Origin of the sequence: Agrobacterium sp. NPDC089420 (assembly GCF_044900305.1) — a bacterium.
Classification (GTDB): Bacteria; Pseudomonadota; Alphaproteobacteria; order Rhizobiales; family Rhizobiaceae; genus Agrobacterium.
The window spans coordinates 1-115,343 of the sequence record NZ_JBJDMY010000004.1 but is presented as its reverse complement, the minus strand read 5'-3'; the positions used below and the strand labels follow the sequence as shown (position 1 = coordinate 115,343).

At 60.9% G+C, this 115,343-nt stretch carries 105 protein-coding genes and 1 tRNA gene (1 of these 106 running past the window's edge); 38 read left to right on the top strand and 68 right to left on the bottom strand.

Features of this window, described 5'->3' with window-relative positions:
- Nucleotides 1–1,095 carry the 5' portion of an ATP phosphoribosyltransferase regulatory subunit gene (locus ACI2KA_RS07300; RefSeq protein WP_404500631.1) on the bottom strand. Its footprint begins 33 nt before the window's first position, so 1,095 of the gene's 1,128 nt are visible here — the first part of the coding sequence; it begins with the start codon at nt 1,093–1,095; its stop codon lies off the left edge, out of view.
- A gap of 201 nt (nt 1,096–1,296) precedes the next feature.
- Nucleotides 1,297–2,817 carry a histidine--tRNA ligase gene (gene hisS, locus ACI2KA_RS07295; RefSeq protein WP_404500629.1) on the bottom strand — a complete coding sequence of 507 codons (1,521 nt, stop codon included), beginning with the start codon at nt 2,815–2,817 and terminating at the stop codon, nt 1,297–1,299.
- Between the two features lie 156 nt (nt 2,818–2,973).
- Between hisS and ACI2KA_RS07290 the strand changes: the two genes are divergently transcribed.
- The 5 genes from ACI2KA_RS07290 to ACI2KA_RS07270 are packed head-to-tail and all read left to right on the top strand — an operon-like array spanning nt 2,974 to nt 5,089.
- Entirely contained in the window at nt 2,974–3,207 is a 234-nt protein-coding gene (locus ACI2KA_RS07290; protein ID WP_149743651.1) for a DUF6290 family protein, read from the top strand.
- Entirely contained in the window at nt 3,191–3,460 is a 270-nt protein-coding gene (locus ACI2KA_RS07285) for a type II toxin-antitoxin system RelE/ParE family toxin (protein WP_404500627.1), read from the top strand. Before ACI2KA_RS07290 ends, ACI2KA_RS07285 begins: the two co-directional genes overlap by 17 nt.
- A gap of 6 nt (nt 3,461–3,466) precedes the next feature.
- A complete protein-coding gene (locus ACI2KA_RS07280; RefSeq protein ID WP_404500625.1) occupies nt 3,467–4,231 on the top strand; it encodes a hypothetical protein in 765 nt (254 codons plus the stop codon).
- Nucleotides 4,232–4,272: 41 nt separating this feature from the next.
- Nucleotides 4,273–4,656, top strand: coding sequence for a hypothetical protein (locus ACI2KA_RS07275; RefSeq protein ID WP_404500623.1), 384 nt, complete (start codon nt 4,273–4,275; stop codon nt 4,654–4,656).
- 58 nt (nt 4,657–4,714) lie between these two features.
- Nucleotides 4,715–5,089 (top strand): DUF305 domain-containing protein, encoded by a 375-nt coding sequence (locus ACI2KA_RS07270; protein WP_404500621.1) that lies wholly within the window; start codon nt 4,715–4,717, stop codon nt 5,087–5,089.
- Between the two features lie 149 nt (nt 5,090–5,238).
- On the opposite strand, the gene ACI2KA_RS07265 is transcribed toward ACI2KA_RS07270, so the two are convergent.
- Nucleotides 5,239–6,156: a LysR substrate-binding domain-containing protein gene (locus tag ACI2KA_RS07265; RefSeq protein WP_404500619.1), complete on the bottom strand. Its 918-nt coding sequence runs from the start codon at nt 6,154–6,156 to the stop codon at nt 5,239–5,241.
- 81 nt (nt 6,157–6,237) lie between these two features.
- Between ACI2KA_RS07265 and ACI2KA_RS07260 the strand changes: the two genes are divergently transcribed.
- Nucleotides 6,238–7,281, top strand: a complete 1,044-nt coding sequence (locus tag ACI2KA_RS07260; RefSeq protein WP_404500617.1) for a YeiH family protein — start codon at nt 6,238–6,240, stop codon at nt 7,279–7,281.
- A 10-nt stretch (nt 7,282–7,291) separates the two neighbouring features.
- Here ACI2KA_RS07260 and ACI2KA_RS07255 read toward each other — a convergent pair whose 3' ends face one another.
- Both ACI2KA_RS07255 and ACI2KA_RS07250 read right to left on the bottom strand, forming a co-directional pair.
- Nucleotides 7,292–7,735 carry a hypothetical protein gene (locus ACI2KA_RS07255; RefSeq protein WP_404500615.1) on the bottom strand — a complete coding sequence of 148 codons (444 nt, stop codon included), beginning with the start codon at nt 7,733–7,735 and terminating at the stop codon, nt 7,292–7,294.
- The gene (locus tag ACI2KA_RS07250; protein ID WP_404500613.1) at nt 7,732–8,361 is read right to left on the bottom strand and encodes a DNA-3-methyladenine glycosylase I; all 630 of its coding nucleotides are present in this window, start codon (nt 8,359–8,361) and stop codon (nt 7,732–7,734) included. Before ACI2KA_RS07250 ends, ACI2KA_RS07255 begins: the two co-directional genes overlap by 4 nt.
- 240 nt (nt 8,362–8,601) lie before the next feature.
- Here ACI2KA_RS07250 and ACI2KA_RS07245 point away from each other — a divergent pair, with 240 nt between their 5' ends.
- Nucleotides 8,602–9,378 (top strand): L,D-transpeptidase, encoded by a 777-nt coding sequence (locus ACI2KA_RS07245; RefSeq protein ID WP_404500611.1) that lies wholly within the window; start codon nt 8,602–8,604, stop codon nt 9,376–9,378.
- Nucleotides 9,379–9,641: 263 nt separating this feature from the next.
- Entirely contained in the window at nt 9,642–10,301 is a 660-nt protein-coding gene (locus tag ACI2KA_RS07240) for an outer membrane protein (protein WP_404500609.1), read from the top strand.
- A gap of 238 nt (nt 10,302–10,539) precedes the next feature.
- Here ACI2KA_RS07240 and glcF read toward each other — a convergent pair whose 3' ends face one another.
- From glcF to ACI2KA_RS07225, 3 genes are all read right to left on the bottom strand, one after another.
- Complete coding sequence (gene glcF, locus ACI2KA_RS07235; RefSeq protein ID WP_404500607.1) at nt 10,540–11,841, bottom strand: glycolate oxidase subunit GlcF; 1,302 nt, start codon at nt 11,839–11,841, stop codon at nt 10,540–10,542.
- 2 nt (nt 11,842–11,843) lie between these two features.
- Entirely contained in the window at nt 11,844–13,058 is a 1,215-nt protein-coding gene (gene glcE / locus ACI2KA_RS07230; RefSeq protein ID WP_404500605.1) for a glycolate oxidase subunit GlcE, read from the bottom strand.
- Between the two features lie 259 nt (nt 13,059–13,317).
- A complete protein-coding gene (locus tag ACI2KA_RS07225; protein ID WP_404500603.1) occupies nt 13,318–14,769 on the bottom strand; it encodes an FAD-linked oxidase C-terminal domain-containing protein in 1,452 nt (483 codons plus the stop codon).
- 93 nt (nt 14,770–14,862) lie between these two features.
- Between ACI2KA_RS07225 and ACI2KA_RS07220 the strand changes: the two genes are divergently transcribed.
- Nucleotides 14,863–15,762 carry a LysR family transcriptional regulator gene (locus ACI2KA_RS07220; RefSeq protein ID WP_404500601.1) on the top strand — a complete coding sequence of 300 codons (900 nt, stop codon included), beginning with the start codon at nt 14,863–14,865 and terminating at the stop codon, nt 15,760–15,762.
- A gap of 164 nt (nt 15,763–15,926) precedes the next feature.
- Here the strand turns inward: ACI2KA_RS07220 and ACI2KA_RS07215 are convergent, their stop codons facing one another.
- A complete protein-coding gene (locus ACI2KA_RS07215; RefSeq protein ID WP_404500599.1) occupies nt 15,927–17,201 on the bottom strand; it encodes a DUF3422 family protein in 1,275 nt (424 codons plus the stop codon).
- 292 nt (nt 17,202–17,493) lie between these two features.
- Here ACI2KA_RS07215 and ACI2KA_RS07210 point away from each other — a divergent pair, with 292 nt between their 5' ends.
- The 7 genes from ACI2KA_RS07210 to ACI2KA_RS07180 all read left to right on the top strand — a co-directional run bounded on the left by ACI2KA_RS07210 (nt 17,494) and on the right by ACI2KA_RS07180 (nt 25,116).
- Nucleotides 17,494–18,267 (top strand): FadR/GntR family transcriptional regulator, encoded by a 774-nt coding sequence (locus tag ACI2KA_RS07210; protein WP_404500597.1) that lies wholly within the window; start codon nt 17,494–17,496, stop codon nt 18,265–18,267.
- A gap of 104 nt (nt 18,268–18,371) precedes the next feature.
- Complete coding sequence (locus tag ACI2KA_RS07205; protein ID WP_404500595.1) at nt 18,372–19,718, top strand: glycosyltransferase family 4 protein; 1,347 nt, start codon at nt 18,372–18,374, stop codon at nt 19,716–19,718.
- Nucleotides 19,715–20,485, top strand: coding sequence for an HAD family hydrolase (locus ACI2KA_RS07200; RefSeq protein ID WP_404500593.1), 771 nt, complete (start codon nt 19,715–19,717; stop codon nt 20,483–20,485). Before ACI2KA_RS07205 ends, ACI2KA_RS07200 begins: the two co-directional genes overlap by 4 nt.
- A gap of 275 nt (nt 20,486–20,760) precedes the next feature.
- Nucleotides 20,761–21,201, top strand: a complete 441-nt coding sequence (locus ACI2KA_RS07195) for an NUDIX hydrolase (RefSeq protein ID WP_404500591.1) — start codon at nt 20,761–20,763, stop codon at nt 21,199–21,201.
- Nucleotides 21,202–21,362: 161 nt separating this feature from the next.
- Complete coding sequence (locus tag ACI2KA_RS07190) at nt 21,363–22,868, top strand: inorganic phosphate transporter (protein ID WP_404500589.1); 1,506 nt, start codon at nt 21,363–21,365, stop codon at nt 22,866–22,868.
- 18 nt (nt 22,869–22,886) lie between these two features.
- Entirely contained in the window at nt 22,887–23,624 is a 738-nt protein-coding gene (locus ACI2KA_RS07185; RefSeq protein WP_404500587.1) for a 16S rRNA (uracil(1498)-N(3))-methyltransferase, read from the top strand.
- Nucleotides 23,625–23,742: 118 nt separating this feature from the next.
- Nucleotides 23,743–25,116, top strand: coding sequence for a glutamate--cysteine ligase (locus ACI2KA_RS07180; RefSeq protein WP_404500585.1), 1,374 nt, complete (start codon nt 23,743–23,745; stop codon nt 25,114–25,116).
- 186 nt (nt 25,117–25,302) lie between these two features.
- Here ACI2KA_RS07180 and ACI2KA_RS07175 read toward each other — a convergent pair whose 3' ends face one another.
- Nucleotides 25,303–25,596 (bottom strand): DUF1127 domain-containing protein, encoded by a 294-nt coding sequence (locus ACI2KA_RS07175; RefSeq protein ID WP_404500583.1) that lies wholly within the window; start codon nt 25,594–25,596, stop codon nt 25,303–25,305.
- A gap of 203 nt (nt 25,597–25,799) precedes the next feature.
- Here ACI2KA_RS07175 and ACI2KA_RS07170 point away from each other — a divergent pair, with 203 nt between their 5' ends.
- The gene (locus ACI2KA_RS07170; protein ID WP_404500581.1) at nt 25,800–26,750 is read left to right on the top strand and encodes a LysR substrate-binding domain-containing protein; all 951 of its coding nucleotides are present in this window, start codon (nt 25,800–25,802) and stop codon (nt 26,748–26,750) included.
- A gap of 143 nt (nt 26,751–26,893) precedes the next feature.
- On the opposite strand, the gene ACI2KA_RS07165 is transcribed toward ACI2KA_RS07170, so the two are convergent.
- Complete coding sequence (locus ACI2KA_RS07165) at nt 26,894–29,332, bottom strand: DUF1217 domain-containing protein (protein WP_404500579.1); 2,439 nt, start codon at nt 29,330–29,332, stop codon at nt 26,894–26,896.
- 364 nt (nt 29,333–29,696) lie between these two features.
- Here ACI2KA_RS07165 and ACI2KA_RS07160 point away from each other — a divergent pair, with 364 nt between their 5' ends.
- Nucleotides 29,697–30,263, top strand: coding sequence for a DUF6101 family protein (locus tag ACI2KA_RS07160; RefSeq protein WP_035218780.1), 567 nt, complete (start codon nt 29,697–29,699; stop codon nt 30,261–30,263).
- Between the two features lie 74 nt (nt 30,264–30,337).
- Here the strand turns inward: ACI2KA_RS07160 and ubiA are convergent, their stop codons facing one another.
- From ubiA to ACI2KA_RS07140, 4 genes are all read right to left on the bottom strand, one after another.
- Nucleotides 30,338–31,291, bottom strand: coding sequence for a 4-hydroxybenzoate octaprenyltransferase (ubiA, locus tag ACI2KA_RS07155; RefSeq protein ID WP_404500577.1), 954 nt, complete (start codon nt 31,289–31,291; stop codon nt 30,338–30,340).
- A gap of 242 nt (nt 31,292–31,533) precedes the next feature.
- Nucleotides 31,534–32,334, bottom strand: coding sequence for a MipA/OmpV family protein (locus tag ACI2KA_RS07150; RefSeq protein ID WP_404500575.1), 801 nt, complete (start codon nt 32,332–32,334; stop codon nt 31,534–31,536).
- A 284-nt stretch (nt 32,335–32,618) separates the two neighbouring features.
- Entirely contained in the window at nt 32,619–33,875 is a 1,257-nt protein-coding gene (locus ACI2KA_RS07145; protein WP_404500573.1) for a class I SAM-dependent methyltransferase, read from the bottom strand.
- A 168-nt stretch (nt 33,876–34,043) separates the two neighbouring features.
- Complete coding sequence (locus ACI2KA_RS07140) at nt 34,044–36,362, bottom strand: Tex family protein (protein WP_404500571.1); 2,319 nt, start codon at nt 36,360–36,362, stop codon at nt 34,044–34,046.
- Between the two features lie 201 nt (nt 36,363–36,563).
- Here ACI2KA_RS07140 and purD point away from each other — a divergent pair, with 201 nt between their 5' ends.
- The 3 genes from purD to ACI2KA_RS07125 all read left to right on the top strand — a co-directional run bounded on the left by purD (nt 36,564) and on the right by ACI2KA_RS07125 (nt 40,650).
- A complete protein-coding gene (gene purD / locus ACI2KA_RS07135; protein WP_404500569.1) occupies nt 36,564–37,835 on the top strand; it encodes a phosphoribosylamine--glycine ligase in 1,272 nt (423 codons plus the stop codon).
- Nucleotides 37,836–37,991: 156 nt separating this feature from the next.
- Nucleotides 37,992–38,507: a plant virulence effector HPE1-like domain-containing protein gene (locus ACI2KA_RS07130; protein WP_404500568.1), complete on the top strand. Its 516-nt coding sequence runs from the start codon at nt 37,992–37,994 to the stop codon at nt 38,505–38,507.
- A gap of 319 nt (nt 38,508–38,826) precedes the next feature.
- A complete protein-coding gene (locus tag ACI2KA_RS07125; protein ID WP_404500566.1) occupies nt 38,827–40,650 on the top strand; it encodes a methyl-accepting chemotaxis protein in 1,824 nt (607 codons plus the stop codon).
- 231 nt (nt 40,651–40,881) lie between these two features.
- Here the strand turns inward: ACI2KA_RS07125 and ACI2KA_RS07120 are convergent, their stop codons facing one another.
- The 12 genes from ACI2KA_RS07120 to ACI2KA_RS07065 all read right to left on the bottom strand — a co-directional run bounded on the left by ACI2KA_RS07120 (nt 40,882) and on the right by ACI2KA_RS07065 (nt 51,760).
- Nucleotides 40,882–41,376, bottom strand: coding sequence for a DUF523 domain-containing protein (locus ACI2KA_RS07120; protein ID WP_404500564.1), 495 nt, complete (start codon nt 41,374–41,376; stop codon nt 40,882–40,884).
- Between the two features lie 231 nt (nt 41,377–41,607).
- Complete coding sequence (gene glyS / locus ACI2KA_RS07115) at nt 41,608–43,761, bottom strand: glycine--tRNA ligase subunit beta (protein ID WP_404500562.1); 2,154 nt, start codon at nt 43,759–43,761, stop codon at nt 41,608–41,610.
- A 98-nt stretch (nt 43,762–43,859) separates the two neighbouring features.
- Nucleotides 43,860–45,797 carry a DUF2207 domain-containing protein gene (locus ACI2KA_RS07110; protein ID WP_404500560.1) on the bottom strand — a complete coding sequence of 646 codons (1,938 nt, stop codon included), beginning with the start codon at nt 45,795–45,797 and terminating at the stop codon, nt 43,860–43,862.
- Between the two features lie 21 nt (nt 45,798–45,818).
- A complete protein-coding gene (locus ACI2KA_RS07105) occupies nt 45,819–47,096 on the bottom strand; it encodes a 3-phosphoshikimate 1-carboxyvinyltransferase (RefSeq protein ID WP_404500558.1) in 1,278 nt (425 codons plus the stop codon).
- A gap of 87 nt (nt 47,097–47,183) precedes the next feature.
- A complete protein-coding gene (locus tag ACI2KA_RS07100; protein ID WP_404500556.1) occupies nt 47,184–47,735 on the bottom strand; it encodes a LemA family protein in 552 nt (183 codons plus the stop codon).
- A 77-nt stretch (nt 47,736–47,812) separates the two neighbouring features.
- Nucleotides 47,813–48,775, bottom strand: a complete 963-nt coding sequence (locus ACI2KA_RS07095; RefSeq protein WP_020813609.1) for a glycine--tRNA ligase subunit alpha — start codon at nt 48,773–48,775, stop codon at nt 47,813–47,815.
- Nucleotides 48,776–48,855: 80 nt separating this feature from the next.
- On the bottom strand, nt 48,856–49,263 hold the full coding sequence (locus ACI2KA_RS07090) for a PIN domain-containing protein (protein WP_404501184.1): 408 nt from the start codon (nt 49,261–49,263) through the stop codon (nt 48,856–48,858).
- Between the two features lie 5 nt (nt 49,264–49,268).
- Entirely contained in the window at nt 49,269–49,499 is a 231-nt protein-coding gene (locus tag ACI2KA_RS07085) for an AbrB/MazE/SpoVT family DNA-binding domain-containing protein (protein ID WP_404500554.1), read from the bottom strand.
- Nucleotides 49,500–49,551: 52 nt separating this feature from the next.
- On the bottom strand, nt 49,552–49,746 hold the full coding sequence (locus ACI2KA_RS07080; RefSeq protein WP_404500552.1) for an NfeD family protein: 195 nt from the start codon (nt 49,744–49,746) through the stop codon (nt 49,552–49,554).
- 20 nt (nt 49,747–49,766) lie between these two features.
- Nucleotides 49,767–50,633: a S49 family peptidase gene (locus ACI2KA_RS07075; protein ID WP_404500550.1), complete on the bottom strand. Its 867-nt coding sequence runs from the start codon at nt 50,631–50,633 to the stop codon at nt 49,767–49,769.
- 89 nt (nt 50,634–50,722) lie between these two features.
- The gene (locus tag ACI2KA_RS07070; protein ID WP_404500548.1) at nt 50,723–51,523 is read right to left on the bottom strand and encodes a tRNA1(Val) (adenine(37)-N6)-methyltransferase; all 801 of its coding nucleotides are present in this window, start codon (nt 51,521–51,523) and stop codon (nt 50,723–50,725) included.
- A 6-nt stretch (nt 51,524–51,529) separates the two neighbouring features.
- Complete coding sequence (locus ACI2KA_RS07065; RefSeq protein ID WP_004432735.1) at nt 51,530–51,760, bottom strand: DUF2007 domain-containing protein; 231 nt, start codon at nt 51,758–51,760, stop codon at nt 51,530–51,532.
- A 111-nt stretch (nt 51,761–51,871) separates the two neighbouring features.
- Between ACI2KA_RS07065 and ACI2KA_RS07060 the strand changes: the two genes are divergently transcribed.
- From ACI2KA_RS07060 to moaB, 4 genes are all read left to right on the top strand, one after another.
- On the top strand, nt 51,872–52,888 hold the full coding sequence (locus ACI2KA_RS07060; protein ID WP_404500546.1) for a polyprenyl synthetase family protein: 1,017 nt from the start codon (nt 51,872–51,874) through the stop codon (nt 52,886–52,888).
- 191 nt (nt 52,889–53,079) lie between these two features.
- Nucleotides 53,080–54,924, top strand: a complete 1,845-nt coding sequence (locus tag ACI2KA_RS07055) for a tetratricopeptide repeat protein (RefSeq protein WP_404500544.1) — start codon at nt 53,080–53,082, stop codon at nt 54,922–54,924.
- A 6-nt stretch (nt 54,925–54,930) separates the two neighbouring features.
- Nucleotides 54,931–55,815, top strand: a complete 885-nt coding sequence (locus ACI2KA_RS07050; protein ID WP_404500542.1) for a 4-(cytidine 5'-diphospho)-2-C-methyl-D-erythritol kinase — start codon at nt 54,931–54,933, stop codon at nt 55,813–55,815.
- 9 nt (nt 55,816–55,824) lie between these two features.
- A complete protein-coding gene (gene moaB / locus ACI2KA_RS07045) occupies nt 55,825–56,370 on the top strand; it encodes a molybdenum cofactor biosynthesis protein B (protein ID WP_404500540.1) in 546 nt (181 codons plus the stop codon).
- A 250-nt stretch (nt 56,371–56,620) separates the two neighbouring features.
- Here moaB and ACI2KA_RS07040 read toward each other — a convergent pair whose 3' ends face one another.
- From ACI2KA_RS07040 to ACI2KA_RS07020, 5 genes are all read right to left on the bottom strand, one after another.
- A complete protein-coding gene (locus tag ACI2KA_RS07040) occupies nt 56,621–57,496 on the bottom strand; it encodes a dienelactone hydrolase family protein (protein ID WP_404500538.1) in 876 nt (291 codons plus the stop codon).
- A 124-nt stretch (nt 57,497–57,620) separates the two neighbouring features.
- Nucleotides 57,621–58,649, bottom strand: a complete 1,029-nt coding sequence (adhP, locus tag ACI2KA_RS07035) for an alcohol dehydrogenase AdhP (protein WP_404500536.1) — start codon at nt 58,647–58,649, stop codon at nt 57,621–57,623.
- Between the two features lie 148 nt (nt 58,650–58,797).
- A complete protein-coding gene (locus tag ACI2KA_RS07030) occupies nt 58,798–59,199 on the bottom strand; it encodes an MAPEG family protein (protein WP_404501182.1) in 402 nt (133 codons plus the stop codon).
- A gap of 115 nt (nt 59,200–59,314) precedes the next feature.
- The gene (guaB, locus tag ACI2KA_RS07025) at nt 59,315–60,820 is read right to left on the bottom strand and encodes an IMP dehydrogenase (protein WP_404500534.1); all 1,506 of its coding nucleotides are present in this window, start codon (nt 60,818–60,820) and stop codon (nt 59,315–59,317) included.
- A 179-nt stretch (nt 60,821–60,999) separates the two neighbouring features.
- Nucleotides 61,000–62,001, bottom strand: a complete 1,002-nt coding sequence (locus tag ACI2KA_RS07020) for an MBL fold metallo-hydrolase (RefSeq protein WP_404500532.1) — start codon at nt 61,999–62,001, stop codon at nt 61,000–61,002.
- A 210-nt stretch (nt 62,002–62,211) separates the two neighbouring features.
- On the opposite strand from ACI2KA_RS07020, the gene ACI2KA_RS07015 reads away from it, so the two are divergent.
- Complete coding sequence (locus ACI2KA_RS07015; protein ID WP_404500530.1) at nt 62,212–63,609, top strand: MDR family MFS transporter; 1,398 nt, start codon at nt 62,212–62,214, stop codon at nt 63,607–63,609.
- Here ACI2KA_RS07015 and ACI2KA_RS07010 read toward each other — a convergent pair whose 3' ends face one another.
- The 6 genes from ACI2KA_RS07010 to ACI2KA_RS06985 all read right to left on the bottom strand — a co-directional run bounded on the left by ACI2KA_RS07010 (nt 63,610) and on the right by ACI2KA_RS06985 (nt 68,648).
- Nucleotides 63,610–64,350 (bottom strand): RlmE family RNA methyltransferase, encoded by a 741-nt coding sequence (locus ACI2KA_RS07010; protein WP_404500528.1) that lies wholly within the window; start codon nt 64,348–64,350, stop codon nt 63,610–63,612.
- Entirely contained in the window at nt 64,347–65,975 is a 1,629-nt protein-coding gene (locus ACI2KA_RS07005) for a Ppx/GppA phosphatase family protein (protein ID WP_404500526.1), read from the bottom strand. The genes ACI2KA_RS07010 and ACI2KA_RS07005 overlap by 4 nt, the downstream gene beginning before the upstream one ends.
- Nucleotides 65,976–66,277: 302 nt before the next feature.
- Complete coding sequence (locus ACI2KA_RS07000; protein ID WP_404500524.1) at nt 66,278–66,574, bottom strand: hypothetical protein; 297 nt, start codon at nt 66,572–66,574, stop codon at nt 66,278–66,280.
- A complete protein-coding gene (locus tag ACI2KA_RS06995) occupies nt 66,519–67,346 on the bottom strand; it encodes a hypothetical protein (protein ID WP_404500522.1) in 828 nt (275 codons plus the stop codon). Before ACI2KA_RS06995 ends, ACI2KA_RS07000 begins: the two co-directional genes overlap by 56 nt.
- Nucleotides 67,346–68,398 (bottom strand): DNA cytosine methyltransferase, encoded by a 1,053-nt coding sequence (locus tag ACI2KA_RS06990; protein ID WP_404500520.1) that lies wholly within the window; start codon nt 68,396–68,398, stop codon nt 67,346–67,348. Before ACI2KA_RS06990 ends, ACI2KA_RS06995 begins: the two co-directional genes overlap by 1 nt.
- A gap of 173 nt (nt 68,399–68,571) precedes the next feature.
- A tRNA-His gene (locus ACI2KA_RS06985) sits at nt 68,572–68,648 on the bottom strand.
- 316 nt (nt 68,649–68,964) lie between these two features.
- Between ACI2KA_RS06985 and ACI2KA_RS06980 the strand changes: the two genes are divergently transcribed.
- The gene (locus tag ACI2KA_RS06980; protein WP_404500518.1) at nt 68,965–72,684 is read left to right on the top strand and encodes an ATP-binding protein; all 3,720 of its coding nucleotides are present in this window, start codon (nt 68,965–68,967) and stop codon (nt 72,682–72,684) included.
- Nucleotides 72,685–72,952: 268 nt separating this feature from the next.
- The gene (locus tag ACI2KA_RS06975; RefSeq protein ID WP_404500516.1) at nt 72,953–74,617 is read left to right on the top strand and encodes an ABC transporter permease; all 1,665 of its coding nucleotides are present in this window, start codon (nt 72,953–72,955) and stop codon (nt 74,615–74,617) included.
- A 311-nt stretch (nt 74,618–74,928) separates the two neighbouring features.
- Here ACI2KA_RS06975 and ACI2KA_RS06970 read toward each other — a convergent pair whose 3' ends face one another.
- The 5 genes from ACI2KA_RS06970 to ACI2KA_RS06950 all read right to left on the bottom strand — a co-directional run bounded on the left by ACI2KA_RS06970 (nt 74,929) and on the right by ACI2KA_RS06950 (nt 80,705).
- Entirely contained in the window at nt 74,929–75,741 is an 813-nt protein-coding gene (locus ACI2KA_RS06970; protein WP_004432617.1) for an ABC transporter permease, read from the bottom strand.
- Nucleotides 75,742–75,745: 4 nt separating this feature from the next.
- On the bottom strand, nt 75,746–76,654 hold the full coding sequence (locus ACI2KA_RS06965) for an ABC transporter permease subunit (RefSeq protein WP_404500514.1): 909 nt from the start codon (nt 76,652–76,654) through the stop codon (nt 75,746–75,748).
- Nucleotides 76,655–76,665: 11 nt separating this feature from the next.
- Nucleotides 76,666–77,823 carry an ABC transporter ATP-binding protein gene (locus ACI2KA_RS06960; protein ID WP_404500512.1) on the bottom strand — a complete coding sequence of 386 codons (1,158 nt, stop codon included), beginning with the start codon at nt 77,821–77,823 and terminating at the stop codon, nt 76,666–76,668.
- Nucleotides 77,824–78,042: 219 nt separating this feature from the next.
- Entirely contained in the window at nt 78,043–79,140 is a 1,098-nt protein-coding gene (locus ACI2KA_RS06955; RefSeq protein ID WP_404500510.1) for a polyamine ABC transporter substrate-binding protein, read from the bottom strand.
- Nucleotides 79,141–79,292: 152 nt separating this feature from the next.
- The gene (locus ACI2KA_RS06950) at nt 79,293–80,705 is read right to left on the bottom strand and encodes a short-chain fatty acyl-CoA regulator family protein (protein WP_404500508.1); all 1,413 of its coding nucleotides are present in this window, start codon (nt 80,703–80,705) and stop codon (nt 79,293–79,295) included.
- A gap of 254 nt (nt 80,706–80,959) precedes the next feature.
- Between ACI2KA_RS06950 and aceA the strand changes: the two genes are divergently transcribed.
- Nucleotides 80,960–82,249 (top strand): isocitrate lyase, encoded by a 1,290-nt coding sequence (aceA, locus tag ACI2KA_RS06945; protein ID WP_404500506.1) that lies wholly within the window; start codon nt 80,960–80,962, stop codon nt 82,247–82,249.
- An 84-nt stretch (nt 82,250–82,333) separates the two neighbouring features.
- The gene (locus ACI2KA_RS06940; RefSeq protein ID WP_004432604.1) at nt 82,334–82,591 is read left to right on the top strand and encodes a hypothetical protein; all 258 of its coding nucleotides are present in this window, start codon (nt 82,334–82,336) and stop codon (nt 82,589–82,591) included.
- A 15-nt stretch (nt 82,592–82,606) separates the two neighbouring features.
- On the opposite strand, the gene ACI2KA_RS06935 is transcribed toward ACI2KA_RS06940, so the two are convergent.
- Nucleotides 82,607–83,479 carry a LysR family transcriptional regulator gene (locus tag ACI2KA_RS06935; protein ID WP_404500504.1) on the bottom strand — a complete coding sequence of 291 codons (873 nt, stop codon included), beginning with the start codon at nt 83,477–83,479 and terminating at the stop codon, nt 82,607–82,609.
- An 85-nt stretch (nt 83,480–83,564) separates the two neighbouring features.
- Here ACI2KA_RS06935 and ACI2KA_RS06930 point away from each other — a divergent pair, with 85 nt between their 5' ends.
- Nucleotides 83,565–83,912, top strand: coding sequence for a hypothetical protein (locus ACI2KA_RS06930; RefSeq protein WP_404500502.1), 348 nt, complete (start codon nt 83,565–83,567; stop codon nt 83,910–83,912).
- 315 nt (nt 83,913–84,227) lie between these two features.
- Here ACI2KA_RS06930 and ACI2KA_RS06925 read toward each other — a convergent pair whose 3' ends face one another.
- Nucleotides 84,228–85,412, bottom strand: a complete 1,185-nt coding sequence (locus tag ACI2KA_RS06925) for an NAD(P)/FAD-dependent oxidoreductase (protein ID WP_404500500.1) — start codon at nt 85,410–85,412, stop codon at nt 84,228–84,230.
- A gap of 123 nt (nt 85,413–85,535) precedes the next feature.
- Here ACI2KA_RS06925 and ACI2KA_RS06920 point away from each other — a divergent pair, with 123 nt between their 5' ends.
- The 6 genes from ACI2KA_RS06920 (at nt 85,536) to ACI2KA_RS06895 (ending at nt 94,128) form a co-directional block, all read left to right on the top strand.
- On the top strand, nt 85,536–86,975 hold the full coding sequence (locus ACI2KA_RS06920) for a glutamine synthetase family protein (protein WP_404500498.1): 1,440 nt from the start codon (nt 85,536–85,538) through the stop codon (nt 86,973–86,975).
- Nucleotides 86,976–86,987: 12 nt separating this feature from the next.
- Nucleotides 86,988–88,274 carry an NAD(P)/FAD-dependent oxidoreductase gene (locus ACI2KA_RS06915; RefSeq protein WP_404500496.1) on the top strand — a complete coding sequence of 429 codons (1,287 nt, stop codon included), beginning with the start codon at nt 86,988–86,990 and terminating at the stop codon, nt 88,272–88,274.
- 136 nt (nt 88,275–88,410) lie between these two features.
- Nucleotides 88,411–89,886, top strand: coding sequence for a glucose-6-phosphate dehydrogenase (zwf, locus tag ACI2KA_RS06910; RefSeq protein WP_404500494.1), 1,476 nt, complete (start codon nt 88,411–88,413; stop codon nt 89,884–89,886).
- A 10-nt stretch (nt 89,887–89,896) separates the two neighbouring features.
- Nucleotides 89,897–90,595, top strand: coding sequence for a 6-phosphogluconolactonase (pgl, locus tag ACI2KA_RS06905; protein ID WP_404500492.1), 699 nt, complete (start codon nt 89,897–89,899; stop codon nt 90,593–90,595).
- A gap of 126 nt (nt 90,596–90,721) precedes the next feature.
- Nucleotides 90,722–92,542 carry a phosphogluconate dehydratase gene (gene edd, locus ACI2KA_RS06900; protein WP_404500491.1) on the top strand — a complete coding sequence of 607 codons (1,821 nt, stop codon included), beginning with the start codon at nt 90,722–90,724 and terminating at the stop codon, nt 92,540–92,542.
- A 221-nt stretch (nt 92,543–92,763) separates the two neighbouring features.
- Nucleotides 92,764–94,128 (top strand): metallophosphoesterase, encoded by a 1,365-nt coding sequence (locus tag ACI2KA_RS06895; protein WP_404500489.1) that lies wholly within the window; start codon nt 92,764–92,766, stop codon nt 94,126–94,128.
- An 89-nt stretch (nt 94,129–94,217) separates the two neighbouring features.
- On the opposite strand, the gene ACI2KA_RS06890 is transcribed toward ACI2KA_RS06895, so the two are convergent.
- The 8 genes from ACI2KA_RS06890 to ACI2KA_RS06855 all read right to left on the bottom strand — a co-directional run bounded on the left by ACI2KA_RS06890 (nt 94,218) and on the right by ACI2KA_RS06855 (nt 101,938).
- Complete coding sequence (locus ACI2KA_RS06890) at nt 94,218–94,511, bottom strand: type II toxin-antitoxin system RelE/ParE family toxin (protein ID WP_404500487.1); 294 nt, start codon at nt 94,509–94,511, stop codon at nt 94,218–94,220.
- Nucleotides 94,508–94,771: a type II toxin-antitoxin system ParD family antitoxin gene (locus ACI2KA_RS06885; RefSeq protein ID WP_404500485.1), complete on the bottom strand. Its 264-nt coding sequence runs from the start codon at nt 94,769–94,771 to the stop codon at nt 94,508–94,510. Before ACI2KA_RS06885 ends, ACI2KA_RS06890 begins: the two co-directional genes overlap by 4 nt.
- A gap of 124 nt (nt 94,772–94,895) precedes the next feature.
- Nucleotides 94,896–95,252 carry a hypothetical protein gene (locus tag ACI2KA_RS06880; RefSeq protein WP_404501180.1) on the bottom strand — a complete coding sequence of 119 codons (357 nt, stop codon included), beginning with the start codon at nt 95,250–95,252 and terminating at the stop codon, nt 94,896–94,898.
- Between the two features lie 241 nt (nt 95,253–95,493).
- Complete coding sequence (locus ACI2KA_RS06875) at nt 95,494–96,582, bottom strand: ABC transporter ATP-binding protein (protein ID WP_404500483.1); 1,089 nt, start codon at nt 96,580–96,582, stop codon at nt 95,494–95,496.
- Between the two features lie 21 nt (nt 96,583–96,603).
- Entirely contained in the window at nt 96,604–98,259 is a 1,656-nt protein-coding gene (locus ACI2KA_RS06870) for an alpha-glucosidase family protein (RefSeq protein ID WP_404500481.1), read from the bottom strand.
- A 37-nt stretch (nt 98,260–98,296) separates the two neighbouring features.
- The gene (locus ACI2KA_RS06865) at nt 98,297–99,457 is read right to left on the bottom strand and encodes a carbohydrate ABC transporter permease (protein WP_127756355.1); all 1,161 of its coding nucleotides are present in this window, start codon (nt 99,455–99,457) and stop codon (nt 98,297–98,299) included.
- Between the two features lies 1 nt (nt 99,458).
- Nucleotides 99,459–100,472: a carbohydrate ABC transporter permease gene (locus tag ACI2KA_RS06860; protein ID WP_404500478.1), complete on the bottom strand. Its 1,014-nt coding sequence runs from the start codon at nt 100,470–100,472 to the stop codon at nt 99,459–99,461.
- Nucleotides 100,473–100,576: 104 nt separating this feature from the next.
- The gene (locus ACI2KA_RS06855; RefSeq protein WP_404500476.1) at nt 100,577–101,938 is read right to left on the bottom strand and encodes an ABC transporter substrate-binding protein; all 1,362 of its coding nucleotides are present in this window, start codon (nt 101,936–101,938) and stop codon (nt 100,577–100,579) included.
- Nucleotides 101,939–102,213: 275 nt separating this feature from the next.
- Here ACI2KA_RS06855 and ACI2KA_RS06850 point away from each other — a divergent pair, with 275 nt between their 5' ends.
- Entirely contained in the window at nt 102,214–103,239 is a 1,026-nt protein-coding gene (locus ACI2KA_RS06850; RefSeq protein ID WP_404501178.1) for a LacI family DNA-binding transcriptional regulator, read from the top strand.
- A gap of 12 nt (nt 103,240–103,251) precedes the next feature.
- Here ACI2KA_RS06850 and ACI2KA_RS06845 read toward each other — a convergent pair whose 3' ends face one another.
- The 15 genes from ACI2KA_RS06845 to ACI2KA_RS06775 all read right to left on the bottom strand — a co-directional run.
- Nucleotides 103,252–104,151, bottom strand: coding sequence for a bifunctional methylenetetrahydrofolate dehydrogenase/methenyltetrahydrofolate cyclohydrolase (locus ACI2KA_RS06845; RefSeq protein ID WP_404500474.1), 900 nt, complete (start codon nt 104,149–104,151; stop codon nt 103,252–103,254).
- Between the two features lie 77 nt (nt 104,152–104,228).
- Complete coding sequence (locus ACI2KA_RS06840; RefSeq protein WP_404500472.1) at nt 104,229–106,004, bottom strand: hypothetical protein; 1,776 nt, start codon at nt 106,002–106,004, stop codon at nt 104,229–104,231.
- 113 nt (nt 106,005–106,117) lie between these two features.
- Nucleotides 106,118–106,792 (bottom strand): WecB/TagA/CpsF family glycosyltransferase, encoded by a 675-nt coding sequence (locus tag ACI2KA_RS06835; protein WP_404500470.1) that lies wholly within the window; start codon nt 106,790–106,792, stop codon nt 106,118–106,120.
- A 199-nt stretch (nt 106,793–106,991) separates the two neighbouring features.
- Nucleotides 106,992–107,528 (bottom strand): hypothetical protein, encoded by a 537-nt coding sequence (locus tag ACI2KA_RS06830; protein WP_404500468.1) that lies wholly within the window; start codon nt 107,526–107,528, stop codon nt 106,992–106,994.
- Nucleotides 107,528–107,896 carry a hypothetical protein gene (locus ACI2KA_RS06825; RefSeq protein WP_404500466.1) on the bottom strand — a complete coding sequence of 123 codons (369 nt, stop codon included), beginning with the start codon at nt 107,894–107,896 and terminating at the stop codon, nt 107,528–107,530. The genes ACI2KA_RS06830 and ACI2KA_RS06825 overlap by 1 nt, the downstream gene beginning before the upstream one ends.
- Nucleotides 107,897–107,925: 29 nt before the next feature.
- Entirely contained in the window at nt 107,926–108,483 is a 558-nt protein-coding gene (locus ACI2KA_RS06820; RefSeq protein WP_003503348.1) for a rod-binding protein, read from the bottom strand.
- Nucleotides 108,484–108,598: 115 nt separating this feature from the next.
- Entirely contained in the window at nt 108,599–109,018 is a 420-nt protein-coding gene (locus tag ACI2KA_RS06815; RefSeq protein WP_404500464.1) for a hypothetical protein, read from the bottom strand.
- A gap of 15 nt (nt 109,019–109,033) precedes the next feature.
- Nucleotides 109,034–109,789: a flagellar biosynthetic protein FliR gene (gene fliR, locus ACI2KA_RS06810; RefSeq protein ID WP_404500462.1), complete on the bottom strand. Its 756-nt coding sequence runs from the start codon at nt 109,787–109,789 to the stop codon at nt 109,034–109,036.
- Nucleotides 109,786–111,873: a flagellar biosynthesis protein FlhA gene (gene flhA / locus ACI2KA_RS06805; protein ID WP_400818202.1), complete on the bottom strand. Its 2,088-nt coding sequence runs from the start codon at nt 111,871–111,873 to the stop codon at nt 109,786–109,788. The genes fliR and flhA overlap by 4 nt, the downstream gene beginning before the upstream one ends.
- Nucleotides 111,874–112,032: 159 nt before the next feature.
- Nucleotides 112,033–112,299 (bottom strand): flagellar biosynthetic protein FliQ, encoded by a 267-nt coding sequence (locus ACI2KA_RS06800; protein ID WP_404500460.1) that lies wholly within the window; start codon nt 112,297–112,299, stop codon nt 112,033–112,035.
- Nucleotides 112,300–112,347: 48 nt separating this feature from the next.
- Nucleotides 112,348–112,806, bottom strand: coding sequence for a flagellar hook assembly protein FlgD (flgD, locus tag ACI2KA_RS06795; protein WP_404500458.1), 459 nt, complete (start codon nt 112,804–112,806; stop codon nt 112,348–112,350).
- Nucleotides 112,797–113,246 carry a flagellar biosynthesis repressor FlbT gene (gene flbT / locus ACI2KA_RS06790; protein WP_404500456.1) on the bottom strand — a complete coding sequence of 150 codons (450 nt, stop codon included), beginning with the start codon at nt 113,244–113,246 and terminating at the stop codon, nt 112,797–112,799. The genes flgD and flbT overlap by 10 nt, the downstream gene beginning before the upstream one ends.
- Nucleotides 113,243–113,587 (bottom strand): flagellar biosynthesis regulator FlaF, encoded by a 345-nt coding sequence (flaF, locus tag ACI2KA_RS06785; protein WP_404500454.1) that lies wholly within the window; start codon nt 113,585–113,587, stop codon nt 113,243–113,245. The genes flbT and flaF overlap by 4 nt, the downstream gene beginning before the upstream one ends.
- A 34-nt stretch (nt 113,588–113,621) precedes the next feature.
- Entirely contained in the window at nt 113,622–114,719 is a 1,098-nt protein-coding gene (locus ACI2KA_RS06780) for a flagellar hook-associated family protein (protein ID WP_404500452.1), read from the bottom strand.
- Nucleotides 114,720–114,722: 3 nt separating this feature from the next.
- The coding region (locus ACI2KA_RS06775) for a flagellar basal body rod C-terminal domain-containing protein (protein WP_404500450.1) at nt 114,723–115,343 on the bottom strand (621 nt) is incomplete at its 5' end.

Genomic DNA, 115,343 nt, shown 5'->3' with positions numbered 1-115,343 from the left:
GCGATCCAGCCAGAGCGAGAAGCCCACGGCCGGGATTTTTTCTTGTGCGCCGAGCAGGGTCAGCAACCGGTCGAAACGGCCGCCACCGGCCAGCACGCTGTCTGCGCCCGCTTCCACCACCTCGAAGACAAGGCCGGTATAATAATCGAGCGGACGCCCGAAGGCGGCGCCATAGGTGACGGTTTCGAGATCGACGCCGGCATTGGCAAGCGCTGCGACACGCTTGTCAAAAGCGGAAAGCGCACCGTCCAGCTTCAGCTTCGCCTTTGCGGCAAAATCGGCCAGAACCTGCGAAGCCTGCGGCAAGGGGGCCTTCAGGGCCAGGAACTGCTTGAGCAGCGCGAAACTCTCATCCGGCAGGCGCGTGGCCGCAAGCGCCAGCTTCTCCCGCAGACGACGGGCGATTTCCTGCGGCGAGCGGCTGGCATTGGTGGAATAGCCCGTCTCCTGCATCACCGTGTCGAGATAATCGACCAGCACCGTCTCGTCTCCCGTTGCCAGAAGGCCGGCGACACGGGCATCGAGGCCGGTCATCGGTTTGGGATGCACGAGGCTTTCCAGCAACGCGTCGAGCTGCGCCATATCACCAAAAGCCTGCACCAGCCGCTTCTGCCAGCCGAGCGGCAGGCCAAGGGCGGCAACCACCGCTTCGAACACCTGCTGGTCGCCCAGCGTGACCGCAAGCGAGCGGCCGGGCAAAAGCCGCTTCAGGATCGCTGTGGCGTCGATGACGGCACGGGCGTCGGCGGCGGCGATATCGGTATCGCCGAGATCCTCGATGCCTGCCTGATAAAACTCATTCGCGCCCTCACGGCGCTGGCGGAAGACTTCACCGAGATAGGAATAACGTTTCGGCGTGCCGGTCGCCGTCTCGATATGGCGAAGGCAGACCGGAATGGTGAATTCGGGGCGCAGGCAGAGGCTCTCCCCCGTCTCGCTCTCCGTCATGAAGATACGGCGGCGCAGATCCTCGCCGGCCATATCCAGAAAGGGTTCGGCAGGCTGGATGACGGGCGTGTTCACACGGCTCGTGCGGCGCGCGGCGAATTCTTCCAGTAGCTCTCCGGAAAATTCCGGCATGTCGATCAGGGGCATGGGACATTTCCTGTCGAAGCCGTGGGGTACCCCCCTCTGCCCTGCCGGGCATCTCCCCCACAAGGGGGGAGATCGGCAAGAGGCGCTACCACCACTTCAATTGCAGACATCGAGTTAGGCGAGACCGCGCCACGCATCGATCTCCCCCCTTGAGGGGGAGATGCCCGGCAGGGCAGAGGGGGGTAAGCGACGCGCATCACTTTACTTGCCCTGCGCCCGCAGCACATCCTCAGCCTGCGCAGCCAGGATCTCGCGGACCTTCGCCACCAGATCGGCCTCCAGCACGGTGACCTGCGCCACACGCGCCTCCCGCCAGCTGGCATTGTCCTCGATCTCGCCGGAGAGACGCTTGCCCTCAATCAGGTCCTTGATCTGCACAACGCCTTCGGCGCGCTCGTCACCGCCCTGGATGATGGCGATGGGGGAGCCGAGGCGGTCAGCATATTTCAGCTGATTGCCGAATTTCTTCCAGTTGCCCTGGTACATTTCGGCGCGAATGCCCTCGGCGCGCAAGGCCTGCGTGAAAAGCTGGTAACGGCCCATGCTTTGCACATCGCCATCCATGACGGTGATGAGAACGGGGGCAAGTGGCTTGAGCTGGCCGAGCTTGCCGAGGTTCTTCAGCGCCGTCATCAGGCGCGAAACGCCGATGGAGAAGCCCGTGGCCGGAACCGGCTGGCCCATGAAGCGCGACACGAGGCCATCGTAACGCCCGCCGCCGCCGACCGAGCCGAACACGACCTTCTCGCCCTTTTCATTGGTGACGTCGAAGGTCAACTCGGCTTCATAGACCGGGCCGGTGTAATATTCGAGACCGCGCACGACCGAGGGATCGATCTTGATGCGCGTCGCATCGTAACCGGCGCTGGAAACCAGAGCGCCGATGGTGTTCAGCTCATCGACGCCTTCCTCGCCTTTCGTAGTGCCCGCGACCAGCTTCGCCAGATCATCGGCGCTTGCCGCATAATCCTTGATGCCGACGAAGAACAGGACCTTTTCGATCTGCTCCTCGCCAAGACCCGCACCCTTGGTGAAATCGCCGGACTCATCCCTGCGGCCGGGGCCGAGCAGCAGCTTCACGCCTTCGGGACCGAACTTGTCGAGCTTGTCGATGGCGCGCAACACGTTCAGCCGACGGCCGGCGTTCTCCTCGCCACCGAGACCGATGGCCTCCATCACGCCATCCAGCACCTTGCGATTGTTGACCCGGATGACATAGTCGCCGCGCTTTATGCCGAGCGCTTCGAGCGTATCGGCCATCATCATGCACATTTCGGCATCGGCCTGCACGCCGGAGGCACCCACCGTATCGGCATCGAACTGCATGAACTGCCGGAAGCGGCCGGGGCCGGGCTTTTCGTTGCGGAAGACATAACCGGCGCGATAGGTGCGGTACGGCAGCTGGATTTCGTTGAAATTTTCCGCGACATGGCGGGCGAGCGGCGCGGTGAGGTCGTAGCGCAGGCTCATCCACTGGTCGTCATCGTCCTGTAGCGAAAACACGCCTTCGTTCGGCCGGTCGCTATCCGGCAGGAACTTGCCGAGCGCATCGGTATATTCGAACAGCGGGGTCTCCACCGGATCGAAGCCGTAAAGCTCGTAGACCCTGCGGATCTTCTCGATCATCTCGTTGGTGGCATGAATATCGGCAACCGAGCGATCCACGAAGCCGCGCGGCAGGCGGGCTTTCAGTTTCTGAGGCTTTTTTGCTTTTTCGCTCATGGGGCCGATCCGATATTTTCCTGAAATCAAGCCGGTGTATTAGAGGATGAAGCCCGGTGCGGCAAGCCGCAAAGCCTCCGGTTTTGCTGGCTCGCTGGGCCGGACGGTGCTATGTGGGATACGTGTATCCCATTTATACCCGGAAGGACGCGACCCATGAGCAAACAGACGGCCATTCGCCTGCCGGACGAGACCTATCAACGGCTGAAGGCGCTTTCCGAGCGCACCGGCCGCACATCGGCTTTTTATATCCGCGAGGCGATCGAGAAACATATCGAGGATATGGAGGATCTCTATCTTGCCGAGGAGGCGACGCGGCAGCGTATCGCCAATAAAGAACGCACCTATGCTCTGGAAGAAGTGATGCGTGATCTTGACCTGGAAAATTGAATTCCAACGGGCTGCCGTCAAACAACTGGGCAAGCTGGCGAAGAGCGATGCCAATCGCATCATTTTCTTTCTGGCGGACCGGATCGCCAAGGATGACAATCCCCGCAAAACCGGCGCCGCCCTGCAGGGCTCCGAGCTTGGAAATTTCTGGCGCTACCGGGTGGGCGATTACCGCATCATCTGCGATATACAGGACCACAAGCTGGTCGTGCTGGTGGTCGAAATCGGCCATCGCCGTGATATCTACCGATAGGCATTCATGATCCTCGAAGCCCTGCAATATGCCGCCACGCGCGCGGTTACGCCGAAAGAATTCCGGCCGCATATCCGCTATTCCGTCAATCTGTGGGCGCGCGCCAACCGCTGCGCCAGGGCCTGGGCGGCGCATGAGGACAATAGCCGGCAATTCGTACTGCAATCGGCCCGAAAGCTGAAACAGCGGCGAACGGCGGTGGTGCTGGGGTCCGGCCTTTTGCGTGACGTGCCCCATGATGCGCTGGTGGCGATGTTCGATACCGTTGTGCTGGTCGATCTGGTGCATCTTGCCAGCGTGCAGGCGAAACTTCGACTGAACGCCAAAAAGAATGTTCGCATCGCCAATCGCGATCTTTCCGGCTTTGACGATGTTCTCGCCGGACGACAGGCGGAACCGCTCGATTTCCTGCGGCGGGTGCCCTATCTCGACCTCGTCGTCTCGGCCAATCTCCTGTCGCAGATCGGCACCGGCGCACGCCACCGGCTGGAGCGCGAGAAAATCGCCAATGCGCCGGATGATCTGCTGCCCAAACTCATTCGGACGCATCTCGATGCGCTGGCCGGGCTTCCCTGCAAGGCCTGCCTGGTGTCGGACATATCCTTCGATGTCATCGGCAAGGATGGCAGCCTGCAGCAGCAGGAGGATTTGCTGCACGGCATCGAGATTTCCTCGCCCACCGCCGCATGGGAATGGCCGCTTGCCCCCTTCGGCGAGGAAAGCAGGGATTATCGCATCGTGCATCACGTCATCGCGCGCGAACTCACGTGAGCGTCATGCTTATTCCACAATTTCCGCGGTAAATTCGCGCCATGTCCCTGATGGTCCGCACCTTGATGTTCCTTGCCTGCCTGCTTTACGGTGCAATGCCGGCGCAGATGGCAATGAGCATGCCGGTGGGTGCGGGCATGGCCGTTTCGTCGCAACCGGCGATGAGCCATGGAAACGCCCATTCAAACCATGGCGCAGCCCATGGGCAGGGCGCGGCCAAGGCCCCTGAATCGGGCACAGGCGATTGCTGCCCGCATGGTGACGGCGTCGCGCATCCCGGCTCCTGCGCCGCCTGTCTTATCGTGGTTCCGCAAACGATCTTCGCCGATGGCGGCCGGATGATCTTCGCCTACCCCAAGCCGCAGCGCGGCAATCTCTTCAACGGCAAGGCTTTCGCGCCGCCGCTGCCGCCTCCCCGCGCCTGACCGCAGATTTTTCCAGTCAATCCATCGAAAAATCCGTCAGACACAGGAAGGATCATCCATGTCTATCAAGACCATAACACTCGCCGCCGCTTTTGCGGCCGTCCTCGCCATGCCCGTTTTCGCACAGGAAGCCGGCGGCCATGCCGGGCACACCATGTCCAAGGGTGCCGCAAGCGAAACCGGCTCCACCAAGGCCTTCATGGAAGCCAGCAAGAAGATGCATGGCGACATGGCCATCGATTATAGCGGCGATGCCGATGTCGATTTCGTGCGCGGCATGATCCCGCACCATCAGGGCGCGATCGATATGGCCAAGGTTGAGCTCGAATATGGCAAGGACCCGGAAATCCGCAAGCTGGCCGAAGAGGTGATCAAGGCGCAGGAAGGCGAAATCGCCATGATGAAGGCCTGGCTGAAGTCCAAGGGCAAGTGATTGATGCTGACGAAGGCGGAGCGCCGGTTGCGGCGCTCCTTCGGCGTTACGGCCTGTTTCTTCTCCCCGGCGGGGAGAAGAAACAGGCGACAGCCTTCCCATGCCAACGGCACCGGCGCGAACGCCGCCCGTACCGCTCCGTCACTCTATTACAGCCCCGCAAGACCGGCCTTATAGTCCTCCGATGCCGCCCGGCTGAGGCGCTCCAGTTCCATGGCGGCCCGGCTGGTGTGGCGTTCCTTGTGGCGCAAAAGAGCGAAGTTGCGGGCGGGCAGATCGATGCCGGAACGGACCAGCAGCCCCTGCCGCAGAAACAGCGAGGCGACGGAGGCGGAAACTGCCGTCGCGGCCCCGCCGGAACGCGCCGCCATCACCACCGCCTCGTTGGACGGCAGTTCCAGCATGACGGAAAGCTCACCCGGATCCACACCCATCTGTCGCACCGCCGCCTCGAAGGCGGAGCGGGTGCCGGAGCCCTGCTCACGCAATACCCATGAGGTGCCATAGAGAATATCAAGTGCTGTGAGATAACGGCCATCGGCAAAGGGATGGGCGGAACCGGTGACGACCAGCAGCTTGTCCGACACGACGGGCTGCACCATCAAGGCCGGCTCGTCGATCCTGCCCTCAATGAAACCGACCTCCGCCAGACCGTCCAGCACCGCCTGCGTCACCGTCTTGGTATTGCCGATATCGAGCCGGACGGTGACGCCGGGATAAAGCTTCTTGAACTGCATCAGGATCGGCGGCAGCCAGTAGCTTGCAATGGTCTGGCTGGCGCAGACGGTGATTTCGCCGCGCGTCAACCCGCCCATTTCGGAGAGGATCAATTCGGCATTGCGCACACGCGCCAGCGTCGCCTTGGCTTCGCCCAGAAACACCCGGCCGCTTTCGGTCAGTTCAATGTTGCGGCCCACACGGTGAAACAGTTCGACATTATAAAAAGCCTCGAGATTCTTGATGGCGGAGCTGACGGCGGAGGCGGTCAGACCGATGGCTTCGGCGGCCCTTGTCAGGTGCTCGCGTTCGGCGACGGCGATGAAAATGCGGAGTTGTTCGAAGGTCATGGCTTTTCATTCGATTTTATCGAATAATATATGCCATATTATTTGATAGAATAAAACAGGCGTCTACGGCATTGTCTGGCCATGGCACACCATCGCACGCTTACCCATCCGTTTCAGTTTTCGCTTCGCTGGCTGACCCCGCTTCTGCCGGGAATCCTGCTCTGCGCGGCGGTCAGCTGCGCCGCCATTCTGGCGGAGCGTTTTCAGGTGCGGCTTGCCGGCCATGCATGGCTTGGTGACCTCGTGCTTGCCATTCTGATCGGCACGCTTTTGCGGTCGCTGGTGTCGCTGCCGGCGGTCGCTTCGGCCGGCATCAGGTTCAGCGCCAAGACCCTGCTCGAAATCGCGGTGGCGCTTCTCGGTGCATCGCTCAGCCTCTCCATTCTCAAGGGCGCGGGCGGCTTGTTGATCGGCGGTATCGCGCTGATCGTCGCGCTGTCGCTGATCGTCAGCTATGCCGCCGGGCGAATGCTGGGCCTGCCACCCAAGCTCGCGACGCTGATCGCCTGCGGCAATTCCATCTGCGGTAATTCCGCCATCGCCGCCGCAGCACCCGCCATCGGCGCCAAGCCGGAAGATGTCGCCGCCTCGATTGCCTTCACCGCGGTTCTCGGCGTCGCCGCCGTGCTTTTGATGCCGTTCCTGCCGCAGCTTCTGGGTCTCGACGCCACCCAATATGGCATTTTCGCCGGCCTGACGGTCTATGCCGTGCCACAGGTTCTGGCCGCCACAGCCCCGCTCGGCGCGATCGCCGTGCAGACCGGCACCATCGTCAAGCTCATCCGCGTGCTGATGCTGGGACCTGTCATCGCCACGCTCTCCGTCATCCATGGCCGGTCCGACACGGGACGCCTGAGATTGCAGCAGATGGTTCCGTGGTTCATCATCGGCTTCGTGCTGATGATCATGGCCCGGTCCTTCGGCCTCATTCCCGAGGTTCTGCTTTCCCCCGTCGCTTCGATTTCCAATATCCTGACCATCATGTCGATGGCGGCGCTGGGGCTGTCGGTCGATATTCGCAGCCTTCGCCATGCCGGCGGCAAGGTCATCGTCGCCGCCAGCCTGTCGCTGGTGCTGCTGGGTGTTCTGAGTTTTGGCCTGATCGTGTTGACACAGGCGGCCTGAGAGCCGGACGTTATTTCCCGGTGCTGACCGTCAGCGTATAATGTGCGCCAAGGCCGCGGCGCGGCGATCCCAGAATGAGGGTCGGGCGGATCAGCCATTCGGTATCCACCTTCGGCGTCAGTGTCGCGACCTTGCCCTGGGAGTCGCTGAAGAAGATCGCGTCCTCATCCGGCGTTGAAAAATCGAAGATCGCCATCAGGACAAATTCGCTGGAGGCGGCAAGCTCCACCTTCACCGTCTCACCCGCCTTTACCTTCAGGCGATAGACGTCGCCGCGCCCGCGCCGGGTCCAGCCATCCAGCTTCAGCGGTCCAACTGGCGGCAGGGCCACTTCCTTCAGCCTTTCACCGTCATCGAGCCAGATGCCATCGACATTGCGGCTTTCCGCAAAAGACGGATGCGGCACGGCGGCGACGGCCATGGTGAAAGCCAGGAGAAGGGAAGTTGCCTTCATGGACGTATGAACTCCCGCCGCAGGGCCTCTATCGGCTGGCGGCAATGGCAGCCTTCGATATGGTCGTTGACCATACCCATGGCCTGCATGAATGCATAGACGGTCGTCGGGCCGACGAAACTCCAGCCCCGCTTCTTCAGATCCTTGGAAAGACGGATGGAGGCGGCGCTGGTGGGGTTGGCCCTTAACGTCGCATAGTCCAGCCTTTGCGGCCTTTCTGCGGCGGTGGGTTCGAAACTCCAGAAATAACGGGCGAGAGAACCGAATTCATCGCGCAGCGCCACGGCGCGGCGGGCGTTGTTGATGGTCGAAACGATCTTGCCGCGATGACGGATGATGCCCTTGTCACCAAGGCAGCGCTCGATATCGGCATCGCCAAACTCAGCCACTTTTTCGAATTCGAAATTGGCGAAGGCAAGCCGGAACGCTTCGCGCTTGCGCAGAACCGTCAACCAGGAAAGTCCGGACTGGAAGCCTTCCAGACAGATCTTCTCGAAAAGCCTGCGGTCGTCGGTGACGGGATAACCCCATTCATCGTCGTGATATCGGCTGTAATCCTCCAGTCCCTGCTGCCAGAAACACCGCACCCGGCCATCCGGGCCGGTTTCAAGTCCCGCTTCGCTCATTCCTCTGACAACCCCTTTTCGCTACCGCCCGTGAGCGGTGTGAGCCTGCGCACTTACCACTCATTCACCACGTTTCAACACCGGGCGCTAACCTTAAATACAGCTTTCCCTAATCAAGGGCTTTTTAATGAACAGCCATTTACGATTCGCTGGCGTCGAGGTGCGAACGTGTCGGGCAATGCGGGACAATATTCCCCGCCATTTCCATTGTTGCGGCATACCGCAGAGAGAGTCCACCCGATGCCGATGAAGTCCGTTTTTCTGGCGCTGAGCCTCGTTTCCACCCTCGCCGTCCCGGCCGCCATGGCCAATGAGCGTTATCGCGAACGTCCGCCCATCGTCGTCAGCCCGGATCTTTCCGCACCCTGGGTCACGCAGCTCGGCGGCCGCGGCAATGTGCGTCCGGTGGTTTATCCGCGCGCACCTGCCGCCCGCCAGCCGTTCTTGCAGCAGCGTCAGGCCGCCATGCCGCAGCGCCCGAGCTCCGGCGTCACATCGCAGCGTCCGGCACGGGTGCAGAATGCCGCCGTGCGCCCCAACGCGCCGGTGCGCACGCAGATCGCGCCGCAATTCCTGCCGCAGATCGTTACCTACCGGACCAATGAAAAACCCGGCACCATCGTCATCGATACGCCGAACCGCTTCCTCTATCTCGTGCTCGCCGACGGCAAGGCGCGGCGTTACGGCGTCGGCGTCGGCAAGCCCGGCTTCGAATGGGCCGGAACCCACACGGTGACCCGCAAGGCGGAATGGCCGAGCTGGACCCCGCCGAAGGAAATGATCACCCGAGAGGCGGCAAAGGGGCATTACCTGCCGGCCTTCATGGAAGGCGGCCCGGCCAACCCGATGGGCGCGCGCGCCATGTATCTCGGCTCCACGCTTTACCGCATCCATGGCACGAACCAGCCCTGGACGATCGGCAGCAACAACTCCTCCGGCTGCATCCGCATGCGCAACGAGGATGTCACCGATCTTTACGAGCGCGTAAACGTCGGAACCAGGGTCATTGTGATATGACGGCAACGGTTCAGCCTTTCCGGCTGCTGCAGGGCCGGAAAGGCGGCGTATCCGCTTGAATTGCCGCCCTGTGGCGCTACAATCCGGCTCACTTCAATGGAATGAAACTTGGCGGGGGACGCCAGGCGCCGAACCTCTCTCAGGGAGATGACGGAACGGCCTTAAAACGGGTGGTCAGCTGACCGCCCGTTTTTCGTTTCTGTCATTCAAATGTTATCAAAAAACGGTTTGGTGCATTTCTGATATCAATCTGGATTCTCTCCATGCCGCGCCATGTTTCCTTTGTCTGCGCCCTGCTCCTCAGCGGCGTTTCCTTCTCTGCCGCAATCGCAGGCGAATTTGAAATTTCCGGTTATGGCGGTTGGCAAAGCGCGCCGCACAGCGATGTGAACGTATCCGACGGACCGGATTTCCGTGCCGGCTGGGAAGGCAAATCCTTTTCCAGCCCACCCTATTGGGGCGTGCGCGGCACCTACTGGTTCGATGAGGGCCAGCTCCGGAATTTCGGTATCTCGCTCGATTTCACCCATGACAAGGTCTATGCCGACGACCAGACGCTTGCCCGCTCCGGCTGGTCGCATTTCGAATTCACCGACGGCCTGAACCTTCTGACCCTGAATGCGCTCTACCGCTTTCCGCTCGAATCCCTGCCGATCACCCCCTATGTCGGCGCCGGCGTCGGCATCAACGTGCCGCATGTGGAAGTGAACCGTCCCTCGGGCAGAACCTTCAAATACCAGTTCGGCGGCGCGACCCTGCAGGCGCAGGCCGGTGTCAGCTACCGCATCACCGACAACTGGTCGACCTTCGTGGAATATAAGGGCACCTATTCCTTTATCGATGTCGATATCGACAATGGCGCTTCGTTGAAGACCGATATCATCACCAATGCGGTGAATTTCGGCGTGGCTTATAAGTTCTAGTATTGACGTGGCAAATGGGGGCTTTCCGGCAGGCGCTGGGTGTCCCCTCAACCTCATTCCTGTGCTCGTCACAGGAATCCAGCCGACGCGCGTCTGCGCGCCGGAGGGAGTCTTTTCAGCCCAAGGACTTGGGCTGGCTGGATCCCTGTGACAGGCACAGGGATGAGGGAAAGGGAGCGGACGAGGCACCGGTCCGAACCTTTTGTGTCGTGTGCATGGCCCGAAAGTGCAGCACGTTCTAAACCGAAAACCGCGCCGGCTTCGGCCCGCCATAGGCCCAGTCCAGCAGTTCCACGGTGTGCAGGATGGGCATATCCGTGCCGGTTCCGATCTGCGTGATGCAGCCGATATTGCCGCTGGCGATGACATCCGCCCGCGTGGCCTCGATATTCTTCACCTTGCGCGCCTTGAGCTTGGCGGAAATTTCCGGCTGGAGAATATTGTAGGTTCCGGCCGAGCCACAGCAGAGATGCCCTTCGGCCGGATCGCGCACGGTAAAACCCGCCGCCTTCAGCAACTGTTTTGGCGCAAGCGTGATCTTCTGGCCGTGCTGCATGGAGCAGGCGGAATGATAGGCGACCGTCAGGCCCTGGCTTTGCCGTTGCGGCAGATCGAGGGTGGCGAGATATTCGGTGACGTCCTTTGCCAGCGCCGAGACCCGCGCGGCCTTTTCGGCATAAGCCGGATCGAGCCGCAGCATATGGCCATAGTCCTTGATGGTGGTGCCGCAGCCGGAAGCAGTGATGATGATGGCGTCGAGACCACCACTCTCCATCTCGCGCATCCAGACATCGACATTGCGCCGGGCCGAGGCGAGCGCCTCTTCCTCCCGGCCCATGTGATGCACCAGCGAACCGCAACAGCCCTCCCCCTTCGGCACGACGACCTCGATGCCGAGCCGTGCAAGCAGGCGCAGCGTCGCCTCGTTGATGCCGGGGTCAAGCACCGGCTGGGCGCAGCCGGTGAGGATGGCGACGCGGCCGCGCTTTTCGCCCTCGGCCGGTCTTTGTCCGGGATGGGTGGAAGCGGAGGCGGAAGGCACGGCGGCGGGGGCAAGAGCGAGCATGGATTGCAACGGCTTCAGCGCCGGAACCCTGGCAAGCAGGCCTGAGAAGGGCCGCGCCAGCCGTGCCAGATGCAAGGCCAGCCGGAAACGCGTGGGATGGGGCAGGACGGCGACCAGAAGATTGCGGATCAGCCGATCCATGAAAGGGCGCTTGTACGTCTGTTCGATGTGGGCGCGGGCATGATCGACCAGATGCATGTAGTCCACGCCGGAAGGACAGGTGGTGGTGCAGGCAAGGCAGGAGAGACAGCGATCGATATGGGTGACGACCTCGCGGTCGGCCGGACGGCTGTTTTCCAGCATGTCCTTGATGAGGTAGATGCGCCCGCGCGGGCTGTCCAGCTCGTTGCCAAGCGTGACATAGGTGGGACAGGTCGCGGTGCAGAAACCGCAATGTACACATTTGCGCAGGATTTTTTCGGATTCCGCCACATGCGGATCGGCCAGCTGCTGCGGCGTGAAGGATGTTTGCATGGTCAGACGGCCCTTTCCATCGTTGCGGCCATCTTGCCGGGATTGAAAATGCCCGTCGGATCGAGCTTTTCCCTGATCCGCGCCGAAAGCAGCGCCTCCGCAGCCGGGCGCGGTTCGAAAGCCGCCACGGTGGCGCGCACCGCATCGCCCGCTCTCACCAGCGTTGCGTGACCGCCGCCCAGCGCCCGGATCGCGCCGCGCAGCAAATCCGCCTCGGGATCGGCTTCCATCTGCATCCAGACAAGGCCGCCCTGCCAGTCGTAAAAGGCGTCGATGCCCGCCTCCATGCGCAGCGCTGCGACAAGCTGATGACCCACCGAAGGCGCGACCGATACTTTCCACACGGGCTTCGTTCCCTGTCCGGCATAGGGTGCGACATCCCGCACCTGCTGCCATAAATGCTTGCTGTCCTCGCCCTCCAGCAATGCCCACGGCCCCACGCGATCCATGACCGAAAGGAGTTTGGCCGTGCGCGCCTCCACCGAGGCGGAAAGCCCTTCCAGCCGCAGGATAGTCGCCGGGCCGTCCGGCAATCCGCCATCGATGAAGCGGTAACGAACGCTTTCCGGCAGATGCGCCGCGCCGGAGACCTCGACGCTCATCGCCATCGCCGCCGCCATGATGCGGTTCGCCGCCTCGTCATCGAGACCGGACACGACCACGGTTTTTTCCGCAGGCGGTTTCGGCAACACCCGGAAGGTGACTTCGGTGAGAAAGCCGAGCGTGCCGAAGGAGCCGGCAAGGAATTTCGACAGGTCGAGCCCGGTGACATTCTTCATCACCCGGCCGCCGGCCTTGATGATCTCTCCGCTGCCATTGACGAAACGGATGCCGAGCAGGCTGTCGCGGGCGGCCCCTGCCACATAACGGCGCGGGCCGGAAACATTGGCGGCAAAGACACCGCCGATGGTCGGTTCGCCTGCGGTGCCCATGATCGGGCGATGATCCATCGGCTCGAAGGCCATCATCTGGCGGTTTTCCGCAAGGGCGGCTTCGACGGTGGCGAGCGGCGTGCCGGCCTTGACGGTCATGACCATTTCGGCGGGGACGTAAGAGACGATGCCGTTCATGGCGCGGGAGGAGAGCGCATTACTTGCCGCGACTGCGTTGCCGAAACCGGAGCGGGTGTTGCCACCGATGATTTTCAGCGGGGTTTTTCGGGTGGCGTGGTCGCGGACGATGTCGGCGGCCTGTGTTTCTGAGTATGGGGTCAGCATGGGGTGGCGTGCTCCGGGTATGGGGTGGCGCGGTTGGCGCAAGAGAGACTGCGCTCCGAGCAAGAGGTACCCCCCTCTGCCCTGCCGGGCATCTCCCCCACAGGTGGGGAGATCGACTCGCGGCAAGGTCTCGCCTTTCTTATCGGCCGAGATAGAGCGACGTAGGTGCGTCTTGCCGATCTCCCCACCTGTGGGGGAGATGCCCGGCAGGGCAGAGGGGGGTAAACCGCACCCTCCAAGGCAACTAAGTTAACGTACCTCAATTGCGCCCCTCCAGCGGAAACACCTTGGAAGGGTTCATCAGCCACCCCTCGTCAAAAGCCGCCCGCACCGCCATCTGCTGGGCAAGATCGGCCTCAGCATACTGGTGGCGCATCAGATCGCGCTTTTCGATGCCGACACCGTGCTCGCCGGTCAGACAGCCGCCGGCATCCACGCAGAGCTTCAATATCTCATTGCCCGCTTCTTCCGCACGGGCCGCATCATCAGGGTCATTGGCGTTGAACAGGATGAGCGGATGCATGTTGCCATCGCCGGCATGGAAGACATTGGCAACGCGCAGGCCGAGCCGGTCGGTGATTTCGCTCGTCTTTTTCAAGACATGAGAAAGTTGGGAAAGCGGCACCGTGCCATCCATGCAGATATAATCCGCGATGCGGCCCGTCGCGCCGAAGGCGGATTTGCGGCCTTTCCAGATCGCCGCCGCCTCCATGGCCGACTGGCATTCCTTTACCGTCTTCACGCCATGTTTTCTGGCGATGGTAACGATATCGGCCAGCATGGCGTCCATTTCCGCCTCGGAGCCTTCGACCTCGACGATCAGAAGCGCGCCGACATCCAGCGGATATCCCGCCTTGGCAAAGGCCTCGCAAATCTCGATGGCCGGCTTGTCCATGAATTCGATGGCGACCGGGATGATGCCCGCGCCGATGATATCGGCCACACAGGAACCCGCTTCTTCAGAGGTCTCGAAACCGAACAGCACCGGCCGCGCGCCTTCCGGCCTGGCGATCAGCCGTACTGTCGCCTCCGTCACGATACCAAGCTGGCCTTCCGAACCGCAGACGAGGGCGAGAAGATCGTAGCCGGCGGCATCGAGGTGCCTGCCGCCCAGTTCCAGCACCGTGCCATCCACCAGCACCATTTTCACGCCGAGCAGATTGTTGGTGGTGACGCCATATTTCAGGCAATGCGCACCACCGGAATTCATGCCGATATTGCCGCCGATGGTGCAGGCAAGCTGCGAGCTGGGGTCCGGCGCATAAAAGAAACCTTCCGCGCCGGCCGCATCGGAAATGGAGAGATTGGTAACGCCCGCCTGCACCCGCGCGGTGCGATTGTAAAAATCGAGTTCGAGGATCGATGCCATCTTCGAAAGGCCGATCACCACCGCATCCTCCTGCGGGATCGCGCCGCCGGAGAGCGACGTGCCGGCGCCGCGCGGCACGACCGGAATGCCGTAACGGTGACAATATTTCATCACCGCCGCCACGTCTTCCGTCGTCTTCGGCAACGCCACGGCCAAAGGCAGGCGGCGATAGGAAACGAAGGCATCGGTTTCGAAAGGCACGAGTTCGCGCGGCTCGTGCACAAGACAGTCCGCCGGCAGAATATCCTTGAGGTCCGCTATGATGCGATCACGGCCTGCGACGACTTTCGCACGCGGCTCCAGAAACTTGATCGGCTGCGTCACCGCCCCTCCTCCATACATATTCCTCCAACTGGTATTCTTTCTTTACCACTTTGAAACGACGCAATCAAATGTTATGGATTTTTTCCATTATGGAAACAATCGGGGTCAACTATGACGAATCTGGGCGATCTGGAAGTCTTCGCAAGCGTTGCCGCTTCCGGCAGCATGTCGCTCGCCGCCAAGGAGCTTGGTTATTCGCCCGCCGTGATTTCCAAGCGCATCAAGCGGCTGGAGGAAAAACTCGGCGCGCGGCTGTTCCAGCGCACCACGCGGCAGATTTCCCTGACCGAAGCGGGACAGGGTTTTTACGAGCGGGTGCTGGCCGTGCTGGAGGGACTGGAGGAGGCCGAGGATTTCGTGTCCGGCAGGGCCAACACGGTCAACGGCACGCTGAAGGTTTCCGCCCCCACCTCCTTCGGGCGCATGCATATCGCGCCGCATCTGAGGACATTCATGGAGCGGCACCCTGATCTCTCGGTCAATCTGGTGCTCAGCGACGAGTTCATCGATATCATCGAGGGCGGTTACGATCTGGCGATCCGCATTGCCGATCTCAATTCCTCCAGCCTCGTGGCCCGCCGGCTGGCGCCGGTGCGCCGCGTGCTCTGCGCCTCGGCCGACTATGTGGCCGCACATGGCATGCCTGATACAATCGAGGATCTGAAGAAACACCGCTGCCTGCCGGCGCATAATAATGACATCTGGCGGCTGGAGGGGCCGGGCGGCGCGCTCAGCATCCGGCCGGAAGGCATGCTCGTCACCAATTCCAGCGAGGTTATCCGCGAAGCGGTGATATCGGGGCTTGGCATTGCGCTGCGCTCCACCTGGGATATCGGCCATGAATTGCGTAACGGCAAACTGGTGCAGGTCCTGCCTGGTTATGAGGGGTCGCGCAACGTGACGCTGTCGGCGGTTTATCCGAGCCGGCAGTTTTTGCCCGCCAAGGTGCGGCTGTTCATCGACTATCTGGCCGGGCTTTATGGGCCGTCACCCTATTGGGAGCAGGGCTGAGGCGGTTAAGGCGCCATCACCACCAATCTTCCCTCATCCCTGTGCTCGTCACAGGGATCCAGCCAGCCCAAGTCCTTGGGCTGAGAAGAGTCTTCCCGCCGCGTGAGAGCCGCGTCGACTGGATTCCTGTGACAAGCACAGGAATGAGGGAGGTGGGATGTCGTTCAGTGCCCACCTTCCGCATGAGATCGGCGGATGCGCCGCACCACCCACCACACGCCAAACACCGCGAAGGGAACGGAGATGCCGGTGACAATGGCAGGGTCGAGCGGCAGCACATCGTGGCTGATCGCCTTGGTAAGATAACCGATGAGGCCGACGACATAATAGGAGATGGCGGCGACGGAGAGGCCTTCCACCGTCTGCTGCAGGCGAAGCTGCATGGCGGCGCGCTTGTTCATGGTGTTCAAGAGCACGGTATTCTGCCGCTCCAGTTCCACATCGATCCAGCTTCGGACGAGCGCGGTGGCGCGGTAGAGCTTGCGCGACAGGTTGGCCTGCCGCTCTTCCACCGACTGGCAGGTGCGCATGGCCGGCGCCATGCGCCGTTCCAGAAAGCTGCCCATGGTTTCGTGGCCCTGCACCGGGGTTTCCGCCAGCGCCCGGATGCGTTCGCGCACGATGCCGTCATAGGCGCGGCTGGCGCCGAAACGATAAAGGCTGAGCGCGGCATTGGCTTCCAGTTCGGCGGCAAGCCGGGTCATCTCGGCCAGCAGCGCATCGGCCTCGTCGCGCGCGCCGTTTTTCATACGCTGGGTGATGCCCGTCAGGCCATCCTCGATGCGGCGGATTTCCGGCGACAGCGTCTGCGCCATCGGCAGGCCAAGCATGGCGAGCGTGCGATAGGTCTCTATGTCCAGCAGCCGCTGCACCAGCGCGCCGCGGCTATAGTCGCTCAAGCCGCGGTCGATCACCAATATCTGCGTCAGCCCGTCGCGATCCTGGCGGAAATCGGTGAGGATTGCCGCCTGCCCGTCGCGCACATCGCTATGACAGAGGCTGGACGGCTCGAAGATCGTCTCCCCTTGCGATGCGACACCGTTTTCCGGGCGGATTTCCAGCCGCACGCCAGAGATCAGCGAACCGGGCGGTGAAAAACCGTCGCCGAAAGGATCGCCGGCAATCTCGCCGCCGAATTTTTCCGGCGCCGGACCATCCCAGAACCAGGTGGAAAATTCCGTGTGCCGCTCCCAGCGCAGCGTCCCCTGCCCCCAGGGCATGGCATGGTGGCGGGCATCGCGCTCCGGCGGTGCGATACCGCGGCTGCGCGACATTTCCGCGATGACGGAGTGATGCACGGCGGAGCCGCCATCCATCATGAAGGCAAGCTGGACGATGATGCGCGACGGCGCGAGCAGCACCGTGGGGCGCGCATGCACCTCGCCCAGAGCCAGCGACCTTTCCGGCGCGCTTGCGAAAGCAAATCTACCCTTGGCCATTGCGATGTCGTCCCCGCTTTTGTCGCCGGATTCCTAAAACATCGATTGCAATGAAAACACCGCTATCGACGCCGATGTCATTGTTTTGATCCACCTGGTAGAAAAATCCACCATCATCACCCTGTCCGACCGCTGCTTTAACAAAAGCCAATTCGAAAAGGCAGATGCCGTGTTGCCGCAGGCATGACGCAGCCAGGCGGAGAACTGGACAGAATATTTGACCAGTGCGACGCTTCACTGGTACTTTGCCTGACATCAAATATGGGGCGGGATTTCGCCGGAGACTTCTGTGATGGACGAAACGCTATTCGCGCGCATCGAGCATAGCCGCACATCGCAGGAGGTGATCTTACGTTTCGAGGAACTGATCCTCGACGGCATATTGCGCGATGGCGACCGGCTGCCCGGCGAGCGCGAACTGGCGCAGCGCCTCGATGTCTCGCGACCGATCCTGCGGGAAGCGCTGAAGGAACTGGAAAACCGGGGGCTTCTCACCAGCCGGCATGGCGGCGGCACCCATGTCGCCGATATTGTCGGACCGGTCTTTTCCGATCCCCTGAGCGCGCTGATCACCCGCCACAGCCGGGCGACGCGGGATTTCCTCGAATATCGCCGCTACATCGAAGGCATGACCGCCGAACTTGCCGCACAGCGGGCAACGGAACCGGACAGGCGCAACCTTGCCGCCATCGTCGACAGGATGCGCGAGGCGCATGAGGCAGGCCGCTTCGACGAGGAGCTTGCGGGCGACGTGGAATTTCACAACGCCATCGGCGAAGCGGCGCATAATATCGTGCTGATGCACACGTTGCGCTCCTGCTACCGGCTCCTGAGCGACGACATCTTTTATAATCGCCACCTCATCTTCACCGTCGCGGGCGCCCATGACGAGGTGCTGAGACAGCATATCGCCATCCATGACGCCATCGCCGCCGGCGATCCGGCAGCGGCAAGGGCGGCGGCGGAGGCCCATATCGACTTCATCGTGGAGACGACATCCAAGGCGCATCAGGTGCGCGAATGGGACCGGATTTCGCGCCTGAGGCAGCAGCAGCGCAGCAACTGAAAAACGCCATCCGGCGAAATACGACATCGCTTTTATTCAGGTTTTGATGGAACCTTTTGTGCTCTTTGGTCTTTTTATCGGGTTAATTGGAAAAATTTACCAAGATGGGACCCATGACGACCACGAGCGAAACTGAACGCTATCCGCGGATAGCTCTCATATCGACGCATGGCTATGTCGCCGCGCACCCGCCACTGGGTGCTGCCGATACCGGGGGACAGGTGGTTTATGTGCTTGAGCTTGCACGCAAACTCGGCCAGCTCGGTTATACTGTCGATCTTTACACCCGCCGCTTCGAAGACCAGCCGGAATTCGACGAGGTTGACGAGCGCGTCCGCGTGGTGCGCATTCCCTGCGGCGGGCGCGATTTCATTCCCAAGGAATATCTGCACCGGCACCTGATGGAATGGTGCGAAAACGCGTTGCGTTTCATCAAGAAGAACGACCTGAATTATTCCTTCATCAACAGCCATTACTGGGATGCCGGCGTGGCCGGGCAGCGGCTGTCCGAAGCACTGAAAATCCCGCATCTGCATACGCCGCATTCGCTGGGCCTCTGGAAAAAGCGCCAGATGGAAACCGACTATCCGGAAAAGACCGATACGTTCGAGCTGGAGTTCAATTTCAAGGAACGGATCCAGCACGAGCTCATCATCTACCGCAGCTGCGATATGGTGATTGCCACGACGCCGGTGCAGCTCGATGTACTGATCGAGGATTACGGCCTCAAGCGCAAGCACATTCACATGATACCGCCCGGTTATGACGACAATCGGTTCTTCCCGGTATCGGATGCAACACGGCAGATGATCCGGCAGCGTTTCGGCTTCGAGGGCAAGGTGGTGCTGGCGCTCGGACGCCTTGCCACCAACAAGGGTTACGACCTGCTGATCGACGGCTTCTCGGTTCTTGCCGAGCGCGAACCGGACGCCCGCCTGCACCTGGCCGTCGGCGGCGAAAACATGGACGAGCAGGAAACCACCATTCTCAATCAGCTGAAGCAGCGGGTAAAGGCGCTCGGGCTGGAGGACAAGGTGGCGTTCTCCGGTTATGTCGCGGATGAGGACCTGCCGGACATCTATCGCGCCGCCGATCTTTTCGTACTCTCCAGCCGCTACGAGCCCTTCGGCATGACCGCGATCGAGGCGATGGCGAGCGGCACGCCCACCGTCGTCACCATTCATGGCGGGTTGTTCCGGGCTGTCAGTTATGGACGCCATGCGCTGTTTGCCGATCCTTTCGACAAGGAAGACCTCGGCATCACCATGATGAAGCCGTTCAAGCACGAGCGGCTTTACGGGCGGCTTTCCCGGATGGGGGCGCACAAGGCGCGCAGCCTGTTCACCTGGACGGGTATTGCCCAGCAGCTTCTCGCCCTTGTGGAAGGCAGGACGATGATGCCGGTTCTGGAAGAAGCCGACTGGGCCGAACCGTGGAATGACGGCGATTGAAACCGCTTCGTCTTTTTTCCACCGACCTCGACGGAACCGTCGTCGGCGACTATGACGCCACGCGCCGGTTCCGCGATTTCTGGCACTCCCTGCCGGACGAGCAGCGTCCGGTTCTCGTCTTCAACAGCGGCAGGCTGGTCGACGACCAGCTTGCGCTGTTGGAAGACGCGCCGTTGCCGCGACCCGATTACATCATCGGCGGCGTCGGCACGATGCTGCATGCGAAAGGACGCAGCGGGCTGGAAACCGCCTACAGGCGTTCCCTCGGCAGCGGTTTCGATCCGCTGAGAATCGCCGATGTGATGAGCGGCCGACCGGGTGTGACGATGCAGGAAGAGCGCTATCAGCACGGCCTCAAATCCAGCTGGTTCCTGCATGATGCGGATGAAGAGGCGCTTGCCGATATCGAAAGCTCCCTTCTGGCTGCCGATATCGATGCCCGCATCGTCTATTCCAGCGGCCGGGATCTCGACATATTGCCGAAGGCCGCCGACAAGGGCGCGGCGCTCGCATGGTTATGTGGACAATTGCGCATCGGCCTCGACGAATCAGCGGTCGCGGGCGATACTGGCAACGATCGGGCGATGTTCGAATTGAATGATATTCGCGGCGTGATCGTGGGCAATGCGTTGCCGGAGCTTGTCGCATTGGCGGGTCTGGACAATCGCTTTTTCCAGGCACGTGCGACGGAAGCCGACGGCGTTATCGAAGGCCTCCGGCATTGGGGACTGCATCCCGACGGACGCAATACCGGCAATTATTCATAGTGGCTTTGCGCTCCAGGACGTGAAAGCAGACAGGGACGGTATTTCCGCCAGCGGTTGCTTGACCGGGGAACCCACCCGGCCAAGGCGACAACCCGCAAAAATATCGCATTATCCGTGCCCACAGGCTTCATCAAGGTGAAGACAGCAGTGGGTTATGGATGATGAGGGATTGGCGGAATTTACGGGATATCTATATTAGCAATTATCATTAACGGGCAAAGAAGGACCTATCCGGATTGAAGATTTTGAATCGATTGGCGACAGACGTTGGCTTGATGTTGCGCAGACCGCCGCGACAGCAATATGCGGCGCTGTGCTATCGATTGTCCAAAAAAAAACCGGAACCGGAAGTGCTTCTGCTGACCAGCAGGGATACGGGTCGATGGGTCATTCCCAAGGGCTGGCCGATGGCCAACAAGAAGGCCCATGCGGTGGCCGAACAGGAAGCCTATGAAGAAGCCGGCGTCAAAGGCACGGTCGAGAAGGCTCCCTTCGGCTTCTATGAATATGAGAAGAAACTGAATAGCGGCATCAACGTCCCGTGCAGGGTGCAGGTGCATCTGCTCGAGGTTGCGGAAATGCAGGACAGCTTTCCGGAAAAGGACTCCAGGCGGCTGGAATGGGTCAGTCCTCAGGAAGCGACCCGACGGGTCAACGAGCCGGAATTGAAAGCCCTCATGCTGGCTTTCGACAAGCGGATGGCGCATTCGAAATAGCGCATCGGCCCGAAGCGTGGCAATGTGCGGTTTATTTCTCCAACATGGCTCTTCCCGTCTTTCCTTTGAGGAAGACATGCGAGATGTAACAGTCTTTCTGTAAATTGCCTTTAACCTGCGACACTGCCGGACGAAAGGGAATGCTGGCAAACGAGGTGTGAATGGCAATGAAGACGCCATCGAACATGAAGCCGACGCTCGACAAGGATCTCGACAAGATCAGCCGTGTCGAGGAGGCGACGCTGCATGTCACGCAGCAGCTTGCCGGTCTTGGCGCGGGGTTCATGTTCGTTGTCCTGGCGGCGATATTCGCCGGCGTCTTCGTTACCGGAACCGCGGGCTCGGTCATCATCATCGCGGCAGTCGCCATCGGCGCCTATATGGCGATCAATATCGGCGCGAACGACGTGACGAACAATGTCGGCCCGGCGGTGGGCGCCAAGGCCATGCCGATTGCCGCCGCGCTCATCGTCGCTGCCATCTGCGAGATTGCCGGCGCGCTGATCACCGGCGGCAATGTGGTCGAGACCATTTCCAGCGGCATCATCAATATCCAGACCATTCCCGACAGAACCGCATTTTCCTGGGCGATGCTTTCGGCGCTTCTTGCCGCCGGCCTTCTCGTCAACATCTCGACCTGGACGAAAGCACCGATCTCCACCACCCACACGGTGGTCGGCGGTGTCGCCGGCGCGGGAATGGCGGCCTATGGGGCGAAGGCGGTCGACTGGGTGTCGCTCGGCAGCATCGCCTTCGCCTGGATGCTGGCGCCCTTCATCAGTGCCGCGATCGCCATCGCCATCCTTGCTTTCATCAAGGAATTCATCATCTACCGCGAGGACAAGATCGGTTCCGCCCGGTTATGGGTGCCGGTTCTGATCGGCCTGATGGCGGGGGTCTTCACCGCCTATCTCATCTGGGTCGGACTGCGGCAACTCATGCACGTGTCCCTTGGTCATGCCAGCATCATCGGCCTCGTCACCGGGCTTGTGGCGTGGCGGCTCTGCGTGCCGATCATCCGCAAACAATCGGAAGGGCTGGAGAACCGCAACCAGTCGCTTCGAATACTGTTCCAATGGCCACTCGTGCTCGCCGCCGGACTGATGTCCTTCGCCCATGGGGCAAATGACGTTTCCAACGCGATCGGCCCGGTGGTGGCCATCGTGCGGGCCTTGCACGATGAAGCGGTGCAGACATCCGTCCGCGCGCCGCTATGGGTGATGCTGGTCGGCGCCTTCGGGCTTTCCTGCGGTATTCTGCTTTATGGCCCGCGCCTCATCCGCCTCGTCGGCGAACAGATCACCAAGCTCAATCCGATGCGCGCCTTCTGCGTTTCCGTGGCCACGGCGCTGACCGTCCTCGTGGCCTCGCGCTTCGGTCTGCCGGTCAGCACCACCCATACGGCGATCGGCGCGGTGTTCGGCGTCGGTTTCTTCCGCGAATGGTACACCCAGGCCTCGCGGCGGCGACAGGACCTCGTCAATGCCGGCGCCGGCCAGACCCGACGGGCCGACAGATATGCCGACAATCCCTCCGAGATACGCCGCCGCTATCTTGTCCGGCGCTCCCATTTCATGACGATCATCGCCGCCTGGCTGGTCACCGTTCCGTCCAGCGCGACGCTTGCGGCGCTGCTCTACTGGCTGATGTCCTTCCTCTTTCTCTGACGCGGAACCGAAAGTCCCATGCGCGCAAATTTCCGGATGCAACGCCTGTTCACCGAAGCCGCCCTTGCCGAAGGCGTGGCGCAGGAGGCAACGGGCGAACAGTTCAACTATCTCGCCAATGTGCTGCGCATGGCCGATGGCGCCGAGATCCTGCTGTTCAACGGCCGGGATGGCGAATGGAAAGCGAAACTCTCGTTTCCGAGCCGCAAGAAGATCGTCCTCGTCCCCCTCGAAAAGACACGGCCGCAGCCGGATGCCCCGGATCTGCATTATCTCTTTGCGCCGCTGAAGGTCGGACGGATGGATTATCTGGTGCAGAAGGCGGTGGAGATGGGCGCAGGCCTGCTGCAACCGGTGATGACGCAGCACGTCCAGGGCAAGATCCACAACACCGAAAAGCTGCGCGCCAACGCCATCGAGGCGGCCGAGCAATGCGGCATACTGTCCCTGCCCGCGGTGGGCGAGCCGGTGAAACTGAAGGAGCTGCTCGAGACCTGGCCCGCTGACCGCCGCATCATCTATTGCGACGAGGGCGATGCGGGACAAAATCCCCTGCCGATCCTGCAAGCCGTCACGGAGCGCAAACTCGCCCTGCTGGTCGGCCCGGAGGGCGGGTTTTCCGAGGAAGAAAGGGAACTTCTGCGCAGCCTCGCCTTCGTCACCCCCATCCCGCTCGGGCCGCGCATCCTGAGGGCCGACACGGCCGCCGTCGCCGCATTGGCCGTCATCCAGGCGGCCATCGGCGACTGGAACTGAGCGGTAGCCTTGCACTTCATGCATCTTTAAAAGAAATTCATTTGCCTCCGGGGGCGATCCGGCCCTATCTGCCAATCATATGCCTCGCCGCAACAGAGACGTCATAACAAGGTAAGCCATGGCACGCGACACGACCGACCAGACCCCCCTCTCCTCCGTTACGGAGCTTACAGATTATCTGGCGGGCGGTTGCAAGGCTGAGGCGGATTTCCGCATCGGCACCGAACACGAAAAATTCGCCTTCTTCCGCGCGGATAACAGCCCGGTTCCCTATCATGGCGATGCCAGCATTTCCGCGCTTTTGAAGGGCATGCAGGAAAAGCTCGGCTGGGAACCGATCATCGACGGTGAAAACATCATCGGCCTTGGCGAACAGCATGGCATGGGCGCCATCTCCATCGAGCCCGGCGGCCAGTTCGAGCTTTCCGGCGCGCCGCTGGAAAACCTGCACCAGACCTGCAAGGAGTCCAACCAGCATCTGGCGACGCTGCGCGAAGTGGCCGAACCTCTGGGCATCCGTTTCCTCGGCATCGGAGGCAGCCCGCTGTGGCGCTATGACGAAACGCCGCGCATGCCGAAATCGCGCTACGCGATCATGACGCGCTACATGCCGAAGGTCGGGACCAAGGGTCTCGACATGATGTATCGCACCTGCACGATCCAGGTGAACCTCGATTTCTCCTCCGAAGCGGATATGCGCCGCAAGATGCGTGTCTCCATGAAGCTGCAATCGCTGGCGACGGCGCTCTTTGCCTCTTCGCCCTTCACCGAAGGCAAGCCGAACGGCCTGCTTTCCTGGCGTGGCGATATCTGGCGCGATACGGACAACCGCCGCTCGGGCGTGCTGCCTTTTACCTTCGAGGCCGATTTCGGTTTCAAGGATTATGTGGAATGGGCGCTCGACGTGCCGATGTATTTCATCGTGCGCGACGGCAAATATCACGATTGCACCCATGTCACCTTCCGGCAATTCATGAACGGGGCGCTGAAGGGCGAAATCGCCGACTGGCAGCCGACCATGGGCGACTGGACGAACCATCTTTCCACGCTGTTCCCGGATGTGCGCCTGAAGCGTTTCCTGGAAATGCGCGGCGCCGATGGCGGCCCGTGGCGGCGCATCTGCGCCCTGCCGGCTTTCTGGGTCGGACTTCTTTATGATGAAGAGGCGCTTGCCGCGGCCGATGAACTGACCGCCGGCTGGAGCTTCGACGAGGTCATCGCGCTTCGCAACGCCGTACCCGCCAGGGGTCTTGCGACCGAGATCGCCGGCAAGCCGCTTCTCGGCATCGCCCGCGAGGTACTCGACATTTCCCGCACCGGCCTGAAAAACCGCAAGCGTCTCAACGGCGAAGGCCAGGATGAGACCGTGTTCCTGTCATCGCTTGACGAGGTGCTGGCCAAGAAGACCACGCTCGCCGAAGATTTGCTGGCGCTTTATAACGGCCGCTGGGGCGGCTCGGTGCTGCCGGTATTCGAGGAATATCAATATTAGGGCACTGCCTGGAGAACGGCGCCGCCGTGTGGAAACCGGCAAAGCGGCGCATAAAAAAGCCCGGAGCGGCCGAAGGGCCTGACACCGGGCAAAGGCAGGGCTATTGGCAAATCACCCTGCGGGGAAAACTTTTCGCTCGGCTGCAATTCTGGCAGCTGGAGGCCTGCCGGAATTGCCGCGCATGAACTAGAGGGTCTTGAACCGGCCGGCCCCGCGCCTGCGGGCGGCGCGGGTCAAATGGGCGGTGGGATCCTCAAGCAGTCCGGTATTGAGCGCATCGCTCACGTCGGATCGCGCCAGCCCGATATCGGCCAGAAGGCGGTCATCCAGTTCCGTGAGGCCATTGGCGACGAAGCGATTGTAAATGCGCTGCACAAACGTTTTGACGCCGGAAGCAACACCGACGGTGATGCGACCCATCGTGTCGCTCTGCCGGGCCGTAGCAAGTTCCAGTTCCATTCTCCGTTCTGCCGTGCGCATGACACTTATCCTTTCGTAACGGCACGATGCGGCACCGCCCCCGGCGCACCATGCGCGGGAAGCTGCCTAGGGTTAGGGGCCTGACATTTCACCGGCCCGGGGTTGATATTGATTTGCTGGGTGTCAAAATGTCGCAAGACTATTGATCAGTCCAACGAATGTTTCTAATGTGAGGCATCAATCATTCTGATGGATGTTTATCCATGTCCGCACCTCTCGACATAGACCAGCTGCATACCTTCATCGCCATCGTCGATACCGGTAGCTTCACCAAGGCCGCCGACCGCGTTTTCAAGACGCAATCCGCCGTATCCATGCAGATGCGGCGGCTGGAAGAGCGCATCGGCAAGCAGCTTTTCGCCAAGGACGGGCGTGGCAACCGCCTGACGGCGGAGGGCGAAAAACTGATGAATTACGCCCGCCGCATCATCCGCCTCAACAACGAGGCGATTGCCGCCTTCGACGACAACCGGCTGGAGGGCATGCTGCGCATCGGCACGCCGGACGATTATGCCGACCGCTACATGCCGGAAATCATCGGGCGTTTTGCCAAGACCCATCCGAATGTCGAGCTTTATATCGTCTGCGAACCTTCGGTGAGCCTCGCCGAAAAAATGGCGCGCGGCGAACTCGATATTGCCCTCGTCACCCATAATCCGCGCGCCCGCTCCTCGGATGTGGTGCGCACCGAGCCGCTCTGCTGGGTCGCCTCCGCCAACCATCCGCTGAAGGACGACGCCCCCGTGCCGCTCGCCGTCGGCCGGCGTGACTGCCACTGGCGCCAGCTTGCCTGTTCGGCGCTCGATGCCGATGGCCGGGATTATCAGGTCCTTTTCACCAGCTGGTCTTCCACCGTGGTCGCCGCGGCGGTTCTGGCAGGCATGGCCGTCTCGGTACTGCCGGAATCGGCGCTGCGCACCGGCATGAAGGTCTTGACCGCGGCGGACGGTTTCCCGCCCCTGCCGCCGGTGCAGATCGGCCTGATGAAGCGGCCGGGGCTTTCCCCCTCGCTGGTAAACGCCATTACCGACCACATTACCGCCTGCCTCGACAATATCTCGCCGATGAGCATCGCCGACGAGATGGACGGCGATGTGAAGACCTACCCCAAAATGCCGCGCCTGCGCGCCGGGCACATGCTGCCGGGATGGTAGGCGGAGGATAACGACGCCCTGAAACGTCCCGTCCGGCATGATCGGGACAGGCTCGCGCATGACATCGTCCCTGCGGAAGGATTTTCCACCGACCGGACAGCGGGTAAAATCGGGCTTTTCCGGGCGCGTTTGCCGGTTCGCGCCTACCGCGCCCGCAGGGTTGCCACCGCCAGCAGCGTATCGCCGCTGATGCCGACCGAACCGCTGCCGTTGAACAGCATCATGATCGGATCGGTCGTGTTCTGGGCGTTGTCATACATGATGGTGAATCGGGCGACCAGCTTCTTGACCTTTTCCGGATCCTGAAAATCCTCGATGTCGAAATATTTCTTCATCATCGTCACCTGCGTATCGACTTCGGCATTGGCAAGTTCGTCGGGAATTCCGAACGTGGTGTTGATGAAGTTCTGAAGCGCCGTGTCGGCAAGGATGGAATAATAGGACGTCGTTCCGGCCGCCATACGCTGGAAATAAAGCGCCAGACGCACGCCGGCATTGTCTTCGCCCGCCTGGGTTTCCAGCGTCTGGGTAAGGTAATTGTCCAGCGTTTCGTAAAGGCCGCGCCGCGTCTGGACGAGGCTGCGATCCTCATGGAGAAGATTGCCGTCGGTATTGAAGTTGAAGGCCGTGACCAGGCGGCGAAATACCGGATCCATCTCCTTGTTGAGATAGCTTTCCTTGTCATCCAGCTTGGATGTGAAGATTTTCTCCAGCTGTTCCTTCGTCACGCTTTTCGGATCGATGCCGAGCGATTCCATCGCAAATTTCGTCAGGCGATCATTGCTCAGGAATTCCTTGAGCGTCTTGATCTTCTGCATCTCGGCCGTGAAATATTCCGACTCCTTCTTGGCCGCCGCCTTTTCCGCATCCGTACCGAACGCCGATTTTTTCTTGATGTAGTCGGCCGACATGGTCTGCATCTCGATTTCCGACTGCGCCAGAACCGGGGAGCTCACCGTCCCGTCCGATGCGAAGTTGAAAAGCTCCGCCAGCTTGACGTAACGCTCGTCCTTCAGCGTGTAGACGTAGCTTTTCTTGTCCTGCAGGTCGCTGGTCAGCACCTTGCGGATATCGGCGGCGTTGACCTTGGCCGGATCGAGGCCGACGGCCTTCAGGGCATAATTATAGACCGCGCTGCTGTCGAGGAAATCCTTGACGGAGGTGACGCTGGCTATGTCGCTCTTGAACAGCTTCAGCGCCTTTTCGTCGGCAGCGTCGTCCTTGTCGTTATAATGGGTCATGTAGCCGCTGGTGGTGGTCGCGGTCTGCTCCGTCGTCTGGGGCGTCGTGCCGTCGGCAAGCGTTCCGTCCTCCTGGAAATTGAATGCCTTTCTCAGGGCGATGTATCGCTCGTCATTCTTGCCCATGGTGGCGATATAATTGGTCGGATCGTCCAGATCGCTGGTGAGGATGTTCTGGATCGTCGCCGTCACGATGGTCAGGTCGTTCAGGTCGAAAGCGATCTTGACGTAGCTGAGAAGCCGCGAATCCGAGGTGAGTTCGGTCACGGTCTTGATCGAACCGATCTTCGATTCGAAATAATCGCGGTTCAGCGTGGCGACGGTGGGCGTCACGCGCGGTGCGCTGCTGATATAGGCATCCGTTATGACCTTCAGATTGTCCGCCGTCTGTGCCCCGCCGGCGGCTACCGTGCCGTCATTGTTGAATTCGAAAGCGGCGGCAAGCTGCGCCATCTTGTTATATTGCGTGACGGTGTTGGACAGCGTGGTCTGTTCCGCCTTGATGGAGGCAAGCTGCGCCTCCCATTCGTCCTGCGGCGGCAACACGGCCTCAAGCTGGGTCAGCTGATCCTGGCGGGTAACTTTTTCCGCCTCCAGCTCCGTGCGCTCGTCATCCGTCAGGCTGGTATCCGCAAGCGCCGTATCGATTGCCGTGATCCGGGCCGTGACCTGCGCGTGCAGCTCGATATTGCCCTTCATCGCCAGTTTCTCGACCGCCTCATTATAGGCCGCGCCGTATTTCTGATTGATGTAGCTGTCCGGATCGTCGATGTCGCTCGTCATCAATCCCTTGATATGCGCATAGGAATAGGTTTTCTCGTCAACACCGAAGACCTGGAAGATATAGGCGCGGGTCCTATCATTGCGCAGCAGCTGGTCGACATTGGTCACGGTGCCGACGATCGCCTTGTAATAACGCGTCTCCTCCGCCAGACTGTCGTCCAGATCGGTTATCGAGGTATCGTAAAGGCCGATCATCTTGTCCAGCTGGGCTTCCGTCTGGACGGTCTTCGTCGAGGAGGTGAAGTTGAAGGCGGCGGCGAATTCCCGATACCGCTCGTCGGTCAGCTTGTTGGCGAAGCTGTTCTGGTCGTTCAGATCGCTTTCCAGCACTTTTTTCATGAAGGCCTTGGCATAGGTCATCTCGCCAAGACCGTAGGCATCCATGGCATAGGAGTAGAGCTGATAATTATTCAGGAACTCATCGACGCTTTTCACATTGCCGATGTTCTCCTTGTAATATTTCGTCTGCCGCTCCACGAGCCCCTGCTGCGACACGCGCGAAATGCTTGCCTTCATATCGCGGTTGATGAGGTCGTAGCTGAGATAAGTCGATACCATCCGAATGCCCTCTGAAGCGCCGGCGATCCTTTCGGACATCGAGCTCCGTTTTTGAATTCACGCAGCGCGCCTCCGATTGGACGCGCGGCAAGCCTTGGCAGGACTATGCGGCCGACGCCTTGCCCGGAGCTTGAAAGAGCACAATTTCGGCCGGCATAAAAACCGCATTGTCTCAATTCGCTTTACCGAAGCGAAACCATGCCACAGTGGGTTTTGCTAACCATTTGGGAATGCAAAGTTTTCTTAACCGCGATTTTTAAGCAGTCTCGAACATGCGGCGGATATTCTCCTGACATCAGAGGACGAAAAGTCCCGATGAGAAGACCGGAAACCGGCTCTCAGGTAAAACAAGGGTAGAATAAACATGACCAAGACCGTTCTGAAGCCCGACTGGGCCGTCGCCACACTCAGGTTAGACCCGGCCCGTTTTCCGCAACAGGTCACCTATGGCAGAGGCAATGGCGCGACAGATGTCGCGGTGACGCTCGATGAACGGGGCGCCGTTCTGAGAAAGGTCCTTTCCTCTTCCGGCCTGCCTTTGTCCTTCGCCCTGCCCGCCCGCGCCTTCAAGGGCGTCGCCGCCCGCGCCATCGACCATGGCGACGGACAGGTGACGGTGACGCTGGAGCTGCACCATGACGATCCGGACCTCTGCGTTCCGCTGCTTGTCGCCCATGATCTGTGCGATATCGCCGCCGACTGGCGCAGCTGGTCGGAAGCCTACCGCATCCCCATGCTGATGGTGGAAGCCGACGGCGTCGCACGGCCGCTCGAAGAACATCTTGGCAAGGTGCGCACACAGAATACCCGTCCGCGCCGCCGCCACTCCTATTTTGCGGATCGCCGCCCGCGCTTCCTCGTTCGCCGTTCCACCGGCTCGCTGGGCATGAGCATGAAGATCGAGGGCAAGGAAATCATCGCCCGCAGCTGATGATTTTCAGCCAGACCAATCAAAAGCCCGGCGCGGATGACGCGGCCGGGCTTTTTGCATCTTCGTTTCCGGCTTCAGGCCAGCAGAAGCGGCAGGATGAGACCTGCGAAAATCAGCACGCCGACACGGTTGTTGGATTTGAACAACACGAGGCATTGGTCGACGTCGTCAATATCCAGCACCCAGACCTGGCGGAACAGCATGATGGCGGCGGCGGCAAGGCCGCTATAGGCAATCAGGTTAACACCTGCCACCCAGAAGGACAGGGTGATCATGACAAGGGCTGTGCCATAAAGAAAAACCAGCCAGCGATGTGTATTCTCGCCGAACAGCAGCGCGGTCGAACCGATGCCCACCGCCGTGTCGTCTTCCTTGTCCTGATGGGCGTAGATTGTATCATAACCGATCGTCCAGGCGATGGAGCCGACATAAAGCAGGACAGCGGGCCAGGCGAGGGAACCGAACTGCCCGGCCCAGCCCATCAGCGCGCCCCAGGAGAAGGCAAGGCCAAGGAAAAATTGCGGCCAGTTGGTGAAGCGCTTGGCGAAAGGATAGATCGCCACGAAGACCAGCGAGGCAATGCCGGTGACAATCGCAAAACCGTTGAACTGCAGAAGCACGACAAGCCCGGCAAGCGCCTGCAGCACGATGAAGAGCCTGGCCTGCCCGCGGCTCACCCGGCCCGACGGCAGCGGACGAGAGCGGGTGCGCGCCACCGCCATGTCGATCTTGTGGTCGGCGAGATCATTATAGGTACAGCCCGCACCGCGCATCGCCACCGATCCGATGAAGAACAGCACCAGATGCCAGATCAGCATGCCCCAGGAAAAACCACCGCTTTCCACCGCGGCATTGGCCGCAAGGGCCGCGGACCAGAAACACGGCCACATCAGCAATTGCCAACCGATGGGGCGATCCCACCTTGCCAGCTGCGCATAGGGCCAGAGGGACCTCGGCAAAATCCGATAGACCCAGTTGTTGGATGGCGCGTCGGAAACGCGGTCTGACAAATCGCTGTGGTGAACCATGCAGATGGTTCTACAGTATCGGCGGGAAAATCGGAATGGTTTTCAAATTGTGCTGATGCGCCGCGTTAAGCGGCATTTAGCATGCAACCGGCGAAGCGCACCCAATCTCTCCTCCGTCATCCTCGAGCCTGACCCGAGGATGACGTCGAATATGGAGCAGCAGTTGAATATGGATCAGCATAAAATAAAGGCCCGCAACGGTCTGCCGCGGGCCATCAACTTCAGAGATTGGGTTCCTGGTCTCAGGGGAGCGAAAAGTTGAACTTGTAGCTTGCCTGAACGCCGATGATGAACTGGTTCTTCGAGCCGCGCTCGCGCACCAGCGAGCTGTCGGCGGCGTCGCCCGTCAGGCGGCGATATTCCGCAAACGAACCGACTTCGGCGTTTTCGGTAACCTTCCAGGTAATGGCGGCGCCGACACCGGCGGAATGCAGGCCGCCGCCCGCGCTGTAGGGCGAAGGCGCGCCGGCGGCTGTCTGCGCCGCGCTTACGCCGTAATAGCGCTCGTTATATTTGCTGCTGACCCATGTGGCGCGCGGGCCGGCGGAAATCTGGATGCCCGGGGCAATATCCGTGAACACGTCCGCGTTGACATCCGCCACCACGCCGCTGTGGCTGCGGATACCCTGGCGGACTTCGCCACGAATGCGCAGCCAGTCGGTCGGATAGGCTTCGGCGAAACCGCCGAGCTCGCCGCCGCGCTTGATGCGGGTCATGCCTTTGAGATCGGCAGAATCGCCCTCGTCACGCGGGGAAATCAGCCGGCCGGCCAGACCCATGCTGATCGGGCCGTTGTCGAGAAGCGAGATCGAGGCGCTGTCGTTGCGCGAGGTGAAACGCGCACCCTGCCCCTGGCGGCCGAGTGAAATGATGGGCGAAAAGCCGAATTCATTCTTGTTGTCGCCCTGATATTTCGGCGCGGTGAAACCCGCTCCGCCGAGCTTCAGATACCAGTCGCCAGAAAACCAGCCTTCGGCATGGGCGTTGCCCACGGCAAAAAACGACAGGACACAGGCGGCAAATGCCGCTGATGGCTTGAACATGAAAGAACCCCAGAAACGCAATACAGACAGGTGCCCGTAGAATTAGAGGGATTGTCTTTCCATTCCATTAACCAGCGCGAGATGAAATTCGCCTCCTGTGGATGGTGGCGACAAGGCCTCAAAACCTCACCTCCGTCATGCCCGGGCTTGTCCCGAGCATCTGCGACCGAAGGACTTTACGCAACATGGATAGATCCTCGGGACAAGCCCGAGGATGACGCCGAGATTGCGGAGACGTTTGTCAACACTCTCCGCAATTCGGTCACCCGTCACCCACGCCGTCGTCAGAACGTTACCTTCTCCAGCGGCGCGCGCGTCTTTTCGAATTCCAGCAGCTTCGCCTCGTTGCGCGCGATATAATCGCGGTCATGCGGCACAGCATCGCGATCCTTGGCGATCTGAATCTGGAAAATATGAAAGTTTTCGTGCGTGAAGGCCATTTCCGACCCCGCCAGATAAAACTCCCACATGCGGAAGAAACGCTCGTCGTAAAGCGCTATCGCTTCTGCCTTGCGCGCCACGAAACGTTCGCGCCAATGCCGCAGCGTATGCGCGTAATGCATGGGCAGGATTTCGATATCCTTGACCAGCAGCCGCGATTTCTCGATGGCTGGCAGCACTTCGGCAAGCGAAGGGATATAACCGCCCGGGAAAATATATTTTTCGATGAAGGGATTGGTCGCCAGCGCCGGATAGGGCTGGCCGATCGAATGCAGCACCATGACGCCCTTGTCGTCCAGTACCTCCGCCACCTTGTCGAAATAGTCGCGATAATGGGTCGGCCCGACATGTTCGAACATGCCGACGGACACGATGCGATCGTATTTTTTCGAGGCCGACAGGTAACGGTAGTCCTGCAATTCGAAGCGGACATTGCCGGCAAGCCCGCGTTTTGCGGCCCGGTCGCGGGAAACGCGCAGCTGTTCTTCGCTGAGAGTAATACCCGTCACATCCGCGCCGGCGCTTTCGGCGATATACATCGCCATGCCGCCCCAGCCCGAGCCGATTTCCAACACACTCTGGCCCGGTCCGGCCATCAGCTTGGCGGCAATGTGCCGTTTTTTCGCGACCTGTGCTTCATAAAGGCTGATGCCGGGCGGGTTGAAATAGGCGCAGGAATATTGCCAGTCCTCATCGAGGAAGAGATCGAACAGCTTGGCGCTCAGATCATAATGATGAGCGACGTTGCTCTTGTTGTGGTTGACCGGCAGATGCATCTTGATGCGGGCGGCAATGATACGCGCCATGCCGCGCCAGACCATTCCGAAAGACAGCGCCTCGCTCAGCGTATTGCCTTTCACCAGTGCGAGAAAATCGTAGATGTCGCCTTCCGCGACCTGCGCCCGGCCTTCCATATACATTTCAGCCAGCTTCAGCGCCGGGTCGGCGGCGATCTCCTGCATGGCGGCTTCGTCGGTGAAGTTCAGAACCACCTTTTTTCCCGTGCCGTTGCCGAATGTGCGGCTGCCGCCCGGGCTGTTGACGGTGAGATCACCGATCTTGATTATCTTTTCGAGAAGAACATGCAGAGACGACGCCATGGCACCCCCAATTGCTAAGTCTCACTTATCAATTTCGCCGACCGTATTCCTTTCGGCACAAGTTTCAAGATAGTCTTATTTCAAAAAAATTGAACGATTTCATCAAGCAAAAAGCCCCGCCGGAGTATGCGGCGGGGCTTTTTGATGAAAAATCATTTCAACCGCAGGTCAGCGACGCTTCATCGCTTCGGCCAGGGCAGCGGCAAGAGCGCCGCCGGATTGCGACCCTTCGTTGCGGTCTTTCGGTTTGGATGTTGCGTGGCGCATGGCGCCCGCATTGCCCTTTTCACGCATCGGCTGCGGTGCAGCCTCGCCGCCATCCTTGCGCATGGTAAGACCGATGCGCTTGCGTTTCACATCCACTTCCACGACCCGCACCTTGACGACATCGCCCGCCTTGACGACCTCATGCGGGTCCTTCACGAAACGGTCTGCAAGCTGCGAGACATGCACCAGCCCGTCCTGATGCACGCCGATATCCACAAAAGCGCCGAAGGCGGCAACATTGGTGACGGTGCCTTCGAGCAGCATGCCCGGCTTCAGATCGGTGATCTCGTCCACGCCCTCGGCAAAGGTCGCGGTCTTGAAGCTCGGGCGCGGGTCGCGGCCGGGCTTTTCCAGTTCGGCGATGATGTCCCTGACGGTCGGCAGACCGAATTGCTCGTCGATGAACCGCTTCGGATCAAGCGCCTTCAGCACGGCGCTGTCTCCCATCAGCGAGCGCAGGTCGCGGCCGCAGGCGGCGACGATCTTCTTCGCCACGCCATAGGCTTCCGGGTGCACCGAAGAGGCGTCCAGCGGTTCCTTGCCGTTCGGGATGCGCAGGAAGCCGGCGCATTGTTCGAAGGTGCGCTGGCCAAGGCGCGGCACCTTCAGCAGTTCCTTGCGGCTGGCAAAAGGGCCGGTCTGGTCGCGATGAGCGACGATGGCGTCGGCAATCGAGCTGCCGAGACCGGAGACACGCGCCAGAAGCGGCGACGAGGCCGTGTTGAGATCGACGCCGACGGCATTCACCGCGTCTTCCACGACAGCATCGAGCGAGCGGCTGAGGCGGCCCTGATCGACGTCATGCTGATACTGCCCGACGCCGATGGATTTCGGCTCGATCTTCACCAGTTCCGCCAGCGGATCCTGAAGGCGGCGGGCGATGGAAACGGCGCCACGCAGCGAAACATCGAGATTGGGGAACTCGGCTGCCGCCCGCTCCGAAGCGGAATAGACCGACGCGCCCGCCTCCGAGACGATGACCTTGGTGGGTTTTGCGCCGGAGGCCGGAAGCTGCGCCAGAAGATCGGCGACGAGCTTTTCCGTCTCGCGGCTGCCGGTGCCGTTGCCGATGGCGATCAGCTCGACATTGTGCTTGCGGATGAGCAAGGCGAGTTCCGCCTGCGTGCCGCGCACATCGTTCTTCGGCGGGAAGGGGTAGACCGTCGTGGTGTCCAGCAGCTTGCCGGTGCCATCCACCACGGCCACCTTGACGCCGGTGCGGATGCCGGGATCGAGCCCCATGGTGGCGCGGGAACCGGCGGGGGCCGCCAGCAGCAGATCCTTCAGATTGCGGGCAAAGACATTGATCGCCTCCTCTTCGGCCCGTTCGCGCAATTCGCGCATCAGATCGAGGGAAAGCGACATGGAAAGCTTCACCCGCCAGGTCCAGCCCGCCACCTCCATCAGCCATTGATCGGCGGGACCGGCATTGCGGATATCGAAAGCGGCGGCGATGGTACGCTGCGCGGGCTTGACCGGCGAGGGATCATCCGCATCGACATCGATGGTCAATGTCAGCACCTCCTCGTTCCAGCCGCGCAACATGGCCAGCGCCCGGTGGCCGGGCACCGTCGCCCAGCGCTCGAAATGGTCGAAATAGTCGGAGAACTTCTCGCCCGTCGCCTGCTTGCCGTCCACGACCTTGGCGCGGAAGGTGGCGTTCTGGCGCATGTAGTCGCGCAGGCGGCCGAGAAGATCGGCGTTTTCCGTCATGGTCTCGGCCACGATGTCGCGGGCGCCCTCGAGTGCCGCCTTCACATCGGCGACCTCGCCCTGAACATAGGTTTCCGCCAGCTTCGCCGGATCGGCGGCGCGGTTCTCCCAGATGGCGTCGGCGAGCGGGCCAAGACCACGCTCACGGGCGATTTCGGCGCGGGTGCGGCGCTTCGGCTTATAGGGCAGGTAGAGGTCTTCCAGCTCGGCCTTGGTGCCCGCCCGCATGATCTTGACCATCAATTCGTCGGTCATCTTGCCCTGGCCGGTGATGGAATCGACGATGGAGGCGCGACGCGCATTCAGTTCGCGCAGATAGACGAGACGTTCCGAAAGCGTGCGCAGCTGCGTATCATCCAGCCCTCCGGTCACTTCCTTGCGGTAACGGGCGATGAAGGGAACGGTCGCGCCCTCGTCCAGCAACGCCACCGCGGCCTTCACCTGATCGGGGCGGGCGTTGATTTCGGAGGCTATGAGCGAGGCGAGGTGGGCATTGTCTGCGGTCATGGGGGTCTCTGCTGTCACGTCTGGAGCGGCGAACATAATGTCTGATTGTGGCGTGACAACAAGAGGCATCCACGATTCCACAGGAAAGGCGGCGATCAAGGGAAAGACGGGCCTGTGCGGCGCTTTCTCCTTGACCTTTCGCCCCCCTGCCCTTAACGCCCGTGCCACAAGGTTACTGGCGAATTTGCAGGGGTGTTGACCATGAAAGTTCTGTTGATCGGTTCCGGCGGACGCGAACATGCGCTGGCGTGGAAAATCGCCCAGTCTCCCCTGCTGACGGATTTTTACGCGGCCCCCGGCAATCCCGGCATTGCCGATCACGCGACGCTCGTGCCGCTGAACGTGGAAGACCACGCGGCCGTCATCGCCTTTGCGAAGGAAAAGGCAATCGACTTCGTCGTCGTCGGCCCGGAAGCGCCGCTTGTTGCCGGCCTTGCGGATGACCTGCGCGCCGCCGGCATCGCCACTTTCGGCCCCTCGAAAGCCGCCGCCCAGCTGGAAGGCTCCAAGGGCTTCACCAAGGATCTCTGCGCGCGTTACGATATTCCAACCGGCGCCTACCAGCGCTTCAAGGCCGCCGAGCCGGCCAAGGATTATGTTCGTGCACAGGGCGCGCCGATCGTCATCAAGGCGGACGGTCTTGCCGCCGGTAAGGGCGTGACCGTGGCGATGACGGAAGCGGAAGCACTGGCCGCCATCGGCGAGTGTTTCGACGGCGCTTTCGGCGCAGCCGGCGCCGAAGTGGTGGTGGAGGCCTTCCTCGATGGCGAGGAAGCGAGCTTCTTCTGCCTTTCGGACGGCAAGACCGCGCTGGCGCTCGCCACCGCCCAGGATCACAAACGCGTCGGCGACGGCGATACCGGCCCGAATACCGGCGGCATGGGCGCTTATTCCCCCGCCCCCGTGATGACGCCCGCCATGGTGGAGCGCACCATGAAGGAGATCATCGAGCCGACGATTGCAGGCATGGCCAAGGACGGCAATCCCTTCTCCGGCGTGTTTTTCGCCGGCCTGATGATGACCGCCAAAGGCCCGGAACTGATTGAATATAACGTGCGCTTCGGTGATCCCGAATGCCAGGTTTTGATGATGCGCCTCAAGAGCGATCTGCTGCCGATCCTCTACGCCACCGCTACCGGCACGCTGGACAAGGTGCAGGCGGAATGGCGCGACGAGGCCGCGCTGACTGTCGTTCTTGCCTCCAAGGGTTATCCCGGCGCTTATGACAAGAATACGCCGATCGCCCATATTCCCGATGCCAGCGAGGAAGCGAAGGTCTTTCATGCCGGAACCGCGCTGAAGGACGGCAAACTCGTCGCAACCGGCGGCCGCGTGCTGAACGCCACCGCATTTGGAAAGACCGTGACGGAGGCGCAGGCGCGCGCCTATGCGCTGGCCGACCGGGTGGAATGGGAAAACGGCTTCTGCCGCCGCGATATCGGCTGGCAGGCCGTCGCCCGCGAAAAGGCCTGATTTTCAGGGCAAATGGCGGTGCGAACGAATATTTCGTTCAATTTTTACCAAGTTTGCTGACCCGATGGAAACGAAAGACCGGTAATATTTGCCCCAATAGTGAATGGCGCGCCGTGCCTGAGCCACGGAATTTGCCGTTATTTCGGGGGTTTTTCGATGCGTCGTCTTTTTCTGACAGCCATTGTGGCGCTGAGCGGCGGCTCGGCAATGGCCTCGTCCATCGAATATATCAATGGCGTGCATGCCGGCAACGGCAGCTTCATTCGTCGTGAATGCATCGGCTGCAAGCCCGCGAAAAACAAAATGGCGGCGCAGGGCTATGCCATTCCATCCATCGAGCCGGGCACGCAACACACCGAAATGCGCGAGGTCGATGGAAAGCGCACCCTCATCCGCACCGAGGCCTGGCTTGGCGGCGCACCCGTCACCTTCGTCAGCACCAATCCCGCCTGGATGCCGGGAGACGCAACCGGCACTGCCATTGCGACCTATGACGCAACCACAGAACCCGCAGCGCATCCCGTTGACGCGGTGTCGACGCCTGCCGGCATCGACGTGACGACAACGACCGCCGGCGTCAAGACAATCTCCGCCGACAAGGCAGTAAAGGCAGCGGCCGCCGCCACGATTGCCGCCCCCGCCTTCCCCGATTTCGAGTTGCGCGGCAACTGAAGGGCGGCCGACAGATTTTCACGGAAAATGTGAAATCAACGCGCCATCGCTGCATTTTTCAGAGATTGCAGCAACCATTCGGGGAAGAATGAAGTCGTTCTCCGTTATTCTGCCCGGCGGACCGATAAAGCTTTCGCTAATTAAATATTTCTTCAAATTTTTGGCTGCTAAGTGATTTCATAGTGCAATGCAGCACGCTCTGAGGACTGATACGGCTGACCGTCGTTCAGGGCCTCACCGCGCATCAGGCGCCCTTTCCATTTCCGAAACTTCGGCAGCGTACGGCTCAGGCCGCAACGCGAAACGCTTGTGAGCGCCCATGAAAAACCTCTCCATCTCCCGGCAGCTGATCGTACTCGTGGTGGCCCTCATGGCCGCCTTTTCCGTGGCGACGTTTTACCAGCTGAAATCCGCTACCGACGCCATCTATGGAGAACGCTACGGCATGCTGCGCACGCAGGTGCAATCGGCCATTTCCATTCTGCAATCCTTCCACGACAAGGAAAAGGCGGGAACGCTGTCGCGCGAGGAGGCCATGAAACAGGCCTATGCCACCGTCAGCGCCATGCGGTTCACGCCGGACGGCTATCTGTTCGGTTACGACTATGACGTGACGATGAAGTTCCATCCCGACCCCAAGCGGGTTGGCGAAAGCTTCAAGGGCAAACCTGACAGCAAGGGTTTCGCCTATCGCGACGAACTGGTGCGGCTTGGCCGCAATGGCGGCGGCCAGACGGATTTTTATGGTCCGAAGCCGGGCATGGAAGGCAATGACTACGCCAAGAGCTCCTACGCCCTTGCCTTCGAACCCTGGCAGGTGGTCGTCGTGACCGGCGTCTATATCGACGATCTGAACGCACAGGTGCGCGGCGAGGTGATGAAGGCGCTGTCGATCGGCGCGATCATCTTCGTGCTGGCGCTGGCCGCCGCCTTTTATGTCATCCGCGGCATTTCGAAACCGCTCGGCGATATTCACCGCGCACTTGGCGAAGTGGCGAATGAGAACGTCTCGCTCGCCATTCCTCATACCGGTCTCACCAACGAAGTGGGCATGATGGCTAAGGCCACGGCCTCGCTGCAGGACAAGGTGCGCGAGCGCCACGCCATGCAGCGCCGTGAGGAAGAACAGCAGCGGCAGCTCAATGCCGAGCGCCAGAACAATCTCGACATGCAACGCGACGAGGCGGAATTGCAGGCGCGGGTCGTCACCACCATCGGCGAAGCGCTGGAAAAGCTGGCCGGCGGCGATCTGACCGTGCGCTGCGGCGATCTCGGCAACCGTTATGCGGCGCTGCGCGACAATTTCAACGAGGCATTGACCCATCTCGACGCCGCCATGGCCAAGGTGAATTCCAAGAGCATCGACATTGGCGGTTCCAAGGAGGAAATCCGCAAGGCCTCCAACGAGCTTTCGCAGCGCACCGAACGGCAGGCCGCCAATCTGGAGGAAACCTCGGCAGCGCTCGACGAACTGACCGTTGCCGTGCGCCAGACGGCGGAAGGGGCAGCCGATGCCGCCAAGCGCGTCACCACCGTCAGCTCCGAAGCCATGCGCAGCGACCGGGTGGTGGAAGAAGCCATCACGGCGATGAGCGGCATCGAACAATCTTCCGACCAGATTTCCAACATCATCGGCGTGATCGACGACATCGCCTTCCAGACCAATCTTCTCGCGCTGAATGCCGGCGTGGAAGCGGCACGCGCCGGTGAGGCCGGCAAGGGTTTTGCCGTGGTGGCGCAGGAAGTGCGCGAACTGGCGCAGAAATCCGCCGCCGCCGCCAAGGAGATCAAGGACCAGATCGCCCGCTCCTCCGCCCAGGTGGAAAACGGCGTGCGCCTTGTCGGCGAGGCCGGCGATGCGCTGAAGCGCATTTCGGACCAGATCAAATCCGCAAACGAGATCGTCAGCAAGATCGCCCATTCGGCCGCCGAGCAGGATACGACGCTGCGCTCGATCTCCTCGTCGCTCAACCAGCTTGACGTCGCCACCCAGCATAATGCGGCGATGGCGGAAGAAACCACGGCTTCGGCGGAAGCGCTCGCCGTCGACACCGAAGAGCTGCTGAACCTCATCCGCGGCTTCCGCGTCTCTTCCGGTCACCAGCTTCACGGCATGGCGCAAGAGATGCGCATGGCGGGGTGACCAAGAACAGTCTCATACACTCAAGACAAGAATGCCGGGCACAGACCCGGCATTTTTACGCGCTTCCCACCGTTCTGTAACATTCTCCAAACGTTCGTCGTCATCCTCGGGCTCGACCCGAGGATCCACATCTTCAGCGGGAAATGGATCCTCGCCTCAAGGGCGAGGATGACGGCGGAAAACATTCGTCACCTGGAGAAACGAGCCATCCCGTGTTTGCCTCGCCTCCTCTCAACGTGTCAGCGCATCCAGCACGTCAATATCGGCAGGTGAAAATACGTCAATGCCCGCACACTCAAGCAGCGCCGCCGTAACCCCATTGCCCGCATGTTTAACGCCGGAAAACGAACCGTCGTAAATCGCAAGCGATCCACAGGATGGGCTGCCGTCGATCAGAAGCGCATGGGTGCAGCCATTGGCCCTGGCGAAGGCCAGCGCCTTTTCCGCACCGGCGATGAACTCAGCCGTGACATCGCCGCCGGTCACCTCCAGCACGCGGGCGCGGCCTTCCAGCACATCGAGGCCAGAAGCCCCGTTTTCTATTTCCGCCGGCGGGCGCGGGACAGGCATGCCGCCGGCCATTTCCGGACAGATCGTCACCAGCCTGCCCTCGCTGCGCCAGCGCTCGATTGCCGGGTGCAAAAGAGGCTTGCCCTTGCCATCATAACGGACGGGCTGGCCGAGGAGGCAGGCGCTGATGAGGATTTTGAGGGGTGTTTGGGTCAACGGGAAACTATCCTGTGGGAGTCGAGACCGAGGTTACCCCCCTCTGTCCTGCCGGACATCTCCCCCTCAAGGGGGGAGATCGGCAAGAAGAAGGCTCCCTGCGAAAAATCGTAACCTTCGAGGAGGGCGAGAGGCCGCCACGATTCGATCTCCCCCCTTGAGGGGGAGATGTCCGGCAGGACAGAGGGGGGTGAACCGCGCACGTTGCCGTCTCGGTCAACCCAAAACCCATCACCCCGTGATCTTCGAGAAATCCGCAACCGTTCCGGTGGCCTCGCGGATGGCCTTCAGCAGCGCCAGGCGGTTGGCGCGGATGGCGGCGTCTTCATCATTCACGAGCACATCCTCGAAGAACTTGTCGACAGGAGCGCGAAGTGTGGAGAGCGCCTGCATGGCGGAACGGAAATCTTCGCCTTCGACAGCCTTCGCGGCGTCGGCAGAGGCTGTCTTGATCGCCGCATAAAGCGCCTTTTCGGCATCGAGCTTCAAAAGCTCTTCCGAAACGCCATCGGCCACCACGGTGCCCTTCTTTTCCTCGGCGGCCAGAAGCTGGGTGGCGCGCTTGGCACCCGCCAGGAGGTTGCGGCCATCCTCGCCGGTGATGAAGGCGGTGAGCGCCTCGACACGGCGGGCGATCATCAAGAGATCGTCGGATTCGGGCGTCAGGACGGCGTCGATCAGATCGTAACGGGCACCGAGATCGCGCAGATAGACTTTCAGGCGATCGTGGAAGAAGGAGAGAAGGTCCGGGTCCTTCGTAACGCTCAGCAGCGGCAGCCGCACATTTTTCTCAAGCAGAATGCGCACGACACCGAGCGCCGCACGGCGCAACGCGAAGGGGTCCTTCGAACCGGTCGGCTTTTCATCGATGGCCCAGAAGCCGATCAGCGTGTCGAGCTTGTCAGCCAGAGCGACCGTGATCGCCACCTTGTCGGCCGGCAGGCGGTCGGAGGGGCCTTGCGGCTTGTAGTGGTCTTCAATGGCGGCGGCGACGCTTTCGTTTTCGCCCTGCAGCGCCGCATATTTGCGGCCCATCAGGCCCTGAAGCTCGGGGAATTCGCCGACGGCTTCGGTGCGCAGGTCGGCCTTGGCCAGCACCACGGCGCGGTCCACCAGCGCGGCATCGGCGCCGACAACCGGGGCCAGCGCCTTCGCCAGTTCGCGAATACGGGCCACGCGCTCCCCCTGCGTGCCGAGCTTGGCATGGAAGGTAACGTTCAGCGCATCGAGCTTTGCCATGCGCTGGTCGAGCGGCTTCTTGAGATCGAGGCTGAATTTCGCAGCCGAGTCCTTCAGCGTTTCGAGATCGGGCAGATCGCCCTGGTCGCGGTTCCAGAAGTGGCGGGCATCCGACAGGCGGGCACGCACGACCTTACCGTTACCGTGGATGATTTCCTTGCCGCCATCGCTCGCCTCGATGTTCGAGATCAGGATGAAGCGGTTGGAAAGACCCTCTTCCGCACCCTGATTGCGGGTGACGAAACACTTCTGGTTGGTCTTGATGGTGAGGCGGATGATTTCCGCCGGGATCTGCAGGTAATCCTCTTCGAAGGTGCCCATCAGCACCTGTGGCCATTCGACGAGGCCGGAGACCTCTTCCAGCAGACCTTCATCTTCCACCAGATCGAGACCGTTGGCGAAGGCCAGGTCCTTGGCGTCGTGCAGAATGATATCCTTGCGGCGCTCGGCGTCGAGAATGACCTTCGCCTTTTCAAGGCTCGAGACATAATCTTCGAAACGGCGCACGGTGATCGGGCCGGGCGCATGGAAACGGTGGCCATAGGTGACATTGCCGGCGACGATGCCGTCGATGGCGAAAGGAATGACCTGCGTTTCGTCATGTTCGGGGCCGAACAGGCAGACGATGGATTGCAGCGGGCGCACCCAGCGCAGGCTTTCCGAGCCCTTGCCTTCGATGCCGGCATAGCTGGAACCCTTCGGCATGGAGGCCGGGCCGGAGCGCATGGATTTCGGCCAGGGAAAGGAGCGGATGATGCCGGGCATCACCTCGGCGATGATCTCTTCCGCGGGGCGGCCAGGCTTGTTGATGATGGCGATGTAAAAATCGCCCTTCTTCGGATCGGAAACGACCTGCGCTTCCGAGATATCGTTGAGGCCAGCGCCGCGCAGAAAGCCCTCGATGGCCTTTTCATTGGCGTCGGTGCGCGGGCCCTTCTTCTCCTCACGCACATCGGCGGAGCGGGCGTTGAGGCCGCGAATATCCAGCGTCAGGCGGCGCGGCGTCCAATATTCGCGTGCGCCCTCATAGGTCAGCCCTCTCTCCACCAAGGCATCGGTGACGAGTTTCTTCAGATCGCCCGCCGCCTTGCGCTGCATGCGGGCGGGGATTTCCTCGGAGCGAAGTTCAAGCAGAAGATCGGGCATGGGATAAGGACTTTAATCTGTTGCAAAAGAGTGTCGCGGACTTAGCAAGACCAGCGGCAAAAGTCACCAGCTATCGGTTAAATTACCGCCAGCGCGCATCACCAGCCGCCGCCACCACCACCGCCACCGCCGGAGCCGGAAAAACCGCCGCCGCCACCGCCCGAAAAGCTGGAGCCGGAAGAGCTGACGGGCTGGGGAATGGTGGAGGCGATGGTATTGGCCATGGAGGTGGAAAAACCGCCGATCCTGTCGCCAAAGCTGCCGTAATGACTGCCCGCATACCAGCCGGGCGCATAACTTGCAGCAGCGGCGCCGGCGGCAGCTGTGGCAAGCCAGGCCTCGAAGGTGCGGCTCCACGGTTTTTCGACGCCAAGCGCCACGGCATAGGGCAGCAATGTCTCGAAATGCTGCGGCGACATGGCCGGCGCGCCCGCCATATTCATCCGGTCCTTTTCCGCCAGCGTCAGATAGGTTCTGAGGCCCTCGATGCCGTCCATCAGCTTGCGGCCAAGCGGCGTCGGCGCGCCCATCAGTAACAGGAACAACGCATTGGTGAGCACGATGCCGCCGATGGCGGCCAGCGCCAGCGATTTTGTATCGTGCGTCACATCCAGCAGGATTTGCGTGGCGACGCCGCCAATGGCGGAAAAGGCCACGAAACCGGCAAAGGCCAGCATGACAATGCCGCCGATCCGTTTGCGCAGCGGTGCGCCGCGCGAGAACTGCCGGCCGATACCAATCGACAGGATGCTGAAGAAGAAGGCGAAAAAGCCGAAGACGAGGACGGCGGCAATGGCGCTTTCATCGAGATCGCCGAACACCAGCGTCGCGATGATGATGGCAATGCTGAGGACGATTCCGAAGACGGTGTAACCGGCATTGCTGCGGTAATATTTGCCGCGATGTTCTTTCTCGATCGCCGCGCGGAACTGCTTGCCGACCTTTTCAACCTCCGCCCCATGGGCCTTGTCGATGGTCAAAGTCTCGCCCGCACCACCAATGGAGGCAAGCAGCGTCTTCTGCCCGGTCGGCAGATCGGTGGCGGTTGCCTTTTCCGTGCGGCGAATGACGATCGAATTCTTCAGATCCTCCAGAACGACGTAACCCTTCACCGCCAGATCAAGGGCCGAGGCGGAGAGCGCCGTCCAGCCCGCGCCGGAAAAACCACGATTATCGACATAATTGACCAGAGCCGGGGAAAGCCCTTCCGGCGCATCCCAGCGCGGCACAATCACGCCTCTGGCCGGATCGCGGCCCACCGCGAACCACGCCCGCAGGTAATAAAGCAGCACGGCCAGAAGCCCACCACCGGAAAGCAGGATGGCGAGATTATCCCGCAGCCACCAGCCCGCCTCCTGCGAGCTGTCAGGCGCGGCAATGGCGCCCTTGGGCAGCTTGACGGCCACCGTCATGCCTTCACCCACCGAAAATGGACGGGTGGAGGCGAAAAAGACTTCATTGCCTTCGCTGAGGATGCGGGCATCCTTGCCTTTCGCGCCCAGCGGACCGGTGAAGACGGCCGTATCGGTGGCCTTGACGCCCTGCGGCAGCGTGATGGTCGCGGAAATCTCGCCCATCGGGAATTGCCAGCCATTGCCGGTGACGTTCCAGGTCAACTCGTCATAATCGCTGAAATAACGGATTTGCCGGGCGGTGGTGTAGGTGATCTGGAAGATGTGTTCGCCGGTCGGCAGAAAGCGGTCGGCGCTGCCGGTATAGATGCGGATGCCGCCATCGATACTTTCGGTGCGCCAGTTTTCCGGCGCGCCATCGCGCTCCACCGAAACGACGTTGAAATCTACCTTGGTGCGGCGGTTATTCGCATCCAGCGCATAAAGCGGGAAATCGCGGAAGATGCCACGCTTGATGTTCTGGCCTTCGGCGCGGGCGGTGATGGTTTCCGTCACCGTCAGCTTGCCATCCGCCGCCACCTCGACGACGGAATGGTAAGAGCGGATAAATTCCTCCGCAAAGGCCGGGAAAGCGGCGCCCAGGAAGACGAACAGCGCGAGAAGTCTTGCGGCGATGGTCTTCACGGGCAGTTCTCCTTGATGGCGTCAGTGCTGCGCCTCGGCAGCGCTTTCCTTTTCCGTGTAGTCGACGCCGAGCGAGGCGAGCTCTTTCCAGTAAGCCGGGTAGGTCTTGCCCACGCAGGCCGGGTTCTGGATGGCGATGCCGCCGATCTTCAGCGCCGCCAGGGCGAAGCTCATGGCGATGCGGTGGTCGGCAAAGGTATCGATGGAGGCCTTGACCGTCTGGCCGGCAAGAGCGGGATCGGAATGCACGATCAGGTCGTCGCCTTCCTCATGCGCCAAACCGTCGCGAATTTCGTTGAGGCCGAGCGAGACGGCACGGATGCGGTCGCATTCCTTGACGCGCAGATTGGCGATGCCGACGAAACGCACCGGCGTCTCGTTGAAGGCGGCCAGAACCGCGATGGTCGGAATGGCGTCCTGCATCTGCGAACCGTCGATTTCGGCGGGCAGATGCGGAAACTTCGCCATGACCTCATGGGCCTTGGCATCCGGCTGGGTGAATTTGTCGGCCGGCGTGCCGATATCGATCGCGCCGCCGGTCAGAAGCTCCGCGCCCCAGAGATAGGTGGCGGCGGAGGCATCCGGCTCGATGTGGAAATCCGTGGCCGTGTAGCCGGTCGGATGCACGCGCCAGATGGCGTTGCTGACCCGCTCCACCTTGGCGCCGAAGGCTTCCATGGCTGAGGTGGTGAGGTCGATATAGCCTTTCGCACCGATTTCCTCGCCCTTGAGGATGATATCGACAGGCTTGTCGCCGCAGGCCGCCGCCATCAGCAGCGCCGAGACATACTGGCTGGAAAGGTTGGCATCGATGGTGACGCTGCCTTTCGGGAACCCTGTGCCCTTGCCGCAGACGGTGACGGGCGGGCAGCCGGTCGGGGCATCCGCCTCGACGCCGAGGGAGCGAAGGGCCTCCACCAGCGGCATGATCGGGCGTTTGCGCATGTGCTCGTCGCCATCGATGATGACGGCGCCATCCACAAGTGCGGCAGCGGCAGTGAGGAAGCGCGTAGCCGTGCCGGCATTGCCAAGGAAAAGCGGCCTTTCCGGCTGTTGCAAAACGCCCGTGCTTTCCACCACGAAAGTGGTGGCATCAGGCTCGGTTACCTTCACGCCCATCTCGCGCAGGGCTTCGGCCATATAAAGCGTGTCGTCGCTTTTCAGTGCACCGGTCAACCGGCTTTTGCCCTTGGCAAGACCAGCCAGGAGAAGCGCACGATTGGTGATGGACTTGGAGCCGGGCGGCTCGACCTTGCCGGAAAGCGGATGGCCGGGCGGGGTGATGGTCAGTTCGATCATGATTGTCGTCTTGTCAAAAAATGCGGCAAAGAGCCGGATTATCGGAATTTGAACGGGAAGTTTTAAGCTGGCGGGAGAGCAGTGCGCTTAAAATTTCACTGTCGGTACGGCGCGGTCGGCCGGGTTCTCGATCTCGAAATAGGGCGCCTTGGCAAAGCCGAACTGGCCGGCGACCAGATTGGACGGGAAGCTTTCCACCTTGACGTTCAGATCGCGGGCAGCGCCATTGTAATAACGGCGCGACATCTGGAGTTCGCCTTCGATGGTTTCGAGCGAGCGCTGCAATTCCAGAAAGTTGGTGTTGGCCTTGAGATCGGGATAGGCTTCGGCAAGCGCAAAGAGTTTACCGAGCGCCTGGGACAGCAGGCCTTCCGCCTGGGCGCGGCCTTCGACATCGCCGGCCGGCACGGCCTGTGCCCGGTTGCGCAGGTTGATCACCTCCTCGAAGGTGCTTTTTTCATGCGCCGCATAACCCTTCACGGTCTCGATGAGGTTGGGAATGAGATCGGCGCGGCGTTTCAGCTGCACGTCGATGCCAGACCACGCCTCCTCCTTCATCTGCCGCGCCTTGACGAGGCCGTTATAGATGAAGACCACATAAAGCGCGATTGCCGCGATGATTGCCAGCGTGATGAACATTCCCGACCCCTCCTCAAGAGGCGCGGACACCGCACCGGCATCCGCACGTTAGACTGTTGCCCGCCTTAGATAGATCGTCAGGCGGCCCTGTTCCAGTTCAGCCCGCCCGCATCCGTCAGTAGGAAGGCTTCGCCGCAGGCTTTCGCCAGCGTGCGCACGCGCAGGATATAGCTCTGGCGTTCCGTGACCGAAATTACGCCGCGCGCATCCAGAAGGTTGAAGACATGGCTGGCCTTGATGCACTGGTCATAGGCCGGGAACACGCATTTGTGCAGGCGCTGATTGTCGTTATCACCGGGCGCGCCGGCAGCGAGAAGCGCCTGGCACTCCTTTTCGGCGTCGATGAAATGACGATGCAGCATGGCCGTATCGGCAAATTCGAAGTTGTGACGGGAATATTCCTGCTCGGCCTGCAAAAAGACGTCGCCATAGGAAATCTTCTCTTCGCCCTCGCGGCCGTTGAAGTTCAGGTCGTAGACATTGTCGACGCCCTGCACATACATGGCCAGACGCTCCAGACCATAGGTCAGTTCGCCCGCAACCGGCGAGCATTCGATGCCGCAGACCTGCTGGAAGTAAGTGAACTGCGAGACTTCCATGCCGTCGCACCAGCATTCCCAGCCAAGGCCCCAGGCGCCGAGCGTCGGGCTTTCCCAGTCGTCTTCGACGAAGCGCACGTCATGCAGCAGCGGATCGAGGCCGATCGCCTTCAGCGAACCGAGATAGAGTTCCTGCAGGTTCGACGGGTTGGGCTTCAGGATGACCTGATACTGGTAATAATGCTGCAGGCGGTTGGGGTTTTCACCGTATCGGCCGTCGGACGGGCGGCGCGAGGGCTGCACATAAGCGGCCTTCCACGGCTTCGGACCGAGTGCGCGCAGCGTCGTCGCCGGATGAAACGTACCCGCACCCACTTCCATATCATAGGGCTGCAGCACCGCGCAGCCCTTGTCGGCCCAGTAATTGTGCAGCGTCAGGATCAGGGCCTGAAAGGAACGCTTCGGGTTCATATGGTCGGGAACATCGGTCATTGCAGTCATCGCGGCGTTAGGAGGACAAGTAAGCATTGACTTACTTCGGATGCGGACTGGTGCCACGGCAGGGCGTGAGGGTCAAGGTTTTATGCGTGGCGGCGGGAGGTGAAGGGGTTGACGATCTTCATCCGCCCTTCGACGGTGAGGCCGTCATGCATGTCTTCGGAGATGAAGACGATGCTATTTGCCCGTAAAGCCGCTGCAAGCATGAGCGAGTCGTAGAACGCAAAGTTGTACTTGTCGACAAGATCAACAGCTTGCGAATTCAACTGCAAATCAAGTTCGACAACGGTGACGGCCATTCGCCGGAGACCGTCCAGTGATCTGCGGATTTCGATCCATTTCTGCGGCCACTTTCGCCGAACGACACTCGCAAATTCATTAAGTGCCTGAACGCTCGTTGCGTAGGGTTTCGAAACGATCTCCTGCGCCGTGAAGGAGCGTTCGTCATCGAGAAAGGCGTAGATGAAAATATTCGTGTCGAGGAACGGCACATGGCTCAACGTTCATTCGCCTCTTCACGGTCGAATTTCCAGCCGCGCGGAAGCTGCCAACGTTGAGCACGAATATACCCCAGTATTTTTTCGCGCTCCTCGTCCGAGATAACGGCAGACGGCTCCTGTGTCGGCACAGAAACATCCACCTCGTCGCCTTCCTTGATATGCAAAGCTTCCGCGACATCCGCCGGGATGCGGACCGCAAGACTGTCGCCCCATTTCGTGACGCGCATGGATGCCTCCTATCGACAAAGAGACTATAGCAAATTCCGCGTTACAGGAAAATTACGTCTCATCCTCGCGCTTCACGCGGTACTCACCGGTTTCCGGGTCCTTGATCAGCGTGCCAATGGCGCCGGTCTCGCGTTCCTTCTCGCGCCGTTTCGATTTCGCCGACAGCTTTTCCGCATCGCGGACGAAGCGGCGGTAGAGGATGACGGACCCCACCACCAGAAGAAGAATTGTAATGAGCTGCGCCATAAGGCTTTATTCCCGCGACATCATAGACCGAAACGCGACCACAATGCCTTTTCTTCGGCGACCTCCGCAAGCCCCGAGACGGCGCCGGCGGCGAGCCTTTCGGCATTCACATCCAGCGCTGCATTGACGCCCGGCACCTTTTTGCCGAACAGGGTGCGCCCGCCGCTGACGAGCTGGAGCTTGACCTTTTCGCCGTAACGGCGGCGCAGAACCTCCCGCATGTCGCCCAGCCCGTCGATCAGGCCGAGGTCGAGGCCGCGCATGCCGGTCCAGAACAGGCCGGAGAAGATTGCTTCATCCTCCTTCAGCTTCGAGCCGCGACGCATCTTGACCATATCGATGAAAACATTGTGGATTTCCACCTGAAGCGACTTCAGGTAATCGATATCGCCTTCCTTTTCCGGCTGGAAGGGGTCGAGGATGACCTTGTTTTCCCCGGCCGTATAGACACGGCGCTCCACACCGATCTTCCGCAGCATTTCCGGAAAACCGAAGCCGCCGGAAACGACGCCGATCGAACCGACGATGGAGGTGGGATCGGCGATGATCTCGTCACCGGCCAGCGCGATCATGTAACCGCCGGAGGCCGCCACATCCTCCACGAAGATCAGGACCTTCTTTTCCTTTTCCTCGGCGAGCTGGCGGATGCGGTTATAGATCATCCGCGCCTGCACCGGCGAGCCGCCGGGCGAATTGAGCGAAATGGCGACGGCCGGCGCATCCTTGACGGCGAAGGCCTTGTCGAGGAGCGGCGCATAGGAGGCGAGATTGAGCGCGGGGCGGAATTGGCTGCCACCGGCCATGATCGCGCCATGCATGCGCACGACCGGGATGACGAGCTCCTTTTTGCGGAAACGCTTCGGCACAAGATACTTCAGAAAACCCACTACTCAATCCTCGCAGCATTTGCCTCATCGTCACGGATGTATGTATCGCCCCGGAAAACGCAATGGCGCAACCGGCGGAACGGCGATATTTATGACGCGGACCGGATTGCCCTTACATGACGCGAATAGGCGGTGCGGCCATTGTTGAGATCATCCACGAAGGGCGTGAAGGCGTGGCTGCCGGTCTCGTGCATGACGAGCGGCGCGCGGAAGGACAGGCGGGCGCGCGATCCCTTGATGGCGGTAACCAGCATGCGCACCGCATCCTCACCCGGACGCGGATGGATGAGGGTGATCTCGATGCCGCCGAAACGGCTGCCGCAGGCGGCAATGATCTCCGCCACGGATTGCGGCCGTGCGATTAGCGAAAGCTGCCCGCCCGGAATCATGATCGCGCCTGCGGTCCTGATCCAGTCCTCGAACAGGCCTTGCGTCATGGCGTGGGCCTCGGCCTTCAGGGCGTCCGGCGTGCGGCGGTCACCCGCATCATTATAGGGCGGATTCATGATGACATGGTGGAAATGCTCGTCCGGCAAACCCGCTTCAACGCGTGCTTTCGCGCGCAGGGTCACATCCGCCTCGCACACGCTGATACGGGCGGAAAAGGCGGTGTTTTCCGGCAATAACAGGCTGCGGCGGGCAAAATCCGCCATGTCCGGCGAACGCTCGTAGAGCGTCACTTCGGCCTTTTCGAGCCGCGCGGCCACGGCCATGCCGGCGGCACCGGCGCCCGCGCCGAGATCGGCGACCCGGCAGGTGCGATCATCCGCCACCAGCGAGGCCAGAAGCATGGCGTCCATGCCGGCCCGGTGCCCCCTGCCCTTGGGCTGGAGGATGTGAAACCGGCCGCGGTGAAAGGCATCGATCGTTTCGGAAATTTCGCCGCCCACCTCAGATCAAGCCTCTTCGTTGCGCAGCTCGTCTCCCAGCCCGGCATCGATGAGGATGCGGCGGGCCTGATCCGCACGATCCTCTTCAACCAGAAAACGCCGGGGCAAAAGACCGAGCGACCCCTCCAGAATGCTCATGGCCTGATCGGCGACGAGGCAGTGGATGCCGGCGTCCTTCATCAGGCTTTCCGCGAAGGAGAGCAGCACGGCATCGTTGGTACGGATCAGTTCACGCATGGATAGACCTTAAATTCCCATCTTTTTGAATGGTTGGCGGCAATTCGCCCCTTGCCGCGCAAGGCGCCAGTTTTTATTGTCAAATTCAAATTCGAACAGGAGTCCTGTCCCTTGGGCGTCGTCATACCGCTTGAAGAAAGCAAAAACAAACTCGCATCCGTCAAGCCGCTTGTCGACCTGACCCGCCCTGACATGGAACGGGTGAACCAGCTTATCCTTTCCAAGGCGGGCTCCGATGTCCAGATGATACCGGAAGTGGCCAACCACCTGATCTCCTCCGGCGGCAAACGCCTGCGTCCGATGCTGACGCTGGCTTCGGCCTCGATGTTCGGCTACCAGGGCGACAATCACATCAAGCTCGCCACCAGCGTGGAATTCATGCACACGGCAACGCTTCTGCATGACGATGTGGTGGATGAAAGCGACCTGCGCCGCGGCAAATCCACCGCCCGCACCATCTGGGGCAACCAGGCAAGCGTCCTTGTCGGCGACTTCCTGCTCGGCCAGGCCTTCCGCATGATGGTGGATGTCGGCTCGCTCGACGCCCTCGACGTGCTGTCCACCGCCGCTTCGGTGATCGCCGAAGGCGAAGTGCTGCAGCTTTCCGTCGCCAAGAACATGGAAACCACCGAGGACGACTATCTTCAGGTGATTCGCGCCAAGACGGCCGCCCTGTTCGCCGCGGCGGCGGAAGTCGGCCCCATCGTCGCCAAGACCGACAAGGCCAGCCGCAGCGCGCTGAAGTCCTACGGCATGAATCTCGGCCTCGCCTTCCAGCTGGTCGACGACGTGCTGGACTACGGTGGCAAATCGGCCGATCTCGGCAAGAATACCGGCGACGATTTCCGTGAGGGCAAGATCACGCTGCCGGTCATCCTTTCCTATCGTCGCGGAACGCAGGATGAGCGCGCCTTCTGGCGCAATGCCATCGAAAAGGGCGAAAGCAGCGACGAGAACCTCGAAAAGGCGCTCGGACTGATCACCAAATACAATGGTCTCGGCGATACGATCAGCCGTGCGACGCATTACGGCACCATCGCCCGCGACGCCCTTGCGCCCCTGCCGCAGAGCCCGTGGAAAAATGCGCTTCTGGAAGTGATCGACTTCTGCATCGAGCGTCTCAACTGACGCCGGAGGCTGGTGCGCACGGCGGATGACACCCTCCGTCCGCCCGGCATTTCGGGTGGCAGTCCCCGCAAGGCCGGATTGTGGCCAAGGCCATAATTTCTTGCGGGGTTGCTTCAAAAAAGCCATTCTATCGTGACCAAACAATGGAAACTGATTTTTCCGTGCATATGCACAAAGGCAAAGGTTCCCTCATGCGGCGTAAACCAGCACTCCGTCTTCTTTGCAGCGCGGCTCTCGTCGCCGCTCTCACGATTGGCGCGGGTGCAAGCCCCGGCTTTGCGGAGACAAAGGCAAAAGCGGAAGACAAGGCCGTCACCTTCGATCCCGCCAAGGTGAACACCTTCTCCGGCGCTTTCCTCGCCGGGCGCAACGCCGATGTCGATCAGGACTATCCGACAGCGATTTCGCTTTACAAGAAGGCGCTGGAGTTCGATCCGGCCAATTCGGAAATCCGCCAGCGGCTGATGATCGCCGAGCTTCTGAGCGGCAATTTCGAGGCCGGCGCCAAGATCGCCGATACGATGAAGGACGATACCTCCGTCGAGCGGGTGACGACCATCGTTCGCGGTCTCGACGCCATCAAGGACAAGGAATTCGCCAAGGCCGAGAAAATCCTGAAATACACCGGCCCGAACGATCTCGACCGCATGGTCAACACGCTGTTGACCGCCTGGGCGCGCGCCGGTTCCGGCAAGCCGAAGGAAGCGCTGGCGCTCGTCAACAACATGAAGGGTCCGGGCTGGATTTCGATCTTCCAGAAATACAATGCCGCCGCAATCGCCCTCGTCAGCGGCAATACCGATGCCGCCCGCAAGAGCCTCAACGAGGCTGTGACGGACCGCGAAGGCGGGGCCACCGCCTCCGATACCTACATGCGCGCGGTGATGGCGCTTGCCCGGCTCGAGGCCTCCGCCGGCAACAGGCAGAAGGCGCTGGACGCGATTGCCGTCGGCGATACTTTCGCGCCGAATTACGCGCCGCTGAAAGCGCTGCGCGAATCCATCGAGAAGGGCGAAAAGCCGCAACAGCAGATCACCAATGCCGTCGAGGGCGCCGCTTCCGTGATGTTCTCCATCGCGGGCGCGCTGAACCGCGAAGGCGCCGAGGAGATCGTTACCCTTTACCTGCAGACATCGCGCGCGCTCGACCCGAAGAGCCCCGATACGCTCATTCTCCTCGGCGGGCTTGCCGAGGCGCTGAAACAGCCCGACCGCGCCATCGCCTTTTATCGCGAAGTGCCGAAGGACTCGCCGATGTATCGCATCTCCGAGCTGCAGCTCGGGCTGACGCTTGCCCAGACCGGCAAGGTGGACGAGGCGCGCACGCACCTGCAATCCCTGCTCGAATCCGACCCGAAGGATATCAGATCCTATCTCGCCTATGGCAGCGTGCTTTCGGACGCCAAGGACTATCGCGCCATGGCCGAGAATTACGACAAGGCCATCGAGGTGATCGGCGCCGTACCGCAGAAATCCGATTGGTCGGTGTTCTTCCAGCGCGGCATCGCCTATGAGCGCCTGAAGGAATGGGACAAGGCGGAACCGAATTTCAAGCGGGCGCTGGAACTCAATCCGGAGCAGCCGCAGGTGCTGAACTATCTCGGTTATTCCTGGGTGGACAAGGGCATCAATCTCGATGAAGGCATGGAGATGATCAGCCGCGCCGTCGAGCTTCGCCCGAATGACGGTTACATCGTCGATTCGCTCGGCTGGGCGCATTATAGACTCGGCGCCTTCGATGAGGCCGTGACGGAACTGGAGCGGGCGATCGAGCTGAAGGCCGGCGATCCGACGATCAACGACCATCTGGGCGACGCCTATTGGCGTGTGGGCCGCAAGATCGAGGCGGTCTATCAGTGGAACCGCGCCCTGATCGGCGACAGCGACGACGTGGACAAGGCCAAGGTGAAGGAAAAGATCGCCAACGGCCTGCCGCCTCTGGAAAAGGATGCCGAGAACACCGCCAAGAAGGACGCCGCGCCGCAACCGCCGGCTCCGCCGGCACCGGCCACCCCTGCCCCGGACAAGAAATCCTGACGCCGCATGCCGGTAAATGACACGACCGGGGCGACCGAAACCATCGAGGCGGCCCCGGCCAAGATCAATCTGGCGCTGCATGTGACCGGCCAGCGGCCGGATGGCTACCATCTGCTCGAAACGCTGGTGACATTCACCGAGGCCGGCGACAGCATTCGCGTCCGCGATGCCGATGCCGACACCTTCTCCATCTCCGGTCCTTTCGGCGATCTTCTGCGCGCCGGTGATGGCGGTGACAATCTCGTCACCCGCGCCCGGGACAGGCTGCGCGATGTGCTTGCGGCGACGGGTCGGTCGGGCCATCCTGTCGCCATTGATCTCGAAAAGAACCTGCCGGTCGCCTCCGGCATAGGCGGCGGCTCGGCGGATGCAGCGGCGGTGTTGCGGGCGCTCCTGCGGCACTGGCATGCGTCGATGGAGCCGGAAAGACTTGCATCGCTCGCCCTTACCCTCGGTGCGGATGTACCGATGTGCCTTGCCAGCCGGCCCCTCATCGCGCGCGGTATCGGCGAAGAGATCGAACCGGTGACCGATCTGCCCCGCCTGTTTCTGGTGCTCGCCAACCCGCTGAAAGCCGTCTCGACGCCGGAGATTTTCCGGCGCTTGCAGAGCAAGACCAACCCCCGCCTGCCGGCCCATGCGGCAATTCGCTGGACGGATTTTCTGGCGCAAAGCCGCAACGATCTGCAACCAGCGGCGCAGGCCCTGCTGCCGGAGATCGGCGAGGTCATCGAATTGCTGTCGCAGGAGGATGCCGCATTTGTGCGCATGTCCGGGTCGGGTGCGACCTGTTTTGGGCTTTTTCATTCCTTCGATGCCGCCCTTAACGCGGAAACATCGCTTCGGAAACAACGCCCCGGCTGGTATTTTCAGGCAACGCGGACCATTTGAGGATAGGTCATGGCAGGCGAAAGACCCTTCATTCCCCTTGGCATTGCGGTTTTGACCGTGTCGGACAGCCGCACGCTGGAAAACGACAAATCCGGCGACACGCTTGTCGCCCGGCTTGAAGAGGCAGGACACCGCCTCGCCGCCCGGAGCATCGTGCCGGATGACAAGGCGGCGATTGCAGATACCGTGCGGGAATGGACGCTCGCGGATGGCGTGGATGTGGTCATCACCACCGGCGGCACCGGCTTTACCGGCCGCGACGTGACGCCCGAGGCGCTGGAGCCGCTGTTCGAAAAGCGCATGGACGGTTTTTCCGCGCTTTTTCATCGCATTTCCTATGACAAGATCGGCACGGCCACCATCCAGTCACGCGCGACCGGCGGCGTCGCGAACGCCACCTTCATCTTCGTGCTGCCCGGCTCGCCGGGTGCATGCAAGGATGCCTGGGACGGCATCCTCAAGGCCCAGCTCGATTATCGCCACCTGCCCTGCAATTTCGTGGAAATCATGCCGAGGCTGGATGAGCATTTGAAGCGTGGGGCTGGTGGCGTTTAGAGCAGCTGACTGAGGTGTGGGGGGCTTGGCCCCCTCTGCCCTGCCGGGCATCTCCCCCTCAAGGGGGGAGATCGATTTGCGGCGAGGTTTCGCCCATCTCACAGTCTAAGAAGGAAATTGAGGTAGTGCCTCTTGCCGATCTCCCCCCTTGAGGGGGAGATGCCCGGCAGGGCAGAGGGGGGTAAGCCCCACGCGCCCTCGACAATGGACAACATCCTGCGCCTTCACACCGGCGCGGCCGAAAACCCAATCACGCCAGATATTTTTTGAAGAAATCCACCGTCCGGCCCCAGGCGAGGTCGGCCGCCGCCTTGCCGTAACGCGCCGAGGACGTGTCATTGTTGAAGGCATGGTTGACGCCGTCATAAACGAAGATTTCAAAGGTCTTGCCGTTTTCCTCCAGCGCCTTCCTGTAGGCATCGATGCCGGCGTTTATGCGTTCGTCGAGGCCCGCATAGTGCAAAAGCAGCGGCGCCTTGATGGCCGGCACATCGGCCGCCGGGGCCTGCTGGCCGTAATAGGCAACGCCGGCATTGAGGCCAGCCGATCTGGTGGCGAAACGGTTGACCAATCCGCCGCCCCAGCAGAAACCGACTGCACCGACCTTGCCATTGGCCCCCTGCCTTGCCGCAAGCCAGACTCGGCCGGCTTCGGCATTGGCTACGGTTGCATCCATGTCAAGACCGCTGAACATCTCCCTTGCCTTGTCCTCATCCGAGGGGGTGCCGCCCTGCGGCGAGAGGAAATCGACCGCCAGCGCCCGGAAACCGGCAAGCGCCACACGTCTCGCCACGTCGCGGATATGGTCGTTCAGACCGCGGTTTTCATGAATGACGATGACGGAGCCGATCGGCCCAGACACCGATTTCGGCGTGACGAGATAACCCTTCATCTCGCCGCTTGGGGCCGGATAGGTCACGTCTTCCGCAACGATGCCCGCATCATCCGGCGCGACGATGGCCGCACGGGCGCTATTGGCCGAAAGGAGCGGTGCTATGGCCGCCGCAGCAGCGCCCGAGCCGGCGAGCGCCGTGAGCTTTTCCATGAATTTGCGGCGGTCGAGGCTGAGATGGGTATATTCATCGTAAGCGTCGATCATGGCCTGCGTAATCTTCGGCTTGTCCATCACCCTGTCCTCCTTGAACGCACGGATGCGCCAGGGAGGATAACGCAGATCGCCCCGGTGGGAACGGGGCTGGCGGAAGCGGCGCCACACTTTTGCGTGAGCGCCGCAAGCCCTGTCATTGGCCTCAGGCGGCGAGGTCCACGACGATGCGGCCGTCGATCTTGCCCTCTTCCATGCGGTGGAAGATATCGTTGATGTTTTCCAGCTTGTCCCAGGAGAAGTGGGCGGCCACCTTGCCTTCACCGGCGAAGGTCAGCGCCTCCTCCAGATCCTGCCGCGTGCCGACAATGGAGCCACGCACCGTGATGCGCTTCAGCACCGTGTCGAACACCGGAATGGAGATGAAGCCCGGCGGCAGGCCGACAAGCGCCATGGTGCCCTTGGAGCGCAGGAAGCCATAGGCCTGCTCCATGGCCTTGGGGGAGACCGCCGTCACCAGCGCGCCATGGACGCCGCCGGTCGCCTTCTGCACCTGCTCCACCGCGTCGGGCGCGCGACCGTTGACGGTGACGTCGGCCCCGAGTTTTTTCGCAAGCTCAAGCTTGTCGTCGAAAATATCGGCGGCAACGACATGCATGCCCATCGCCTTGGCATATTGCACGGCCATGTGGCCAAGCCCGCCAATGCCCGAAATGACCACCCACTCACCGGGTCTGACCTCGGTTTCCTTCAAACCCTTATAGACGGTGACACCGGCGCAGAGCACGGGGGCTGCCGGGCCGAAGTCCAGATTATCCGGCAGGCGGCCGACGAATTTCGGATCGGCGAGGCCATATTCGGCGAAGCTGCCATTGACGGAATAGCCGGAATTCTTCTGGCTTGGGCACAATGTTTCCCAGCCGGTGCGGCAGGGTATGCAGCATCCGCAGGCGGTATAAAGCCAAGGCGTGCCGGCGCGGTCGCCTTCCTTGATGCCGGTGACGCCCGCGCCGATCTTGGCGACGTATCCGACGCCTTCATGGCCGGGAATGAAGGGCGGGTTGGGTTTTACCGGCCAGTCGCCGGTTGCGGCGTGCAGATCGGTGTGGCAAATGCCCGTCGCCTTGTAGTTGATGAGAATTTCACCGGGGCCGGGATCCGGGATCGGCACTTCCTCGATGGTCAGCGGTTTTCCAAACGCGCGGACAACGGCCGCCTTCATTGTGTTTGCCATGACATGCTCCTCAATCTCTGCTCGCCTGAAATCCTCGACGGCAGGCAGAGATTAACGGGGATGCGGCGTCATGGAATTGACCTATCGCAAATCGGCTTATTTTGGAGGCGCCGACTGTCTCACTTATGAGGCAAGCGACGCTGCCGTTTCACTCCAGCGCCAACCAGATGGCAAGCCAGGCCCACAGGCAGACCAACAGCGCAAAGCCGATGCCGAACAAGGCCCCGCGCTGGCGCAGGCGATTGCTGGTGACATGGACATAGGAGTGGGCGTAACGTGAAAGCACGAACAGCCAGGCCAGCACGATGGTGACGATGTTGTCCGCATCCGTGATGTAAAGCAGCAGGCAGGCAATGTGGAACAGGACGGGAAGTTCGAACTGGTTGGCGATATTGCGGTTCACCAGATAGCTTTCGCGCGCCTCCTCACCCCGGTCGCGCAGCCTGATTGCCGATTCGCGATCCTTGAAGGTGTATTTGTTGCGCCGGTAGATCAGCAGTCCGTAAAGGCAGAAGACGAGAAAGACATGGGCGATCATCGGCCAGAACATTGCGGTCGTCGGTGACATGCTTTCTCCCCCAATCGTGAAAACGCTCCCCGATCCGGCTTCAGATCGGGGAGCGCCAAATACTCAGCCTATCTTTTTACGGATTCGGCTCGAAAGATCAAACCGCGCCGGGATAGTTCGGGCTTTCGCGGGTGATCGTCACGTCATGGGCGTGGCTTTCACGCAGTCCGGCGCTGGAAATGCGCACGAAGGTGGCGCGCTCCTGGAATTCCTTGATGTTGCTGCCGCCAACGTAACCCATGGCGGCCTTCAGGCCGCCGGCCAGCTGGTGCAGCACGCCGGAAACCGGACCCTTGTAGGGAACCTGGCCTTCGATGCCTTCCGGCACGAGCTTCAGCGTATCGCGCACTTCGGCCTGGAAATAGCGGTCGGCGGAACCGCGCGCCATGGCGCCGACGGAGCCCATGCCGCGATAGGCCTTGAAGGAACGGCCCTGATAGAGGAACACCTCACCCGGGCTTTCATCCGTGCCGGCCAGCAGCGAGCCGATCATGACGGCGGAAGCGCCGGCGGCAATGGCCTTGGCCAGATCGCCCGAGAACTTGATGCCGCCATCGGCGATGACCGGAATATCGGCGGCATTGGCCGCTTCCACCGACGCCATGACGGCGGCCAGCTGCGGAACGCCAACGCCGGCAACGATGCGGGTGGTGCAGATGGAGCCGGGACCGATGCCGACCTTGACGGCGTCCGCACCGGCATCGATCAGCGCCTTGGTGCCGTCGGCGGTGGCGACGTTGCCGGCGATGATGCGAACCGAGTTCGACATCTTCTTGACCTGCGAGACGGCATCCAGCACGCGCTGCGAATGGCCATGCGCGGTATCGACGACCAGAAGGTCGACGCCGGCATCGATGAGGCGCTCGGCGCGCTCGATGGCGTCAGCACCGACGCTGATGGCGGCGGCAGCGCGAAGACGGCCCTGCGCATCCTTGGTGGCGTTGGGGTTGAGCTGCGACTTCTCAATGTCCTTGACGGTGATGAGGCCGACGCAATTGCCCTTGGCATCCACCACCAGCAGCTTTTCGATGCGGTGCTTGTGCAGCAGGCGGCGGGCTTCCTGCTGGTCGACGCTGGTTTCCTTGACCGTGACCAGGTTTTCGCGGGTCATCAGTTCGTAGATCTTCTGCTGCGGATCGGAGGCAAAGCGCACGTCGCGGTTCGTTAGAATGCCGACGAGACGGCCGTTCTTGTGGCCGCCGGTGCCGCCGTTTTCAACCACCGGAATGCCGGAAATGCCATGCGCCTTCATCAGGGCCTGGGCTTCGGCAAGCGTCGCATCCGGGCCGATGGTGACCGGGTTGACGACCATGCCGCTTTCGAACTTCTTCACCTGCCGGACTTCTTCGGCCTGTTCGATGGGGGTCAGGTTGCGGTGGATGACGCCGATGCCGCCGGCCTGGGCCATGGCGATGGCGAGACGACCTTCGGTGACCGTATCCATGGCGGAAGACAGGATCGGCAGGTTGAGATCGATATCGCGGGCAATGCGGGTCGAGATATTCGTCTGTCCCGGCATGACTTCGGAATGTCCGGGTTGCAGCAACACATCGTCAAATGTGAGAGCGTCCAAACCAGTGGGTGTTTGAATGATGCGTGCCATGGCCAAATTCCTTCATACTGAAAATGCGTGACCGTTCCGGAACGAAAAGTTCACCCCGGCGGCCTGCAAGGATTGCTTGGAAGTTGGCGAGGGCTGGTAACACGTTCATGACAGGAAGGGAATAGAAAAAACCCGGAATAACCTTCCGGGTTTTCGGTGTTGCCGCATTGCAGCGGTGTTCAGATATCGAACTGATAGGATTTCGGCACGAAACGATAACCCGTATCCAGCTTCTCCGCATAACCGACAGAAGGGAAAGGCATATGGTAACCGAGGAAGGGCAGCCGGTCGGTGGCGATCATGTCGTAAACCTTCCTGCGGGTCGCGGCGGCGGCGGCCTTGTCCATGTCGAACCTCACCTCCCAGTCCGGTCTTTGCAGCGACAGGACGAAATGGTTGGCCGTGTCCGCCGTCAGGATCAGCTGTTTGCCTTCCGATTCGACACGGAAGATCATGTGTCCGGGTGAATGGCCAAAGGCCGCCACGCTGGTAATCCCGGAAACGACACTGGCGCCGTCGCCGATGAAGGTCGCCTTTTCCGCCAGCGGCTTGACGTTGGCGAGAACGCCCTTGTGACCGCCCTCGGCGGGTGTGCCGACGCGCTTTTCATCCGTCCAGAAATCGTATTCCGCCTGACCGACCACATAACGCGCCTTCGAAAAGGCCGGCGCGCCCTTTTCCATCAGGCCGCCAATATGGTCGCCATGCATGTGCGTCAGCACCACCACGGTCACATCTTCCGGCGTATAACCGGCCGCCGCCATGCCTTCGATCAGGCGGCCATTGCCGGCGCCGCGGCCGGCTTCGCCGAAACCTGTGTCGAACAGCACGAGATCGCTGCCGGTATTGACGAGAACCGGAGAGAAGGAATTGACGAATTGCTCCTTCGGCAGAAAATTGTCTTCCAGCAATTTGCCGACGGTCTCCGCCGTCTGGTCGGTGCCGAAGGTCTCCCCGGGGTTCGGAACCGCGCGTGCGCCGTCCTTCACGACCAGCACCTCGAAATTACCGAGTTTGAAACGGTTGGTTTCCGGCGGCATGGCGTGTTCGATCTCCATGGAGGTTTGCGGCTGGTTCGTCTGGGCCGTCGCGGTGCGCGCCATCAACAACGGCGCGCCGAGAACGCTTGCGCCCGCTGCGCCGATGAGGCCACGTCTGCTCATGCTCAAGGATTGGGTCATCATCTTGTCTCCGATATCGCCAACTGGCCGTTATCACCAACTGAACTTTGCCCAACGGACAATAGAGCGAGAAAGTTTCAAGGAAACCGGCCTCACGCAGGTTTGATCGTAACTTGAGAAATTGATAATTAACGTGTTGGCAAGCGGGCCTATCAGGCGTAGGAGGAACGGCGATATCCTTTGTCGCAGCGGAAAGCCGCAGGCAGACCCATGAACCGCATCATTCCCCTCATCCTGGCAGTCGCTCTCTTCATGGAGCAGATGGACTCCACCGTCATCGCCACCTCGCTTCCGGCGATTGCGAAAGACCTCAATGTCGGCCCGATCACGCTCAAGCTCGCTTTGACCGCCTATATGGTGGCGCTGGCGATCTTCATTCCCATCAGCGGCTGGATGGCCGACAAATACGGCGCGAAGAAAATCTTCCGTTTCGCCATCGGCGTCTTCGTGGTGGGGTCGATCTGCTGCGCCGTTTCGTCGTCGGTGTTCGAATTCGTGCTCTCGCGTTTCCTGCAGGGCATGGGCGGCGCGATGATGACGCCGGTCGGCCGCCTCGTGCTGCTGCGCACGACCAAGCGCAGCGAACTCGTCTCCGCCATGGCGCTTTTGACGATCCCCGGCCTCGTCGGACCGCTGACCGGCCCGCCGATCGGCGGTTTCATCACCACCTATTTCTCATGGCACTGGATATTCCTCATCAACGTGCCGATCGGCGTCATCGGCATCTGGCTTTCGACGATCTTCCTGCCGGAAATCGAAACCACCAACCCGCCGCCGATGGACGGCAAGGGTTTCGTGCTGTCCGGCATTGCCGCTTCCGGCGTGGTGTTCGGGCTTTCGGTCGTCAGCCTGCCGGCGCTGCCGCCGGCCATCGGCATCGCCTCGACGATCATCGGTTTCATCTGCGGTTTTCTTTATCTGCGCCACGCCGCACGCCACCCCGCTCCCATTCTGGATTTCCGCATTTTCCAGAACGCGACCTTCCGGGCCGCCTCCGTCGGCGGCACCGTTTTCCGCATTTCGACGGGCGCCATTCCCTTCCTGATGCCGCTGATGCTGCAGATCGGTTTCGGTCTCAACCCGTTCCAGTCGGGCATGATCACCTTTGCCGGTGCGATCGGCGCGATCACCACCAAGTTCATGGCCAAGCGGGTATTTGCGGCAACCGGCTTCCGCTCGACGCTGATCGGGGCCGGCATTGTCGGCGCCTGCACGACGCTTGCCAACAGCTTCTTCACGCCGGAAACGCCCTATCCGCTGATCATGATCTTCCTCGTCACCGCGGGTTTTGCCCGGTCCTTCTTCTTTACCGGATCGAATGCGCTGAGCTATTCCGATATCGAGGACAGCCAGGCCAGCCAGGCGACCTCGATGGCATCCGTGCTGCAGCAGATCAGCCTGGCGCTCGGCGTTGCCTTCGCCGCCTCCATTCTGGAGGTCAGCAGCATGATGTCGGGCACGCATCTGCAGCTGGCCGATTTCCACATCGCCTTCACCATCGTGGCATTGGTATCGCTGTTCGCCATCGTGCCGATCATCCGGATGGACGGCAATGCGGGGGCGGCCGTTTCCGGCCACCGCGGCAAGGTCTCGCAACCGGCGGAGTGATCAGTCTTCGGAAGCCTCTTCGGATTCCGCGGCGTCGTGCGGCTCGCCCTTGCGGCCCTTGAAGTGCTTGGCAAGCAGGAACATCTCCACCGATTCCGAGCGGGACGAGGCCGGCTTGATGTGCAGCACCTGCTTGAAGTTCTTCTTCAGCATGTCGAGCAGCTGCTTTTCCGTGCCGCCCTGGAAGGTCTTGGCAAGGAAATGGCCGCCTTCGGCGAGCACCTGAACGGCGAAATCGGCCGCGACTTCGCACAGATGCATGGTGCGGATGTGGTCGGTCTTCTGGTGCCCGGTGGTCGGCGCGGCCATGTCCGACAGCACCAGATCGGGCGTGCCGCCGACAGCTTCCATCAGCTTTTCCGGCGCGCTCGGATCAAGGAAGTCGAGTTGCAATATCTTGACTCCGGGGATGGGATCGATCTCGAGGAAATCGATGGCCGCGACACGAATGTCGTCTTCGGTCGAATCCGTGACCTTGGCGGCGATCTGCGACCAGCTGCCGGGTGCGGCGCCAAGGTCGATGATGCGGCGCGCGCCTTTCAGGATCTGGTGTTTGTCGTTGATTTCCAGCAGCTTGAAGGCGGCGCGGGCGCGATAACCTTCAAGCTTGGCGCGCTGCACATAGGGATCGTTGATATGGCGTTCCAGCCAGCGGCGCGAGGAGGCCTTGAGCTTGGTCTTCTTGACCTTCTGGCCGATCTTGCGGCCGGTGCGGTTGTTGCTTGTCGGCGCCTTGCTCATGTCAAACCTTCCGTCCTGTCCTGCCTTGCCATCTGCATGCGCCTTATCCGGTTGCGCCGCCATGCGCCGTCATCCGCCATCATATCCGTCAACAGGCCTTCGCGCAGGCCGCGATCCGCCACCCGCATCCGGCGCGCCGGCCAGCGGCGGCGAATGGCTTCCAAAATGGCGCAGCCGGCCAGAACCAGATCGGCCCTGTCCGGTCCGATGCAGGCATTGGCGGCGCGGCCGGCGAAATCCCAGGCGAGCAGCTTGTCCTGCATGGCCGTCACCTCGGCATCGGAAAGCCAGAGGCCATCCACCTTGCGGCGATCATAGCGCGGCAGGTCGAGATGGACGCCCGCAAGCGTCGTCACCGTGCCCGAGGTTCCGATCAGATGAAAATCCTCGTGATGGATCTGCGGCGCCAGCGGCGGGCAATGGAAGGCATCGAGCAGCCCCTCGACCTCCCGCACCATCGCGGCAAAGACATCCGGCGTCACATCACGGCCGCCATGGCGTTCGGAAAGCGTGACGACGCCGACCGGCAGCGAGGTCCAGTGGGTGATGTGGTTGGCAAGCCGGTTCGAACGGTTCTCGCCGACCTTGATGACCGCGATTTCCGACGATCCGCCGCCGATATCGAACAGCACGACGGAGCGCGCTTCGCGCCCGACAAGCGAGGCGCAGCCCGAAACCGCAAGGCGGGCTTCCGTCTCGCGGCTGATGATTTCGAGCTTCAGTCCGGTTTCCCGCGTGACACGCGCCAGAAACTCCTCGCCGTTGGATGCAGCCCGGCAGGCCTCGGTGGCGATCAACCGCATGCGCCTTATCGGGCGGCCGGAGAGTTTCGCCGAGCAGACTTTCAGCGCTTCCACGGCGCGATCCATCGCATCGTCGGACAGCCGGCCGCTGGATACCAGCCCTTCGCCCAGCCGGACGATGCGCGAAAAGGCGTCAACGACCCGGAACTGGCCGGGCCTTGTCGGCTGCGCAATCAGGAGGCGGCAATTATTGGTGCCGAGATCGAGCGCCGCATACATATCCGCCGGCGGCTCCTGACCATGCTCAGGCTGGCGGCCGGCGTGGCGGGCGGATATGTCCGATTGCGGCCGGTGCTGTTCCTGCGCGGCCCCGCCAGAACGGCCGTTCTGCTTGCCGACATGCCGTGGCGCATGGGTGGACACCAGCGGCCGGCCCTGTGGATCGCGGCCACGTGGATCACGATGCCCGCGTTTGCGGTTACGCGACTTTCGGCCACCGCCGGGCGCCATGGGGGATGGATTTGCCGCATCGCCCGCGGCCAAGGCCTGCACACTGGACGCGGGGGCCGGCTGTTGGGAAGGCGCACCCTTGCCGCGAGACCGCCTGCGGCGCTTTCTCTTGCGCGGTTCGGCATCCGGCTCAAGAGCCGATAGGGAGGAGGAACCGGCCGGAACATCCGCGGCAACATCATGCGACAACACCGCAGCGTCACGGGGTTTGCCGTCACGCTTGTGCTTCTTGCCACGACGGGATCGCTTCGCTTTCCCTTTGTTTACCGCCGACGCCCCTTGTTCCGACGGCTTTGGGCCGTTTCCGGGGTCGATCACTGTCTTGTCCATTTCGCCGCGCACAAGCATCGAAGCTATGCTGCTGGCGTTCATAAGGTTTCGTTGGGTGGACAATACCAGCGCGGGAGATTTTAGCCAAATGGTTTTTGCCGGGCCGACAATGGCAAGAGGTCACACCGCGCCATGGTCCCTGTCCAACCCGCCGCAATAACAGCGATGATGTTGCGGATTCCTGAAAAAGCGAATGCGAGGGTCCCTGATTTTACCTGAAAGACAGGGAGTTCGCGCTCATCCCTCCCTATAAAGGCTCAAGCAAAACGACGACGGCGCCGGTATCGGCCAGCCATCTCACAGCCAGCCATTTCACAGGCAGCCATCGCACCGGAGGCCGGCCATCACACAACCTGATCCAGCCATCCTTCGACAGCCGCGTTGAATCGATCGACGATGTCCGCTCTGCCGCATAGGCTGGGCGTCGTCAAATAGCTGTAGGTTTGCGTGACGGCCCTACGCAGTTCGTCGGCGCTCAGTTCCATGGTGAAGACATTTATGAAATCGCGAATGTCGACCACCGCTATGTCTCGCCCATAGGGCGACAGAAACCGGATCATTTCGGCCGGCGCGGCGAGATCGTCATCACCATTCACGCCAGATGCGATGATCGTGTATTTGCGCAAATTCACGAGGTCCATTTTTTTTGCGAAAATCGCCGACCCGATTTTTCCAGTCGGGTCTGACCGTGACCTCGTATGCGCGCACCAGATCACCGTTCAACATCTCCTCTATGTCACCAGCCGTGGTGTCGAAGCGGTCAGATGCATGGACGTGATGCGTTTTGATTTCATAACCGTAACGTTGACGATGAACGAACAGCAAGGCCGCGACGAGGAACTGCTGTATGTTTCCTTCGGATGGTATGTCGATCAGCGAATAAAACAGGCTCCGGGCGCGCGCATAGGTCAAAATGTCGTCGGCCACCGGAGGCAATGGCGGGATCACTTTGCGGCTCTCGGCAAAACGCGCCGCCATATAGTTGGCGCATGCCATTCGGCCTGGAGCGCCGAGCCGGCCAAGAACGCGCGAAAAAGCGTCAAACCGAGCGTCGTTCTGCAGCCTTGAATTCGCGACGTTGCCCTTCCAGCCGAGATTTTCGCCAAAGGCCGTAATAGCATTGTGCAGGGTGATATCCCTGAGACCCAACTGTGTCGCCAACCGTTTATCACCATATTGGCCGCGGAGACCGGTCGGTATCGAATTGCAATCCCACTCCGGATCAACAGTCGAATAAAACGCGAAAAACAGTGATGCCAGCCGGACGCTGTTGGAGCCGTGTCCTAGCTGGCCATCCATTGACGCCCGCGCGGCCGCCGGTGGCAAGGCCTGCAACTTCAAACCTTCGATAAAACTGTCGATGCGCGCGAGCGCCTCGTCGACAGCCCGTTCGACCAGTCTGTTCCGAGGCATTATGATACCGCCAGAAGCGGGAGCGACGTTTGATGCGGATAATCCACATCGTTGAGAGGTGTCTTGCCCTCGAGTTGCTCACGAAGTGTGCGCCCAAGCGCGTGCCCCAGCATTGGCGGCACTGCATCGCCGACCTGAGTGTACTGAGACGACCGGGACCCGGCAAACCACATATCCGCGGGGAAGGTCTGGACAAGGGCGGTTTCTTCCAAGGTCATGCGTCTGGCGCCAGGAACCACGCCTTCACGCGCCGCGCCGCCCGCCATGAGGTGCGCCGAATATTCCGGCGCCACATCCATCGTATCGACCCAATGAGTCTTGTAGCCGCCGGCCGATGCCAGCACCGTGTGGCAAGGCCTGGTCAGGTCGATCGGTCGACCGCCGCCATTATAAACGTGACCGGCATAGGGGCTTTTACGCGGATCAGGATATTTGGCATACACAACCGGGCAATCCGGAGGATCGCCAAGAGGTGCAAGCTTGCTGATCACGCTGCCGGAAGCGACGTGGGGGTGGTCACGGCCGGCGCCATGGGTTGGTCGCGGAAACACATATGATCCACGCCGCATGCCCACGATAATCAGCCGCCGTCTATTCTGCGGAACCCCGTAATCGGCGGCGGAAACAACCTGCCAGGAGACATTGAAACCGAGGTCTTCGAACTCACTGAGCAGTTCGGAAAGATACGGCAGCCGGGCTCGCGTAGCCAGGCCCGGAACATTTTCGACCAAAAAAGCCTCGGGACGGACCTCACGCAAGACACGCATGAATTCCGGAAACATGTTGCGCGCATCGGCAGTGCCTTTACGCAGACCGCCCGTGGAAAACGGCTGGCAGGGAGGGCCGCCAAAAACGATGTCAGCCACGCCGCGATAACGCTCGAACGAAAGCGCGCGTATGTCCGAGCGGAAATGTTCGGCACCGGGTGTATGCGCATCGTAGGTCGCGATGGCGTCCTTATTTTTTTCAACGCATGCGACCGGTTCGATCCCTGCCCTTTTCATCCCGAGGGACAGACCGCCTGGACCAGAAAATAAATCAAGTGCTTTCATGTCAAAAGAAATGCAACGCCGATAGCAGGTTGGCAAGACCAAGAATCTCTGTTTGCACGCCATTCATTCGCCAACACCAACCGGTGTTTTCCAGGCGTAATCGCAGTCGGAGAAGAGAATTTCCCCTCTCCCGGTCAGTCCTTGTGACATATAAACTTACCGGGAGAAGGGAATGGTACGGTTGAGTGGGGTCGAACCACCGACCTCAGGTGCCACAAACCTGCGCTCTAACCAACTGAGCTACAACCGCACATGAAACGCCGAAGCGGCGTCACGGGGGGTGACATAAAAGGTGTTTCCCCCATTTGCAAGTGCCTCTTCGAATTTTGCGAAAAAAGGCTGAGAAAGGCAAGCGCTTTTCAATAGGCGCGGCTGAGATGACGCGGCTGCGGCAGGCCTGTTGATGTTAACTCTATTTGGCGATTCATCCGCCGGACGGTGGACCGGGCGGCGCTGTGAAGTTATTTAAAATTCTGTTAACGTGATGCCTCGGCGGGTTTACGTTTCAGCTTCATGAGGAAGCTGAGGAGCCCGCAAGGTCCGGTAGTGCCAGAATAGGTTTCGACATGCCCGCCGTCCAGTATCCCTTTATCGATATCGCAGTGCATGAACGGGTGCGTGCGGGCTTCGGGCACGGCGAGGCGATGGCGTTGTTTTCGCTCGATCTTCAAAACGTTCTCTGGGCCAACGGGCGCGGTGCGGCGCTGTTCGGCACGCCGATGGTCTACGATTTTCTGGAACAGGGGCCGAAACGGCAGGATGTGACCTTCCGGCAGCTGGCGGCGACGGCGGCGCGGCTTTCGAAGGCCGGCGACAGCCTGCCCTTTACCATCCGTATCCATGCCGGTTTCCGCAGCCTTGCCGTCACGGCCCGGGCCGAAATCATCGAGGCCGAACCCGGCCAGCCGGCAATACTCTTTTCCGCCCTCACCGATCAGGCCTCACCCGATACGACGGAATGTGCCCGGCGCATGATCGAAGGTTTTGACGATCCCGACATTCACATGGCGGTTGTGAACGGCGAAAATGAAATCGTCACCGCCTCCCCCGGTTTTTCCTCGCTCGGCATAACGCCGCAGACGGCAAGGACATTGGTGAGAATGGCCGCCGGCCAATCCGGACATCTCGTCAAGCGCCCCGTGCCGACCGGCAAGGGTTATCTGCCTGCCGCCGCGGGTCAGATTTCCACCGCACCCGAACTCAACCTCATTTTCGTGGTGGAGACCGCGCTCGGAACGCTCGATCCGGTCAATGGCTTTGCCGAAGACAAGGATATCCCCGAAAGCAGGAACATTACCGAAGATGCGCCGCAGGAAACTCCGGTCGTCGTCCAACCGGTTCTTACCGCTGCGGAGGCCGCGCCCCTTGCCACCTTCGACGCCGTGCTCGACGCCGTCGCCGGCATAGAGGATGTGGAGGAATTGCCAGAAGACGGCGCAGCGCCGGAAGAGGATCGCGATGGCGCCGGACCTTTGCCGGCCGAAGGACAGGCGGAGACTGCTACGGATATTCCCGTGGAGGACATTGCCGCACATGAGGCGATGACCGACGATATTGCCGATCTCTTCGAGCTGGACGAGGCGGAACTGCGGGCGGATACCGAGCCAGCATCCGCCGGCCAGGATGTTGTCGAACCCATGGCGACGCAGGCGGATGCATCCGCACACGAGGCTGTTCCGGCCGAGACGGACGCTGTGGAAGCAGCCCGGCCTTTTGTCTTCAACGCCGGTGCGCGGGCATCGCGTTTCGTCTGGAAAATCGACGCCGAGGGCCGCTTCAGCTCGATCTCGCATGAATTCGCAGAAGCGGTGGGCACAAAGGCCGCCGCCGTGGAAGGCATGGGCTTTGCCGATGTTGCTGCACTTTTCAACCTCGATCCCGACGGCAAGATCCGCGAGCTTCTCGGCCGTCGCGACACCTGGTCGGGCAAGACGATCCACTGGCCCGTGGAAGGCACATCGCTGATGGTGCCGATCGATCTCGCTGCTCTGCCGACCTATACACGCGCACGCGAATTCGACGGTTTCCGCGGTTTCGGCATCGTCCGGCTTGCCGATGCCACCGAGGACCCGCATGCCACCGGCCTGACCTTCCTGAACGGCGAAAAGGCGGATCCGCAAGAGGCTTTGCCGCAACCGGTCATCGGGGATGAAAGCCACGAATTGCTGGCCTTTAGCGATGAGGACGAGGATAAGGACGACGCCCCCCCGTCAGTGGCAAGGGATGAGGACGCGGCGTCGGATGTCGATATTGCAGATGACGCCATGGACGAGGTTTGTGCGGAAGAACAGGACCATGACGACGCGCCGCCGCAATTGGAAGCGCCCATATCTGCGCCGGAGCCGTCCTATTCCGACAAGATCGTCCATCTGGAGGAGCGCCGTTCGCGCTCCCGCGAGGGTCTGACCGCAGGCGAGCAGGCCGCCTTCCGCGAAATCGGCCGAGCCCTGGCGCCGGCGGATGCGGCGTCGGACGATAGCCGGCAAGAGCAGGCGGAACCGATTTCGGCCGAGCCGGTCGCAACGGATATTGAGCGTGATTACGATGCGGATATTCCGGCAAGCACGTCCCCCGAGACTGGAAGCGACGCAAAAGCGGCGGAACCGGCCGAAGAAGACGATCTTTTCGCCGATTATGTCCGTGGCGAGCAGCCTGCGGCCATTCGCGCGGCTGCGGATGAGCATGATGGTGCAGAAAAGCGGGAGACGACGTCTGGCGCCCGGCCGGCTGGCGATATTGCCGCCGCGATGGCCAGCCCATCCCTGCGTCCCGCCGATGCGCTGAGCGCCGAGACGCTGGACCAGATGCCCGTGGCGCTTCTGGTGCATGCCGGCGACAGGCTGATCCACGCAAATCCCGACTTCCTGCGGCTGACGGGTTATGGCTCTCTCGACGAGCTCGACGCTGTGGGCGGGCTGGACGCATTGCTGCAGCGGCAGGAACTGGAAGACATGCCGAACCATGAGGGCGGCATGGTGGTCGTCAGTGCCGAAAACGACATCATTCCGGTCAAGGCACGGCTGCAATCCATCCGCTGGGAGGAAACCAAGGCGCTGATGCTGTCGCTGGTTCCGCTGGAGGAAAAGACGGCGCCGGCTGCCGCGGCCAATGAAAATACCGCTGCCGCCGGGACGGAAACTGCGGGAACAGACAACCTCTCCCTGTTGCAGGGCGAAGTGGAAGAGCTGCATTCCATTCTGGAAACCGCCACCGATGGCGTGGTGCTGCTGGGCGACGAAGGCGAAATCCGCTCGCTCAACCGCTCCGCCAGCGCGCTGTTCAACTATGACAATGGCGAAATTGCCGGCAAGCCCTTCGTCACCCTCTTTGCCCATGAGAGCCAGCGGGCCGTGCTGGATTATCTCTCCGGTCTTGCCAATAACGGCGTCGCCAGCGTGCTGAATGACGGCCGCGAGGTGATCGGCCGCGAGGCCTCCGGCGGCTTCCTGCCGCTGTTCATGACCATCGGCCGGCTTAAATCCTCGCATGGCTATTGCGCCGTCATTCGCGACATCACCCAGTGGAAGCGCACGGAAGAGGAACTGCGCAACGCCAAGCGCGCGGCGGAAACCGCCAATGCCCACAAGACCGATTTCCTGGCCCGCGTCAGCCACGAAATCCGCACGCCGCTCAACGCCATCATCGGCTTTGCCGACATGATGGCGACCGAACGTTTCGGACCGATCGGCCATCCGCGTTATGTGGAATATGCCAATGATATCGGCCGTTCCGGCCGGCATGTGCTCGACATCGTCAACGATCTGCTCGACATCTCCAAGATCGAGGCCGGGCAGATGGATGTCGATTTCATCGCCGTGCCGCTGAACGAGACGGTGGCCGAGGCGGTCTCGCTGGTGCAGCCGCAGGCCAACAACCAGCGTGTCATCATCCGCACCGCGCTTTCGCAGTCGGTGCCGCAGATCGTTGCCGACCTGCGCTCGATCAAGCAGATCGTGCTGAACATCCTGTCGAACGCCATCCGCTTCACCCCATCCGGCGGCCAGATCGTGGTGTCCACCGCCTATGAGGCGAATGGCAGCGTCTCCCTGCGCATCCGCGACACCGGCATCGGCATGACACGGGCCGAGCTGGAACAGGCGATGAAACCGTTCCGGCAGGTGGCATCCTCGACAAAGCGTGTGCGCGGCGACGGCACCGGGCTCGGCCTGCCGCTGACCAAGGCGATGGTGGATGCCAACCGAGCAAACTTCTCCATCACCTCGACACCGAATGAAGGCACGCTGGTGGAAATCACCTTTCCGTCGCAACGGGTTCTTGCCAACTGAGGTCATGCGGGCGTAGCAATGAGACGGTAGGAAACAGTGGTTTTCCGAAGCTGCCGTCTCTCCTCATCCTGTGCTCGTGACAGGAATCCAGCCAGCCCAGGTCCTTGGGCTGAAAAGACTCTTCCCGCCGCGCAGAGGCGCGTCGGCTGGATTCCTGTGACAAGCACAGGAATGAGGGAATGTGGATGCGACAACACAAGAATTCGTTGGATTTTACACTGCGCCAAGGGCTGCGCAACGTGTCGAGGCTTTTGCAAGACAGGCCCGCATGCCCATGACGGTTTCCCTTCCGGCCACAAAACGCGTTTCGATACTGCCTGTCGCGGCGGTCATCGTCGCGGCCATCGCCGCCATGCCCATTCTGGCGATCTTCTGGCTGGCGCTCTCCGGCAGCACAGAGGGTTGGCAGCATCTTCTCGCCAATGTCCTGCCGCGTGCGGGATTGCGCACCTTTCTGCTGCTGGCGATGACGGCGGCAACAACCGCCTCTTTCGGCATTGCCTGCGCCTGGCTCGTCACCACGTTCGAATTTCCCCTGCGGCGGGTCTTGTCCGCCGCACTTGTCCTGCCGCTCGCCATCCCTTCCTATCTGGCCGCCTATGCTTTCGGTGAATTCCTCGATTTCACCGGCCCGGTGCAGAGCGCCCTGCGTGCCGCCTTCGGTTATCACAGCATCCGCGACTACTGGTTTCCCGATATTCGCTCGCTTGGCGGTGCGGTGATCGTTCTGAGTTCGGTGCTTTACCCCTATGTCTATCTATCGGCCCGCGCCGCCTTTTCCATGCAGGGGCGCTTTGCGGCCGAAGCGGCCCGCACGCTTGGCGCAAAGCCGCTGAACGTGTTCTTTTCCGTGCAATTGCCGATGGCGCGACCCGCCATCGCCATCGGGCTGTCGCTCGTGCTGATGGAAACGCTGAACGATATCGGCGCGGTCGAATATCTCGGTGTCCAGACGCTGACCTTCACCATCTACGAGACCTGGCTCAATCGCGGCAATCTCGCCAATGCGACGCAGATCGCCGCCGTTATCCTCATCATCGTCGGCGCGCTGATCGTCATCGAACGCCATGCACGTGAAAAGCAGCGTTTCGGCGCAGCGAAAGCGACCAGCATGGCGCAGCGCCACCGGCTGAAGGCGCTGACCGGCTGGCAACGGTGGTGCGCGAGCCTGTTCTGCTTCCTGCCCGTGGCAAGCGGTTTTCTCATTCCCGTCATCGTGCTGGGCGGTTATGCCGCCAGAAGGCTGGATGCGCTGCTTGCGCCGAAACTTCTGAATGCACTCGGGCACAGCCTCGAGGTCTCGCTTTCGGCCGCCTTCGTGACGCTGATTGCGGCTTTCGTATTTTCCTATGCCATCCGCACCGAACGATCGCGCCTGTCGAAGGTCGCTGCCCGCGTCGGCTCGATGGGATATGGCGTGCCGGGGACAGTGCTCGCCATTGGCGTGCTCATTCCGCTGGCGGGCCTCGACAATGGCGTCGACGGTTTCATCCGCTCCCATTTCGGCTTTTCCAGCGGCCTGCTGCTTTCCGGCACCGCGTTTGCCATTATCTATGCCCATAGCGTGCGTTTCATGACCATGGCCGAAGGCACGCTCGATGCCGGTTTCCAGAAGCTCTCGCCGCATATCGACATGGCCTCGCGAACGCTCGGGCACAACCGGCTGCAGACGCTGTTCAAGGTGCTGTTGCCGAACATGCGGCCGGCGGCGCTCACCGCCTTTCTTCTGGTGCTGATCGAATCCATGAAGGAACTGCCGGCAACCATCCTGCTGCGACCTTTCGGTTTCAACACGCTGGCCACGCTGGTTTACGAGGATGCGTCCCGTTCCAGGGTGCAGGACGCCGCCGTGCCTGCGATCATCATCATCATTGCCGGGCTTGTTCCCGTGCTTCTGGTTTCGAAATCGATGGATCATCCGGAAAACAGCTGACCGGCGGGCGGATGGACGGCAAAAGAAAGGCGGCCTTTCGGCCGCCTATATTAGTTGTGCTTTTTTCAACGAGAGAAAGGGGGACAACCTCGCCATATGGAAATTATCAATCCCGGCCGTCAGCAATTTGACAGCCCTGCGTTGGATTTACTTTCCGCCAACTCCCATTAACAAGCGGTTAAAACCAAAATCGAGCAATGACCGACGAAAATTCCTATTCTGAGACCGTAAAGCGCCGAAACTAAATTAAAAGTTTCTAATTTCATCGTGATTTCAACAGTAACGCGAAGAAATAGAAACAGGAATTCGGATCAGTTCCGGGCCGCTGCGTGTTCGTCGCGCATCCGCTGCAATTCAGTACGCTTGGAGGCAATGGACGCGACAATGACACCGATGGTCACAAGCCCGATCAGGATCGTGCAGATGGCGTTGATTTCCGGCGTCACCCCGAGACGAACCTGCGAATAGATCTTGATCGGCAGCGTGGTTGCGCCGGGGCCGGTGGCGAAGCTGGCAATCACCAGATCGTCGAGCGACAACGTGAAGGCCAGCATCCAGCCGGCAATGACGGCCGGGAAGATCAAAGGCAGGGTGATGCGGAAGAACGTCTTGACCGGCGGGCAGCCGAGATCGAGCGCCGCTTCTTCAAGGCTGCGGTCGAAGGTCAGGAGGCGCGACTGCACGACGATCGCCACGTAACACATGGTGAAGGTGGTGTGGGCGATGACAACCGTCCAGAAACCGCGATCCACCCCGACGGCCACGAACAACAGCAAGAGCGACAGGCCGGTGATGACCTCCGGCATGACGAGCGGCGCATAGATCATGCCGGAAAACAGCACCCGGCCCGGAAATCGCGCGAAGCGGGTGAGCGACAACGCCGCCAGCGTTCCAAGGATGGTGCCGATGGTGGCGCTGAGGATGCCGACACGCAGCGTCACCCAGGCGGCGTCCATCAGCCCCTGGTTCGACCACATGGAGCGATACCATTGCAGCGAGAAGCCGCCCCAGACGGTGACGAGCTTGGAGGCATTGAAGGAATAAACGATCAGGATGATGATCGGGATATAGAGAAAGGCAAAACCGAGGGTGAGGACGGTGATGTCGAATTTTCCACGCTTCATGGCCTCACCCCACCTTCTTCTGCTGGTTCTGGAAGATGGCAATCGGCACCACCAGCAGCAGCAGAAGCAGCACGGCGACGGCGGATGCCAATGGCCAGTCGCGATTGCCGAAGAATTCCGTCCAGAGCGTCTTGCCGATCATCAGCGTCTGCGCGCCGCCGAGCAGGTCGGGAATGACGAATTCGCCTGTTATCGGGATGAAGCAGATCATCGACCCGGCGACAACACCCGGCAGCGACAGCGGAAAAGTGATCTTCCAGAAGGCCTTCCATGGCGGGCAGCCAAGATCGGCCGCCGCTTCCAGAAGCGTATTGTCGAGTTTTTCCAGCGCCGAATAAAGCGGCAGCACCATGAAGGGCAGATAGGAATAAACAATGCCGATGAAGATCGCCGTTTCGGTGCGGAAGATATTGACCTGCTGATCGGGTCCGAGAAACCCGAGCCACTGGAACAGCACCGTCAGCAGGCCTTCCGGCTTCAGGATGCCGATCCAGGCGTAAACGCGGATGAGGAACGAGGTCCAGAACGGCAGGATCACCAGCATCACCAGCGTCGGGCGCACGGAAGACGGCGCGCGCGCCATGGCCAGCGCCATGGGATAACCGATCAAAAGAAGCAGGAAGGTGGAGATGAAGGCGATGCGCAGCGACGACAGATAGGCGTCGATGTAAAGCGGGTCTTCCGTCAAAAACAGGTAGTTTTCGAAATCCAGCTGCGAAAAAAACGTACCAAGCTTGGAAAACCCTTCGAAGACCGGCGTATAGGGCGGCATGGAAATCGCCGTATCCGACAGCGAAATCTTGAAGATGATGAAGAACGGCGCAGCGAAAAACAGCAGCAGCCAGAAATAGGGCACCGCGACGACCAGCCAGCGCCAGGGACTTTGCCGGTTTTCGGGAGTGGTGATCGCCATCAAAGCCTCCCTCAGCGCGTCAGGACAAGGCCGGAATCCGGCTTCCAGTTCAGCCACACCATATCGCCGAAGGTGATCGGGCGATCGACGAGACGCGAGACATTCGCCTGCGCGGCGCGAATGACGCGGCCATCGGCAAGCTTGACGATGAAGACCGAGAAGTCACCGAGATAACCGATGTCCCAGACTTCGCCATAGGCGGAATTGACGCTGCTGTCGGCCGGCTGGTCGAGTGAGATGCGAACCTTTTCCGGGCGGATGGCGTAAGCCACCTGGCTGCCGGTCGCGGCAGCACATTCCTGCTCCACCGCCACCTTCAGCCCGTCGCAATCCAGCGTCACCAGACCGGGCTTGCCGATATCGGAGGCATTGGCGACGACCTTCGCGTCGAAAATATTGATGTCGCCGATAAAGTCAGCCACATAGCGGCTGTTCGGCGCCTCATAAATCTCGGCGGGTGTCGCCACCTGCACGACGATGCCCTTGTCCATGACGGCGATACGGTCCGACACCGTCATCGCCTCTTCCTGATCGTGGGTGACGATGAGAAATGTCAGGCCGAGATTGGTCTGGATGTCCATCAGTTCGAATTGCGTTTCCTCGCGCAGCTTCTTGTCGAGCGCGCCGAGCGGTTCATCGAGCAATAGCACCTTCGGCCGCTTGGCGAGCGAACGGGCGAGCGCCACGCGCTGCCGCTGGCCACCGGAAAGCTGGCTCGGCTTGCGTCTGGCGAATTCCGAGAGCTTGACGAGGCGCAGCATTTCCTCGACGCGGGCGGCAATCTCAGCCTTGGGCAGACCGTCCTGCTCCAGGCCGAAAGCAACGTTCTTTTCCACCGACATATGCGGGAAAAGCGCGTAGGACTGGAACATCATGTTGGTGGGGCGCTTATAGGGCGGAACGCCGGAAATGTCCTTGCCCTGCAGCAGGATACGGCCCTCGGTCGGCTCCTCGAAACCGGCCAGCATGCGCATCAGCGTGGTCTTGCCACAGCCGGAGGGGCCGAGCAGCGAAAAGAATTCGCGCTCGTAAATATCGAGCGTCAGATTGTTGACGGCGACAAAATCGCCGAAACGCTTGGTGACGTTTTCAAAACGGATGAAAGGGACCGCATCGGGGTTGTCCCACGGGCTGAATTTGCGTTTGACCGGTCCGAGTGTCTTTGCCATGCCCGCCCCATTTCACCAAGAATCCATCGACAACGTACACGACAAGGAGGCCGGACGACGCCATCCCCACTGTCCTCATCCCTGTGCTTGTCACAGGGATCCAGTCAGCCCAAGTCGCTGGGCTGAAAAGACTTCATCTAACCTGACAGACGTCAGGTCGCTGGATTCCTGTGACAAGCACAGGAATGAGGGTGGACGGACCACCCTCCCCGGATCCGCTCAGCTGCCGGTCTTTATCTGCGTCCAGACACGGTTCAGCACGCGCTGTTCCTTCGGTCCGTAGGGCGAGATGGTGAAGAGCTTCTTCATCGTCTCGGCATCGGGATAGACCGCCGGGTTCTTGGCGACGGACTCATCCATCAGCGCCTGCGAAGCAAGGTTGCCATTGGCGTATTGAACGTAGTTCGAAGCCTTGGCGATGACTTCCGGCCGCATCAGATAGTTGATGAAGGCATGCGCTTCCTCGACATTCTTGGCATCCGCCGGGATGGCAAGGTTGTCGAACCACATATAGGTGCCTTCCTTCGGGATGACGTAATTCACCTCGACGCCGTTTTTGGCTTCCTCGGCGCGGGTTTTCGCCTGCAGGATATCGCCCGACCAGCCGATGGTGATGCAGCTGTCGCCATTCGCGAGTTCATCGATATAGGCGGAGGAATTGAAGGTCTTCACATAGGGGCGGATCTTCATGTAGACATCGCCGCCCGCCTCGAGATCGGCGGTTTCCTTGCTGTCGGGGTTCTTGCCGAGATAGTTCATGGCAATGGCGAAGGTCTCGTCCGAGGCATCGAGAATATTGATGCCGCAGGATTTCAGCTTTTCGGCATTTTCCGGCTTGAAGAGAATATCCCAGCTGTCGACCGGCACATCGCCGAGCGCAGCCTTCACCTTGGCGACGTTATAACCGATGCCGGTAGTGCCCCACATGTAGTTCACGGCATATTCGTTGCCGGGATCGTATTTCGCCAGACGTTCGGTGACCTCAGGCCACATGTTCTTCAGATTCGGCAACTTGGACTTGTCGAGTTTCTGGAACACGCCGGCATTGATCTGGCGGGCGAGAAAGGGGCCGGTGGGCACCACGACATCGTAACCGGAGCTGCCGGCCAGAAGCTTGGTTTCCACAAGTTCGTTGCTGTCGAACACGTCATAGACGACCTTGATGCCGGTCTCCTTGGTGAAATCGGTCAAAATCGATTCGTCGATATAATCCGACCAGTTATAGACGTGGACGACCTTCTCCTGGGCCATTGCCGAGCCTGCTGCAACGAGCGCGGTGGTGAGAGCCAAGGTCAGGCGGAGAGAACGGTTTTTCATGATGTCTCCTGTTAACGCATCCTCACGGTGGGAGCGTGATCCCCTTTTTTTGGAGAGACTAGAAAGGAAAACAAAAGGGAGCAAGCGGGAAATGTGCAGCACAGCATTTTCAACCAAATGTGTTCCGGCCGGAAAAAAGCGAATGGAAACACCTACTGGAAGTCGAAAACACTGAGCCCGGTCACCATTTCATCCAGCCCCAAAGGCCGCGTCAGCGGCGCTTCCGCCCGCGACAGGCAGCCCTGCCTTTCGCACAGCCGGCACGAAGGACCGACGGCGACGGGCACAGCGCCCGCGGCGGCGGCGTAGACCGTCTCCCCGGCCTGGGCGAGATCGCAGCCGAGAAGCACCGCCGTTCGCCGCACCCTTTCGCCGAAACCCGCCTGCGGCCCCTCAAGCGTGCGCGATACCGTCAGGAAGGCGTCGCCATCCGGCATTTCCACCGCCTCCACCAGCACCTGCCCCGGCTGGGCGAAAGCCGCATGGATATTGAGTCGCGGACAGAGGCCGCCGAAACGTGCCCGCGGAAAGCCTCCGGCTCCTGCCAGGCGAAACCGATTGCCGGCATTGTCGATTTCCATCAGGAAAAACGGAATTGCGGCGGCCAACGGCCGTTGCAGGCTGACAAGCCGGTTGGCGGCGTGTTCGAACGACACGTTGAAACGCGAGCGCAGGACATCAAGGTCATATTTCGCACGCTGGGCGGCGCCGAGGAATGCGCCATAGGGCATCATCAGAGCGTGGGCGGCATATCGCGCCAGTTCGAAACGGGCGATGCGCCGCGCTTCCTCGCCCTTCAGGCCCAGCGCCTCCAGCTCCGCCCCGATCTCTTCGCGCAGCGCGAGAAGACAGGTCTCCATCGCCATTTCCCGGAGCTGATCCGGCTGCGACAGGCGCTCGGACAAAAACAGCCGCATGGAATGGCGGTCGTAACGCCTTCGCAGATTCGGCATGGCATGCACCGGCAGGGTACGGACCACGATGCCGTGGTTTTTCTGCAGCCATGCGCGCAGACCCGAAGCGAGATCATCACCCGCCGATAATTGTTTATGAAGGTCTTCCGCCGCCGCATCGACGGCATGAAAATAGGCCGGGCGGTTTTCAAAGACATGGCGTACCTCGTCGATCGGCAGGCGGGTGGAGGACAGCGCCGTCTCATGCCCTTCCCGCGCCAGAAGATCGGAAAGGTCGGAAAGGCGCTGCGCCTGTTCCCGGTAGGCCCGGTAAAGCTTGAGGACGCCGCTTGCCGCATTGGGCGCGGCATCGGCGACCTCGATCAGTTCCTGCGGTGACGGCACCTCTCCCGCCAGCAGCGGGTCGGCGAAGACCTCGCGCAGCTGTCCGGCGGAACCGGCGCTTTCGCCCTGCAGGTCATCCAGATCGACCTTGTAGACGGAGGCGAGCTTCAAAAGCAGCTGCACCGTCAGCGGCCGCTGGTTGCGCTCGATGAGATTGAGGTAGGACGGCGAGATCGCCAGCGCCTCGGCCATGGCCGTCTGCGTCAGCCCCAGACCGTTGCGAATGCGGCGCACGCGCGGTCCGGCGAAAATCTTGTTTTCCGACACAGTGTAACCCTCCGTCCCCAGGACTCATACAAGCCTGTTACAAACTTGCCCATCCAAAGTATTTTACAAAATTTACAATTTTACAGCTCCGTCCTGTCACGCATCCTACAGGATAACCTCTTTCAAGTCACTGTTTTTATGTTTGTTCTGGCGCTCAAATCTCGAAAAATGTAAATGTAGTCACACCAAACGGCGCTTTACAAAATCGGGAGCAAGCCGTTTCCGAAACCGCATTCATCATGGGAGAGAGAAATATGACGGATTTTTACAAGCTCGTTCCGGGCGCACCGCAGGGCCGTTTCGAGGGCATCGAGCGCACCTACAGCGCCGCTGACGTGCAGCGGCTGCGCGGCTCCGTCGACATCCGCCATTCGCTGGCCGAGATGGGCGCCAACCGGTTGTGGAGGCTGATCAACGAGGAAAATTTCGTCAATGCGCTCGGCGCGCTTTCCGGCAACCAGGCCATGCAGATGGTTCGCGCCGGGCTGAAGGCGATCTATCTTTCCGGCTGGCAGGTGGCGGCCGATGCCAACACGGCCTCGGCCATGTATCCCGACCAGTCACTTTATCCGGCCAATGCGGCACCGGAGCTGGCCAAGCGCATCAACCGCACCCTGCAGCGCGCCGATCAGATCGAGACGGCGGAGGGCAAGGGCCTTTCGGTCGACACCTGGTTCGCTCCGATCGTTGCCGATGCGGAGGCCGGTTTCGGCGGCCCGCTCAACGCCTTCGAGATCATGAAGGCCTTTATCGAAGCGGGTGCGGCGGGTGTTCATTATGAAGATCAGCTGGCATCGGAAAAGAAATGCGGCCATCTCGGCGGCAAGGTTCTGATCCCGACGGCGGCGCATATCCGCAACCTGACGGCGGCGCGACTTGCGGCTGACGTCATGGGCGTACCGACGCTGGTCATCGCCCGCACGGATGCGGAAGCCGCCAAGCTTCTGACATCCGATATCGACGAGCGCGATCAGCCCTTCGTGGATTACGATGCCGGCCGCACTGTTGAGGGCTTCTATCAGGTCAAGAACGGTCTTGAACCCTGCATCGCCCGTGCGGTGGCCTATGCGCCCTATTGCGACCTGATCTGGTGCGAGACATCCAAGCCGGATCTCGAGCAGGCGCGCAGGTTTGCGGAAGGCGTGCACAAGGTGCATCCCGGCAAGAAGCTCGCTTACAATTGCTCGCCGTCGTTCAACTGGAAAAAGAACCTCGACGACGCGACGATTGCCAAGTTCCAGCGGGAACTGGGAGCGATGGGCTACAAGTTCCAGTTCATCACCCTTGCCGGTTTCCACCAGCTGAATTTCGGCATGTTCGAACTGGCGCGCGGTTACAAGGACCGGCAGATGGCGGCCTACTCCGAGCTTCAGGAAGCGGAATTCGCAGCCGAGGCCAATGGTTACACCGCCACCAAGCATCAGCGCGAAGTCGGCACCGGCTATTTCGACGCCGTGTCTCTGGCGATCTCCGGCGGCACGTCTTCGACCACCGCCATGAAGGAATCCACAGAGCACGACCAGTTCCGCCCGGCGGCTGAATAAACAGGCAAAACAGCCCTTTCCGATTTCGGGAAGGGCTTGCAAACCGGATCAAGAACCCCGACCAATAAAGAGAGGAGAAATGCCATGAATGCCCACAATCCCATCAAGACCCACGTCAAGGAACGCGCCGAGGAACAGTCCTCCGCCATGACGCAGGATCAGCAGGCCGCCATCCGCATGCTGGCCAATGATCTGCACCGCCTCAACCAGGCCGTCATGAAAGCCGTCGAGGCCGGCGTTTCCGTCGAGCTCGTCCGCTCGGCCCGCCACCATGGCGGCGGCGGCAACTGGGGCGATCTTTTGATCCCCGTCATCGTCGCGCAGGGGCGTGACGCCGCCTGACCGGCAGCCGTTCTTTTATGCCGGGCGGCTTTTGCGCCCGGCATAAAGATCGGAATGGCCCTTGATCAGACGGGTCATCCGATCCGCCACCGTCCTGATATCGCGGCGGTGGCGATCGTCATTGTTCATGACGATCCATTGATTGTGGCGGAGCGGCTCTATTTCCCCGCCTTCTCGCGCAAGCCGCGCATCCGCATCGCCCACGAAACAGGGGAGCACGGCGACGCCGGCCCCGGCCAGCACCAGGTCGAGCAGCGCTACCGGGCGGTTCACCGTTACCACGATCTCACTGTTACGATTTTCATGCGGCCAGCGCAGATAGGTGGAAATGGCGCTATCTTCCGCCACCGCCAGCCAGCGGTCGGCAACGGCGGCGGGAGCATTGCGCAGCCTGTAGGGCGCATAGGCCACCTCCCCCGTCCTGATGGCAGCAAGGTTCTTTTCCTGCGGCTCGAAAGCGCGGATGCCGATGTCGTTTTCACGATGGGCGAGAGACGCCCGCTGTTCGGCAATGAAAAGGTCGATGCGGAAATCATCGCGGTCGGTGCAGATGGCGGAGAAATTCCCGGTCAGCAGCCACGCGTTCCAGGTGCCGACGGCAATGCGCACGGTGGAAGAGGCCGAGGACGCCTTCTGCCATCCCTCGATATCCTTGGCCGCATTTTCCATCGCCTGAAGCCGGTCGAACAGCGCGCGGCCATCCGCCGTCAGGACGTATCCGGTCTGACTGCGCAGGAAGAGGGCCTTGCCGATGCGCTCCTCCAGCTCGACCATGCGCCGTCCCACGGTCGCGGGGCTCAAACCGGTCAGGGCCGCCGCACCCGTCAGGCCGCCGGCGCGTGACACATCGAGGAAAAGCTGATAGGAATCCCAGGTAACGTTTTTCATCAGTGAAAAACGTAGCGCATTTTCTTGCGCAGATAAATCAAAAAACGGCGTGCATCATGCCCCTCCGCATCAGAAGGAGAGCGACATGCACGCGATTTTTGCAGCACGGGTCATCATCGAAAACCAGCGGCCGCGCACGCGGCGCGAAGCCATTCTTCAGGAAGAGAAGTTTTATGCGGACATGGCCGAGGCATCCTGGCCGTGGCGGGTTTTCCGCGCGCTTATCGGCTTGATGAAGGCGAAAAACCGCAGATCAGTGAAAGAGAGCGATGAGGGCCGCGACGGCACCGGCTGCGATGAGGCACAGGCGAAAGACCAGATGACGGCTCTCGTTGTCAGTGCGGGCGATGGCAATGGCGCGAGGGCGGCGATGTGCAGATCTGTTCATGCGCGGGTTCCTGACGATAAACTCAACCGACCCATGCCCTGTTGAGGGCCTCCAGCAGGACATCATGTATAGCGGGATCATCGAGCGATCCGGCCTTGCTGGCATTTGGTCAGGATGACTCCGCGCCCGTTAACAGATTATTAAAAGAGCGAGGAAGGGCCACAACTTTACCAACTGAAATCGAGTTGGCGAACAGGTTATGTCCGCACTCCGTCACCCCGGACTAGTTCCGGGGTCCAGCGCGATCAAGTCCTTGATCGCGAAAGACTTTTCACGGCGCAGACGCGCCGTGGCTGGATGCCGGATCAAGTCCGGCATGACGAAGGAGAGAGGTCCGAACTTTTCCACCGCCAGAGACGATCATGCGAATTCACCCGCCGCCTGCCCGGAGGCCCAGGCCCACTGAAAATTATAACCGCCGAGCCAGCCGGTCACATCGACACATTCGCCGATAAAATAGAGGCCGGGCACGGATTTCGCCGCCATGCTGCGGGAATCAAGACCGGTCGTGTCCACGCCGCCGAGGGTGACTTCCGCCGTGCGATAGCCTTCGGAACCGGCGGGCTTGATCTGCCAGTCCTGCACTTCGGCCGCCAGCTTCGCCAATACCTTGTCGGACATGCCAGCCAGATGGCCGGTGAGGCCGGATTGTTCGACAACATGCTGGGCAAGGCGCTTCGGCAGGATGTCCGACAAGGCGGTCTGCGGCGACTGGCGGCCGTTCTTCTGTTTCGCCTGCTTCAGCAGCGTGGCGATATCGCGCGCCGGCTCGAGCTTCAGACGAATGGTATCGCCCTCACGCCAGTAGGAGGAGACCTGCAGGATGGAAGGGCCGCTCAAACCGCGATGGGTGAAGAGCAGCGCTTCCTCAAACGACGTCTTGCCGTGATAGACCTCTGCCGGAACGGCGACGCCGGCAAGCGGGCTCAACTTTTCCAGCAAGGCGGGATCGAGCGTCAGCGGCACGAGACCCGGACGAGTCTCGACGAGCTTGAGGCCGAATTGTTCGGCGATCTGATAGGCGAAACCGGTCGCGCCCATTTTCGGGATCGACTTGCCGCCCGTCGCGACAATGAGGCTTTCCGCCTCGATGATGCCGCCGGATGTCGTGACGCGAAAACGGGCGCCATCATGGGTGACGGCCGAGATTGACGTTTCGAGCCGCAACTTGGCATTCACCGCCTGCATTTCGCCAAGCAGCATGCGGATGATGTCCTTGGCGCTGTCGTCACAAAAGAGCTGGCCGAGCGTCTTTTCGTGCCAGGCGATACGGTGTTTTTCGACCAGCGCGATGAAATCGCGCGGCGTATAACGGGCAAGCGCGGATTTGGCGAAATGCGGGTTGGCGGAGAGATAGTTCTTCGGCCCGGCGTGGATGTTGGTGAAGTTGCAACGGCCGCCGCCGGAGATGCGGATCTTCTCACCCGGCGCCTTGGCATGGTCGAGAATGACGACGGAGCGGCCACGCTTTCCAGCGCGAATGGCGCACATCATGCCGGCGGCGCCCGCCCCCAAAATCAGCACGTCACATTTCTCTGTCATCATTCCATCCGATCCGTTTCCTTTCCTCTTTTCGAAGTACCGGCGCTTGTCAATGGCGCTTTCCCCCTCGCCAATTGCCAAACTACGGTTATGATGGCGCCAGTCGAAACACAGACCCGGTGATACATGCCCGCCAAGAAAACCATGCTCCGCCCGAAGAAACAGGCAACCATGGCAAAGAAGACCCCTCCCCTCGACCTTTCCTCCACCCGTGGCGTTTCCTCCTGGCGCGAAGCCGCGCAATGGCTGCGGGCACGCGGGATCGAAGACATAGAATGCATAACCCCCGACCTTGCCGGGGTTCCGCGCGGCAAGATGATGCCGACGGCGAAGTTCACGGGCGACACCTCGCTTGCCCTGCCATCGGCGCTCTACCGCCACACGATATCAGGCGAATATCCCGACGAGACCGCCAATTTCCGTTACGAGCCGCGCGACAGTGACCTGAAGCTGGTGCCTGACCTTTCCACCCTCTCCGTCGTGCCGTGGGAAACGGACCCGACCGCCCAGGTGATCTGCGACGTGGTGGATGCCGAGGGCAATTTCGTGCCCTATACGCCGCGCAACGTGCTGAAGAACGTGCTGTCGCTCTATACCGAAAAGGGCTGGAAGCCGGTCGTGGCGCCGGAAATCGAATTTTACCTCGTCGCCATGAATGACGACCCGGATTATCCGCTGCATCCGCCGAAGGGCCGGTCCGGCCGCTCCATCGTCGGCGGGCAGAGCTATTCCATCGCCGGCATCAACGAATTCGACGAGCTGATCGACGACATCTATCATTTCTCGGAAAAACAGGGCCTCGAGATCGACACGCTGATCCACGAGGAAGGCCCGGCGCAGCTGGAAATCAACCTGCGGCACGGCGACCCGATCGAGCTTGCCGACCAGGTGTTCCTGTTCAAGCGCACCATCCGCGAGGCGGCGCTGAAACACGGCATCTACGCCACCTTCATGGCCAAGCCCATGCAGGGCCAGCCGGGTTCGGCCATGCATATCCACCAGTCGGTGGTGGAAATCGACGGCGGACGCAATATCTTTTCCAATGCCGATGGCAGCCCTTCGAAGGAGTTCTTCTCGTTTGTCGGCGGCATGCAGCGTTATGTTCCCAACGCGCTGGTCATGCTGGCGCCCTATGTGAATTCCTATCGCCGCCTGACGCCCGACATGGCCTGCCCGGTCAACAATGCCTGGGGTTACGACAACCGCACCACGGCTTTCCGGGTGCCGATTTCCGGACCGCAGGCGCGGCGCGTCGAAAACCGCCTGCCGAGCTCGGACGCCAATCCGTATCTCGCGCTAGCCGCCTCGCTTGGCTGCGGCTGGCTTGGCATCGTCAACAATATCGAGCCGACCGAACCCACCGCCGATACGGCAAACGAAGGCTCCATCGACCTGCCGCGTGGTCTGCTCGAGGCCGTGGCGCTGCTGGAAGGCGAAGAGCAGTTCGACCGGGTGTTCGGCCATGAATTCGTCGGCCTTTATGCCGGCCTGAAACGCGGGGAATTCGAGACCTTCATGCAGGTCATCAGCCCCTGGGAGCGCGAGTTCCTGCTTCTCAACGTGTGAGGGACCCCGAGCATGACATGGCAAAGCCCGATTGCGCCGGGATTATCCTGGTATCAGGCAACCGTCGGCGAGCGGCCGGACTATCCCGCCCTCGACGGGTCGAGAGAGGTTGATGTCGCCATCATCGGCGGCGGTTATACCGGCCTTCAGGCCGCCTGTAACCTCGCCGAAAACGGCGTCTCCGTCGCCCTCATCGAAGCGCACCGTTTCGGCGATGGCGCTTCCGGCCGCAATGGCGGGCAATTCGGCACCGGCCAGCGCTCCTTCCCCGACGAGATGGAAGAAGAGATCGGCTTCGAGCAATCGAAACTGCTGTTCGACATTGCCGAGGACGCCAAGAATTATGTGCGCAGCTTCGCCGTCAGTCGCGGCATCGACATGGAGTATCTTCCCGGCCAGCTCTATGTGGCGCACAAGGCCGCTTACGAGGACGATTACCGCCGAAGCGTCGATGCGATGAACAATCGCTATGGCTATCCGTATATTTCCTACATGGAACGCGCGGAAGCGCGCAGACGTGTCGGCTCCACCCATTATTTCGGCGGCACGCGCGATACCGGCACCGGCCATATCCACCCGTTGAAGCTGCTGGTCGGGCTGGCGAAGGCGGCGAAAGCGGCGGGCGCCGGCATTTATGAAATGACGCCGGCGAAATCCATCCGCCAGGCGGGCGGCAAGACCATCATCGAAACGCCTTTCGGCACGATCACCGCGCCGCGGGTGCTGATTGCCACCAATGCCTATATCGGCAATCTGGAGCCGGTGACCGCCGCCCATATCATGCCGATCCGTTCCTTCATCGGCGCCACCGTGCCGCTGGATGCGTTTCCCGACATCATTCCCGACCGGGAAGCCGTGGCGGATTCGCGGTTCGTGGTGCGCTATTTCCGCAAAACGGCCGATAACAGGCTGCTGTTCGGCGGGCGCGAAGCCTATACGGCCGATACGCCGCGCGATATTTCCAGCCATATCCGCCGGCAGATCGCGGAAATCTATCCCGCGCTGAAAAACATAGATATCACCCATTCCTGGGGCGGCTCCGTCGGCATTACCCTGCCGCGCAAGGTCTTCGTGCGCGAGGTCATGCCAGGCGTCACCTCCATCGGCGGTTATTCCGGCCATGGCGTGATGCTGTCGAATTATTGCGGCAAGCTTTATGCCGATCTGGTTCTCGGCAAAAAGGACATGCTGGCGCCCTTCGCGCAGCTGAAGGTGCCGTCTTTTCCCGGCGGGGCATCGCTGCGCGCGCCGCTGCTTTTTCTGGCGCTCTCCTGGTACGCGTTGCGAGACAGGTTTTAGGCCAATGTTTACAGACTGTTGCCAGCGGCGGGCAAACCGGCAAAAGCAAAATTCATAATTTCACATAACTGAGTCTGGCATTTTTAAATCGATTAGATTATGGATGCCCCAACCTTTGAAGATCGAGAGAATCGATATGAGCAGTCAGATCATTCCTGTTGAACCTTTTGATTGTGTCGTTTTCGGCGGCACGGGCGATCTTGCCGAGCGCAAGCTTCTGCCGGCCCTTTATCACCGGCAGGTCGAAGGCCAGTTCACGGAACCGACCCGCATCATCGGCGCGTCGCGTTCGGTCATGACCCATGAGGAATATCGCAAATTCGCACAGGACGCGCTGAAGGAGCATCTGAAGGCCGGCGAATATGACGATGCGCAGGTTGCCGTATTCCTGAACAGGCTTTTCTATGTGCCGGTCGATGCCAAGGGCAGCAATGGCTGGGACGTGCTGAAAAAGCTGCTGGACGAGGGCAAGGAACGTGTGCGCGCTTTCTATCTGGCCGTCGCGCCCGGCATTTTCGGCGATATCGCCGACAAGATCCGCGAGCACAAGCTGATCACCCGCTCGACCCGCATCGTCGTTGAAAAGCCGATCGGCCGCGATCTCGCCTCCGCGCAGGAACTCAACGACACAATCGGCCACGTCTTCAAGGAAGAGCAGATCTTCCGCATCGATCACTATCTCGGCAAGGAGACGGTGCAGAACCTGATGGCGCTGCGTTTCGCCAATGCGCTTTATGAGCCGCTGTGGAACTCCGCCCATATCGACCACGTGCAGATCACCGTTGCCGAAGCGGTCGGCCTTGAAGGCCGCGCCGGTTATTACGACAAGGCCGGCGCGCTGCGCGACATGGTTCAGAACCATATCCTACAGCTGCTTTGCCTTGTCGCCATGGAGCCGCCGGCATCCATGAATGCGGAAGCCGTGCGTGACGAAAAGCTCAAGGTTCTTCGCTCCCTGAAGCCGATCGATACCAGCAATGTCGAGAAGCAGACGGTTCGCGGCCAGTACCGCGCCGGCGCTTCCGCCGGTGGCCCGGTCAAGGGTTATCTCGAAGAGCTGGAAGGCGGCGTTTCCAACACCGAAACCTTCGTCGCCATCAAGGCTGAAATCGCCAACTGGCGCTGGGCCGGCGTTCCCTTCTACATCCGCACGGGAAAACGCCTCGCGACGCGTGTGTCGGAAATCGTCGTCACCTTCAAGCAGATCCCGCATTCGATTTTCGACGATGCGGCCGGCAAGATCGAGGCCAACAAGCTGGTCATTCGCCTGCAGCCGGATGAAGGCGTCAAGCAGTCGCTCCTCATCAAGGACCCCGGCCCGGGCGGCATGCGCCTGCGTCAGGTGTCTCTGGACATGAGCTTTGCCGAAGCCTTCAACGTGCGCAGCCCGGACGCCTATGAGCGGCTGTTGATGGACACCATCCGTTCCAACCAGACGCTGTTCATGCGCCGCGACGAAGTGGAAGCCGCCTGGGACTGGATCGACCCCATCTTGAAGAGCTGGGAAGATCTGGGACAGGGTGTGCAGGGTTATACCGCCGGCACCTGGGGTCCGAGCGGCTCGATCGCACTGATCGAGCGCGACGGCCGCACCTGGCACGATGCCGACTGAGGGCCTGGCGATGAGCGAAACGATCCACGTCTTCGACACCGCCGCCGAACTGGCCAGCGCTCTTGCCGCAGAGGTTGCCAAGCGCCTCGATGCGGCCACGAAGGATCGTGGGGCGGCGAGCATCGCCGTTTCCGGCGGTTCGACGCCCAAGCTGTTCTTTCAGGCGCTTTCCCGGCACGATCTCGACTGGCCCAATATCAGCGTGACGCTGGTGGACGAACGTTTCGTACCGCCGGAAAGCGACCGTTCGAACCATCGCCTCGTCGCCGAAAACCTTTTGCAGGACAAGGCAAAGGCGGCCTATTTCGTGCCGCTGTTCCAGCCGGCCGCCTCGCCTGAGGATGCGGCAACGCTTGCGACCGTAAAGACCGAAGCGATCTGCGATCCCTTCGATGTCGTCATTCTCGGCATGGGAACGGATGGCCACACGGCATCGTTCTTCCCGGGCGGCGACAATCTCTACGAAGCGCTTGATCTCGATGAGCCGCGCGGCGTCTTGACCATGGCGGCGGAGAATGCCGGAGAGGAGCGGTTGACCTTCAACTTCTCCAGCCTGCACGATGCCGATTTTCTGGTGCTGCATATTGAAGGTGCCGCCAAGAAGGCGACGCTGGAGAAAGCACAATCGGGCGAGGATGAGGACGAAATGCCGATCCGCGCCGTGCTGAACCGGGCCGAAACGCCCGTGGACATATACTGGGCGCCATAAGCCAACGCCACCGCCGCGATTGCGGCCCGGCGACAAGCGCCCCGAAGACATGAAGACTGAAACACGACAACCGGCCGTTCACCTCCCGGAACGCCGGTTGCCGACCAACGAACAGGATGAACGCCCATGTCCGCCGATTCCCGCATTCAGGCCATCACCGCCCGCATCGTCGAACGTTCCAAGCCCTACCGCGAGACCTATCTCGAGCGGCTGCGGCTGCAGGTTTCAAAAGGCGTGCACCGCTCCGTTCTGTCCTGCGGCAATCTTGCGCATGGGTTTGCCGTCTGTTCCCCCGCCGACAAGGACATCCTTGCCGGCGACCGGGTCCCCAATCTCGGCATCATCACCGCCTATAACGACATGCTGTCGGCGCACCAGCCCTACGAGACCTTCCCGGCGATCATCCGCGATGCGGCGAAGGAGGCAGGCGGCATCGCTCAGGTGGCCGGCGCGGTTCCGGCCATGTGTGACGGCGTGACCCAGGGCCAGCCGGGCATGGAGCTTTCGCTGTTTTCCCGCGACGCCATCGCCATGGCGGCCGGCATCGGCCTGTCCCACAACATGTTCGACGCCGCCGTCTATCTCGGTGTCTGCGACAAGATCGTGCCGGGCCTCGTGATCGCCGCGCTCGCCTTCGGTCATCTGCCCGCCGTCTTCATTCCCGCCGGCCCGATGACATCGGGCCTGCCGAATGACGAGAAATCCCGTATCCGCCAGCTTTATGCCGAAGGCAAGGTCGGCCGCGCCGAGCTTCTCGATGCGGAATCGAAATCCTATCACGGCCCGGGCACCTGTACCTTCTACGGCACGGCCAATTCCAACCAGATGCTGATGGAGATCATGGGCTTCCATATGCCCGGTTCCTCCTTCATCAATCCCGGCACGCCGCTGCGTGACGCGCTGACGCGCGAGGCCACCAAGCGTGCGCTGGCGATCACCGCGCAGGGCAACGAGTTCACCCCCGCGGGCGAGATGATCGATGAACGGTCGGTGGTCAACGGTGTCGTCGGCCTGCATGCGACGGGTGGTTCCACCAACCACACCATGCACCTGATCGCCATGGCGCGCGCCGCCGGCATCATCCTCACCTGGCAGGATATTTCCGATCTTTCCGACATCGTGCCGCTGCTCGCCCGCGTTTACCCCAACGGCCTTGCCGATGTGAACCATTTCCACGCCGCCGGCGGTATGGGCTTCCTCATCAAGCAACTGCTGAAGCAGGGCTTCGTGCATGACGACGTGCGCACCGTCTTCGGACAGGGGCTCGCAGCCTATACCGTGGATGCCAAGCTCGATGAAAACGGCGCCGTCACCCGCGAGCCCTCGCCCGAGCAGAGCCACGACCCGAAGGTTCTCGCCGGCATCGAAACCCCGTTCCAGCCGACGGGCGGCCTGAAGATGCTGACCGGTAATCTCGGCAAATCGGTCATCAAGATTTCCGCCGTCAAGCCGGAACGCCACATCATCGAGGCGCCGGCGATCGTCTTCCATGACCAGCAGGAGCTTCAGGACGCCTTCAAGGACGGCAAGCTCAACCGCGATTTCATCGCCGTCGTCCGCTTCCAGGGACCGAAGGCCAACGGCATGCCGGAACTGCACCGCCTGACGCCGCCGCTCGGCGTGCTGCAGGATCGCGGCTTCAAGGTGGCGCTGGTGACGGACGGACGCATGTCCGGCGCTTCCGGCAAGGTGCCGGCCGCGATCCATGTCACGCCGGAAGCTTCCGACTGTGGCCCGATCTCGCTCATCCGCGACGGCGACATCATCCGTCTCGACGCCATTTCCGGGACGTTGGAAGTGCTGGTGTCCGCCGCCGAGCTGGCGAAACGCGAACCGGCGCGCGCCGATCTTTCCGGCAATGAATGGGGCATGGGCCGCGAACTTTTCGCCCCCTTCCGCCGCAATGCCGGCCCGGCCGATCAGGGCGCCAGCGTTCTGTTCCATTGATATTCTGAAAGGCGAAGGCCGATGCGGCTTTCGCCTTTCAACCCTGCTTTGCGACATCGTCCGACTGCACTTTTTCGCCGGGAATGATCCGGTGCAGAAACCGCTTTATTTCCCATTTCTGAAACGTCAGACTTGTCATGCGGCTGTGATGATCTCCCTTTAGGGCCTTCTTCGACCAGCCGCGGGACGGCGGCATAGTTTCGGATGATGGGACCTAGGACATGACGATTTTCTCAAGCAAACGCCGCGATGTGCTGAAGCTGATGGCCGGTACCGCCATGCTGCCGCTGCTGGTGGCGGCAACGCCGGTTATGGCGCAGGATGCGGCTCTGCGCGCAATCGTCATCTCCGACCTGCATTCGGCCTATGAGCGTATCGGCCAGCTTCTCGCAGCCATCGAAACACGCATCGCCGGCGACAAGGTTCCCCACATCATCCTTCTGAACGGTGACCTGTTCGAGATCGGCAATGCGGTGGCCGCACGTTCGGCCGGCGAAATCGAATGGACTTTCCTCGCGGCGCTCGCCAAGCTCGCTCCCACCGTCGTCAATATCGGCAATCATGAGCCGGATATCGATAACGACCTCGCCAATTTTGTCACCCGCGCCCAGGCACTCGGCATCACTGTGCTTTCCAACATCATCGACAAGCGCAGCGGAAAGCCCTATGCGCCTGATCGCGCCGAGGTGAACGCCGGCAACCGCAAGGTCATCCTCGCGGGCCTCGCCACCAATGCGATCAACACCTATCCGAAGGCCACGCGCGAGATGCTCGACATTCCGCAGCCGGTGGAATGGGCGAAGGCCAATCTGCCTGATATCGTCAAGGCGGACGCGATCAACATCGTTCTCAGCCATGCCGGCGTTGTTGCCGACCGCGAGATCCTGCCGCTGCTGCCGGATGGTCCGTTGCTGGTTGGCGGCCATGATCACCTGAACTTCGTGCATGAGCAGGGCGCGACGCGTTATGTTCATACCGGCTCCTGGTGCACCTCCATGACGGTTGCGACGATTGCGGCTCCCGGCAAGGCCGCTGCCATCGAGACAGTCGCCATCGATCGTGACGGCCCCGTCTCCCCTGCCCTCAAGACCCTGATCGAACAGACGCTCGAAAAGCACCTGACGGCGGAAGAACGGCAAGTCGTCGGCAAATCCGCCGAGGCAATGACCGTCGATGAGGCCGGCCGCCATGTGGCGCAGCTCATCGCGGCAAAAACCGGTGCGGATGTCGGCTTTATCGGCCACACCTCCTTCGGCGCCGGCCTGCCTGCCGGTGACATTCGCCGTTACGACTTCAACGCCTCGCTGCGTTTCGACGGCAAGCTGATGGTGACGGAAGTGGATGGCGAGGCGCTTGCGCAAATCCTCAAGCGTTGTAACCAGGATGGCGACATTCCACTCGCCGCCCGCACAGGCGACTATCTCTATGCCATGCCGGAGAAGCCGGAAAAGAGAGACCGCTACAAGCTCGTCTGCAACGACTGGTCGGCCACCAACCAGAAATCCTATTTCGGCCGCGGCGACCTGACCTTTACCGAGGTGACGGATGTGAAGCTGAAGCAGACGGTTCTGGACGGGCTTTCTTAAGCTCACAGAGATCTAAAGCAGAGACGGTCGGCACGGCCTGTAAATTCTTGATTCATGCCGCGGTTTCGGGATCGAGGTGTGAAACAGTCCTATGGGAAAAGGATGGATTCGTAATCCTGGAAACCGTTCAAAATGTGCAGAATTTCCACGCGCGTTTCGGCAACACGATAAAAAACGAGATAGTTTTCATAAGGACGGCGGCGAATGCCGGTTTGCTCGTAACGGGGCACCAGCTGATAGGCTCTCGGCATCTCCGCCAGTCTTGAACATCGGTCCAGCAATTCAGCGACGAAGGTTTCTACACGTCGCGGATTATCAGCCGCAATAAAATCACCGATGCACTCAAGGTCTGCCTTGGCCTCGTCGGTGAGAACGACGATCACAGCCCGCTTTCTTCCGCAATTTTCCGGTACTTGGCGCCAAGCTGCGATGCAACATCCTCGATTGGCGTTACGCGTCCGGCATCCGCGTCTGCGACGCCGCGTGCAATTGCCAGATCAAGAGCGGCGAGTTTCTTTTCACGCTCTTCCACCAGCCGAACGCCCTCCCGCAACACCTCGCTGCGAGAATTATAACGTCCCGACTTCACGAGGTCGGAAACGTAAGTTTCCAGATGCCGACCGAGATTTGCACTGCTTGCCATACCGGTATCCTCTCCGCCCACCTATATCATCCCGTGATAATAGTTAGCAACGGCAGGATATGACGCCGGGCGATGCGGACGGGTGAAAGAACCGGTTAAGTTATTTTGCCGGTCGCAGATGGTATCAGAACGACCGTATATCCAGCTTCCGGTCCCTATGGGCCGGATGGGTGCTGAACACGAAAATGCGGTCCAGTTCCTTCTGCGTCAACATGCGCAGGAAGCGGACGTGGATGGTGTTGTTGGCGTTGACGCGCAACATGACGCAGCCGATCTTGCTGATGCGGGCGTCGGGAATATCGAGATAGAACTGGTTGGGCAGGTTATATTTGGTCAGCAGCGCCAGCACCGCTTCGGTCTGGGAGATGCGGATGACGTCGCAGCGGCGCGCCGCCATGTGCATCACGGCCTTTTCGGTATATTCGATGCGTGCCGCATTCATGGTATCTTCCATGCGAAACCGGCCTTCGCGGTCGTACATGAAGGATTCTTCCTTGCTCAGGTAATTATTCCTGATGACACCCGCACTGCTCTGCACGCCCGGACTCCCATGCTCTGTCTATGGCTCAAGACTAGGCCATAGTCTTTAACAATTCATATCAGAGTTGCCTTAAACAGAGCGGAAGCGGGACATTTCCGGTGTTTTTCCACAAGGGCAAAACGCATGAAAAATGCCCCGGAACGGGATGTCCCGAGGCATGTGTTTCAGGGGGCTGCGGCCATCATCGGCGATAGGTCTTGCCGTCCGCGTCGAAAAGATGGAGCTTTTCCTGCGGCGCGGCAAAGCGCAAGGTCTCGCCCTTGCCGATGGAAACGATGCCCGGCACCTTCACGATGATCGGCTCCTGGCCCTTGGGCGCTTCGAGATAAAGCAACGTCACTTCGCCCAGAGCCTCGACGATTGCGACTTTTCCTTCGAAAAGATACTCGTCACCGGTGACAATGCTCAGATCTTCCGGCCGAACACCGAAGCTCGCAGCCTTGCCCTGCTCGCCGGCGGCGGTGGGAACATAAACGGCGAGCGTCTTGCCGCCGGCCAGTTCAATCGAGGTTTGTTCGCCGGTTCCGACAATCGTCGCCGAGATGATGTTCATGGCGGGTGAGCCGATGAAGCGCGCCACGAAAAGATTGCCCGGCCTTTCGTAAAGTTCGAGCGGCGCCCCCACCTGTTCCACACGGCCGGCATTCAAAACGACGATGCGATCTGCCAGCGTCATCGCCTCCACCTGGTCGTGGGTGACGTAGATCATCGTCGTATCGGCCATCTGCTCGTTGAGCTTGGCGATCTCGATGCGGGTGGCGACACGCAGCGCCGCATCGAGGTTCGACAAAGGCTCATCGAACAGGAAGACCTTGGGATTGCGGCAGATGGCGCGGCCGATGGCGACGCGCTGGCGCTGGCCGCCGGAGAGCGCCTTGGGCAGACGCTCCAAATATTGCGTCAGTTGCAGGATTTCGGCGGCAGCACGGACGCGGCGGTCGATTTCCTGCTTGTTTTCCCTGGCGATCTTCATACCGAAGGCCATGTTGTCGTAAACGGTCATATGCGGATAAAGCGCGTAGGACTGGAACACCATGGCTATGCCGCGGCGCGAAGGCGGGATTTCGTTGACGAGCTGGCCGTCAATATACATCTCGCCGCCGGTGATCTCCTCCAGACCCGCGATCATGCGCAGCAGCGTCGATTTTCCGCAGCCGGAGGGGCCGACGAAAACGATGAATTCGCCCTGTTCGATTTCCAGATCGATGCCGTGCAGGACCTTCACCTGCCCGTATGATTTGCGGATATCCTTGAGAACGAGACTTGTCATGGGCTGTTCCTCCCTGTCGTATCAGGCGTAACGGGCGAAGAAAGCGCCCCATGCCGGAAGTTCTACGCTTCTGCCTTCAAGGCCGCTTGCAAAGCCGTGACCTTCGAGAACCTCCCAGTTCCCTTCCGGCAGCGTGGCTTTTGCCGGCGTTGCCGACAGGTTGAAGAGGCAAAGAACGGTTTCGTTGCCAAGTTTGCGGGTATAGCTCAGCACCTCGCCCTCAACCGGCTGAAACTCGATGCCGCCCTTGGCGAAAGCCGGATGCTGCTTGCGGAAGGCGAGGAAGCGGCGGTAATGCTCCAGCACGGACGCCTCATTGCCCTGCTGGGCGCTGACGGCGCGCTGCTTGTGCTCGGCCGGAATGGGCAGCCAGGTCTTGTCCGACGTCGAGAAACCGGCCTGCGCATGGCCGGCGTCCCACACCATCGGCGTGCGGCAACCGTCGCGGCCCTTGAATTCCGGCCAGAACTGGATGCCGTAGGGATCCTGCAAATCCTCGAACGCGATATCGGCTTCGGTGAGGCCGAGTTCCTCGCCCTCATAGATGCAGACGGAGCCGCGCTGTGTCATCAACAGTGCCGAAAGCACCTTGGCGAAAGCGTCCTTGTCCTCGACATGCTCACCCCAGCGGCTGACATGGCGCACGACATCATGGTTGGAGAAAGCCCAGCAGGCCCAGCCTTCCGGTGCGGCGCGCGCGAAATCCGCCTGTACATCGGCGACGCGCTGCGGGGTCAGCGCATCGGGCGCCAGGAATTCGAAGGCGTAGCACATCTGCATCTTGTCATCGCCGGAGGTATATTCACCGACGATTTCGAGGCCACGCTGGCTATCGCCCACTTCGCCGACGGCGGCGATGTCCGGGAATTCGTCCAGCACCGCGCGGAAACGCTTCAGGAAGGCGATATTTTCGGGGCGGTTCTTGTCGTAGAGATGTTCCTGGAAGTTATAGGGATTGACCGCAGGTGCCGTGGAGGCATTGCGGCGTTCCGGCGCCAGCGCCGGATTGTCGCGCAGTTCCAGATCGTGGAAATAGAAATTGATAGTGTCGAGGCGGAAACCATCGACGCCGCGCTTCAGCCAGAAGCGGGTGATGTTCAGCAGCTCGTCCTGCACCTCAGGATTATGCAGGTTGAGGTCCGGCTGCGAGGTCAGGAAGTTGTGCATGTAATATTGCATGCGGGTCGGGTCCCACTGCCAGCCCGGACCGCCGAAGATCGACAGCCAGTTGTTGGGCGGCGTGCCGTCCGGCTTGCCATCCGACCAGACATACCAGTCGGATTTCGGATTGTTGCGGCTGGCGCGGCTTTCCACAAACCACGGATGCTGGTCCGAGGTGTGCGACATGACGAGGTCGATCATGACGCGGATGCCGAGGCGATGGGCTTCAGCGATCAGCCCGTCGAAATCGGCAAGCGTGCCGAACATCGGGTCGACATCGACGTAGTTCGAGACGTCGTAACCGAAATCCTTCATCGGCGAGGTGAAGAAAGGCGAAATCCAGATCGCATCGGCACCGAGGCCGGCAATATGCGCCAGCCGGTCGGTAATGCCCTTGAGGTCGCCGATGCCGTCGCCATTGGAGTCCTGATAGGAGCGCGGATAGATCTGATAGATCACGGCGCCGCGCCACCAGTCCTTGTTGGGCGTCAAAGCGGAAGTCACCGAAGCGGTCATGGAAGTGTCCTGTCTGGTATGGGCGTTCATGGAATGATCAGCCTCCCTTGACGGAGCCTGCCAGCAGGCCACGCACGAGATAACGTTGAAGGGCGAAGAAGACGCAAAGCGGCACGACGATAGTGACGAAGGCCGAGGCGGTGAGGATTTCCCAGTTGCCGCCGCGCGAGCCGAGCAGCGCGTTCAAGGCACCGGTCAGCACCAGCTCGTCCTTCTGCGTGCCGAGGAACACCATGGCGACCAGCAGGTCGTTCCAGGTCCAGAGGAACTGGAAGATGGCGAAGGAGGCGAGCGCCGGGAAGGAGAGCGGCAGGATGATCTTGACGAAGATTTCGAAGTCACTTGCGCCATCCACACGCGCACTTTCGATGATCTCCTTCGGCAGGCCGGAAATATAGTTGCGCAGCAGATAGATGGCGAGCGGCAGGCCGAAGGCGGTGTGCGCCAGCCAGATGCCGGCATAGGTCTTGGACGGCACGCCGAAGATGGTGCCGATTTCATTATAAAGCCGCAAAAGCGGGATCAGCGACATCTGCAACGGCACGACGATGAGGCCCACCACCATGGCAATCAGCAGATTGCGGCCGGAAAAGCTCATCCACGACAGGGCATAGGCGGCAAAGGCGGCGATGAGGATGGGGATGACGGTTGCCGGCACCGCCACGGTGAGCGAGTTGACGAAGGACTGGCCGATGCCTTCCGAGGTCAGAACCGTGCGGTAATTATCGAGCGTGAAGACGGGCGGCGTCGCGACGGAAATATAGACGCGCTTGCCGCGCGCGCCCTCGAAGCTGGAAGCCTTGCTATATTCGTAAGTGCCGTCCGTATTGACGAGCAGGGTTTCGCCATCGCCGATATCGGCCGGTTCGCCGGCGTTGAAGGCCCTCGGTTCCTGCACGCGCACGCCAAAAGCGGAGACTTTTCCGCCGGCGCCGTTTTCGAAGACATTGCCTGATATGACATAGCGGCTGCCGTCCTGCTTCTGCACGGAAGCATCGGCAAGGCGAACCGCCGATGTCTGTTCGGAACTGGAGAAGGCCGTCCACCAGCCGGACACGGTGATCTGATCCTTGTCGCGCAGCGAACTGACGAGAATGCCGAGCGTGGGCAGGAGCCAGAGAAGCACGACGACGAGGACGCTGGCATGGACGATGAGGCGCGGCAGCCCGACGCGGCGAAGACGTTTGACGATATTCATCTCAGCGGCCCTCCATCTCACGGTTCGCCTGGCGGATGTTCCAGACCATGATCGGGGTGACGGCCGCCATGATGATGAGCGCGATCACCGCACTTCGGCCGCTGTCGCCGCCGCCGCGGAACATCCAGTCGAACATGAGATTGGCGAGAACCATGGTGTTCCATTGGCCGTTGGTCATGGTCAGCACGATATCGAAGACCTTGAGCACGAGAATGGTGATCGTCGTCCAGACGACGGCAATGGTGCCCCAGATCTGCGGCACCATGATCTTCCAGAAGATCTGCCAGCCATTGGCGCCATCGATCACGGCCGCCTCGATGGTTTCTTCCGGAATACCGCGCAGCGCGGCCGACAGGATGACCATGGCGAAACCGGTCTGGATCCAGATGAGGATGACCATCAGGAAGAAATTGTTCCAGAAGGGCATGGAAATCCACACTTCGGGATTGCCGCCGAAAAATTCGACGATGGCGTTGAGCAGGCCGATCTGCACCTGGCCCTCGGCGCGGTATTCGTAGATGAATTTCCAGATGACGGACGCGCCGACGAAGGAGATCGCCATCGGCATGAAGACGATGGATTTGGCGATGTTGCCCCACCAGATACGGTCGGTCATGACGGCGATGACGAGGCCGAAGAAGGTGCAGGCGGCGGGCACGACGGCGAGCCAGAGGATATTGTTGAAGATCGACTGGCGGAACCCGGCATCGAAAAACGCCCAGCGGTAATTGGCGAGACCGACGAATTCGCTGCCCGTCCGGTCATAAAAGGACAGGATCAGCGTGGCGATGACGGGATAGACCAGATAGACGAGCAGAAGGATCAGCGCCGGGCCGATGAACAGCCAGGGCCGAACGGCGGCGCGGCGGTTCAAGTTGCGGGATGCGTGGATGACGTCTCCCGAGCGGACGGGAAAGATCGCCTGCAGCGCCTTGTCGGATAGCCAATAATAGGCAGCGCAGGCAAAAACGCCCGCTACCATGACGCCGATGGCGGACACGAGTTGTTGAGCCATGTTCCCTCCCTTGATCCTCTCCGCGCCGCGTTGATTTATGCGGTCGTCGGCGCAGTTCCTTGGTGAGGCCCGGCAGCAAGCCGCCGGGCCAAGCCGGATTGAGTTTACTTCAGGCCGTCCCAGGCCTTCTGGATATCGGCGGCGACCTGATCGGCGGATTTGCCGCCGACGAAATCGATCATGCCGGTCCAGAATGCGCCGGCGCCGATCTTGCCAGGCATCAGGTCGGAACCATCGAAACCGAAGCTTGTCGCCGTCGTCAGGATTTCACCCTGGCGCTTCATCTGCTCATTGGCATAGGCATCGACATTCACGCCCTTGTAGGGCGTCAGGAAGCTGGACTGCGCCATCCACACTTCATGGGCGATCGGGGTCTGCAGGAATTCGACGAATGCCTTGGCGGCCGGCGCTTCCTTGGTGATGGTGACGAGCGTACCGGCGCCGAGAACCGGCTTGCCGAGTTCAGGCTTGGACGCGTAGGTCGGCATGTAGAAGAAATCCACATCCGTGCCGACCTTGGTGCCTTCCGGGAAGAAGGACGGCACGAAGGATGCCTGATGGTGCAGGTAGCACTTCGGCGGGATGTCGAACAGGCCCTTCGGGCTGTCGCGGAAGTCGGTGGAGGCCACGGCCGCAACGCCGCCGCTGACATATTTTTCGTTCTTGGCGAATTTGCCGAACTCGTTGATCGCCTCGACCACGGCCGGATCGGTGAACTTCACCTCGTTGGTCGTCCACTTCTGGTAGACGTCGAGCGGCTGCGTGCGCAGCATCAGGTCTTCCACCCAGTCGGTCGCCGGCCAGCCGGTGGCGCCGCCCGAACCGAGGCCGATGCACCAGGGCGTGCCGCCATCGGCGACGATCTGGTCCGTCAGCTTGAACAGGTCTTCCATGCTCTCGGGCACTTTATAACCCGCTTCCTCGAAGTTTTCCGGCACATACCAGACGAGCGACTTCACATCCGCCTTGAAGGGGAAGGCGAAATAGGCCTTGTTGCCGTCCTTGCCCTTGTAGCTGCCGAGATCGACCCAGGACTGGCCCGCGCCGTAATTTTCCTTGACCCAGCTGGCGGTTTCATCGCCGAGCGGCACCAGAAAACCCTTGGCGGCCAGATCGGCCAGGAGGCCGGGCTGCGGCAGAATGGCAATATTGGGCGGCGAGCCCGCCTGCGTGTCGATAACGATCTGCTGTTCGTAATTTTCCGACGAGGAATAACGGACATTCACGCCGGTCGCATCGGCGAAATAGGCCAACACCGACTGGAACAGGGCTTCGTCCTCACCACGCCAGGGGCCGAAAATCGTCAGCGTCTGGCCTTTCAGGTCGGCATGGGCCGTCTTGAAGTCCTCGTAGCTTTTCCAGTTGAATTTCGCATCCTGACCGGGCGCGAATTTCAGATCGGCGGCAAAGGCCGAACCCGACAGCAGCACGATAGAGGCCGCCGTCGCCAAAAGGGTCTTGTGCATGTGATTTACCTCCCATCACATAAAAGGCTCAAAGCGTCCTCTCTCAATCAAAGCGCTTTGGCTGCCTATTCATCTCATTGTCATCGAGACGGAGTCAAGAGGCACTTTCTGCGGAAACGTTGCAGCGCCTTGCGAATAGTCATATTTATTTAGGAAGGCGGCTATCATTTTCGATTGAGAAAAACCGTGCGGGCTGATAAAAATCTAAAGCGCTTTGGGAATGCGAGGAGAGGCTTTTGCCGCTTTCCGACGCGCGCATGGAGGAAAAGAAAAACATGAACCTGAAACAGTTGTCGCAACTGCTGGGTATTTCGCAGACCACCATCAGCAGGGCGCTCAACGGCTATCCCGAGGTGAGCGCGGACACACGCCGTCGCGTCATGGAGGCTGCCGAAAAGACCGGATATCGCCCCAATGCGGCAGCGCAGCGGCTGGCAACCGGCAAGGTCGGCTCCATCGGGCTCGTCATGCCGATCGGCGAACATCACCGCTCCGACGTGCATTTCGGCGAATTCCTGAGCGGTCTCGGCGAAGAGGCGTCGCGCAGCGGCTTTCATCTCGTGATCATGCCGACAGAGCCGGAAAAGGAACGCGAAGCCCTGCGGGGACTGGCGGCAAGCGGCAGCGTCGACGGCATCTATCTCGCCTATATGAAAAAGAACGACCCCCGCATCGCCATGATGCAGTCGCTTTCCCTACCCTTCCTCGTGCATGGACGTTCCATCGGCGTGGAGGAGGACTATCCCTATCTTGACGTGGACAATGAAGGCGCGTTTCGGGATGCGACCCAGCTTCTCCTCCAGCTTGGTCATACGCGCATCGGGCTTCTGAACGGCCCGGAAGGTTATGATTTCACTTACCGGCGCTGTCTCGGGGTGGAAAAGGCGCTGGCGGCAAGTGGTCTTTCCCTGCACCCGGACAATAAGCGGCACGGCAGCATGACGGATGAGGAAGGGTATCTCGGCATGGAGGCGCTGCTTTCCCAGCCGCAAAGGCCGACCGCCATTCTCTGCGCCAGCACCGCGCTTGCGCTGGGCGCGATCCGCTCGCTGAACCAGCGGGGCTTGAAACCCGGCAGGGATATTTCGCTGATCGCCCATGACGACGTGCTGCCGCTTCTGAAACCCGACAATTTTTCCGTTCCGCTCACCACCACCCGTTCTTCGCTGAGGGCAGCAGGCGTGCGCGTGGGTCAGCGGCTTATCAACCGCATCAAGCTTAACCAGACGGAACCGCATCAGGAGCTCTGGAAGGCGGAACTCGTGGTGCGCGCTTCGACGGGGCCGGCTCCGAAGGCGTAGCCGGCCGGTCAATCAGAATTTCGGGGCGGCCTTGCCGAGCGCACGATAGGCGGCGATGACGGTATTGGCCATCAGCATGGCAATCGTCATCGGGCCGACGCCGCCTGGTACGGGCGTAATGGCGGCGGCGACGGCGCTTGCCTCATCGAAGGCCACATCGCCGACCAGCTTCGATTTGCCTTCGCCCTTTTCCGGTGCGGCAATGCGGTTGATGCCGACATCGATGACGGTGGCGCCGGGCTTCACCCAGTCGCCCTTCACCATTGCCGCGCGACCGACCGCCGCCACCAGAATATCCGCCGTCCTGCAGATGGTGGCGAGATCGCCGGTGCGCGAATGCGCCATGGTCACCGTGGCATTGGCGTTCAGCAGAAGCTGACCCATCGGCTTGCCGAACAGGTTCGAACGGCCGATGACCACGGCATTCAGGCCGGAGAGGTCGTCGCCGTGAATGCCGCGCACCAGAAGCATGGCGCCGGCCGGCGTGCAGGAAATGAGACCGGTGGCAAGATCGCCGGTGGCTAGCTTGCCGGCGTTCAGCACGCTCAGGCCGTCGACATCCTTCTCCGGCAGGATCGACTGGATGATCTCGTCGGAATTGAAGTGCTTCGGCAGCGGAAGCTGCACCAGAATGCCGTGAATGGCGGCATCGGCATTCATTTCGCCAACCAGCTTCAGGAGTTCACCTTGCGTGGTTTCCTCCGGCAGCGTGTGCTGGATGGAATTGAAGCCGCATTGCTTGGCCATCTTGCTCTTGGAGTTCACATAGGCATGGCTGGCCGGATCATTGCCGACGATGACGACTGCGAGACCGGGCTTGATGCCCCGTTCCGCCTCGAGCGCTTCTGCCGATTTGCGGACCGCCTCCGTTACCGAAGCCGCCTTCGCCTTCCCGTCAATCACAACTGCCATGCGTCTTGCTCCTGCTGGATTACGTTGGCCCCGTATGGTGCCCCCTTTGCAGGAATGCAAGCAAAAATGCAGCCTCGTCAGGCAGTTTTGCGGTAGCCGCCGCGGTGATCGGCGTAATCGGCAAGACGCTCCCTCAAGAGCGCCAGCTCGCGTCTCAATTCCGCCAACTCCTCGGCTTCGGCCTGCTCATGATCGAAGTGCCCGGCAAGGGCTTCACTGAGCAATGGCGGAAGCTCAGGCGACATCTGGGCGGCGTTTCCAACGGTGCGGTTACCCATCAGCACCTGCCGCACGCGCTCGTCCAGCGGCATGTCGTCGGCGTCATTCGCGGCCGCGGCATAATAGTCGGCGAAAGCGACCTCCTCAGGCTCGACATGCGCCTCCATGCCGGGCTCCTGAAGATCGTCGAATACAGCCGGCTCGATGGGTTCGAATTCCAGGAATTGCGGGGATTGCGCCGGCTCCTCCCTGGAAAAGGAAGGTTGCGCCTCGCTTTCGAGGACCTGTTCAACCTCGTCTTCCGCGTCATGGCGGCGATAGCTCAGCAGGTAGAGACTGCCCAGCAGGCCGATCAGGGCGCCGCCGCCCGCCATCATGGCGGCCTGCGTCAGGTCGCGGGACAATTCTCCGGGATTGGCCTTCTTCGTCAGGCGGGTCTCCACGGCCGGGGTGTTGGACACGGACAGGTCGCGACGCTCGCTGGCTTCCAGATAGGTGTTTCGCGCCGTCTCCAGCTCCCCCTGCAACCGGGAAAGTTCACCCGGGGGAACACCGAGGCCGTTCAGCCGGTCGAGGTGTCGCTTGCGCTCGCCATTGGCTGCCGCAATCTCCTGGGCGATGCGCTTTTCATCCGCCCGCAAACCATCAACCAGTCGGCGCAAGGCAGGAGCGGCAAGCGCCTGTACTGCATCCACAGCGTTCTGGGCGGCGATGCGGCGGGGGTGCTTCGGCCCGTAATCGACCGACACGCCGGCAAGCGCCATGCTGGCCGCCTGATGCTTCTGCCGGATATCTTCAAGCGCCGAGAAAGCCGCACCCGACGGCAGAGGTTTTGACAGCAGGTCATTTGGCTTGAGCGCGGCGGCAACCGCCAGATCGGACTGAACCGACTGTTGCTGCTGCGCCGTTCTGGCAAGGCCGTCGTTCGCGTCACGCAATTGCTGTTCAAGCTGCTGCACTTCCGACAGGACAGCATCGCCATGGCGCATCTGAAACCCGTTCAATGCGGCCTCCGCCTCGTCGAGCCTTGTCCGCGCCCGTTCCGTCTCGCGCATGGCCGGCGTCATGGTGCCGGCCTTGCCATCCGCCATGACCCGCATCGAAAGGTAATCCGTCAACCGCATGGCGGCATCCGGCGTGGCTGCCCTCGAGGTTACGACCAGCGTATTTTCATCCGGGGTCAGCTCCAGCCCTATCGCCTTGCCCACCGCGCCATTCAGTGCCTCGCGCGGCGAGAGCGGGCGCGCATCCGTCCCCGTCAGGAGATCGAAAAGCAGGCCAAGCTCACCCTGATTGCGAACGCCGACCATATCGGCAGCCTTCAGCTTCAGGTCGCCGCTGATCCGGTCGAGCCCGGAAGGGGATAAGAGGGTGCGCCGCGCCAATGCCAGAAAGCGGGATGCATCGGGCGCATCATAGGACGTCTGGATGACCTCGATCCGCGCCTGCGACACATATCCGCGAAAACCGGAATCGATCAGCAGAAGCGGAAGTGCGGCGCCGGCAATGGTGGCGGCGGCCACACAGCCGGCGGTCAGAAGCCGCAGACAATGTCTGCGCCATTGCGACGATGGCACGGCGATATCGTCCTCGTCGGGGCGAACCGCCATCATATCCGGACTGTGATCAACCATCTGAAGCCGTCTGCACCCTCGGCGCCACCCGTTACGGGCGACTGTCAAAACCTTACGAGAGGTTAAAGGATCGTGGCAAACAAATGGTTAACGCAACGCTTTGCGGGCCTGTCTCAGCTCTTGCCGAGCGCGATGTGCCAGGGTTCGGCGCAGAGGCTGTAAAGCCAGCTCATATGCAGCTTGCGGAAAATTTCCGGCATGCCGGCCACCTCGGACGACAGCACCTTGAACAATGGGCCGACCGCGATCGCGACGCGCGCATCCTCGCGGCTGACGCTGCGATGCAGCCATTTCTCCTGATTTTCATCGAGCATGCCGGCAAGCAGAACATCGACTTTCACGCCGGAAGCGTCCCGGCCCAGCATTACGAAATCATGCCAGGGCGCGTGGGCGCGCAGCTTTGCCAGCACCTCACCGACCTGGGCCGCATCGTCGCCCGCGACGCCGATCCGTTTCGGCACAGCCATATAGGTCAGAAGCGCCATGACGAAAGCGACGCCATCGATGACAACGGGTAGCGGCCTGCCATTTTCAACGCGGGCTGCGGCCATCATCGCCTTGCCCTGCGGCAGAAGCAGGCAGCTTTCCAGAATCTCGCGGTAGGCGATGTCCTTGAGGGACAGCCTGGCTTTGTCGATGGTGAGAAACGAGAGCATCATGTGGCCTTCGCCGGCCGAAGCACCGCCGCTGACCAGTGCCAGCGCCCCGTTCCAGTCGAGATCACAGATACGCAGTCCATGGATGTTCCGTTGCGATCCCGACCGCGCAAAACCTGCCGCGAAATTCATTACCGACCCCCGAATGCCAAACCTGCCGCCCGTCCGGCGCAAGGTTGCGGGACGACGGCTCATGAGTCTGTTTATACAGGTGCTGGTTGAAGTTACCCTGAAAGCAATCGCTCGAATGTTTCCGGTCATGCAAAGGAAGGATTAACCAGACTGTCGGACGGCTTTCCGACGACCGGCGCGTGATCCGCGGCTTCCGGCCTCAGTGGCCCGGCGCTGCCGCCGCTTCTTTGCCGGCTTCGGCCTTCTCGCCCTCGACGATCTTGACCGAGCGGGGCGTGCCATTGCCGTTCTGCTCGCGAATATCGGCCTTGGACAGATAATCGAGCTGCTCGATCAGCACGTCCTCGACCACCTCGTCATCGAGCCTCTTGTTCAGACCCTCGCGGATACGCTGCTTGAAGGCCTCGGGATCGAAGGTGGAGATATTGGCGATATTGACCATGGAGGAGCCCGCCAGAAGCGTGAACAATTCGTCGGTCATCAGCTGCGTTGCCGGCAGCTCTATCTTCGCCATCTTGTCCCTGTCGACTTGCAGCGAAATCCGGCTGAGGAAATAGCCGTTCACGCCGCCGTCGTTGATGACGGGGATGGTGATGCTCTCGCCCTTGACCAATTGCAGATTGGCCTTTTTCGCGCCCGCCTCATCCCCCGGCGCCGTCGCCATCTGGACGGAGAAATACACCGCGCCGAGCGTGACGGCGCAAACCCAGACGCCGGTGAGAAGAAGCTTCAACATCAGGAGGCTGCGCCGTACATGAACTGTTCCTGCGAATAGGTGCCGTCGGTATCGGCCTCCTGGATCGCGTTCTTCAGCAGATCCGCAACAGCGCGGACGGCGTTGAGATGCGCCTCGACGCGGCTGGCATTGGTCGCGAGCTTGGACTTGATGCCCTTTACCTGCTCCAGGTAACCGCCGGCGATTTCCTCACGCGGCGTGTCGCGGAACAGCATGGTCAGTTCATAAAGGCAACGGCTCTTGTGGGCGTTGGAAACCTTGAAGTCGAATTGCGGGTCCTTACCGATATTGTCGTTCTCATTGTCGATGATCATCTCAAGGCGGCCGAGAACGGATTGGATACGGTGGTCGTTCGACATAAGGTCCATGCTTGTCTCCTCGTTAAGGTTTTTCATTTTCAAGCCTCGTCCGTTTTCTCATTGGAAACGCCGAGGACCTGCCGCTCGAACTCCGCCACCATCCGAATTGCAGCATTGTGGTCTTTTTCATTCATGGAAACGTCGGTAATGCCTTTGCTTTCGGCTTTCCGCAACGCATCCTTGTAGGCCTGTTCGGCAATGCCGACGCCGCCATTTCTGGAGATCGTGTCGGCAAACTGTTCGGCCATCATGCTCTTCCAGATCTCGCCGGCATTCCCCTTGCCATACACTTCCTCGCTGTCTTTCGGCAGCATGTTGGCAACGAAGGTCTGGAGAACCGAGGCTTCGTATTTGCGATATGTTTCCGGAATTTCGGTGCGGGCCGCGCGGATGTTGGTATCGCCGAGGCCTGCCTTGGAGGAGGCCCCATCCAGCATGTCGACAGCGGCGCCAAAGCCCTTGCCGGCATCGGCAAGGCTGGTCGCGGCAAAGGCCGCCTTGTTCGCCTTCAGCTTTTCCTGGGCGACCTGCACTTCCTGGGGGTCCGCTGCGCGCACCACATCCATCACCAGATCACTTATAACCGATATCGCCACGTCCCGTTCTCCCGAGCTGGCGAACGTGCAGAACGGAAAACCGGCGCGTTCGCTCAATCAAGAAACATCGCCGGAGACGTCCTTTAAAACGTCCGCGATGCAACAATGGAAGAGACTATGGATCGCCAACCTTGCTGGAGGCTGGCGTCCGGGAAATATTCGTAATTTCTAACAAATCATAGATTGCATTATCATCGGCCTCGCGATCCTCGAGATCGCGTGCAAGGTGCATCCTGTCCTCCAGCCGGTCGGCCTTGGTTTTTTCCTTCAGCACCTTGGTTTCCTGCAATTGCTGCACGCCGGTGAGCTGGCGGTCCTTGACGACGAGGCGGCCATAGCGATCCGAATAGTGTCTGGAGAATGTCTGGTGAACCGGCTCCATGGAACTCATGGCTTCCAGAACATTGTCCATGGACTGGCTGACCTCGGCGCGCGCACGGGTGGTATCGGCCAGTTCCACCTCGGCCATTTTTTCCATGTGGCGCTGGACCGTTACCAGACGTTTGAGCTTGGCGGAGCGCTTGTCCGAAGCCATGGCGTTTCCTCGCGATCAGAAACCGATGAAAACCGGGCCGAAACCATCCACGAACTGGCGGATGAGGGCGGCGACCGACAGGTAGAGCATGAAGAGGCCGCCCGCCAGAACGAAGGGCGTCGAGATGAAATAGACCGGGATCTGCGGCGCCAGCTTGTTGATGAGGCCGACCGCGACGTTGAACATCAGGCCATAGATCACGAACGGGCTTGCAAGCCGCAGCATGATCGAGAAGGACGCCCTGAGCGTGTCGGTAAGCGTGATCAGCATCTTCTGGCCGCTGATGAGGGCGCCGACCGGCGTCGCGGTATAGGAATCCACCAGCGCCTTCAGGACGATATGGTGGAAATCCAGCATGAACAGCACCAAGAGGCCGCCAAAGGTGATGAAGTTGGATATCTGGTTTTCCTGCACGTCTTCGATGACATCCGCACCGCCGGGCGCGCTGAGGCCGATGGAAGCGCCGATGAGCGCGCCGGTGAACTGGAAACCGAGCGTATAAAACCGGGCGATGAGGCCGTACATCGCGCCAATGACCACCTCGGTGAAGATGAGGCCGACGACCGTGCCCTGGGTTGCGCCCGAGACCTTCGGATAGATCGTATCCCACAGCACCGGTAGAAGCGCCATGGATACCGCCACGCAGAGCAACATGCGGATCTGCGGTGAGATGCGCGTGCTGGAAAAGCCCGGCATGGTCATGAAACAGGCACCGATGCGGCAGATGGCAAGGAACAATGCGATAATTGTCCCTTGCGGGTCGGTTATCATGAAATGGCGCCCAAGATCTTGATCTCCAGCCCCTTGGCCAGTTCCACATGCGAAAGAACGGGCAGGGTCGCAAAGAGTCGCTCGATAATCATGCGCACATAGGACCGCGTTTCCGGCGAGGTTACAAGGACAAAGGGCAGGCCGCGATCCATGAATTCACGGATAACTTTGGAAGCCTGCTCGGAAAACTCCTCGAGATGGCGCGGATCGATATCGAATTCGACGATCTCGCCCTTCTGGTCGCGCTTGAGCGCCTGATGGAAGACCATGTCCCACTTGTTGCCGAGACGCAGGACGCGCAGCACGCCATTGTCGGCCAGGTCGCCGCAGAGCTGCTGCGACATGCGTACACGCACATGTTCGACGATCTGTTCCGTCTTGCGCACATGCGGCGCGAGTTCGGCGACGGCTTCGAGAATGAGATGCAGGTTGCGGATCGATACGCGCTCGGCAAGCAGCAGTTTCAGCACCGCCTGCAGGCCGGAATAGGACATGTGCGACGAGCAGATCTCGTCGGCCAGCTTCTTGTATTCGGGATCGAGCCGGTCGATGAGGATCTTGACGTCCTTGTAGGACAGGAGCTGCGGCAGGTTGTTGCGGATGACTTCGCTCAGATGCGTCAGCACCACGGAGACGTTGTCGATCGGATGGAAGCCTTCGCGCTTCAGATCCTCGGTGAAGGTCTCAAGGATCGAGACGGCGGGCATGCCGAAAGCGGGTTCGCGGATTTCGTCGCCGGGAATGCTCGGTTTGCGCCCTGCCCCGGTCACGACCAGAACATCGCCGACACGCAGGTTGCTGGACGCGATGGTCGTGCCGTGGACACGGATCTGGTAGGCCTTTTCCGGGATCATGATGTCGTCGGAGACCTTGATCTCCGGGACAACGAAACCGTACTGGCTTGCGAATTTCTTGCGCATCTTGCCGACGCGGAAAGCCAGTTCCTGATGCGCGCCGAGAAGGCGGGTGGAAACCTGCTTGCCGAGCGCCAGTTCGATCTCGGCCGTCTTCAGCACCTGCTTGACGGAATCCTTTTCCGCTTCGGTGGTCTGGAGAACCTTGTTCTCCTCTTCCTGGCGGCGCAGCGCGCTCTCGGCTTCCGCCTGGCGCGGAATATACCAGCTGCCAAAGGCCATGATGCCGCCAAGGAAGATGAAGGGCAGGAACGGCAGGCCCGGAATGATGGCAAGCAGACCCATCAGCATGGCCGAGACCATCAACGCACGCGGATAACCGCTCAGCTGATTGACGACCGCCTGATCCGTCGAACCGGCGGTGCCGCCGCGCGACACCAGCAGGCCGGCGGCCAGCGATACGATCAGGGCCGGGATCTGCGAAACGATACCATCACCGACCGAAAGCTTGACGAAGACGTCGGCCGCTTCGCCGATCGGCATGCCGTGGCGGAAATAGCCGATGATGATGCCGCCGAAAATATTGATCGCGGTGATGATGAGGCCGGCGATCGCGTCGCCGCGGACGAATTTCGAGGCGCCATCCATCGAACCGAAAAAGGAGCTTTCCTCTTCCAGCTCACGGCGGCGGCGCTGCGCTTCCTTTTCGTCGATGATGCCGGCGGACAGATCCGCGTCGATCGACATCTGCTTGCCGGGAATGGCGTCCAGCGTGAAGCGGGCGCCGACTTCGGCGATACGCGTCGCGCCCTTGGTGATGACGATGAAGTTGACGGTGATGAGGATGAGGAAGACGATCAGACCGATGACGAAATCGCCGGACATGACGAGGCTGGAAAAACCCGCAATCACGCCGCCGGCCGCCGTTGGCCCCTCATTGCCGTGGGAAAGGATAACGCGTGTCGTCGCAATGTTCAGCGACAGGCGGATCATGGTCGCGATCAGCAGCACGGTCGGGAAAGACGAGAAATCCAGCGGCCGCTGGATCCACAGCGCCACCATGAGGATGAGAACCGAAAGTGCGATCGAAAAGGCCAGGCCGATATCCACCAGCATGACCGGAATCGGCAGGAAGAGAACGCAGAGGATCGCCACGATGCCCAGGGCGAACCCGATGTCACGCGTGCTCGGACTGACCTTGGGCAAGGAGATGACTGGTGGTTGCGCCATAAATTCGTCCTGTCTCTTCATGAGAAGGGCGACGGAAAAGCCGCCGCACGGTTCCGCGGCATCGGTTTTCCAAAACGGCTCACGCAATTCGGCCCGATGCTTCAGCCTATCCCTAGACGCTGAAGCTTGCGCGAGGATGGCATCCGACGAGAACCGACGCTAGAAGCCGGACTGGATGCGGGAAAAGACGAGGTTGGAAAAAAGTGCGATCTGCGCGCCCACGAAAGGGGCGGCGACGCCGAGGACGATCATGATCGTCACGATCTTCGGAACGAAGGTCAGCGTCATTTCCTGGACCTGTGTCAGGGCCTGAATGAAGGCGATGGCGACACCGACGATCATGGCCGCCAGAACGGCCGGACCGGCCGCGACGAGAACCGTCCAGACTGCGGCCTGCATGATGTCAAGCGCATCGGCCTCGTTCATCGTCGCATCCTTATTCCGCAAAGGCGGCATCATGCCGCCTCTTCATTGTCATGTGCCCGAATCGGTTCCGCTATCAGATGTACTCGTGATCGCGGGTTTCGAGAAGGTCACACCGGCCTGCAGCAGCACCTTGTCACCAGCTTCGGTGATGGCGACAACGCCGTCCGAATAGACCTCGACTTCCTTCACCACGCCGGTCACGGTGTCGTCGGCGCTCTTGACCGTCTTGCCGACCAGATCGGAAGCGCGGGTCAGGGCTTCCGCCTGCAGCATGCTCTTCAGGTGGGTGTTAGTCTTGATCGTCTGCTCGACCTGCGAGAAGCTCGCAAGCTGCGACATCTGCTCGCCGGCATCCATCGGACTCGTCGGATCCTGGTTCTTCATCTGGGCGATGAGAAGCTTCAGGAAGCTGTCATAGTTCAGCGACGCCGCGCTGCTGTCGGAACTGCTCGCCCCGGCATTGGCCCAGGGATTTGACGCTGCCGAAGTGACTGCATCTACCGCCATGGTGCGATCTCCTTGCGAATCTGTTCGATCGTTGCGGGGGTCATTTCCTGATTGTTGAGGATCTTTTCCTCGATCGGATAAAGTCCGCGAATGGCCTTCAGCGCCTCGAAGGCCTTGCCCGAGGCAACCAGCCCGTCGATCCGCTTGAGTTCCGCCAGAACCTCGTCATGCTGGAAGCAGTTCAGCAGCATGCTCACGGATTTACGGAACATGTTCGTGGACTGTTCGCGCCCTTCGGGGTTGATGAGGATCATCTGCGCGATGAAATACAGCTGCCTGAGCGGGGTCGTCGCCTGCTCCGGCTGCAGAACGTGGTTTTCAAGCAGAAAGGTGACATCGTTCAGGAACTCGAGCGCCACCTTGCGATCCACCCGCAAAACCGCGCCGTTGATGAAAATCTTTTCGCCCGATTTCAGCGAAATCCGAAGTGTACTTTTCATTTCAGTCCATCCCTGATGATGGTTGTCACGTCAATTATGCCCTGGAAATTCGTCGACTGACGTTTCCGGATCAGTTCGCACTCTTTCAATATCCATATCGCGATCGAAATCAGATTGGCCCTGAGTTCCATGGCAAGCTGGTTGTCGGGTTGCTTGAGGTCCTCAATGAAGCGGATCCAGACCCGTCGAGTGTAAAAAAGCGCTTCGATCGTATGGCGCTGGGAAGAGCTATCCTTTGCCTCCGCCAGCAGGTCGATCGATTTTGTCAACGCCTGCCGCTCGCGATCCTTCGCGTTGGCGACACCATCCTCCATGATTTCGGCGTAGGAAAACTGGTACATTCATGTATCCTTTATCTGCCGCCACCCCTGTTCATCAGAGGTAGTTCACCAGACTCATTTTTTGCAGGCGCGACGTCAGGCTGTATGCGATCTCAATCTGCTGCTGCAGCAGATCGAGGCGTGTCTTGGCCTCGTAGGTATCGATCCCCTCGATATCCAGCAGATGCGTCTCGATGATCTTTTTCTGGGCGGCCAGCGCATCATTGGCTTTCGTGACGCGCTCCTGCGAAAGTCCGAGACTGCTCGCCTGCTGGTTCAGACCGTCAATCGCCTTGCCGATATTGGTGCCGGACTGCGAGGCCACCATGGCGCGGATCTCGCTGTTCACGCTGTCATCGAGAAAGGTCATGGCGGTGATGGCCGTCATGGCGAAATAGCGCATCCCTTGGGAATTGCTGTTCGTGGAGCTTTCCACCACCTCGTTCTGGCTGATGCGGCTCGTCATGTTGGTGTCGCTCGCCTTGGAACCGAAGGTCGTCCAGAAATCGTAATTCTGGGTGGCGTCGAGGCCCGTATGCGGCGGATTTGTTACCGTGGTCGTGCCGTTGAACACGCCCTCGATATGGGTCATGAACGCACTGACCTGATCCTTGGACAGTTCAGATACCTTTGTCACACCCGCCGTCGCGAGGAAGCTGTTCAACTCGGCATCATAGGCCGTCTTCAGCGTCGATCCCTCGGCAAAATAGTCGTCGACCGGCTGCACGTCGGTATTGATGCCCGAAAACAGGTATTCTCCGCCGACGGCCGTATTGGCAAAACCCGTGAAGGTCTTATACGCATCGGTGATGGTCTGAAGCACGACCGCCGTGGTCGGCGCCTCCGCCCCGTTCGTAGTCAGCAGGACGCTCTGGATCTTGTTGGCAGCCGTGGCCATCGAGGTCAGAGACGACTGGGAGGATTCAAGACGCTGCGTGGCGAATGAATTGATGGTGATGTTGGACTGGAGGCGGTCGACGTCGCGGTTGAGGTCGAGGCTGCGCGCGGTATTCGCGCCCAGCGTCACGCCCAGATCCGCATGTTTACCCGTCGTCAGCTCGGTATTGAGATTTGTCATCTCGAGCTGAGCCTTGAGAATGGTGCTGCGCATGCTGTTCTGCATTGCCAGCGATGAAATGAAGGACGTTTTCATCGTTTACCTCACCATGTCCATCAGCGACTTGAGCATTTCGTCCACTGTCGTCACCAGTTTCGTGGCCGCCTTGTAGGACTGTTCGATATCCATGAGCAGCGAAAGCTCTTCATCCAGGCTGACCGCGGTATTGTTCGAATAGGAGGAGGCCGAGCGCTCGTAGAGGGCGCTTTTCGATTCGTTTGCCGAAGTCGCGCCGGACCGTTCCTGTTCAAGCCACCCCATCGAGTTGGTGCCGTATTTCAGGATGCTGGTATTCGTATCGATACGTGTCGACGCGGAAAAATTCATGGGCGCGTCGAAAGCGGTTACATAGCTGTCGATCAGGGCGGAGAAACCCGTCCCGCCCGAAGTTGTGCTATTGATGACATAATCGGTACCGTTGATGCCGCCATCGCGCAACAATTGCGGATTGCCACCTTTGGAAATAATTAACGCCGGGTTGACGGTAATGCTGGCGGCGAGCCCGGGAGAGACAACCCCGTCGGCCGGAATGGTCGTGGCCGCGGGCGCGCCATAGGTGAACAGACCCGGCATGTCCGGCAGGCCCGCGGTCGCATCCGCTGGCTTTTCCGCAAACATGGTGATGAGACCGCGGGCGATTTCATCAAGCTGGCTCTGCAT

Coding starts and splice junctions, on each gene's coding strand:
- ACI2KA_RS06880 (WP_404501180.1), bottom strand. CDS start 95,252: ATGTACGACCGCGAAGGCCGGTTTCGCATGGAAGATACCATGAATGCG.
- ACI2KA_RS07105 (WP_404500558.1), bottom strand. CDS start 47,096: ATGATCGAACTGACCATCACCCCGCCCGGCCATCCGCTTTCCGGCAAG.
- zwf (WP_404500494.1), top strand. CDS start 88,411: ATGAGCAGTCAGATCATTCCTGTTGAACCTTTTGATTGTGTCGTTTTC.
- ACI2KA_RS07195 (WP_404500591.1), top strand. CDS start 20,761: ATGTTGCGCAGACCGCCGCGACAGCAATATGCGGCGCTGTGCTATCGA.
- ACI2KA_RS07160 (WP_035218780.1), top strand. CDS start 29,697: ATGACCAAGACCGTTCTGAAGCCCGACTGGGCCGTCGCCACACTCAGG.
- ACI2KA_RS07225 (WP_404500603.1), bottom strand. CDS start 14,769: ATGTATGGAGGAGGGGCGGTGACGCAGCCGATCAAGTTTCTGGAGCCG.
- ACI2KA_RS07205 (WP_404500595.1), top strand. CDS start 18,372: ATGGGACCCATGACGACCACGAGCGAAACTGAACGCTATCCGCGGATA.
- flbT (WP_404500456.1), bottom strand. CDS start 113,246: ATGAAAAGTACACTTCGGATTTCGCTGAAATCGGGCGAAAAGATTTTC.
- guaB (WP_404500534.1), bottom strand. CDS start 60,820: ATGGCACGCATCATTCAAACACCCACTGGTTTGGACGCTCTCACATTT.
- ACI2KA_RS07000 (WP_404500524.1), bottom strand. CDS start 66,574: ATGGACCTCGTGAATTTGCGCAAATACACGATCATCGCATCTGGCGTG.
- ACI2KA_RS07050 (WP_404500542.1), top strand. CDS start 54,931: ATGCCGGTAAATGACACGACCGGGGCGACCGAAACCATCGAGGCGGCC.
- ACI2KA_RS06875 (WP_404500483.1), bottom strand. CDS start 96,582: ATGACAAGTCTCGTTCTCAAGGATATCCGCAAATCATACGGGCAGGTG.
- pgl (WP_404500492.1), top strand. CDS start 89,897: ATGAGCGAAACGATCCACGTCTTCGACACCGCCGCCGAACTGGCCAGC.
- ACI2KA_RS07085 (WP_404500554.1), bottom strand. CDS start 49,499: ATGCGCGTCACGAAATGGGGCGACAGTCTTGCGGTCCGCATCCCGGCG.
- ACI2KA_RS06870 (WP_404500481.1), bottom strand. CDS start 98,259: ATGACCGCTTCGGTGACTTCCGCTTTGACGCCCAACAAGGACTGGTGG.
- ACI2KA_RS06920 (WP_404500498.1), top strand. CDS start 85,536: ATGCCCGCCAAGAAAACCATGCTCCGCCCGAAGAAACAGGCAACCATG.
- ACI2KA_RS07220 (WP_404500601.1), top strand. CDS start 14,863: ATGACGAATCTGGGCGATCTGGAAGTCTTCGCAAGCGTTGCCGCTTCC.
- edd (WP_404500491.1), top strand. CDS start 90,722: ATGTCCGCCGATTCCCGCATTCAGGCCATCACCGCCCGCATCGTCGAA.
- flgD (WP_404500458.1), bottom strand. CDS start 112,806: ATGGCGGTAGATGCAGTCACTTCGGCAGCGTCAAATCCCTGGGCCAAT.
- glcE (WP_404500605.1), bottom strand. CDS start 13,058: ATGCTGACCCCATACTCAGAAACACAGGCCGCCGACATCGTCCGCGAC.
- flaF (WP_404500454.1), bottom strand. CDS start 113,587: ATGTACCAGTTTTCCTACGCCGAAATCATGGAGGATGGTGTCGCCAAC.
- flhA (WP_400818202.1), bottom strand. CDS start 111,873: ATGGCGCAACCACCAGTCATCTCCTTGCCCAAGGTCAGTCCGAGCACG.
- ubiA (WP_404500577.1), bottom strand. CDS start 31,291: ATGGTTCACCACAGCGATTTGTCAGACCGCGTTTCCGACGCGCCATCC.
- ACI2KA_RS07190 (WP_404500589.1), top strand. CDS start 21,363: ATGGCAATGAAGACGCCATCGAACATGAAGCCGACGCTCGACAAGGAT.
- ACI2KA_RS06885 (WP_404500485.1), bottom strand. CDS start 94,771: ATGGCAAGCAGTGCAAATCTCGGTCGGCATCTGGAAACTTACGTTTCC.
- ACI2KA_RS06830 (WP_404500468.1), bottom strand. CDS start 107,528: ATGTTGAAGCTTCTTCTCACCGGCGTCTGGGTTTGCGCCGTCACGCTC.
- ACI2KA_RS06815 (WP_404500464.1), bottom strand. CDS start 109,018: ATGGCTTCGGACAAGCGCTCCGCCAAGCTCAAACGTCTGGTAACGGTC.
- ACI2KA_RS06965 (WP_404500514.1), bottom strand. CDS start 76,654: ATGGCGATCACCACTCCCGAAAACCGGCAAAGTCCCTGGCGCTGGCTG.
- ACI2KA_RS07185 (WP_404500587.1), top strand. CDS start 22,887: ATGCGCGCAAATTTCCGGATGCAACGCCTGTTCACCGAAGCCGCCCTT.
- moaB (WP_404500540.1), top strand. CDS start 55,825: ATGGCAGGCGAAAGACCCTTCATTCCCCTTGGCATTGCGGTTTTGACC.
- ACI2KA_RS06995 (WP_404500522.1), bottom strand. CDS start 67,346: ATGCCTCGGAACAGACTGGTCGAACGGGCTGTCGACGAGGCGCTCGCG.
- ACI2KA_RS06925 (WP_404500500.1), bottom strand. CDS start 85,412: ATGATGACAGAGAAATGTGACGTGCTGATTTTGGGGGCGGGCGCCGCC.
- aceA (WP_404500506.1), top strand. CDS start 80,960: ATGACGGATTTTTACAAGCTCGTTCCGGGCGCACCGCAGGGCCGTTTC.
- ACI2KA_RS07250 (WP_404500613.1), bottom strand. CDS start 8,361: ATGAGCGAAGCGGGACTTGAAACCGGCCCGGATGGCCGGGTGCGGTGT.
- ACI2KA_RS06980 (WP_404500518.1), top strand. CDS start 68,965: ATGCCCGCCGTCCAGTATCCCTTTATCGATATCGCAGTGCATGAACGG.
- ACI2KA_RS07140 (WP_404500571.1), bottom strand. CDS start 36,362: ATGACCGCAGACAATGCCCACCTCGCCTCGCTCATAGCCTCCGAAATC.
- purD (WP_404500569.1), top strand. CDS start 36,564: ATGAAAGTTCTGTTGATCGGTTCCGGCGGACGCGAACATGCGCTGGCG.
- ACI2KA_RS06825 (WP_404500466.1), bottom strand. CDS start 107,896: ATGGACCTTATGTCGAACGACCACCGTATCCAATCCGTTCTCGGCCGC.
- hisS (WP_404500629.1), bottom strand. CDS start 2,817: ATGAGCGAAAAAGCAAAAAAGCCTCAGAAACTGAAAGCCCGCCTGCCG.
- ACI2KA_RS07015 (WP_404500530.1), top strand. CDS start 62,212: ATGAACCGCATCATTCCCCTCATCCTGGCAGTCGCTCTCTTCATGGAG.
- ACI2KA_RS07265 (WP_404500619.1), bottom strand. CDS start 6,156: ATGACCTTCGAACAACTCCGCATTTTCATCGCCGTCGCCGAACGCGAG.
- ACI2KA_RS07150 (WP_404500575.1), bottom strand. CDS start 32,334: ATGTTCAAGCCATCAGCGGCATTTGCCGCCTGTGTCCTGTCGTTTTTT.
- ACI2KA_RS06780 (WP_404500452.1), bottom strand. CDS start 114,719: ATGAAAACGTCCTTCATTTCATCGCTGGCAATGCAGAACAGCATGCGC.
- ACI2KA_RS06990 (WP_404500520.1), bottom strand. CDS start 68,398: ATGAAAGCACTTGATTTATTTTCTGGTCCAGGCGGTCTGTCCCTCGGG.
- glyS (WP_404500562.1), bottom strand. CDS start 43,761: ATGCCCGATCTTCTGCTTGAACTTCGCTCCGAGGAAATCCCCGCCCGC.
- ACI2KA_RS06865 (WP_127756355.1), bottom strand. CDS start 99,457: ATGAATATCGTCAAACGTCTTCGCCGCGTCGGGCTGCCGCGCCTCATC.
- ACI2KA_RS07080 (WP_404500552.1), bottom strand. CDS start 49,746: ATGGCGCAGCTCATTACAATTCTTCTTCTGGTGGTGGGGTCCGTCATC.
- ACI2KA_RS07040 (WP_404500538.1), bottom strand. CDS start 57,496: ATGGACAAGCCGAAGATTACGCAGGCCATGATCGACGCTTACGATGAA.
- ACI2KA_RS07095 (WP_020813609.1), bottom strand. CDS start 48,775: ATGACTGCAATGACCGATGTTCCCGACCATATGAACCCGAAGCGTTCC.
- ACI2KA_RS07175 (WP_404500583.1), bottom strand. CDS start 25,596: ATGCGCACGGCAGAACGGAGAATGGAACTGGAACTTGCTACGGCCCGG.
- ACI2KA_RS07280 (WP_404500625.1), top strand. CDS start 3,467: ATGATCCTCGAAGCCCTGCAATATGCCGCCACGCGCGCGGTTACGCCG.
- ACI2KA_RS07215 (WP_404500599.1), bottom strand. CDS start 17,201: ATGGCCAAGGGTAGATTTGCTTTCGCAAGCGCGCCGGAAAGGTCGCTG.
- ACI2KA_RS06915 (WP_404500496.1), top strand. CDS start 86,988: ATGACATGGCAAAGCCCGATTGCGCCGGGATTATCCTGGTATCAGGCA.
- ACI2KA_RS07180 (WP_404500585.1), top strand. CDS start 23,743: ATGGCACGCGACACGACCGACCAGACCCCCCTCTCCTCCGTTACGGAG.
- ACI2KA_RS07270 (WP_404500621.1), top strand. CDS start 4,715: ATGTCTATCAAGACCATAACACTCGCCGCCGCTTTTGCGGCCGTCCTC.
- ACI2KA_RS06895 (WP_404500489.1), top strand. CDS start 92,764: ATGACGATTTTCTCAAGCAAACGCCGCGATGTGCTGAAGCTGATGGCC.
- ACI2KA_RS06975 (WP_404500516.1), top strand. CDS start 72,953: ATGCCCATGACGGTTTCCCTTCCGGCCACAAAACGCGTTTCGATACTG.
- ACI2KA_RS07100 (WP_404500556.1), bottom strand. CDS start 47,735: ATGTTCATCACGCTGGCAATCATCGCGGCAATCGCGCTTTATGTGGTC.
- ACI2KA_RS07245 (WP_404500611.1), top strand. CDS start 8,602: ATGCCGATGAAGTCCGTTTTTCTGGCGCTGAGCCTCGTTTCCACCCTC.
- ACI2KA_RS07005 (WP_404500526.1), bottom strand. CDS start 65,975: ATGAACGCCAGCAGCATAGCTTCGATGCTTGTGCGCGGCGAAATGGAC.
- ACI2KA_RS06855 (WP_404500476.1), bottom strand. CDS start 101,938: ATGCACAAGACCCTTTTGGCGACGGCGGCCTCTATCGTGCTGCTGTCG.
- ACI2KA_RS06930 (WP_404500502.1), top strand. CDS start 83,565: ATGCACGCGATTTTTGCAGCACGGGTCATCATCGAAAACCAGCGGCCG.
- ACI2KA_RS07260 (WP_404500617.1), top strand. CDS start 6,238: ATGGCACACCATCGCACGCTTACCCATCCGTTTCAGTTTTCGCTTCGC.
- ACI2KA_RS06860 (WP_404500478.1), bottom strand. CDS start 100,472: ATGGCTCAACAACTCGTGTCCGCCATCGGCGTCATGGTAGCGGGCGTT.
- ACI2KA_RS06935 (WP_404500504.1), bottom strand. CDS start 83,479: ATGAAAAACGTTACCTGGGATTCCTATCAGCTTTTCCTCGATGTGTCA.
- ACI2KA_RS07170 (WP_404500581.1), top strand. CDS start 25,800: ATGTCCGCACCTCTCGACATAGACCAGCTGCATACCTTCATCGCCATC.
- ACI2KA_RS07020 (WP_404500532.1), bottom strand. CDS start 62,001: ATGACCCAATCCTTGAGCATGAGCAGACGTGGCCTCATCGGCGCAGCG.
- ACI2KA_RS06840 (WP_404500472.1), bottom strand. CDS start 106,004: ATGGTTGATCACAGTCCGGATATGATGGCGGTTCGCCCCGACGAGGAC.
- ACI2KA_RS07165 (WP_404500579.1), bottom strand. CDS start 29,332: ATGGTATCGACTTATCTCAGCTACGACCTCATCAACCGCGATATGAAG.
- ACI2KA_RS06800 (WP_404500460.1), bottom strand. CDS start 112,299: ATGAACGAGGCCGATGCGCTTGACATCATGCAGGCCGCAGTCTGGACG.
- ACI2KA_RS07010 (WP_404500528.1), bottom strand. CDS start 64,350: ATGAGCAAGGCGCCGACAAGCAACAACCGCACCGGCCGCAAGATCGGC.
- ACI2KA_RS07065 (WP_004432735.1), bottom strand. CDS start 51,760: ATGCGTGAACTGATCCGTACCAACGATGCCGTGCTGCTCTCCTTCGCG.
- fliR (WP_404500462.1), bottom strand. CDS start 109,789: ATGATAACCGACCCGCAAGGGACAATTATCGCATTGTTCCTTGCCATC.
- ACI2KA_RS06940 (WP_004432604.1), top strand. CDS start 82,334: ATGAATGCCCACAATCCCATCAAGACCCACGTCAAGGAACGCGCCGAG.
- ACI2KA_RS07255 (WP_404500615.1), bottom strand. CDS start 7,735: ATGAAGGCAACTTCCCTTCTCCTGGCTTTCACCATGGCCGTCGCCGCC.
- adhP (WP_404500536.1), bottom strand. CDS start 58,649: ATGGCAAACACAATGAAGGCGGCCGTTGTCCGCGCGTTTGGAAAACCG.
- ACI2KA_RS07130 (WP_404500568.1), top strand. CDS start 37,992: ATGCGTCGTCTTTTTCTGACAGCCATTGTGGCGCTGAGCGGCGGCTCG.
- ACI2KA_RS06835 (WP_404500470.1), bottom strand. CDS start 106,792: ATGAATTTCGCGGCAGGTTTTGCGCGGTCGGGATCGCAACGGAACATC.
- ACI2KA_RS07030 (WP_404501182.1), bottom strand. CDS start 59,199: ATGTTCTGGCCGATGATCGCCCATGTCTTTCTCGTCTTCTGCCTTTAC.
- ACI2KA_RS06960 (WP_404500512.1), bottom strand. CDS start 77,823: ATGGCAAAGACACTCGGACCGGTCAAACGCAAATTCAGCCCGTGGGAC.
- ACI2KA_RS07125 (WP_404500566.1), top strand. CDS start 38,827: ATGAAAAACCTCTCCATCTCCCGGCAGCTGATCGTACTCGTGGTGGCC.
- ACI2KA_RS07240 (WP_404500609.1), top strand. CDS start 9,642: ATGCCGCGCCATGTTTCCTTTGTCTGCGCCCTGCTCCTCAGCGGCGTT.
- ACI2KA_RS06850 (WP_404501178.1), top strand. CDS start 102,214: ATGAACCTGAAACAGTTGTCGCAACTGCTGGGTATTTCGCAGACCACC.
- glcF (WP_404500607.1), bottom strand. CDS start 11,841: ATGCAAACATCCTTCACGCCGCAGCAGCTGGCCGATCCGCATGTGGCG.
- ACI2KA_RS07145 (WP_404500573.1), bottom strand. CDS start 33,875: ATGGCGTCGTCTCTGCATGTTCTTCTCGAAAAGATAATCAAGATCGGT.
- ACI2KA_RS06845 (WP_404500474.1), bottom strand. CDS start 104,151: ATGGCAGTTGTGATTGACGGGAAGGCGAAGGCGGCTTCGGTAACGGAG.
- ACI2KA_RS07210 (WP_404500597.1), top strand. CDS start 17,494: ATGGACGAAACGCTATTCGCGCGCATCGAGCATAGCCGCACATCGCAG.
- ACI2KA_RS06970 (WP_004432617.1), bottom strand. CDS start 75,741: ATGAAGCGTGGAAAATTCGACATCACCGTCCTCACCCTCGGTTTTGCC.
- ACI2KA_RS07290 (WP_149743651.1), top strand. CDS start 2,974: ATGAGCAAACAGACGGCCATTCGCCTGCCGGACGAGACCTATCAACGG.
- ACI2KA_RS07275 (WP_404500623.1), top strand. CDS start 4,273: ATGTCCCTGATGGTCCGCACCTTGATGTTCCTTGCCTGCCTGCTTTAC.
- ACI2KA_RS06955 (WP_404500510.1), bottom strand. CDS start 79,140: ATGAAAAACCGTTCTCTCCGCCTGACCTTGGCTCTCACCACCGCGCTC.
- ACI2KA_RS07055 (WP_404500544.1), top strand. CDS start 53,080: ATGCGGCGTAAACCAGCACTCCGTCTTCTTTGCAGCGCGGCTCTCGTC.